At 62.2% G+C, this 114,384-nt stretch carries 106 protein-coding genes, 1 tRNA gene and 3 pseudogenes (2 of these 110 cut by a window edge); 70 read left to right on the forward strand and 40 right to left on the reverse strand.

Features of this window, described 5'->3' with window-relative positions:
* Positions 1–800 carry the 5' portion of a bifunctional class I SAM-dependent methyltransferase/glycosyltransferase family 2 protein gene (locus B5527_RS39780; RefSeq protein ID WP_079606361.1) on the reverse strand. Its footprint begins 670 nt before the window's first position, so only the first 800 of its 1,470 coding nucleotides appear in the window; it begins with the start codon at positions 798–800; the stop codon falls past the left edge of the window.
* 237 nt (positions 801–1,037) lie between these two features.
* On the opposite strand from B5527_RS39780, the gene B5527_RS39785 reads away from it, so the two are divergent.
* Positions 1,038–2,279, forward strand: a complete 1,242-nt coding sequence (locus B5527_RS39785; RefSeq protein ID WP_079606362.1) for an LLM class flavin-dependent oxidoreductase — start codon at positions 1,038–1,040, stop codon at positions 2,277–2,279.
* 106 nt (positions 2,280–2,385) lie between these two features.
* Here the strand turns inward: B5527_RS39785 and B5527_RS39790 are convergent, their stop codons facing one another.
* Positions 2,386–3,210, reverse strand: a complete 825-nt coding sequence (locus tag B5527_RS39790; protein ID WP_425305047.1) for a DUF4886 domain-containing protein — start codon at positions 3,208–3,210, stop codon at positions 2,386–2,388.
* A gap of 172 nt (positions 3,211–3,382) precedes the next feature.
* Between B5527_RS39790 and B5527_RS39795 the strand changes: the two genes are divergently transcribed.
* Complete coding sequence (locus tag B5527_RS39795) at positions 3,383–4,759, forward strand: cytochrome P450 (protein ID WP_079607867.1); 1,377 nt, start codon at positions 3,383–3,385, stop codon at positions 4,757–4,759.
* Positions 4,760–4,831: 72 nt separating this feature from the next.
* On the opposite strand, the gene B5527_RS39800 is transcribed toward B5527_RS39795, so the two are convergent.
* The gene (locus B5527_RS39800; protein ID WP_079606363.1) at positions 4,832–5,674 is read right to left on the reverse strand and encodes an SDR family NAD(P)-dependent oxidoreductase; all 843 of its coding nucleotides are present in this window, start codon (positions 5,672–5,674) and stop codon (positions 4,832–4,834) included.
* Between the two features lie 329 nt (positions 5,675–6,003).
* On the opposite strand from B5527_RS39800, the gene B5527_RS39805 reads away from it, so the two are divergent.
* Together B5527_RS39805 and B5527_RS39810 are read left to right on the forward strand one after the other, a co-directional pair.
* Positions 6,004–6,966 carry a sensor histidine kinase gene (locus B5527_RS39805; protein WP_079606364.1) on the forward strand — a complete coding sequence of 321 codons (963 nt, stop codon included), beginning with the start codon at positions 6,004–6,006 and terminating at the stop codon, positions 6,964–6,966.
* A gap of 278 nt (positions 6,967–7,244) precedes the next feature.
* Positions 7,245–8,990 (forward strand): EAL domain-containing protein, encoded by a 1,746-nt coding sequence (locus B5527_RS39810; RefSeq protein ID WP_079607868.1) that lies wholly within the window; start codon positions 7,245–7,247, stop codon positions 8,988–8,990.
* 44 nt (positions 8,991–9,034) lie between these two features.
* Here the strand turns inward: B5527_RS39810 and B5527_RS39815 are convergent, their stop codons facing one another.
* On the reverse strand, positions 9,035–9,673 hold the full coding sequence (locus tag B5527_RS39815) for a carboxymuconolactone decarboxylase family protein (RefSeq protein ID WP_154072780.1): 639 nt from the start codon (positions 9,671–9,673) through the stop codon (positions 9,035–9,037).
* 223 nt (positions 9,674–9,896) lie between these two features.
* Between B5527_RS39815 and B5527_RS39820 the strand changes: the two genes are divergently transcribed.
* The 6 genes from B5527_RS39820 (at position 9,897) to B5527_RS39845 (ending at position 15,665) form a co-directional block, all read left to right on the forward strand.
* Entirely contained in the window at positions 9,897–11,081 is a 1,185-nt protein-coding gene (locus B5527_RS39820; protein ID WP_079606365.1) for a substrate-binding domain-containing protein, read from the forward strand.
* A gap of 184 nt (positions 11,082–11,265) precedes the next feature.
* Positions 11,266–12,030, forward strand: a complete 765-nt coding sequence (locus B5527_RS39825; RefSeq protein WP_079606366.1) for an ABC transporter ATP-binding protein — start codon at positions 11,266–11,268, stop codon at positions 12,028–12,030.
* Entirely contained in the window at positions 12,027–12,749 is a 723-nt protein-coding gene (locus B5527_RS39830; RefSeq protein WP_079606367.1) for an ABC transporter ATP-binding protein, read from the forward strand. Before B5527_RS39825 ends, B5527_RS39830 begins: the two co-directional genes overlap by 4 nt.
* Positions 12,746–13,756 carry a branched-chain amino acid ABC transporter permease gene (locus B5527_RS39835; protein ID WP_079606368.1) on the forward strand — a complete coding sequence of 337 codons (1,011 nt, stop codon included), beginning with the start codon at positions 12,746–12,748 and terminating at the stop codon, positions 13,754–13,756. Before B5527_RS39830 ends, B5527_RS39835 begins: the two co-directional genes overlap by 4 nt.
* 10 nt (positions 13,757–13,766) lie before the next feature.
* Entirely contained in the window at positions 13,767–14,837 is a 1,071-nt protein-coding gene (locus B5527_RS39840) for a branched-chain amino acid ABC transporter permease (protein WP_079606369.1), read from the forward strand.
* A gap of 423 nt (positions 14,838–15,260) precedes the next feature.
* The gene (locus B5527_RS39845) at positions 15,261–15,665 is read left to right on the forward strand and encodes a YccF domain-containing protein (protein WP_079606370.1); all 405 of its coding nucleotides are present in this window, start codon (positions 15,261–15,263) and stop codon (positions 15,663–15,665) included.
* A 17-nt stretch (positions 15,666–15,682) separates the two neighbouring features.
* On the opposite strand, the gene B5527_RS39850 is transcribed toward B5527_RS39845, so the two are convergent.
* Both B5527_RS39850 and B5527_RS39855 read right to left on the reverse strand, forming a co-directional pair.
* Positions 15,683–16,711 carry a hypothetical protein gene (locus tag B5527_RS39850; RefSeq protein WP_079606371.1) on the reverse strand — a complete coding sequence of 343 codons (1,029 nt, stop codon included), beginning with the start codon at positions 16,709–16,711 and terminating at the stop codon, positions 15,683–15,685.
* A gap of 69 nt (positions 16,712–16,780) precedes the next feature.
* Positions 16,781–18,535, reverse strand: coding sequence for a SulP family inorganic anion transporter (locus B5527_RS39855; protein ID WP_079606372.1), 1,755 nt, complete (start codon positions 18,533–18,535; stop codon positions 16,781–16,783).
* A 200-nt stretch (positions 18,536–18,735) separates the two neighbouring features.
* Between B5527_RS39855 and B5527_RS39860 the strand changes: the two genes are divergently transcribed.
* On the forward strand, positions 18,736–21,855 hold the full coding sequence (locus B5527_RS39860) for a bifunctional diguanylate cyclase/phosphodiesterase (protein WP_245332430.1): 3,120 nt from the start codon (positions 18,736–18,738) through the stop codon (positions 21,853–21,855).
* 3 nt (positions 21,856–21,858) lie between these two features.
* Here the strand turns inward: B5527_RS39860 and B5527_RS47945 are convergent.
* The 5 genes and pseudogenes from B5527_RS47945 to B5527_RS39885 form a co-directional block, all read right to left on the reverse strand.
* A pseudogene (locus B5527_RS47945) lies at positions 21,859–22,928 on the reverse strand (LLM class flavin-dependent oxidoreductase).
* Between the two features lie 93 nt (positions 22,929–23,021).
* On the reverse strand, positions 23,022–23,246 hold the full coding sequence (locus B5527_RS39870) for a hypothetical protein (RefSeq protein WP_079606374.1): 225 nt from the start codon (positions 23,244–23,246) through the stop codon (positions 23,022–23,024).
* A 379-nt stretch (positions 23,247–23,625) separates the two neighbouring features.
* Positions 23,626–24,150 carry a GlcG/HbpS family heme-binding protein gene (locus B5527_RS39875; protein ID WP_079606375.1) on the reverse strand — a complete coding sequence of 175 codons (525 nt, stop codon included), beginning with the start codon at positions 24,148–24,150 and terminating at the stop codon, positions 23,626–23,628.
* A gap of 25 nt (positions 24,151–24,175) precedes the next feature.
* On the reverse strand, positions 24,176–25,141 hold the full coding sequence (locus B5527_RS39880) for a Bug family tripartite tricarboxylate transporter substrate binding protein (protein ID WP_079606376.1): 966 nt from the start codon (positions 25,139–25,141) through the stop codon (positions 24,176–24,178).
* A gap of 232 nt (positions 25,142–25,373) precedes the next feature.
* Positions 25,374–25,805 carry a cupin domain-containing protein gene (locus B5527_RS39885; RefSeq protein ID WP_079606377.1) on the reverse strand — a complete coding sequence of 144 codons (432 nt, stop codon included), beginning with the start codon at positions 25,803–25,805 and terminating at the stop codon, positions 25,374–25,376.
* 467 nt (positions 25,806–26,272) lie between these two features.
* Here B5527_RS39885 and B5527_RS39890 point away from each other — a divergent pair, with 467 nt between their 5' ends.
* Both B5527_RS39890 and groL read left to right on the forward strand, forming a co-directional pair.
* Positions 26,273–26,590: a co-chaperone GroES gene (locus tag B5527_RS39890; protein ID WP_079606378.1), complete on the forward strand. Its 318-nt coding sequence runs from the start codon at positions 26,273–26,275 to the stop codon at positions 26,588–26,590.
* A 31-nt stretch (positions 26,591–26,621) separates the two neighbouring features.
* Positions 26,622–28,274, forward strand: coding sequence for a chaperonin GroEL (gene groL / locus B5527_RS39895; RefSeq protein WP_079606379.1), 1,653 nt, complete (start codon positions 26,622–26,624; stop codon positions 28,272–28,274).
* Positions 28,275–28,649: 375 nt separating this feature from the next.
* Here groL and B5527_RS39900 read toward each other — a convergent pair whose 3' ends face one another.
* Positions 28,650–28,859, reverse strand: coding sequence for a hypothetical protein (locus B5527_RS39900; RefSeq protein ID WP_079606380.1), 210 nt, complete (start codon positions 28,857–28,859; stop codon positions 28,650–28,652).
* Between the two features lie 304 nt (positions 28,860–29,163).
* On the opposite strand from B5527_RS39900, the gene B5527_RS39905 reads away from it, so the two are divergent.
* Positions 29,164–29,240, forward strand: a tRNA-Arg gene (locus tag B5527_RS39905).
* A 53-nt stretch (positions 29,241–29,293) separates the two neighbouring features.
* Here B5527_RS39905 and B5527_RS39910 read toward each other — a convergent pair.
* From B5527_RS39910 to B5527_RS39930, 6 genes and pseudogenes are all read right to left on the reverse strand, one after another.
* Positions 29,294–29,581, reverse strand: a pseudogene (locus B5527_RS39910) (integrase core domain-containing protein); the annotation flags it as partial.
* A 14-nt stretch (positions 29,582–29,595) separates the two neighbouring features.
* Positions 29,596–31,326: a type II secretion system protein M gene (locus B5527_RS39915; protein ID WP_079606381.1), complete on the reverse strand. Its 1,731-nt coding sequence runs from the start codon at positions 31,324–31,326 to the stop codon at positions 29,596–29,598.
* Positions 31,327–31,909: 583 nt separating this feature from the next.
* Complete coding sequence (locus tag B5527_RS45035; protein WP_154072781.1) at positions 31,910–32,233, reverse strand: hypothetical protein; 324 nt, start codon at positions 32,231–32,233, stop codon at positions 31,910–31,912.
* Between the two features lie 211 nt (positions 32,234–32,444).
* Positions 32,445–33,005, reverse strand: coding sequence for a YdeI/OmpD-associated family protein (locus tag B5527_RS39920; RefSeq protein ID WP_079606382.1), 561 nt, complete (start codon positions 33,003–33,005; stop codon positions 32,445–32,447).
* A 98-nt stretch (positions 33,006–33,103) separates the two neighbouring features.
* Positions 33,104–33,862 (reverse strand): SDR family NAD(P)-dependent oxidoreductase, encoded by a 759-nt coding sequence (locus B5527_RS39925; protein WP_079606383.1) that lies wholly within the window; start codon positions 33,860–33,862, stop codon positions 33,104–33,106.
* A 31-nt stretch (positions 33,863–33,893) separates the two neighbouring features.
* Positions 33,894–34,376, reverse strand: coding sequence for a hypothetical protein (locus tag B5527_RS39930; RefSeq protein ID WP_245332432.1), 483 nt, complete (start codon positions 34,374–34,376; stop codon positions 33,894–33,896).
* Here B5527_RS39930 and B5527_RS39935 point away from each other — a divergent pair.
* From B5527_RS39935 to B5527_RS39960, 4 genes are all read left to right on the forward strand, one after another.
* On the forward strand, positions 34,375–34,995 hold the full coding sequence (locus tag B5527_RS39935) for a TetR/AcrR family transcriptional regulator (RefSeq protein ID WP_079606385.1): 621 nt from the start codon (positions 34,375–34,377) through the stop codon (positions 34,993–34,995). The genes B5527_RS39930 and B5527_RS39935 overlap by 2 nt on opposite strands.
* Before the next feature lie 392 nt (positions 34,996–35,387).
* Entirely contained in the window at positions 35,388–35,591 is a 204-nt protein-coding gene (locus B5527_RS39945; protein ID WP_079607870.1) for a hypothetical protein, read from the forward strand.
* 228 nt (positions 35,592–35,819) lie between these two features.
* A complete protein-coding gene (locus B5527_RS45040) occupies positions 35,820–36,317 on the forward strand; it encodes a hypothetical protein (protein WP_172842806.1) in 498 nt (165 codons plus the stop codon).
* A gap of 343 nt (positions 36,318–36,660) precedes the next feature.
* Positions 36,661–36,987 (forward strand): hypothetical protein, encoded by a 327-nt coding sequence (locus tag B5527_RS39960; RefSeq protein ID WP_079606389.1) that lies wholly within the window; start codon positions 36,661–36,663, stop codon positions 36,985–36,987.
* A gap of 151 nt (positions 36,988–37,138) precedes the next feature.
* Here B5527_RS39960 and B5527_RS39965 read toward each other — a convergent pair whose 3' ends face one another.
* The 3 genes from B5527_RS39965 to B5527_RS39975 all read right to left on the reverse strand — a co-directional run bounded on the left by B5527_RS39965 (position 37,139) and on the right by B5527_RS39975 (position 39,450).
* Positions 37,139–37,870, reverse strand: coding sequence for a DUF899 domain-containing protein (locus tag B5527_RS39965; RefSeq protein ID WP_079606390.1), 732 nt, complete (start codon positions 37,868–37,870; stop codon positions 37,139–37,141).
* Positions 37,871–38,102: 232 nt separating this feature from the next.
* Complete coding sequence (locus B5527_RS39970) at positions 38,103–38,357, reverse strand: DUF3551 domain-containing protein (protein ID WP_079606391.1); 255 nt, start codon at positions 38,355–38,357, stop codon at positions 38,103–38,105.
* Positions 38,358–38,472: 115 nt separating this feature from the next.
* A complete protein-coding gene (locus B5527_RS39975) occupies positions 38,473–39,450 on the reverse strand; it encodes a Bug family tripartite tricarboxylate transporter substrate binding protein (protein ID WP_079606392.1) in 978 nt (325 codons plus the stop codon).
* Between the two features lie 134 nt (positions 39,451–39,584).
* On the opposite strand from B5527_RS39975, the gene B5527_RS39980 reads away from it, so the two are divergent.
* The 3 genes from B5527_RS39980 (at position 39,585) to B5527_RS39995 (ending at position 43,726) form a co-directional block, all read left to right on the forward strand.
* Positions 39,585–40,004, forward strand: coding sequence for a VOC family protein (locus tag B5527_RS39980; RefSeq protein ID WP_079606393.1), 420 nt, complete (start codon positions 39,585–39,587; stop codon positions 40,002–40,004).
* 248 nt (positions 40,005–40,252) lie between these two features.
* Positions 40,253–41,839, forward strand: a complete 1,587-nt coding sequence (locus tag B5527_RS39990) for an AMP-binding protein (RefSeq protein WP_079606395.1) — start codon at positions 40,253–40,255, stop codon at positions 41,837–41,839.
* A 150-nt stretch (positions 41,840–41,989) separates the two neighbouring features.
* The gene (locus B5527_RS39995; RefSeq protein WP_079606396.1) at positions 41,990–43,726 is read left to right on the forward strand and encodes an amidohydrolase; all 1,737 of its coding nucleotides are present in this window, start codon (positions 41,990–41,992) and stop codon (positions 43,724–43,726) included.
* A 140-nt stretch (positions 43,727–43,866) separates the two neighbouring features.
* Here B5527_RS39995 and B5527_RS40000 read toward each other — a convergent pair whose 3' ends face one another.
* Complete coding sequence (locus B5527_RS40000) at positions 43,867–44,964, reverse strand: HD-GYP domain-containing protein (protein WP_079606397.1); 1,098 nt, start codon at positions 44,962–44,964, stop codon at positions 43,867–43,869.
* A 709-nt stretch (positions 44,965–45,673) separates the two neighbouring features.
* Between B5527_RS40000 and B5527_RS40005 the strand changes: the two genes are divergently transcribed.
* Entirely contained in the window at positions 45,674–46,924 is a 1,251-nt protein-coding gene (locus B5527_RS40005) for a tyrosine-type recombinase/integrase (protein WP_079606398.1), read from the forward strand.
* 2 nt (positions 46,925–46,926) lie between these two features.
* Positions 46,927–47,412 carry a hypothetical protein gene (locus B5527_RS40010; protein ID WP_154072783.1) on the forward strand — a complete coding sequence of 162 codons (486 nt, stop codon included), beginning with the start codon at positions 46,927–46,929 and terminating at the stop codon, positions 47,410–47,412.
* Here B5527_RS40010 and B5527_RS40015 read toward each other — a convergent pair.
* From B5527_RS40015 to B5527_RS40040, 6 genes are all read right to left on the reverse strand, one after another.
* Positions 47,405–47,779 carry a hypothetical protein gene (locus B5527_RS40015; RefSeq protein ID WP_154072784.1) on the reverse strand — a complete coding sequence of 125 codons (375 nt, stop codon included), beginning with the start codon at positions 47,777–47,779 and terminating at the stop codon, positions 47,405–47,407. The two genes, B5527_RS40010 and B5527_RS40015, sit on opposite strands and share 8 nt — an antisense overlap.
* Entirely contained in the window at positions 47,776–49,500 is a 1,725-nt protein-coding gene (locus B5527_RS40020) for a DNA polymerase (protein ID WP_197689249.1), read from the reverse strand. The genes B5527_RS40015 and B5527_RS40020 overlap by 4 nt, the downstream gene beginning before the upstream one ends.
* A 2-nt stretch (positions 49,501–49,502) precedes the next feature.
* Positions 49,503–50,123, reverse strand: a complete 621-nt coding sequence (locus B5527_RS40025) for a hypothetical protein (protein ID WP_079606402.1) — start codon at positions 50,121–50,123, stop codon at positions 49,503–49,505.
* Positions 50,124–50,209: 86 nt separating this feature from the next.
* A complete protein-coding gene (locus B5527_RS40030) occupies positions 50,210–50,611 on the reverse strand; it encodes a hypothetical protein (protein WP_079606403.1) in 402 nt (133 codons plus the stop codon).
* Between the two features lie 109 nt (positions 50,612–50,720).
* Positions 50,721–51,374 carry an MT-A70 family methyltransferase gene (locus B5527_RS40035; protein ID WP_079606404.1) on the reverse strand — a complete coding sequence of 218 codons (654 nt, stop codon included), beginning with the start codon at positions 51,372–51,374 and terminating at the stop codon, positions 50,721–50,723.
* A complete protein-coding gene (locus B5527_RS40040; RefSeq protein ID WP_079606405.1) occupies positions 51,361–51,624 on the reverse strand; it encodes a hypothetical protein in 264 nt (87 codons plus the stop codon). Before B5527_RS40040 ends, B5527_RS40035 begins: the two co-directional genes overlap by 14 nt.
* A gap of 1,067 nt (positions 51,625–52,691) precedes the next feature.
* Between B5527_RS40040 and B5527_RS40045 the strand changes: the two genes are divergently transcribed.
* From B5527_RS40045 to B5527_RS40065, 6 genes are all read left to right on the forward strand, one after another.
* The gene (locus B5527_RS40045) at positions 52,692–53,231 is read left to right on the forward strand and encodes a hypothetical protein (RefSeq protein ID WP_079606406.1); all 540 of its coding nucleotides are present in this window, start codon (positions 52,692–52,694) and stop codon (positions 53,229–53,231) included.
* Positions 53,228–53,395, forward strand: a complete 168-nt coding sequence (locus tag B5527_RS45045; protein WP_154072785.1) for a hypothetical protein — start codon at positions 53,228–53,230, stop codon at positions 53,393–53,395. Before B5527_RS40045 ends, B5527_RS45045 begins: the two co-directional genes overlap by 4 nt.
* Positions 53,395–53,772: a hypothetical protein gene (locus B5527_RS40050; RefSeq protein WP_079606407.1), complete on the forward strand. Its 378-nt coding sequence runs from the start codon at positions 53,395–53,397 to the stop codon at positions 53,770–53,772. The genes B5527_RS45045 and B5527_RS40050 overlap by 1 nt, the downstream gene beginning before the upstream one ends.
* Positions 53,773–53,925: 153 nt before the next feature.
* On the forward strand, positions 53,926–54,756 hold the full coding sequence (locus B5527_RS40055; RefSeq protein ID WP_154072786.1) for a hypothetical protein: 831 nt from the start codon (positions 53,926–53,928) through the stop codon (positions 54,754–54,756).
* Positions 54,753–54,959, forward strand: coding sequence for a hypothetical protein (locus B5527_RS40060; protein WP_079606409.1), 207 nt, complete (start codon positions 54,753–54,755; stop codon positions 54,957–54,959). The genes B5527_RS40055 and B5527_RS40060 overlap by 4 nt, the downstream gene beginning before the upstream one ends.
* On the forward strand, positions 54,952–55,743 hold the full coding sequence (locus tag B5527_RS40065; RefSeq protein ID WP_079606410.1) for a hypothetical protein: 792 nt from the start codon (positions 54,952–54,954) through the stop codon (positions 55,741–55,743). The genes B5527_RS40060 and B5527_RS40065 overlap by 8 nt, the downstream gene beginning before the upstream one ends.
* 107 nt (positions 55,744–55,850) lie before the next feature.
* On the opposite strand, the gene B5527_RS40070 is transcribed toward B5527_RS40065, so the two are convergent.
* Genes B5527_RS40070 through B5527_RS40080 form a run of 3 tightly spaced genes read right to left on the reverse strand, consistent with a single transcriptional unit; the run spans position 55,851 to position 58,608 of the window.
* Positions 55,851–56,339, reverse strand: coding sequence for a hypothetical protein (locus tag B5527_RS40070; protein WP_079606411.1), 489 nt, complete (start codon positions 56,337–56,339; stop codon positions 55,851–55,853).
* A 3-nt stretch (positions 56,340–56,342) separates the two neighbouring features.
* Positions 56,343–57,581, reverse strand: a complete 1,239-nt coding sequence (locus B5527_RS40075; protein WP_079606412.1) for a HEPN domain-containing protein — start codon at positions 57,579–57,581, stop codon at positions 56,343–56,345.
* 37 nt (positions 57,582–57,618) lie between these two features.
* Positions 57,619–58,608, reverse strand: coding sequence for a hypothetical protein (locus tag B5527_RS40080; protein WP_079606413.1), 990 nt, complete (start codon positions 58,606–58,608; stop codon positions 57,619–57,621).
* Positions 58,609–58,701: 93 nt separating this feature from the next.
* On the opposite strand from B5527_RS40080, the gene B5527_RS40085 reads away from it, so the two are divergent.
* Positions 58,702–58,917, forward strand: a complete 216-nt coding sequence (locus B5527_RS40085; RefSeq protein ID WP_079606414.1) for a hypothetical protein — start codon at positions 58,702–58,704, stop codon at positions 58,915–58,917.
* A gap of 24 nt (positions 58,918–58,941) precedes the next feature.
* On the forward strand, positions 58,942–59,787 hold the full coding sequence (locus B5527_RS40090; RefSeq protein ID WP_079606415.1) for a toll/interleukin-1 receptor domain-containing protein: 846 nt from the start codon (positions 58,942–58,944) through the stop codon (positions 59,785–59,787).
* Between the two features lie 640 nt (positions 59,788–60,427).
* Here the strand turns inward: B5527_RS40090 and B5527_RS46985 are convergent.
* Positions 60,428–60,691, reverse strand: a pseudogene (locus B5527_RS46985) (SOS response-associated peptidase); the annotation flags it as partial.
* Between the two features lie 56 nt (positions 60,692–60,747).
* Between B5527_RS46985 and B5527_RS40105 the strand changes: the two are divergent.
* The 4 genes from B5527_RS40105 to B5527_RS40120 all read left to right on the forward strand — a co-directional run bounded on the left by B5527_RS40105 (position 60,748) and on the right by B5527_RS40120 (position 65,795).
* On the forward strand, positions 60,748–61,968 hold the full coding sequence (locus B5527_RS40105; protein WP_079606417.1) for an HNH endonuclease: 1,221 nt from the start codon (positions 60,748–60,750) through the stop codon (positions 61,966–61,968).
* Between the two features lie 213 nt (positions 61,969–62,181).
* Positions 62,182–63,045, forward strand: a complete 864-nt coding sequence (locus B5527_RS40110; RefSeq protein ID WP_079606418.1) for an FRG domain-containing protein — start codon at positions 62,182–62,184, stop codon at positions 63,043–63,045.
* A gap of 1,173 nt (positions 63,046–64,218) precedes the next feature.
* The gene (locus B5527_RS40115) at positions 64,219–65,034 is read left to right on the forward strand and encodes an alpha/beta fold hydrolase (protein ID WP_079606419.1); all 816 of its coding nucleotides are present in this window, start codon (positions 64,219–64,221) and stop codon (positions 65,032–65,034) included.
* Between the two features lie 89 nt (positions 65,035–65,123).
* Positions 65,124–65,795, forward strand: coding sequence for a dienelactone hydrolase family protein (locus B5527_RS40120; protein WP_079606420.1), 672 nt, complete (start codon positions 65,124–65,126; stop codon positions 65,793–65,795).
* Positions 65,796–65,892: 97 nt separating this feature from the next.
* Here the strand turns inward: B5527_RS40120 and B5527_RS40125 are convergent, their stop codons facing one another.
* The 3 genes from B5527_RS40125 to B5527_RS40135 form a co-directional block, all read right to left on the reverse strand.
* Positions 65,893–66,660 (reverse strand): polysaccharide biosynthesis/export family protein, encoded by a 768-nt coding sequence (locus tag B5527_RS40125; protein ID WP_425305048.1) that lies wholly within the window; start codon positions 66,658–66,660, stop codon positions 65,893–65,895.
* A gap of 131 nt (positions 66,661–66,791) precedes the next feature.
* On the reverse strand, positions 66,792–67,448 hold the full coding sequence (gene msrA, locus B5527_RS40130; protein ID WP_079606422.1) for a peptide-methionine (S)-S-oxide reductase MsrA: 657 nt from the start codon (positions 67,446–67,448) through the stop codon (positions 66,792–66,794).
* A gap of 129 nt (positions 67,449–67,577) precedes the next feature.
* On the reverse strand, positions 67,578–67,895 hold the full coding sequence (locus B5527_RS40135) for a hypothetical protein (protein WP_079606423.1): 318 nt from the start codon (positions 67,893–67,895) through the stop codon (positions 67,578–67,580).
* Positions 67,896–68,249: 354 nt separating this feature from the next.
* Here B5527_RS40135 and rpsT point away from each other — a divergent pair, with 354 nt between their 5' ends.
* The 3 genes from rpsT (at position 68,250) to dnaN (ending at position 72,547) form a co-directional block, all read left to right on the forward strand.
* Entirely contained in the window at positions 68,250–68,516 is a 267-nt protein-coding gene (gene rpsT / locus B5527_RS40140; RefSeq protein WP_079606424.1) for a 30S ribosomal protein S20, read from the forward strand.
* A gap of 1,241 nt (positions 68,517–69,757) precedes the next feature.
* The gene (dnaA, locus tag B5527_RS40150; protein WP_079606426.1) at positions 69,758–71,188 is read left to right on the forward strand and encodes a chromosomal replication initiator protein DnaA; all 1,431 of its coding nucleotides are present in this window, start codon (positions 69,758–69,760) and stop codon (positions 71,186–71,188) included.
* Between the two features lie 240 nt (positions 71,189–71,428).
* Complete coding sequence (gene dnaN / locus B5527_RS40155) at positions 71,429–72,547, forward strand: DNA polymerase III subunit beta (RefSeq protein ID WP_079606427.1); 1,119 nt, start codon at positions 71,429–71,431, stop codon at positions 72,545–72,547.
* A 53-nt stretch (positions 72,548–72,600) separates the two neighbouring features.
* Here dnaN and B5527_RS40160 read toward each other — a convergent pair whose 3' ends face one another.
* Positions 72,601–73,749, reverse strand: coding sequence for an IS4 family transposase (locus B5527_RS40160; protein WP_079607136.1), 1,149 nt, complete (start codon positions 73,747–73,749; stop codon positions 72,601–72,603).
* Positions 73,750–73,883: 134 nt separating this feature from the next.
* Here B5527_RS40160 and B5527_RS40165 point away from each other — a divergent pair, with 134 nt between their 5' ends.
* The 6 genes from B5527_RS40165 (at position 73,884) to B5527_RS40190 (ending at position 80,819) form a co-directional block, all read left to right on the forward strand.
* Positions 73,884–74,171 carry a GIY-YIG nuclease family protein gene (locus B5527_RS40165; RefSeq protein ID WP_079606428.1) on the forward strand — a complete coding sequence of 96 codons (288 nt, stop codon included), beginning with the start codon at positions 73,884–73,886 and terminating at the stop codon, positions 74,169–74,171.
* 48 nt (positions 74,172–74,219) lie between these two features.
* Positions 74,220–75,359 (forward strand): DNA replication/repair protein RecF, encoded by a 1,140-nt coding sequence (gene recF, locus B5527_RS40170; RefSeq protein ID WP_079606429.1) that lies wholly within the window; start codon positions 74,220–74,222, stop codon positions 75,357–75,359.
* A 214-nt stretch (positions 75,360–75,573) separates the two neighbouring features.
* Positions 75,574–78,015: a DNA topoisomerase (ATP-hydrolyzing) subunit B gene (gene gyrB / locus B5527_RS40175; RefSeq protein ID WP_079606430.1), complete on the forward strand. Its 2,442-nt coding sequence runs from the start codon at positions 75,574–75,576 to the stop codon at positions 78,013–78,015.
* Between the two features lie 146 nt (positions 78,016–78,161).
* Complete coding sequence (locus B5527_RS40180) at positions 78,162–78,635, forward strand: DUF2867 domain-containing protein (protein ID WP_079606431.1); 474 nt, start codon at positions 78,162–78,164, stop codon at positions 78,633–78,635.
* Between the two features lie 87 nt (positions 78,636–78,722).
* Positions 78,723–79,376 (forward strand): 2-hydroxychromene-2-carboxylate isomerase, encoded by a 654-nt coding sequence (locus B5527_RS40185; protein ID WP_079606432.1) that lies wholly within the window; start codon positions 78,723–78,725, stop codon positions 79,374–79,376.
* A gap of 72 nt (positions 79,377–79,448) precedes the next feature.
* A complete protein-coding gene (locus B5527_RS40190) occupies positions 79,449–80,819 on the forward strand; it encodes an MmgE/PrpD family protein (RefSeq protein WP_079606433.1) in 1,371 nt (456 codons plus the stop codon).
* Positions 80,820–80,831: 12 nt separating this feature from the next.
* On the opposite strand, the gene B5527_RS40195 is transcribed toward B5527_RS40190, so the two are convergent.
* Positions 80,832–81,410 carry a GNAT family N-acetyltransferase gene (locus B5527_RS40195; protein WP_079606434.1) on the reverse strand — a complete coding sequence of 193 codons (579 nt, stop codon included), beginning with the start codon at positions 81,408–81,410 and terminating at the stop codon, positions 80,832–80,834.
* A 164-nt stretch (positions 81,411–81,574) separates the two neighbouring features.
* On the opposite strand from B5527_RS40195, the gene B5527_RS40200 reads away from it, so the two are divergent.
* The 8 genes from B5527_RS40200 to B5527_RS40235 all read left to right on the forward strand — a co-directional run bounded on the left by B5527_RS40200 (position 81,575) and on the right by B5527_RS40235 (position 92,188).
* Positions 81,575–83,125 (forward strand): class I adenylate-forming enzyme family protein, encoded by a 1,551-nt coding sequence (locus B5527_RS40200; protein WP_079606435.1) that lies wholly within the window; start codon positions 81,575–81,577, stop codon positions 83,123–83,125.
* A gap of 474 nt (positions 83,126–83,599) precedes the next feature.
* Positions 83,600–84,400 carry an alpha/beta fold hydrolase gene (locus tag B5527_RS40205; RefSeq protein WP_079606436.1) on the forward strand — a complete coding sequence of 267 codons (801 nt, stop codon included), beginning with the start codon at positions 83,600–83,602 and terminating at the stop codon, positions 84,398–84,400.
* Between the two features lie 260 nt (positions 84,401–84,660).
* Positions 84,661–85,578, forward strand: coding sequence for a pirin family protein (locus B5527_RS40210; protein ID WP_079606437.1), 918 nt, complete (start codon positions 84,661–84,663; stop codon positions 85,576–85,578).
* A gap of 67 nt (positions 85,579–85,645) precedes the next feature.
* Positions 85,646–86,560, forward strand: a complete 915-nt coding sequence (locus tag B5527_RS40215; RefSeq protein WP_079606438.1) for a phosphoribosylaminoimidazolesuccinocarboxamide synthase — start codon at positions 85,646–85,648, stop codon at positions 86,558–86,560.
* 79 nt (positions 86,561–86,639) lie between these two features.
* On the forward strand, positions 86,640–87,434 hold the full coding sequence (locus tag B5527_RS40220) for a crotonase/enoyl-CoA hydratase family protein (protein ID WP_079606439.1): 795 nt from the start codon (positions 86,640–86,642) through the stop codon (positions 87,432–87,434).
* 269 nt (positions 87,435–87,703) lie between these two features.
* Complete coding sequence (locus B5527_RS40225) at positions 87,704–89,902, forward strand: SLC26A/SulP transporter family protein (RefSeq protein ID WP_079606440.1); 2,199 nt, start codon at positions 87,704–87,706, stop codon at positions 89,900–89,902.
* Positions 89,903–89,990: 88 nt separating this feature from the next.
* Positions 89,991–91,577 (forward strand): tetratricopeptide repeat protein, encoded by a 1,587-nt coding sequence (locus B5527_RS40230; protein ID WP_079606441.1) that lies wholly within the window; start codon positions 89,991–89,993, stop codon positions 91,575–91,577.
* Between the two features lie 35 nt (positions 91,578–91,612).
* Positions 91,613–92,188 (forward strand): hypothetical protein, encoded by a 576-nt coding sequence (locus B5527_RS40235; protein ID WP_079606442.1) that lies wholly within the window; start codon positions 91,613–91,615, stop codon positions 92,186–92,188.
* Positions 92,189–92,462: 274 nt separating this feature from the next.
* On the opposite strand, the gene B5527_RS40240 is transcribed toward B5527_RS40235, so the two are convergent.
* Together B5527_RS40240 and B5527_RS40250 are read right to left on the reverse strand one after the other, a co-directional pair.
* Positions 92,463–93,959 carry an NAD-dependent succinate-semialdehyde dehydrogenase gene (locus B5527_RS40240; RefSeq protein WP_079606443.1) on the reverse strand — a complete coding sequence of 499 codons (1,497 nt, stop codon included), beginning with the start codon at positions 93,957–93,959 and terminating at the stop codon, positions 92,463–92,465.
* A gap of 221 nt (positions 93,960–94,180) precedes the next feature.
* Positions 94,181–94,501, reverse strand: a complete 321-nt coding sequence (locus B5527_RS40250) for a hypothetical protein (protein ID WP_079606445.1) — start codon at positions 94,499–94,501, stop codon at positions 94,181–94,183.
* On the opposite strand from B5527_RS40250, the gene B5527_RS40255 reads away from it, so the two are divergent.
* The 4 genes from B5527_RS40255 (at position 94,501) to B5527_RS40270 (ending at position 100,097) form a co-directional block, all read left to right on the forward strand.
* Complete coding sequence (locus B5527_RS40255; protein WP_079606446.1) at positions 94,501–94,812, forward strand: hypothetical protein; 312 nt, start codon at positions 94,501–94,503, stop codon at positions 94,810–94,812. The genes B5527_RS40250 and B5527_RS40255 overlap by 1 nt on opposite strands.
* Positions 94,813–94,826: 14 nt before the next feature.
* Positions 94,827–96,014 (forward strand): serine hydrolase domain-containing protein, encoded by a 1,188-nt coding sequence (locus B5527_RS40260; RefSeq protein WP_079606447.1) that lies wholly within the window; start codon positions 94,827–94,829, stop codon positions 96,012–96,014.
* A 138-nt stretch (positions 96,015–96,152) separates the two neighbouring features.
* Positions 96,153–97,847: an AMP-binding protein gene (locus B5527_RS40265; protein WP_079606448.1), complete on the forward strand. Its 1,695-nt coding sequence runs from the start codon at positions 96,153–96,155 to the stop codon at positions 97,845–97,847.
* A gap of 1,140 nt (positions 97,848–98,987) precedes the next feature.
* Entirely contained in the window at positions 98,988–100,097 is a 1,110-nt protein-coding gene (locus tag B5527_RS40270; protein WP_245332433.1) for a transglycosylase SLT domain-containing protein, read from the forward strand.
* 320 nt (positions 100,098–100,417) lie between these two features.
* Here the strand turns inward: B5527_RS40270 and B5527_RS40275 are convergent, their stop codons facing one another.
* Positions 100,418–101,419, reverse strand: a complete 1,002-nt coding sequence (locus tag B5527_RS40275; protein ID WP_079606449.1) for an adenosine kinase — start codon at positions 101,417–101,419, stop codon at positions 100,418–100,420.
* Between the two features lie 123 nt (positions 101,420–101,542).
* Here B5527_RS40275 and murJ point away from each other — a divergent pair, with 123 nt between their 5' ends.
* The 14 genes from murJ to B5527_RS40345 all read left to right on the forward strand — a co-directional run.
* Positions 101,543–103,105 (forward strand): murein biosynthesis integral membrane protein MurJ, encoded by a 1,563-nt coding sequence (gene murJ, locus B5527_RS40280; protein WP_079607872.1) that lies wholly within the window; start codon positions 101,543–101,545, stop codon positions 103,103–103,105.
* A 51-nt stretch (positions 103,106–103,156) separates the two neighbouring features.
* Positions 103,157–104,209, forward strand: a complete 1,053-nt coding sequence (trpS, locus tag B5527_RS40285) for a tryptophan--tRNA ligase (RefSeq protein WP_079606450.1) — start codon at positions 103,157–103,159, stop codon at positions 104,207–104,209.
* A 114-nt stretch (positions 104,210–104,323) separates the two neighbouring features.
* Positions 104,324–104,818: a universal stress protein gene (locus B5527_RS40290; RefSeq protein ID WP_079606451.1), complete on the forward strand. Its 495-nt coding sequence runs from the start codon at positions 104,324–104,326 to the stop codon at positions 104,816–104,818.
* 133 nt (positions 104,819–104,951) lie between these two features.
* The gene (locus tag B5527_RS40295; RefSeq protein ID WP_079606452.1) at positions 104,952–105,521 is read left to right on the forward strand and encodes a NifU family protein; all 570 of its coding nucleotides are present in this window, start codon (positions 104,952–104,954) and stop codon (positions 105,519–105,521) included.
* 92 nt (positions 105,522–105,613) lie between these two features.
* Positions 105,614–106,312 (forward strand): tRNA (adenosine(37)-N6)-threonylcarbamoyltransferase complex dimerization subunit type 1 TsaB, encoded by a 699-nt coding sequence (tsaB, locus tag B5527_RS40300; protein WP_079606453.1) that lies wholly within the window; start codon positions 105,614–105,616, stop codon positions 106,310–106,312.
* Positions 106,309–106,794: a ribosomal protein S18-alanine N-acetyltransferase gene (rimI, locus tag B5527_RS40305; RefSeq protein ID WP_079606454.1), complete on the forward strand. Its 486-nt coding sequence runs from the start codon at positions 106,309–106,311 to the stop codon at positions 106,792–106,794. The genes tsaB and rimI overlap by 4 nt, the downstream gene beginning before the upstream one ends.
* A 26-nt stretch (positions 106,795–106,820) precedes the next feature.
* Entirely contained in the window at positions 106,821–107,270 is a 450-nt protein-coding gene (locus tag B5527_RS40310; protein ID WP_079606455.1) for a Fur family transcriptional regulator, read from the forward strand.
* Positions 107,271–107,284: 14 nt separating this feature from the next.
* Positions 107,285–107,971: an HAD family hydrolase gene (locus B5527_RS40315; RefSeq protein ID WP_154072787.1), complete on the forward strand. Its 687-nt coding sequence runs from the start codon at positions 107,285–107,287 to the stop codon at positions 107,969–107,971.
* A 180-nt stretch (positions 107,972–108,151) separates the two neighbouring features.
* Positions 108,152–109,567: a tRNA (N6-isopentenyl adenosine(37)-C2)-methylthiotransferase MiaB gene (gene miaB, locus B5527_RS40320; RefSeq protein WP_079606457.1), complete on the forward strand. Its 1,416-nt coding sequence runs from the start codon at positions 108,152–108,154 to the stop codon at positions 109,565–109,567.
* Between the two features lie 4 nt (positions 109,568–109,571).
* On the forward strand, positions 109,572–110,627 hold the full coding sequence (locus B5527_RS40325; protein ID WP_079606458.1) for a PhoH family protein: 1,056 nt from the start codon (positions 109,572–109,574) through the stop codon (positions 110,625–110,627).
* Between the two features lie 65 nt (positions 110,628–110,692).
* Positions 110,693–111,202: an rRNA maturation RNase YbeY gene (ybeY, locus tag B5527_RS40330; protein ID WP_079607873.1), complete on the forward strand. Its 510-nt coding sequence runs from the start codon at positions 110,693–110,695 to the stop codon at positions 111,200–111,202.
* Positions 111,177–112,322, forward strand: coding sequence for a hemolysin family protein (locus B5527_RS40335; protein WP_079606459.1), 1,146 nt, complete (start codon positions 111,177–111,179; stop codon positions 112,320–112,322). The genes ybeY and B5527_RS40335 overlap by 26 nt, the downstream gene beginning before the upstream one ends.
* The gene (gene lnt / locus B5527_RS40340) at positions 112,319–113,932 is read left to right on the forward strand and encodes an apolipoprotein N-acyltransferase (protein ID WP_079606460.1); all 1,614 of its coding nucleotides are present in this window, start codon (positions 112,319–112,321) and stop codon (positions 113,930–113,932) included. Before B5527_RS40335 ends, lnt begins: the two co-directional genes overlap by 4 nt.
* Positions 113,933–114,160: 228 nt before the next feature.
* Positions 114,161–114,384, forward strand: the 5' portion of a protein-coding gene (locus B5527_RS40345; protein ID WP_079606461.1) for a helix-turn-helix domain-containing protein. It continues 193 nt past the right edge of the window; only the first 224 of its 417 coding nucleotides appear in the window; the start codon lies at positions 114,161–114,163; its stop codon lies beyond the right edge, outside the window.

The following is a 114,384-nucleotide window of genomic DNA, read 5'->3' on the forward strand; positions in this document are numbered from 1 at the left end:
TCGATGTTGCCCTTCTCGTTGCGGCACGGAATCAGAATGCTTGCGGAAAATTTCCGGTCCGGAAAATTTCGCACCGGCCGTCCGACGATATAGGTCCGCAGGCACAGGTGCCGGATGCCGGGCAGCGGCGCGATGAATCGATTGATGAACGGCCCGAGGCCGAGCCAGCGCCGCGGCAGCAGTTGTCGCTGCTCCTGACTGATCACTTCGAAATCCGCGAGATCCATCAGGTTCAAAAAATCGGCCGTGGCGATGTAATTGATTTTGGGTTGCTTGCTCCGCAGATGCAGCAGCTCGGCGAGCTTCAGGACCGGCTCCCACAGATGGGAATAATAGGCGATGATGATCCGCGTCGACGGCGCGCACAGATGATTCACCAGCCGCAACGTGCCGTCGATGTCCTCGAACAGGCCAATGGTGTCGGCGATCACGACGTAATCGAACGGTCCCTCGATGCCGGTCAGCGTCGCCGGATCTTCCACGTCGCCCAGACAAAAATACAGATTGGGGTGACGGGCGTTCGCCTTCGCGATGGTTTCGGCGCCGAAATCGATGCCGACGCCGTAAGATGGTTGCAGCGAAGCCAGCAAATCCCCGCGGCCGCAGCCGAGTTCAAGCACCCGCTTTCCCGGCGGAATCAGAAACTGCATGAACTTGCGGTCGTCTTCGTGGTAGGCGACATTGAACTCGCGCCAGCGATCCAGTTCGTCGCGGTTGGCCTCGAAATGATCGAGCAGATCCCGCTTGCGCTGACTGGAAAGCTGCAGAGAAGCAGGCTGGTCGGATTGCTTCAGATACATTGCAGCCTCGAAGCGGAAAACGGAGAGTTCTCTTAGCTGAAGGGCCCTGAGGTGTAAATTCGGCAGGGAAGCCTGCTCAGGCCGTTGGCGGCCTGCGAGAGTGCCGGGCGTCGGCATGTCAGACCGGCCCGCACGACAACCATGCGTCAGCAGGGGGTTTCCGCGATTGCCTTGGCCCTCACCACCCCCTAGTTTGGCGTCGAGCCAACCAAGAACAATAGGTCCGGAGAGAAATTAATGGCGCGCCTCAAGTTCGGAGCCTTCCTCGCCCCGCATCACCCGATCGGCGAGCATCCGATGCTGCAATTCCGCCGCGACCTTGATTTTGTCGAGCAGATCGATGCGCTCGGCTTCGATGAATTCTGGTGCGGCGAGCATCATTCATCAGGCTGGGAAATGATCGCGTCGCCGGAGATGTTTCTGGCCGCCGCCGGCGAACGCACCAAGCGGATCAAGCTCGGCACCGGCGTGGTCTCGCTGCCCTATCACCATCCCTTCAACGTCGCGCAGCGCATGGTGCAGCTCGACCACATGACCGGAGGCCGTGCCATCTTCGGTTCCGGCCCCGGCGCGCTGGCTTCCGACGCGCATACGCTCGGCATCGACCCGATGACGCAGCGCGACCGTCAGGACGAGGCGATCGCGATCATTCGCCGGCTGTTTCGGGGCGAACGGGTAACCGCCAGGAGCGACTGGTTCACCATGAACGACGCGGCGCTGCAGATCCTGCCGCTGCAGGAAGAGATGCCATTCGTGGTGGCGTCGCAGATTTCACCGTCGGGCATGACGCTGGCCGGCAAATACGGCATCGGCATCATCTCGCTCGGCTCGATGTCGACGCAGGGCCTGATGGCGCTGCCGACGCAATGGGGCTTTGCCGAGGATGCCGCCAGGAAGCACGGCACCACCGTGAGCCGGTCCGACTGGCGCGTGCTGCTGAGCTGGCACATCGCCGAGACCCGCGAACAGGCGCGGCGCGAGGCCGGCGCCGGGCTGATGCGCTGGCACAACGAATATAATGTCGGCACGCTGCAGCGGCCGGGCCTGCTGCCGTTCACTTCGCCCGACGACGCCGTGGAGAAAACCGCCGGCGGCGCGGGCGCGGCCTCCACCATCGGCACCCCCGACGATCTGGTCAAAACCATCAAGAGCCTGATGGAAGTGTCCGGCGGCGTCGGCACCATCGTCGGCTTCGTGCACGACTGGGCCAATCCGGAAAACACCCGGCGCAGCTGGGACATGGTGGCCCGTTATGTGGTGCCGGAAATCAACGGCTATGTCGCATCGCTGCGCAAATCGCAGAAATTCGTGATCGAGAATCGCGCGGTATTCGAGCGCGCGGGGCAGGCGGTGATGGCGAAGATCATGGAGAACGACAAGGCCGCGGCGGCCCTTCCGCTCACCGGCCCCGGCCGCGTCGCGATCCCGACCATCAACGCGCCGGATCTGCAGCAGGAAGCCGCCAAACGGAAGGCGTGAAAGCGAGCAACCGCTGTCCTCCCGGCTTGCGCTCGCGCTGCTTGCCGGGACGAATAGTGGTGATGCAATGCACCGCCGCGGTACTGCAATCACCCGCCGGGCTTATTCACTTCCCGTAATAATCCTGCACGGTCTGCCATGCCACGGTCTGCAGGAAATGCGCCGTAGGCTCGTCGATACCCGCAAGATAGCTGTTGCCGACCGGCGAGCGTCCGGTCAGCGCGGCGAACACCGTGCAGGCGGCGAGATAGGTTCCGGCCAGGCTCGGATGGCGCTTGTCCGCGGCATAGAGATTGAGCTCCGGCTGCCCGGAAAGCGCCCGCGCGAAGGCGAGGCCCGCCGGTATCACCAGCGCGTCGTTGGCGTTGCCTGCGATCGTATAGGCTTCGGCCAGTTGCGCGGTCATCTCCGGCTTGTCGGCATAGGCCCAGGACATGAAGAACACGGGCCTGGCGCCGTGCGCGCGCACGATGTCGCTGTCCTTTTTGGCAAATTCGGTGAATACCGTCTTGAGCCTGGGATGGATCGGGCACTGGCTGCAATCCATCATGACAGCGGCATCGAACAGCTTGTCGCGCTTGTTGAAGACGACATTGTTATGGTCGTCGAACGAATAGGAGCCGATGGCGTTGGGCCGGAAATAGCTCTCGACATCATGCCAGTCGAAGCCTGAGCCGCCGATCGTCACCATCGTGGCGCGATAGTCCTGCTTGTGATCGGGGTCCGCGGCCTTTTCCAGCAGGCTCACATGGCTCGGCAGGCCGTTGTTGTAATAGAAGAAGCTGTTGCCGATGAAGATTTCGCTCTTCGGGAAATCGGGGCCGAGGCTGGTGACGACGGGTTTGGTTTGCGCCAGCGCGGCGGTCGGCCCTGCCGCGATACAGCCCGCGACCGCCAGCATGACCAACATCGCTCTGAACATTCCCGGCATATCCATTCTCCCTGATCGATCTTGTTTTGCCGCACCCTATCATGAGCGACGGGTTTGTCGCGCCGGAGGGATCGGCTTGATTTCCAGTCGAGATCATGAGGCTTTGCACGGAAGGGACAAAGGGCTATTTTAGCAAGCCGGGGTTGTGCCGGGCACAACGGGAGCGGTGGCGATGTCGATGCAAAATGTGGCTTCCCCCGCGGTGACGCTGACGTCACCGAAACGCAATTCAATGACGCACATTCCCGGCGACGAGGGCTGGCCGATCATCGGCAAGACGCTCGAAGTGCTCGCCGATCCCAAGGGACAGGTAGAGCGGCAAGCCGCCAAATACGGCCTGGTCTATCGCAGCCACATCTTTGGCGAGACCAGCCTGGTGCTGCTGGGACCCGAGGCCAATGAACTGGTGCTGTTCGACCAGGCCAAGCTGTTCTCCTCGAGCCTCGGCTGGGGGCCGATTCTCGGCCGGTTGTTTCCGCGCGGGCTGATGCTGCTGGATTTCGAGGAGCACCGCCTGCACCGGCGCGCGCTATCGGTGGCATTCAAATCCGGACCGATGAAATCCTATCTTGGGAAGCTCGATACCGGCATCGCGGCGCGGGTCGCGCAATGGAAGGCGCAACCGGGGCCGATACTGTTCTATCCGGCGATGAAGCAGCTGACGCTCGATCTGGCCGCGACCTCGTTTCTCGGCGCCGATATCGGACCAGAGGTCGACGAGATCACGCGTGCCTTTGTCGACATGGTAGCCGCCGCGGTCGCCGTCATCCGCAAGCCCCTGCCGGGTACGCAGATGGCGCGCGGCGTCAGGGGCCGCAAATGCATCGTGGCCTACTTCTCGGAGCAGATCCCGATCCGCCGCGCCAAAGGCGGCGAAGACCTGTTCTCGCAGCTGTGCCGCGCCACCCATGAGGACGGCGCGCTGCTGTCGACCCAGGACATCGTCGACCACATGAGTTTCCTGATGATGGCCGCGCACGACACGCTGACCTCGTCGCTGACGTCTTTCGTGCAGGCGCTCGCCGCCAATCCGGATTGGCAGGACAAATTGCGCGACGAGGTCGCTGCGCTCGGTATCGCCGCGGACCAGGCCACTACATCAGACAATCTCGATGCCATGCCGCTCACCGAGATGGCATTCAAGGAAGCGCTGCGGCTGAAGCCTCCGGTGCCCTCGATGCCGCGCCGCGCGGTCCGCGATTTCACCTTCAAGGGCTACGCGATCCCGGCCGGCACCCAGCTCGGCATCAATCCGGTGTTCACCCACCACATGCCGGAGATCTGGCCCGATCCGGAACGCTTCGATCCGATGCGCTTTACCGACGATGCGCAGCGCGGCCGCCATCGGTTCGCCTGGGTGCCGTTCGGCGGCGGCGCGCATATGTGCATCGGGCTGCACTTCGCCTATATGCAGGCGAAATGCTTTGCGCGGCATTTCCTGCAGAATCTTACCGTCTCGATGGAGCCGGGCTACACGTCGAATTGGCAGATGTGGCCGATCCCGAAGCCGCGCGACGGATTGCGGGTGACGCTGTCCCCGATCAAGTGAGCGGACCAGGCCAGGGCTGAGCCTAACCGTCGAATCGTTCGAGCCCGGCGGGTGCCGGGCGACGCGCAGGCTTCACCCCGCGCCCTGATCGAACGCCTTGCGTATGGCGACCAGACCCTGCTGCTGCGCCGTCCAGTTGCGGCCGCCGGTAATGGCGCCATCGACCACCAGATCGTGGCCATTGATAAAGCTGGATTCGTCGCTGGCGAGAAACACCGCGGCATGCGCGATGTCTTCGGGCAGTCCGGCGCGCTGTATCGGCTGCGCGGTCTTGTAGATCTCGCGCATCACATCGGGCGTTTTCTCTGCCGCCTCGACCGAAAGGCCCAGCGCCTTGCCGAAAATTCCGGTGGCAATCGCGCCCGGCGAAATGCTGTTGACGCGGATGCCGGACTCGCCAAGCTCCATCGCCACGCATTTGGTGAGGTGAATGACGGCGGCCTTGGCCGCGCCATACACCACCGACGACGAGAACCCGGCCAGCCGTCCGGCGATGCTGCCATTGTTGATGATGCTGCCGGAGCCCTGGCGGCGCATATGGGGGGCGGCGTGCTTCATGCCGAGCATCACGCTGCGCACCAGCGTGGCCATCGCCGCGTCGAAACGCCCGACCTCGAGGCCCTCGATGCCGCCGGTCTGCGCCGGGCCGCCGGCGTTGTTGAACAGACAATCGATGCGGCCGAATTTTTCGACCGCCGCGCCGATCAGCGCCCGCATCTGTTCCTCGACCGTGACATCGGTCTGGCGGAAGATGCAGGCAGCGCCGAGTTTGCCAGCGAGCGCCTCGCCTTCCGGCGCGCGGCGTCCGGCGATGACGATCCTGGCGCCTTCCGCGACAAAAACTTCCGCGGTGCGCAGGCCGATGCCGCTTGTCGCGCCGGTGATAACCGCGACCTTGCCGTCCAGCCGTCCCATACTATCCTCCTCGTTCAGAGCGATGCCGATTTCAGTATATCCCCGCCCGGCCGGAGCAACGCAAGCCCTGCCGTGTCGCGTGCACCAGTGAGCCGTCGGAACCGGCACTTTATCGCCAGGCCCGTGATGCCCGGCCTTGTGCAATGCCTCGATGTCTTCCTACGCTGCCGCAAGAAAGACTGTCATGGCCAGGGCCCGGCCATGACGCGGCGGATTGCTTGCATGCTTATTCACGGGGTTGAACGGCGTGTTCCGGCCACACTCCCGGACCGCGTATTCTTCGTTATCCTCGCCTTATTTTGGATTAGCTGATCGGTTGATGTGACCTTATGGGGAAATTGATCGACGAGTTTCGGCGGGGCTGGCAAGGGACAGCCCTACCATCGCCGCTTTTCAGCATTGGATTTGCGGCCTGCTGCCTCGCGCTGGCGACCGTGGCGCGATGGTCGCTTTCGCTGATGCGGCCCGACGTCTTTTTCACCCCGTATTTTCCGGCGGTGTTCTTTGCCACCGCGTTCGGCGGCTTCCGTGTCGGGATTGCGACGGCCGTCGCCGGGGGGGTGCTCGGTGCGACCGTCAATTTCAGCGATGCGTCGGCCGATTTCGCAAGGCTGGCGCTTCTGGCGATTTTTCTGCTCGTATGCGGCCTCACGATCTGGGGCATCGAGCATTTCCGATCGGTCGCCGCGCATCAGCGACAGATATCAAAACGCCTGATCCAGGAGGAGGAGTACCGCAAGCTCGTGGTCGACGAGCTTCAGCACCGGCTGAAAAACAAATCGTCGACCATCCACGCCGTTCTCCACCAGGTGCTGTACGATCAGCCGCTGATCTGGGCCAGCATCGATCAGCGGATACGGGCGCTGTCGGCGACCGACGACCTGATCGCACGGGTCGATGGCAGCGGTTGCGACATCAAGGATCTCCTGCTCTCCGAGCTTGGGCCCTACGGTCATGTCCGATTTACCCTCAACGGCAATCCGCTGTTTCTACCCGCGAAGCTGGCGGTGAGCTTTGCGTTGATGTTTCACGAGCTTGCCACCAATGCCGGCAAATACGGCGCGTTTTCTTCCCCGCACGGGCTGCTGCAGGTGGCATGGTCGGTGTCGGACGATCGCCTCAATATTACCTGGGACGAGACCGAAGGTCCGCCGGTCGGCGCGATCGGGCGAGCCGGCTTCGGGACCAAGCTCCTGAAATCGGCGCTCGGGCCTTTCGATGGCAAGACCGAGATCGCTTTTTTGAAAACCGGGATTCATTGCACCATGCAGTGCCGCATCCCTCCGAGCTGAGCGTTTTCATGCCGCGATGCCGGTCGCGCGCGGCCGCCCCCTTCAAGGGTAATGTGGGCAGCAAGCGTTGCCGAACGCGCGCCGGTGTCGCGTACCGGACAGTTCTGAAGCGGCCGTTGACATTCTGTTAATGACAACTCGCGGCGCTTCGATCCGAATGGATGGCGCCACCGCGGCCCGGCATGTTTCTCGGATCCATTTAACCAAACCTACAACAGACCCCGGCAATGTCGGCGGTCATGCAAAGCCGCAACAATCATGAGCTACAGCCCGCCGCAATGGACAGCGATGGCGCTTTCGCGCTCGAGACCGAGCTGAACATTCTGCGGGACGTTTTCAGGATGCTCCCGAACGGCGTGACGCTCCAGGACGAGCAAGGCCGCTTCCTGCTGGTGAACGATGCCGCGGCGGCGCAGCTTGGGATGGCCTCCGCCGGGCCACCTGCGCCGGCTTCGAAAGAATTGAGCGATCGCCGCGATGCCGCCATGGCAGTGCTCCACGCCGGCCACGCGGCTGTAACGGAGGAATTGGTGACCAGCGGCCCGGTCAGACAGGTCTTCCTCACCGCCCATCGCCCGGTTCGTATCGCGGACCGCGATCTGCTGCTTTCGAGTTCTGTCGACATCAGCGGGCAAAAGGCCGTCGAGGATCAGTTGTTCCGCTCGGCCTATTATGACGAACTCACCGGCCTGCCGATGCGGCGGGTGATCGAACATCGCGCCAACAGCCTGCTGCAGCACGACGAAACGCATACGCGGTTCGCGCTGGCGTTTCTCGACATCGACAATTTTAAGCACATCAACGACTATTACGGCCACGCGATCGGGGATGCGCTGCTGGTCGAAGTCGCCAAGCGGCTCGGACGCGACCTGCGCGAATCCGACATGCTGTCGCGGATCAGCGGCGACGAATTCCTGCTGCTGCTCAACCCGATTCAGAGCGAGCATGAGGTGGCCGAATACGTCCAGTCCGTGCTGGCGCGGCTCAGCGCCCCGTATTTCATCGATGGATCGGAAGTATTCGCTTCCGTTTCGATCGGGGTGAGCCTGTATCCCGAGCACGGCCGCAGCTACGACGTATTGCGCCAGAACGCCGATATCGCGATGTACCGCGTCAAGAACGACGGCAAGGGCGCGGTGGCGTTCTTCGACGCCGGCATGGAGCGCGAGGCGCTGGCGCGTATGAAAATCGAGCAATCGCTGCGGCTCGCCATTCTGGAAAAGCGCTTTTGCTGTGCCTTCCAGCCCAAGGTCGACATCAGGACTCAGGATATCAAGGGCATCGAGGCGCTGGTCCGGCTGCGCGACGACGAGGGCGTCATTCAGGCCCCCGGCACCTTCATCAATCTCGCCGTGGAATTGGGCCTGATCGACGAACTCACGCATCTGGTGCTGGCCGAGATCGTCAAGTCGATCGATCTGATCAACGAGACCTTCGGGCCCGACACCTCCATCAGCATCAACGTCGCGGCCAGGCAGGCCGGCAATCCGGAGTTCATGCGCCCGTTCGCAGAGGCGATTGAAGCAACCGGATTTCCCAAACGTTTCATGATCGAGGTGACCGAGGACGCCTTCGTCGCCAAAACCCACTTCCAGGACGAAATTCTGCCGATCTTCCGCCAACTCGGCGTCGGGATCTCGATCGATGATTTCGGCATCGGCTATTCGTCGCTGTCGGCGCTGGCCGACATCACCGCCGACGAAATCAAGATCGACCGGTCCTTCATCACCGACATTCACAAGCGCCCGCGCAGCCAGGGGATTTTGCGCGCGATCGAATCGCTCAGCGAGGCGCTCGGCATGACGGTGGTTGCCGAAGGCATCGAAACCTTCGAGGAACTCGCCTATCTGCAGGCGGCCACCAAAATCCGCCATGCGCAGGGTTTCTACTTTTCCAGGCCGATCTTCCTGGAGGAACTCAAGCCGGCGGTCCGGATCTTCAGCGACGCGCGCGTCGGTCCGACTAGCCGGCCGCCCCAGGAAAACCGTCCGGCCTATTCCCGCGGCGAGCGCTATCGCCGCTGACCGGCGCACGCGCGGCGGTCAGCGCGTATTGATACCGATAGCGTCTATTTCGACAACGCCGGCAGCGGCGCCACGCTGTCGTTCGGCGCGCCGGCCTGCATGGTGATCAGCGTCATCGAGACCAGATCGTAGTAACCGATGATGCCGATGATATCCATGATGCCGCGTTCGCCGAATTTTTCGCGCGCGGCGCCATAGACCGCGTCCGGCACCTGCTTGTCGCGGTACAGCGCCATGGCAAGATCGTACAGCGCGGCCTCGTCGTCCTTCATGTTTTCAGGGCGCTTGCCGGCCGAGATGGCGCTCAGGACGGCGGGATCGAGACCGGCCTTGAGCGCGAGCGGATAATGCGCGAACCATTCATACTGCGCGGTCCATTGCCGCGCGGTGATCAATATCGCGAGTTCGCTGAGGCGCGGCGGCAGCGAGGTGTGCCAGCGCAGGTAATCCGACAGGGCCGACAGCCGCGGCGCCAGATCGGGATTGCGGACATAGGCGCGGTAGGGAGGGTTGGTGATTTTCGCGTTGCGCGGCGGCGGGGCGATCATCTCGGCCCATGCCTTTTGCGCCGGCGTCAGCTCGTCGGCTTTTAATGGCGCGAAGCGGGTGATGTCCTCGGCGCGGCCGGCCTGCGGCATCGCGACCAGAGCCGCCAGACCAAAGGCGGCCAACAGATGTTTCATGGTTTCTCTCCCTGATAGCGCGGACTTCCTCCGCACCGGCTCTTTCGGCCGCGTTCCAAGACTATTCTCAAGACTATTCTGATGAAGGATGGGATCAATGGGGGGGTCGCGGGCCGGCGCGCGAAGGCCGCGGCGACAATGCCGCCTTGACCCGGGGGGAGCCCGCACCCTATCAGTGGCCGGCAGATCGCCTAACCGGAAGAAACCCAGGGGGAGAGTAGCTGTGCGAAAATCATTGATCGTTCACGGGATTGCCGTGGCTTTGCTGGGGACCGCCGCAGCGCATGCGGACGATCTGAAGATCGCCTTGATCTACGGCAAAACCGGGCCGCTGGAGGCCTATGCCAAGCAAACTGAAACCGGTCTGCGGATGGGACTGGAATATGCCACCAAGGGCACCATGATGCTCGACGGGCGCAAGATCGTCATCATCACCAAGGACGACCAGAGCAAGCCGGATCTCTCCAAGGCCGCCCTCGCGGAGGCCTATCAGGACGACAAGGCCGATATCGCGATCGGCACCACATCGTCGGCCGCGGCGCTGGCCGACCTTCCGGTCGCCGAGGAAAACAAGAAGATCCTGATCGTCGAGCCCGCCGTCGCGGATCAGATTACCGGCGAAAAGTGGAATCGATACATCTTCCGCACCGCGCGCAATTCCTCCCAGGATGCGATCGCCAACGCGGTGGCGATCGGCAAGCCGGGCGTCACCATCGCGACGCTGGCGCAGGACTATGCGTTCGGCCGTGACGGCGTCGCCGCCTTCAAGGAGGCGCTGGCCAAGACCGGCGCGACGCTCGCCGACGAGGAATACGTGCCGACCACTACGACCGATTTCACCGCGGCCGGCCAGCGCCTGTTCGACGCGCTGAAGGACAAGCCGGGACGCAAGATCATCTGGGTGATCTGGGCGGGCGGCGGCGATCCCCTGACCAAGCTGCAGGATATGGACCCGAAGCGTTACGGCATCGAGCTTTCGACCGGCGGCAACATCCTGCCGGCGCTCGCCGCCTACAAGCGGCTGCCGGGCATGGAAGGCGCGACCTATTACTACTACGACATTCCTAAGAACCCGGTGAACGACTGGCTGGTGTCGGAGCATCAGAAGCGCTTCAACGCACCGCCGGATTTCTTCACCGCCGGCGGCTTCTCCGTGGCGATGGCCGCGGTTGCTGCCGTCACCAAGGCGAAATCGACCGACACCGAGAAGCTGATCGCCGCGATGGAAGGCATGGAGTTCGATACGCCGAAGGGCAAGATGATCTTCCGCAAGGAGGACCATCAGGCGCTGCAGAGCATGTATCACTTCAGGGTCAAGGTCGATCCGAACCTCGCCTGGGCGGTGAACGAACCGGTTCGCGAACTCAAGATCGAGGACATGAACATCCCGATCCGCAACAAGCGCTGACGTTACCGTTCCTCGCGCCTTCGGCGTTGCGATTTCGTCATTGCCGGGCTTGACCCGGCAATCCATCCTGCTTCCAGACAAGGCCTTTTTTGGAAGGGGATGGATGCGCGGATCAAGCCCGCGCATGACGACAGAGTACGTGGAAAGCGCTTGCGATTTGACCAGACATCCTGACGACGGCTCAATGACAACCCTCGAAACCCGCGATCTGACCATTCGCTTCGGCGGGCACTTCGCGGTCAACCGTGTCAGCTGCAGCTTCCGGCCGGGCGAGCTGACCGCCATTGTCGGCCCCAACGGCGCCGGCAAGACCACCTATTTCAACCTGATCTCGGGACAGCTGCGTCCGACCGAGGGCAGCATCCACTTCGACGGCGCCGATATCACCCGGCTGTCCGCGCCGCTGCGCACCCGCGCCGGGCTCGGCCGCGCCTTCCAGCTTACCAATCTGTTTCCGAACCTCAGCGTGGAAGAAAATGTCCGCCTCGCGGTGCAATCGGCCAGCGGCGTACACTACGACATGCTGCGGCCGTGGATGACGCGCAAGGACCTGATCGCGCGGGCCGACGCCATTCTCGACAAGGTCGCGCTCGGCGCCCGGCGGAACGTGGCGGCGACGGTGCTGTCCCATGGCGACCAGCGCAAGCTCGAAGTCGCCCTGATGATGGCGCTCGAGCCCAAGGTGTTCATGTTCGACGAGCCTACCGCCGGCATGAGCATCGACGAAGTCCCCGTCGTGCTCAACCTGATCGCGCAGCTCAAGCAGGATTCCAGCAAGATCATCCTCCTGGTCGAGCACAAGATGGACGTGGTGCGTTCGCTGGCCGACCGCATCATCGTGCTGCACAATGGCCAGCTGGTCGCCGACGGCAAGCCGGCCGAGGTGATCGCCTCGCCGATCGTGCAGGAAGCCTATCTCGGCATCGCGCCCGGAAAGAGCGCGGCATGAGCGACCTTCTCACTCTCGCCGGCGTACATACCCACATCGGGCGTTATCACATTCTGCAGGGCGTCGATTTCAGCGTGGCCGCCGGCCAGACCACGATGCTGCTGGGCCGCAACGGCGCCGGCAAAACCACGACGCTGCGAACCATCATGGGGCTGTGGCAGGCCTCCGCGGGGCAGATATCGCTGGCCGGGCACCGCATCGAGCAGCGCGCGACGCCTGACATCGCGCGGCTCGGCGTCGGTTATGTTCCCGAAAGCATGGCGGTGTTTTCGGACCTGACGGTGAAGGAAAACCTGGTGCTGGCGGCGCGCGACGGGCCGCTCGACGATGCGAGGCTGGAATGGATCTTCGGATTCTTCCCGGCACTGCGGCGTTTCTGGCTGTCGCGCGCCGGAGCGTTGTCGGGCGGACAGAAGCAGATGCTGTCGATCGCGCGAGCCATCGTCGAACCGCGCAAATTGCTTTTGATCGACGAGCCGACCAAGGGGCTGGCGCCGGCGATCGTGGTGGCGCTGATCGAATGTTTTGCCGAGGTCAAACGCCGCGGCGCCACCATTTTGCTGGTCGAGCAGAATTTCCGCGCCGCGCAGGAACTCGGCGACACCGTGCTGGTGATGGACAACGGCAAGATCGTCCATCGCGGCGACATGGCGGCGCTGGCGTCCGACGTCGCGCTGCAGGAACGGCTGCTCGGGCTCAGCTTGGAGGCGCATCAGTGACCGATCTTGCCGCATCAGCCGCGCTGCCCAAGCCGAAGCGGGATATCCTGCCGATGCTGCTGCCGGTGATCCTCGCGCTCGCGATGCTGCCGCTGATCGGATCGGGCAGTTCCTGGGTGACGCTGACGGTGGCGAGCTTCGCGATGGGCATGATGATCTTCATCATGGCGTCCGGCCTGACGCTGGTGTTCGGGCTGATGGACGTGCTCAATTTCGGCCACGGCGCCTTCATCTCGGTCGGCGCCTATGTCGCGACCCTGGTGCTGCTGCCGCTGGCACCTTACGTGCAGGCCGATTCACTGTGGCTTAATCTGGCGGTGCTGGCGCCGGCGGCACTGCTGTCGATGGCGGTCTCCGGCGCGCTCGGACTTGTGGTCGAGCGCGTGCTGATCCTTCCGGTCTACGGCCAGCACCTCAAGCAAATTCTGATGACAACCGGCGGATTGATCGTCGCCGAGCAGGCGCTGTATGCGCTGTGGGGGCCGCAGATCATTCCATTGCCGCTGCCGACCTCGTTGCGCGGCTCGTTCATCATCGGCGACATCGCGATCGCGAAATACCGCCTGCTGGCGATGCTGGTCGGGCTGATCGTATTCGCGGGCATTCAACTGGTGCTGAACCGGACCAAGATGGGGCTTCTGATCCGCGCCGGCGTGGAAAACCGCGAGATGGTGGAGGCGCTCGGCTACCGGATCCGGCGGCTGTTCCTCGGCGTGTTCATGGTCGGCTCCGGTCTCGCCGGTCTCGGCGGGGTGATGTGGGCGCTGTATCGCGAGCAGGTGCACGCCTCGATGGGCAACGATCTCACGGTACTGGTGTTCATCGTCGTGATCATCGGCGGCCTCGGCTCGATCGGCGGCTGCTTCATTGGCGCGCTGCTGGTCGCGATGGTCGCCAACTACGGCGGCTTCCTGGTGCCGAAACTGGCGCTGGTCTCCAACATCCTGCTGATGGTCGCGATCCTGATGTGGCGGCCGCGCGGGCTCTATGCGGTGACGAGTCGATGAAGGTTTGCCGATGATGATCCTGTCAGGCGACCCGCCGCGCAGCCGCGTGCTCAGCCTCATCCTCGTCGTCATCATCGCGGCGCTGGCGGTGGCGCCGTTTGTGTTTCCCGGCGCCAAGGCGATGAACGTCGCCACCAAGATCTGCATCTTTGCGGCGTTGGTGGCCTCTTATGACCTGCTGCTCGGCTACACCGGCTCGGTGTCGTTCGCGCATACCATGTTTTACGGCATCGGCAGCTATTCGGTCGCGATCGCGCTTTATTCCATGGGCCCGAGCTGGGCCGCGGTCGCCTCCGGCGTCGCCATCGGCCTGCCGCTCGCCATGCTGCTGGCGCTGGCGATCGGGCTGTTCTCGTTGCGGGTCGAGGCGATCTTCTTTGCGATGATTACGCTGGCGGTGGCCTCCGCCTTTCTGGTGCTGGCATCGCAACTGTCGTGGCTGACCGGCGGCGAGGACGGCCGCAGCTTCCAACTGCCGGAACTGTTGCGGCCGGGCACGGTGCTGATTTCGAAAGACTGGTTCGGTTTTGAAATCAACGGGCGGATACTGACCTACTATCTGATCTTCTTCGCGTCGGCCTTGATGATCCTGGCGCTGTTGCGCGTGGTGAATTCGCCGTTCGGCCGCGTGCTGCAGGCGATCCGGGAGAATCGTTTCCGCGCCGAGGCGCTCGGCTTTCGCACCGTGTTTCATCTGACCTATGCCAACTGCATCGCGGCCCTGGTCGCCGCCAGCGCCGGCATGCTGAACGCGCTGTGGCTGCGCTATGCCGGGCCGGACACCTCGCTGAGTTTTTCCATCATGCTGGACATTCTGCTGATGGTGGTGATCGGCGGCATGGGCACGATTTACGGCGCGATCATCGGTGCTGTGATCTTCATTCTGGCCCAGAACTATCTGCAGGCGCTGATGGGGGTGGCCTCCAACGCCGCGGCCGACGCCGGGCTGCCGCTGCTGCCGGGCCTGCTGCATCCGGACCGCTGGCTGCTGTGGCTCGGGCTGCTGTTTATCGCCAGCGTCTATTTCTTTCCGACCGGGGTCGTCGGACGGTTGCGGAGTGTGCCGGGCAAGTCGCCCTAAAGCGTAATGAGATGAGGTTAGATTGAGCTGCGACGCAGCGGGAATTTTACCTCTCCCTTGGGAGAGGTCGGCGCGTAGCGCCGGGTGAGGGTTTACGGTCTCTCGTTAGTGCAGCGCCCCCTCACCCGATTTGCTGCGCAAATCGACCTCTCCCCGCTGGGGAGAGGTGGTTCGCCGCCAGCCTTCGCGGCTCCGCCCGGCGTGGTGCTGCCTTTCGTCGCTGAACTGTTTGGACCCCGAAGTCGGCGCCCATGCCCGCGGCGCAGTGGGGATGGCCGAGCTACCGTCGGGATGCCGGTGGAGATCGAGGGCGAGGTCCTGATCTCGGACTAGGCGCAATTCGGTTTGATTGTCCGGTCCATCGGCATAGGATCGGGAATATCGCCCGGCGCGAACGCGTCACTCATTTTGCAGAGCCATCGCATGCCGCCCGTTTCGATAGTGCTGAACATCCTCTGGATTCTCTTTGGCGGAATATACATGGCCGCCGGCTGGGTGATCGCGGCCGTGATCATGGCCATTACCATTATCGGCCTGCCCTGGGCGAGAGCCGCCTTCAACATCGCCGCCTATACATTGCTGCCGTTCGGGCAGAAGGCCGTGCGCCGTGACAGCCTTACTGGCCAGCCCGACATCGGCACCGGACCGCTCGGCCTGGTCGGCAACGTGATCTGGTTCGTGCTTGCCGGCTGGTGGCTGGCGCTCGGGCATCTGATCACCGCGATTGTGCTGGCCGTGACCATCATCGGCATCCCCTTCGCCTGGGCCCACCTCAAACTCGCCGGGATCGCGCTGTGGCCGATCGGCAAGGTGATCGTGCCGGCGTAAGCCCTGGCGCCGGTCGATCAATGGCCGACCTCGCATCCCGGCAGGTCGAACAGAGCCTTGAGGCCGCAAGGCGAGGTCAACATCTTGTCGCCGTCGTGCCCGACACCCTGCACGTCCCATAGGCTGTGGTTCGGCGTGCCGGCGTCGCGCGACTGCATCGTGGCCGCATAGGCGTGACCGCGCGCATACCGGTAGGGACCCTCGGCCTCCGCCATGCAGCTCTTGTCGAGGGCGGGATGATCCGGGTTGGTGTCCAGTGTTCCCAATAAATAGATTACCCTTCGCGCCACATAGACCTTTTCCAGGGCGGCGATGGTCGGACCAGCCAGGTAATCGGGGCGTGCCTCCATGCCGTATTTCCAGTGGTTGTAGTCGGGGCAGCTCGCTGCAATCGATGGTTCCGGTCTTTCGGCGCTGAAATACGCATACGACGATGGATTGGCGACCACATAGCGCACGCCGACTCCCTGCCGCGTCAGCGACACCTCTCCTTTTCCGGCGATCGCGTAGCGTTGCACGACCTGCGCTCCGCCGGAATGACCCGCCACCACGACCTGTCTGAGGTTGGGGAACAGGCGCCGATCCGCCAATCTGGCCAGAATGGCATCGAGGGCCTCGAACGAACTCGCCGGCGTCGGTGCGACCGCAGGATCGCCGCCTTCCCAGCCCTCAAGGGTCCATCGCAGGGTATCAGCTGGAAGGTGGTAGGCATCCACATCGATCCCGGCCAGAAATTGCGGGACGATCATGATCGTGGTTTTGCCGGCTTCGCCGGCCGCGGCCTGCGCGGTTTTGGCGGATTTGAAATAAACATCGGCATTGCGAAGCCGTCCGTGCAGAACCAGAACCGCGCGGGTTATATCCGGCAACGGGCTGGTCCAGTCGGCGGAGACGTACACCGGCAAGCTGCCCTGGGTGCCAACCGGAATTCGCGAGTCGGCAACTTCTTTCACCGGCCGTTCATTGGGTGCAGCTTCGTCTGCCGCCCAGGCTTTCGGACTTATTAATGCAAAGAGCAGGAACGCGGCTCGCGCCAGCGGATGCATTACACTCATGGGATTTCCCTGGATGAAGTATGTTGTCGCGGCCTTAAGCAAGCCGCTGAGGGTAAACTTTCAACTGGATTGAGGGCCGACCGGACGCCTTTGGTTGCCGGCCTGAGCTTTTTTGCGGAGCGCCTGAATGGCTTCCTCGACGCTTTGGAACGAGCGCGCCGGTCCCAACAGATCGTCAATGCCGAACCGCGCCATCGCGTCCTGGGCGCGGATCGATTCGAGACGGGCGACGGCGAAATCGATGCCGTCGGCGTGACACTTGCGAATAAGATCGGCCAGGACCTGCGCCGCGGTGAAGTCGATCTCGACAATACCCGTCGCCTCCAGAACGATCAGCCGCACCCGCTGCGGCGAGGCCTGCAAGGCGGTCAGGATGTCGCGCCGGAAATGATAGGCGTTGAGAAACGACAACGGCGCCTGAAATCCAGCGACAATGACGTTCGGCTCGCGCTCGCCCGGGATATTGTGGCTCGACGGCCACCAGATCGAAGTTCCGGACACGCGTTCGTAGACCAGCACGCGGGCACGGGTCGTGCTCCAGATGCCGTACAGCAGCGACAGCGCGATGCCGATACCGACGCCTTGCTCGATCGGCAGTATGATGATCGCCGCTGCGGTCGCGGCGATCAGCAGGAATTCGCCGAACGATTGTCTGGCGATCGCGACGATCTGGCCGACGCGAACGATCCGCAAGGCGACGAACAGCAGCACGCCGCCGAGCGCCGCGTTTGGAATTCGGCTGAGCAGCGACGCGCCGAACGCCAGCAACACAAAGATGATTACCACGGCGGCGAGGCCGGCGATCTGGGATCGCCCGCCGGTTTCGGAAACCACCCCCGTGCGCGGCGGGCTGGCATCGACCGGAAATGCGCCGATCAGCCCGGACAGGATACTGCCGACCCCGACGCCGACGAAGTCGCGATCGACATCCGGCGGCTGGTCGGGATCCGACAGAAAGGACCGCGTGGTCGCCGCCGTCTGCACCATGATGACGACCGAGACGATGAGACTGAGCGACAGCAGGCTCGCCAGCCGACCGGCCGAGATAACCGGGATCGCAAACGATGGCGGCGCAACGGAGATCGCGCCGAGAACGCTGACGCCGCGGCTTTCAAGCCCGAGCCACAGCACGGCCACGCTCGCCGCAGCAAGCCCGATCAATGCCCCGGGAATCCGCGCGTCGATCCGCTCCGACAGGGCGATGGTTCCCAAAACCCCGAGGCCGATCGCAAGTGTGAACGGGTTTGTCTGGCCGAGATGGGTGGCGAGGACCGCCAGGCGTTGCAGCATCGGGCCATCCGGCGAGGGAAGCCCGAGGATGCCAGGCAATTGCGAAATGAAGATGTGCACGGAGATGCCGGCGAGAAAGCCTGTTGTCACGGGAATCGAGAGCAGATCCGCGATCCAGCCGAGGCGGAAAATTCCGGCCGCGAGCAGCAAAAGCCCGACCATCAGCGCCAGTGCCGCCGCCAGCAGCTGATATTCCGGGGAGCCGGACGCGGCCAGCATCGCAAGCCCGCCGGCAAAGATCGGCGTGATGGTCGAATCCGCGCCGCATGACAGGAAGCGATTGCTTCCGAACGCGGCGAACGCCACCGACCCCGCCAGAAAGGCAAAAAAGCCGATCGCCGGAGCAAAGCCGCCGAGCCGCGCGGTCGCCATCTGCTCGGGAATGGCGATGGCGGCAAGGGTGAGGCCGGCGAACAGATCGTGCGTGAAAAATTGAAGGCGATAGCCGGTCAGCGAACGGAACACCGGCCAGGCCTTGCGCGCGCCCGCCAGCCCGGCGTCCGAAGCACCGGAAGTGTCAGCCATAACTCGTCGCCTCCCCCGGAGATGCGCAGTTTTGAGCGCGTTTTCGGGGTCACGCTAGCATGCCGGCTGCGGCGGTGAAACAAAGGCCCGGAGGCGATCAACCCGGCGCTACGGTACTGGCCGTTAAGCCTTAAGTAACCGGATTTCCTAACCGGCAGGCCATTTGTGCATCGTATGCATGTCCCCCGGGGAGTCGGGGAATGCCAAGATTGATTTCCAGCATGTGGGATGCATTCGGATCGCGTAGAACGGCGGCGATCGGGTCGCGTCATCTTGTGGCCTCGTTTCGGCGAGGGCCGGTGCTCTGGCTCATCCTCAGCGGCGCCCTGCTGGTCGCGGCGATCATCATCGGCACGGTGGTCATGGTCAGCGAATTTCGCGAGCGCGCGCTGAGCAACAGCGAGCGCGAACTCGAAAACACCGTGCTGCTGCTCACCCGCCACTTCGACCAGCTGTTCGAAGACACCGATATCATGGCGAATGACTTCATCTCCCAGATGCAATTTTCGAAAATTGCTTCGCCGGAGATTTTCAAGAGCCGGATGTCGACTCTCGACGCGCATCTGATGTTGAAATCCAAGGTCAGCGGCCTGTCTTACATCGGCGACGTCATGATCTTCGACTCGGAAGGGAAGTTGATCAACTCATCCGGAGCGTGGCCGCTTCCGGCGCTTGGCGTTGCCGACCGGGAATATTTCAAAACCCTCAAATCGAACCCGCAATCGGCAACGGTGGTGACCGAATCGGTTCGCAGCGTTTTCACCGACGGCTGGACCACCATTTTCGCCCATGGACTGACCGCGCCGAATGGCGACTTTCTCGGCGTCATGGCGCGGCGGATCGACCCCGTCGTTTTTGAAAACTTCTTCGCTTCTGTCGCACTCGGGGAGGGCGCCGCGATTTCCATGTTCCATCGCGATGGAACGATGCTGGCGCGTTACCCTCATACCGAATCGATGATCGGGCAACAATTCAAATCGGCTCCGCTGCTGCATACTGTCCTGACCCGGGGAGGCCGTCAGACACTGCGCGTCCGAAGCCCCGTGGACGATCAGGACCGGCTCGGTTCGGCAGCGCCCCTGAGCCGTTTCCCGGTCGTGGTGGTCGCGACCATGACCGTCTCCGCCGCGCTGGCCGACTGGCGCGCGCAAACCAGATTCATGGTCGTTGCCGCCGTTCTGTCCGCGCTGGCGATCGCCTTCATCCTGTTCCTGATCATCCGGCAGATGACCCGGCAAAATCAGGAATCCCAGCGGCGGCTGGAAACGGAAAAGCACCGGCTCGACACTGCCCTGAACAATATGACGCAGGGCCTCGTGCTGTATGACGCATCGGCCCGCGTCGTCCTTTGCAACCAGCGCTACATCGATATGTATCGTCTGTCGACGGAGGTGGCAAAGCCGGGTTGCCATTTCCGCGACCTGATCCGGCATCGCAGGGAGACAGGGAGCTTCGGCGGCGACGTCGACGAATTTTGTTCAACCGTTCTGCGAAACGTTTCTCAGGGCAAGGTCACCCACAGTACCCTGAAAGCCGCGGACGGACGTACAGTCCAGATCGTCAACAAGCCGCTGGCGGATGGCGGCTGGGTTGCCACGATCGAAGATATCACAGAGCGCCGAAACCTCGAACAGGAACGCGATCGCAACTATGCCTTCCTGCGCCAGATCATCGATCACATCCCGACGCAGATCACCGTCAAGGACGTACGCGACCACCGCTACGTCCTGGTCAACCGGGTGGCGGAGACTCAATTCGGCGTGTCGCGCGATGCCATCGTCGGCAAGACAGCCTACGATTTGTTTCCGAAGTCGTCCGCCGACGCGATCGCAGCCGACGACGAAAAAGCCTTGCGATCCGCTCACGGCCTGTTTCTCGACGAGCGCCCGTGGCAAAGCCATCTGGGGCGTCGCTATATCACTTCAAGGCGGATCGGAATTCCGGATCAGGCCGGTGAAACCAGCTATATCATCAACGTCGTCGACGACGTCACCGATCGCCGGCGCGCCGACGAGAAGATCGCGCACCTTGCGCATTACGACGCGCTGACCGACCTGCCGAACCGGGTGCTGTTCCGCGAACAGATCGAACGCGAGCTGCAGCGAACCAGCCGCGGCGAGCAGTTCGCCCTGCTTTATATCGATATCGACGAGTTCAAGGGCATCAACGATTCGCTCGGGCATCATGTCGGCGATGAATTGCTGAAGGCCGTGGCGTCCCGCATCAGAAGCTGTATTTCGGACAACGATCTGATCGCGCGGCTGGGTGGCGACGAGTTTGCGGTCATTCAGACGGCCGTCGCGAACGCCGCCGACGTCGTGGAATTCGTGACCCGGATTCACGAGGCGATTCGGCAACCCTATCAATGCCTCGGTCACCAGCTCTCGACCGATGCCAGCATCGGCATCGCATTGGCGCCACAGGACGGCACCGATCTGGACCAGCTCATCAAGAACGCCGATCTGGCGATGTATGGCGCCAAGGCCGACGGACGCCGGACCCATCGCTTCTTCGAGCCGGCCATGGATGCCAGCGCCAAGGCCCGGCTTGCGCTGGAGCAGGATCTGCGCCAGGCGCTGGTCGACGGCGGCTTCGAAATCCACTACCAGCCGCTGGTCGATCTTCGGAGCGACCAGGTGACCGGCTGCGAAGCCCTGCTGCGCTGGCGCCATCCCGAACGCGGCATGATTTCCCCTGCCGAATTCATCCCGGTGGCGGAAGACACCGGCCTGATCAACGAACTCGGCGAATGGGTGCTGAGAACCGCCTGCGCCGAGGCCGCGACCTGGCCGAGCCATATCCGGCTCGCCGTCAACGTCTCCCCGGTTCAGCTCAAATGCCAGACGCTGGCGCTGAAGATTGCCGGCGCGCTGGCGGCCTCCGGTCTGGCCGCGAGCCGGCTGGAACTCGAAATCACCGAGGCAGTACTGATCCGCGACGACGAGGCCGCACTTGCCATCCTGCATCAACTCCGCGCCGTCGGGGTCCGTATCGCGCTGGACGATTTCGGCACCGGCTATTCCTCGCTGAGCTATCTGAAGCGCTTCCCGTTCGACAAGATCAAGATCGACCGTTGTTTCATCAGCGACGTCGCGGAAACCGGCGGATCATCGGCGATCGTGCAGGCGGTGGTCAACATCGCCGCCGCGCGCAACATGACGACAACAGCCGAAGGCGTCGAAACGCTTGAGCAAAAGGAAATGCTTGGCAGGCTGGGCTGCACCCAGATGCAGGGCTACCTGTTCAGCGCCGCCAGGCCCGGGGCGGAGGTGCGGCAGCTGTTCGGCGCGCGCGCCGATACCACGGCGGCGGTGGCCTGACTTTCACGCCGCCAGCCGGCCGCGATTGTTCTCGGCGAGGATGGGGCGGATCAGCCGTCCGAAGCGCTCGGCCTCCTCGTCGTGCAGATAGCCGGACAGGCAGAACGAATGGCAGCCGGCATCGATGAATTGCTGCAGGGTGTCGGCGCATTGCGAGGGATTGCCGACGACGGCGATTCCGGCGCCGGGTCGCACCCGGGTGATGCCGGTCCACAGATGCGGCAGCAGGAGATCGCCGTGCTCGCGGGCGAGCTGTTGCACCCGCTGGTTGGCCGCCGAGTTGTTGTAGAGCGTCTTGATCTCCTGCTTCTGCCGCTCGGTCGCGTTGCGCACCAGGATGTCGGCGGCTTCCCAGGCGTCCTTTTCATTCTCGCGGCAGATCACCTGCAGGCGCATGCCAAAGCCGATGTCGTTTTCGCGGCCATGCGCCTTCGCCATGCCCCTGATCTCGGCGATGTTCGCCGCGATCCGTTCCGGCAGGTCGCCCCAGAACAGGTGCACGTCGGAGTGCTTCGCCGATATTTCCCAGGCCTGACGCGAGCCGCCGCCGAGATAGAATTTCGGAAACGGCTGCTGCAGCGGCCGCGGCCGGATATGCGCGTGTGAAACTTGCCCTGGAAATTCAGCGGGCCGTGCGTGGTCCACAGCGCCTTGAGGATCGAAACCTCCTCCTCCATCAGCGCGTAGCGTTCTTCCTTGGCATAGCGCACGCCCTCGCCTTCGACCTCGCTTTCGTTCTGGCCCGCGATCAGGTTGATGCAGATGCGCCCGCCCGACATCTGGTCGAAGGTCGAGATCATCTTCGCCAGCAGCACCGGGTTGATGTAGCCGGACCGGGCCGCGATCAGCGGCTTGATCGTCGCCGAACGCGCCGCCATGAACGCGCCTGATATCCAGGCCTCCCAGCAGGTCGAGCCCACCGGGATCAGCAGATATTCGAAGCTCGCCTTCTCCGCGGCCTGCACGACGCGGTCGCATAGTTCGGGCGATCCCGCCACCTGGGCTTCCATTACACCATAGGCCGTGGTGTCGCCATGCGTGGGCAGATACCAGCCGAATTCGAGCGGACGCATCGACGATTCTCTCTGAGGCGCAATTTCCTTGAGAGGTAGTTTACAGCGTGCGCTCCGCGGGACAATCGGGGTGGCGGCAACGCTTATCTCACCTCACGTCGGTCCCCGCAGCCGCTCGCGATAAGCCTCCATTCCCAAGCGAATGTCTTTATCCGAGACCCACTGGCCGCCTTCATCCATTACGCCCGCCTCCAGCATCGCGGCGGCGCATGGCCAATGCAGATCGACCCAGCGCGGAATATCGGCCTCGGGCATGCCGCCACGGCGGCAAATCCGCTCGGCCATCTCGCGGGCCAATGGTTCGATGTTTGAGGTCATGAGGTCACCGTCGACGGCGGGGCCCAGGCCGCCGGAGCCGCAATCTCACGCGGAACATGGCCGAAAGCAGGGCAACCGGCCGCTGTCGGGAAAGCCCCCGCCCGGCCGAAACTCCAGTCGCGCCGGCGAGCGCACCGGAAACGAGAGCAAGATGGCTTTAAGTTGAATCGGTGCCCTTCACCTCTCCCCAGCGGGGAGAGGTCGATTTGCCAACGGGTCGGCGCGAAGCGCCGCCCGATGATGAACTCCGCAAATCGGGTGAGGGGGTGCTGCACCAACGATAGACCGCAACCCCTCACCCGGCGCTACGCGCCGACCTCTCCCTATGGGAGAGGTAAAGTTTCCGCTACAGCTCAATCTAACTTCAACTCATCACGCTTTAAAGCTCGCGATCCTTGATTCCAGCCTTCGCATACAACTCGTTGATGTGCTGCTTGACCTCGGGCGGCGTGGTGTCGTCCGCGGGCAGATGCGCCCATCCGGCCTTGCCGCGCGCATATTGACCGATCACTTCATCCTGATCCGAGGTCGCGCCGCTGATGCCGTAGCAGCCGACCATCTCGTTGCCCTTGAAGACAGGCGCCGCTCCGCCGGAGGCCGCGACGCGACCGTTCGACATCACTGCCATGGCGATCATCAGTTGCGGATTGCGTTCCTTGAACCATTGCTGGATGACGAGGCCGTCGGGAAAACGCGGCGACATCGAGCGAAAGGCGGCGACGGTGTAAGCCTTGGCCCACGCAGTTTCCGGCGTCACAAAACCTGCATCATCCATCCGCTCGAGCGCGATCAGGTGGCCCTCGGGGCCGACGATGGCGATCGATACCGGGACCCCCATCTGGTCCGCCTTCTCGATTGCCGCCTTGATGAACTCGCGGCATTCGACCGCGCGCAGTTTTGCCATGTCAGATTTCCCGTATGCTTCGTCGTTACTTGCGAAGGCCCGCGGCCACGACGACGTCATTCCATTTTTTGGTTTCCGACGCAACAAACGCGCCGAACGCCTCCGGTGTCCCGCCCTTGATGTCGAGCCCCGCGGTGTGCAGCGATTTTACGACGTCGTCGTTCTTCAGCGCCTCGTCGATCGCGCGCGCGAGTTTTTCGGTGATTTCGTGCGATGTGCCGGCGGGAGCCATCAGGCCGAACCAGACGCTGGTATCGAATCCGGGCAGACCCGATTCGGCGACGGTCGGAAGATCGGGAGCGGCGGAGGCGCGTTCGCGCTCCGAGGACGCCAGCGCCGTGAGCTGCCCCGATGCCACATACTGCAGCACCGTCGAAGCCGGAGAAAACATCACCTGGGTGCGACCGGCAATCAGATCGGTCACCGCCTGCGCGCTGCCGGAATAGGGGACATGCACCATCTTGGTCCCCGCCAGCATGTTGAACAGCTCGCCCGACAGATGCGGCGATGTGCCGACGCCGGATGAGCCATAAAACACCTTGCCGGGGTTTGCCTTGGCGAAAGCTATCAACTCCCTCACGTCGTGCACGCCGGTGGAAGGATGCACCACCAGGATGTTGGGCGACGACGTCGCGTAGACGATGGGGGCGAAATCCCTGGCGAAGTCGAACGCGAGATCCGGCTGCAGCACCGCGTTGATGACATTCGCCACCGTGCCCATGAACAGCGTGTAGCCGTCCTTCGGGCCGCGAACGACCTGTTCGGCCGCCACCGTGCTTCCGCCGCCGGGCTTGTTCTCGATGAAAAACTGCTGGCCCATCGTCTGGGACAGTCGCTGCGCCAAAATCCGGGCCGTGAGGTCGGCCGCCGAACCAGGACCGAAGCCGACGACGATCCGCACCGGGCGGGACGGGTAGTTGTCTTGCGCAAAGGCCGCGGCAGGCAGGACCAGGATCAAAACCAGACCAAAACACAGTCTCAAAGCGCGCATCAGCTTCCCTTCCCGGACTTTTTCTCCACAACGCAGAGTTCGCGGCCGACTTCAAGGGCTTGCCGCGCAAAAAGGGTTGCAAAGCGTTGCATGCGAGAAAGCGTTGCAGGGCGAGACCCGCACGTTGGACCCACCGCCGTTCGGCGCTGGTCAGGCCGGCAAGTCCGCGATCTCCGGCATATCCCGGCGCAGGGCTGTGCCCCGCGGGGATCCCTTCGGTCAGCCTGGACGGCTACCGAGGTTCGGCGTTGCGCGCCATGAAGGTTTCCGGGGATCCGTCGCGCGGATCGACAAATATGATATCGGTGGGTTCTCGTCGCGGCGTATCGATAGAGAGAAAGACGACGGGCTGCTCGAACAAATCCGGCATCGCATGAACGGTGCCGCGCTCGAAAAACAAGAGCTCCCCCGGTGCGAACTCTGCCTTTGTCGCGGGGTCTTTCATCCAGAACGTGCCACGGCCGCACACTACATAGAGATATTCGTCGCAGGTGGCGTGATAATGCGGCGGGGTGGGCCGGTACACCCGAAACACCCGCGCGCTCGCCTGCTCACGGTCGGTGAGGTATTTGTCGACCAGCAATGTCGTCGCCGTTTCCGGCAGCGATTTGGCGATGGCAGCGATGTCAAATCGGCCGGTTGAGTTGTGGATTTCATCAGGCATCGCGCTTTTCCTTGATCAAGGCGCGGCGCTGCGGTGCAGCAGCACCTTCACGCCGACCTCACGCAAATTCTCTGCACCGTTCCAGCCTTTTCGCATTATTCGCGTCAATCGGCATGCGGACGAGCGGTGATGCCGGGAAAGCCGCGGGTCGGGCAAGACTGGGAAAAAGAGATGTCGGGGGCGGTTACGAAATGCGCAAGCTGGTTTTAGGAATCATGGTCATTGTTGCCGCTGCTTTTTCTCAACTGAGCCTCGCGCAGCCGGAAGGCGCATTCGTCATCCCGGACCCATCCCTTGCCGCCTGTATCGCCCTGGGAATTCCAGCCTCAGGACCAATCGAGGGCCGAATATCGTTTCGGCATGGGCTTGCGCGGCCGCGAGGCAGGCTTATGATCAGGGCGGCTAGCACTCGCTGACCAAGACTGCCAAACCAAATCGGCAACACGTCAAATGCTCAGGAGGGTCCCATGAAATTCCGTCCGCTTCACGACCGCGTTGTGGTCAAGCGCATCGAGGCCGAAGAAAAGTCAGCTGGCGGCATCATCATTCCGGATAGTGCCAAGGAAAAACCCTCGCAGGGCGAAATCACCGCCGTTGGCCCAGGCGGCCGTGACGAAGCCGGCAAACTGATCCCGATCGATCTCAAGGTCGGCGACCGCGTGCTGTTCGGCAAATGGTCCGGCACCGAGGTCAAGATCGATGGTCAGGAACTGCTGATCATGAAGGAAAGCGACATCATGGGCGTTCTCACCGATCTGCCCACCGCGAAGAAGAAGGCCGCGTAAGCGCCTACCCTCCATTTCAAGGAACAACATCATGGCTAGTAAAGAAGTTAAATTCGGCGTTGATGCGCGGGACAAGATGCTGCGCGGAGTCGATATTCTCAACAACGCGGTCAAGGTCACGCTCGGCCCCAAGGGCCGCAACGTCGTGCTCGACAAGTCATTCGGCGCGCCCCGCATCACCAAGGACGGCGTGACCGTCGCCAAGGAAATCGAGCTTGAGGACAAGTTCGAGAACATGGGCGCCCAGATGGTGCGCGAAGTCGCCTCCAAGGCGGCGGACGCTGCCGGCGACGGCACCACTACCGCGACCGTGCTCGCCGCGGCGATCGTCCGTGAAGGCGCCAAATCGGTTGCCGCCGGGATGAACCCGATGGATCTGAAGCGCGGCATCGATTTGGCTGTCGAAGCCGTGGTCGCCGACCTCGTCAAGAACTCCAAGAAGGTCACCTCGAACGAGGAAATCGCCCAGGTCGGCACTATTTCGTCCAACGGCGACGCCGAGATCGGCAAGTTCCTCGCCGATGCGATGAAGAAAGTTGGCAACGAGGGCGTCATCACGGTTGAGGAAGCCAAGTCGCTGGAGACCGAACTCGAGGTCGTCGAAGGCATGCAGTTCGACCGCGGCTACATCTCGCCCTACTTCGTCACCAACGCCGACAAGATGCGCGTTGAAATGGAAGATGCCTACGTCCTCATCAACGAAAAGAAGCTTTCTCAGTTGAATGAATTGCTTCCGCTGCTGGAAGCCGTGGTGCAGAGCGGCAAGCCGCTTGTGATTATCGCGGAAGACGTCGAAGGCGAGGCGCTTGCCACACTCGTCGTCAACCGCCTGCGCGGTGGCCTCAAGGTCGCGGCCGTCAAGGCCCCGGGCTTCGGCGATCGCCGCAAGGCCATGCTGCAGGACATCGCGGTGCTGACCGGCGGTCAGGCGATCTCGGAAGATCTCGGCATCAAGATGGAGAACGTCACGCTCGCCATGCTCGGCCGCGCCAAGAAGGTGATGATCGACAAGGAGAACACCACCATCGTCAGCGGCGCCGGCAAGAAGGCCGACATCGAAGCGCGCGTGGCGCAGATCAAGGCGCAGATCGAGGAAACCACCTCGGACTACGACCGTGAGAAGCTGCAGGAGCGTCTGGCCAAGCTCGCGGGCGGCGTCGCGGTGATCCGCGTCGGCGGCGCGACTGAAACCGAAGTCAAGGAGCGCAAGGATCGGGTTGATGACGCGATGCATGCGACTCGTGCGGCCGTGGAAGAAGGCATCGTGCCGGGCGGCGGCGTCGCGCTGCTGCGTGCCTCCCAGCACCTTAAGGGGCTGCGCACCAAGAACGACGACCAGAAGACCGGCGTCGAGATCGTGCGCAAGGCGCTCTCCTGGCCGGCGCGCCAGATCGCGATCAATGCGGGCGAGGACGGATCCGTCGTCATCGGCAAGATCCTCGAGAAGGACCAATACTCCTACGGCTTCGACTCGCAGACTGGTGAATACGTCAACCTGATCACCAAGGGCATCATCGACCCGACCAAGGTGGTTCGCGTAGCGCTCCAGAACGCGGCTTCCGTGGCAGCGCTGCTGATCACCACCGAGGCCATGGTGGCTGAAGTGCCGAAGAAGAACTCCGGCGGCGGCGGCATGCCCCCGGGCGGCGGCGGCATGGGCGGCATGGGTGGTATGGATTTCTAGGTCCAACCGTTCAGAGCTCAACAACAAGAAAGGCCCGGCAACAATGCCGGGCCTTTTACGTTGGGTGCGTTCAACCAGTTAGCTGGAGCGACTCGAAGACGAAACGGATCAATTTGGGGCCAGTTCAAAACCGTTCTGGAAGACGACCCAGGAGCCCAGGGGCTACCGCAACTGAACGGTTTGAGTTGCCACCGCCCGGCACGTTCTGCACCACCGTTTCTTGGCGCGCCCGAGAGGTTCCGAACGTGTGACCTTTACCCCAGGTGGACCTGCCTGCCTGGCATGAGCATCGGAAGCCTCTCCCCAGCACACCTCCAGCGACCGACCACTTTAAACTGCCGCGGCTGCATAGGCCCCGTGCGGTAGACCACCGTGCTATCGCTTTTTCTTCTTTCCAAAAATGTCGTTCCAGTTGTCCTTGTAGGCCTTGGATACCGGCTTCTGCCCCTCGCCCATACCTTGCCTTTTTGCTGTAGCGTCCGGTTTGCTTTCCGTCCCGGTAGAGGATTCCGGCTTGGCTTCGACAATCTTGTTCTCGGCGACCGGTTTTTTAGGCGGAGTGTCTTTAGCCTTATCAACTGACATTGTTTTCCTTACAGGCATATTTGCTCTCAAACTGCAGGACGCGTCTGCTAACGAAACAGGCCGGCACCCGTCCGCCCATGTAAACAGATCGAAAATCCAGAACAACTCCTGAACGATGCGGGGGAAACTGGCCTCGGCCCGAAGATTTTGCGCGTCACAGTCCCGGCACGCTCGGCACCAGCTTTCCCGGCGCACCCAACACGATTCGAACGTCTGACCTTGCCTTCGGCGCCTTCCTCTTTACCCCCTCAGCCCCCGCAGGGCCGTTGCCGAGGCCCGGGCAATCGGCTACATGAACCCCCACGCACCCGTAGCTCAGCTGGATAGAGCGTTGCCCTCCGAAGGCAAAGGTCACACGTTCGAATCGTGTCGGGTGCGCCATTCCTGAACAGATTTACGAACCCGAGGCGTGGGTGATGGAGAGGGGCGTCCTTGTTCAGAGATCGATGAGTCCTCGACACATTATAATAGGCGGCGGCATATCCGCGTAGGATCCGGCGCAGGTGCGCTTCGCCAAACACGATCATGTGGTCGAGGCATTCGCGGCGGATCGAGCCGATGAATCGCTCAACGTAAGCATTTTGCCAGGGCGATCGGAGTGCGATCGCTTGCTGAGTGTACGCCGAATCGAATTTTCGGTACACACAGCCAGTCTGATCGGATTCTGCTCTAGCTCTTGATCGCGCAAAGCCGCTTCGGCGCCCGCTCTTCTGTTCGGGCATTGCAAGCGAACGCCTCAGTTGAACGGATAGTACCGGACCGAGAACCACAGCATATTGTTGTCTGGCGTAAGTCCCTGGTTCGGGGTACCGGTTCCGGTCGGAAGACCCGCGAACGCGGTCAGCCTGACATATTCATACTGAAGGCCGTAACGGAGCCGCCCCAGGTCGCCTTTGTAGGCATCCTGCCAGAATCCGATGGTGAACTCCTGGGCCTTCTGAACGTTGAACGAACAGGTAAAGCCAGCAATCGGAGTGTTGTAGGCCGGGCCTGAGCCCAGCGCGCCCGGGTTATTCGTCAGGTTCTGGTTGAAACATCCATTATTGGCGAAGTTGGGATTGCCCCAGCCGCCTTGCGTTCCGGCAACCGTCCACGCGTTAGCGTAGGTCTGGTCCTGGCCATAATAGGCGTAGATCTCGTTGTTTTCGAATGGATGGGCAACACCCCCGACCAGGAACGACAGCATCTTGATTGGGCTGAGCGTGCCATCCGGTCCGATGACGACGTCAGGCAACTGGCTCGCCGTGTAGCGGCCAATGCCCTGACCGTAAAGAATGCTGCCTTGCAGATCGAGGATCTTCGGAACCGCCGGCACCAGGAAGCTGCCGCCCACGCCCCAACCCATGGTCACCTTCTGCGACCAGCTGCTGTTCGGCAGCCCGTTGTTGGTCGAGTCGGAGAACCAGCGCTCCAACCCGACAAGTTCATAGTGGCCGAAGCCCGGATCGATCGCGAACTTTTCGATCACGTCCGGAGCGACATCGTTCGAGCAAGTGGTCGTGTTGTTGAGATGCGATGAACCCTGGCAGAAGTTGTTGATGTTCGTGTTGATCCCGGGCGGGACAATGTTCGTATTCCCGCTGCTGGGAGCTCCCGGAAACACTGCAGCCGGCTCCTCGAGCGAGACACCGAACCAGGCGATCTTGTCGACGTCGTAGACAAAACGAAGTTGCGGATTGCGCAGCCAGTCAAAGCCCACGACGTACTGTGCGTCGATGGTGAGCGGAATGTTTTCGAAGTTGGGCAACATGCCGACTCGGTTTTGGGTCAGGAAGCTCCATGCTTGACCTCCTACGAAATGGAAGTGCCAGAGGTCGTTGTCGTATTCGCCGAATGCCTGGCGCATGCGAGGGTTGAAGCTGTTGCTCTCGCGGTTGTTCGCGTCAGTCGCAGCACCGAGAAAGTCCATTTCGAAGTAGCCCTTCAGGTGCTGGTTTGGGTCGATGTCGCCCCAGGCCTTCAGAGCGATGCGACTCTGCTGTGCGCTGAACCTGAACTCTTTCTCGTTCCAAAGAGCCGAATTCTGCAACGGAATGCCGGGACTTCCGAAGGGCGGCATGCTCGCGCCATCGGCAACTTCATTATGTTGGCGTGCCACACCTTCGGCCGCGAGGTACGTTCCGGCCATCGAAAAGTGAATGCCCTCGACCCAGGACGGAAGCCCCTTGGTAAAGATCGTCGAGCCGTCATCCGGCCGTGGTGGCGCCGGCGCAGGAAGGACGATCTCGTTGCCGTTGCGCGCCGTGACCGCCTGCGCTGGTTCAGCTGGGGCTTGCGGTTGCGACTGCTTCTTCGATTGCTTCTTCGATTCCGCCAACTCCCGCTGCATTTTCTCCAGTTGCCGCTTCATGGCGTCGATCTGACGCTGCATCTGCTCTTCGTCGGCGTAAGCCGGCTGGATCGCAATCTGGGACGCTCCGAGCAATGCGCCCAGCAGCAATCCGCCAAACGGTTTGTTGACTTTCATGTCGAAGCCCCGCCCGTTGGTTGTAAGAAGCGCCCCGCCCGCTGGTTGTGGAAATCAGGGCAGGCTATTGGCCGCGTTTTACGCTTGGATGACAGACCAAATGCCGCTGATTTAAACTCCGCAGATGTGGCTTATGCACCACACGTGCTGAAGTGGAGCGTCAACGAAGAGTTGAAATGACGGGCATCATCACATCGCGTGCGCGCTTCGCGAGGCGATTGAAAGTTCCAACGCTCCGATGTCAGTCATCCGAAACTATTGGACGTCGCGGTACCGATTGGAACAGGCGCTTGTCGGCAAGTCGCAGGACTTGCCCAGTATCCCGACGGCCGGGACGAACGGGCATCCGGACTGCGTTTGACGCTCCGGTGACCGAGCGCGCTCAGCAGACTAAAGGATGATGGTCTTGATATACCGGCCCCAAATCGTCGAAGCGACGCTGCAGAGACGAAAACTGACGGTATCGCGTTACGCTTCGCTGACTGACAGTATGCCAAGACTGACAATATCATGTGGCCTTCGCCACGCGAGCTACTCAGCGCATTGGATCACACCGACGCCAAGGTATCGCTCTTCCGCAAACCTACTCGACGACGCGATACTGGTTGGAGCAGGCACTTGTCGGCAAGTCGCAGGACTCGCCAAGTATCCCTTTACCTGGAACGAAGATGTAGCCGGGCATTCTGATTGCGTCGCGTGGAACCCTAGTCAGGAAGCCGTAATTCGGTGAATAAGGTAGCGCGCTACGCTGCGACACGTACTGCGGTCGATAATGCGCGCGCGCGTCGTGAAGCCGATGTAGCTTTGCAGAGTTGTCCTGCTTTGCGGCCGCGGCCAGCGGCGAGGCGGACAGCATTGCAATTGCGGCGGCAGCGACACCGACGCGAAGCCTCGCGTTGAATGGCATGCGGGACCTTCCTTTTTCTCCTTTCGGACTGCCCCTGAAGTCGTTCACACGTCGTGAGTTCGCAAGTCCCTTAGCGTTTTTTTAGGCAGCGACTTGGCAAAGCGGACGTGAAGCGGTGGTCGATAAGGCGCCCAGCCGAAGACGGCATGCGTAAACCCAAACGGTGGCGGAGAGCAGTCTTAAAAGATTGATGGTGGCAAAAGCATTGCCTTCAATGAAACTTCTCGCCCCGCGCCAACTTCTCGATGATTGCCTGCGTCCGCCTCTGTCTGGTTTCGGGCGTTTTCGCGGTCTGGAGCCGATACGCTATTGAATACAAATTGGTCTTGTTGAGGGTTTCAAAGAAAACATTCGCCTTTTTGTTTCGAGCAAGCTCCTTAATGAAGTCATCTGGAACAGCGGCGTTGCCAAAGGAATCATACGCGGCCTTCCAGCGTCCGTCCGCCTTTGCGGCTTTCACCTCCTTCAGCCCGGAGGGAGTCATTTCTCCGGTTCTGATAAGGCGTTCAACGTGCCGGGTATTATTCTTAGACCACCCGCTTTTAGGTCGTCTTGGTGTGAATTTCTGAAGCCACGATTGTTTGTCATATGGCTCCTTTTGTCCGTCAATCCATCCAAAGCAAAGAGCCTGATCAAGTGCTTCTGCGTATGTCACCGTGGAGACGCCTGAATCCTTTTTGTAAATGCGCAGCAAGATTCCGTCTGATTGACCATGGTTTTCCGCAAGCCAGCTTCGAAAATCGCCCGACGCTGTGAAGGTCATTGTTTTCATGAAGATCCCATGGCCATTTTAAACAATACATTGACCGTTTAAGACGAGCATGGCTGCGGTTGCAAAGTGCTACAAGAATTCAACCATGCGTAGGGCGTCTAAAGCATAACCGCCCCACCCGCCACATCCAAAATAACGCCGGCGATCCACCCTGCATCGTCCGAAGCAAGATAGAGTGCTGCATATGCGACATCCTCGGGTGTGCCGAGGCGTCGTATCGGATGCGCGTCGCGCAAGGCTTCTTGCTGCGCTGCGGGAATCTGTTCCCTGTTGCGCTCGGTGAGGATCGTCTCAGGTGCAATACAATTCACCCGGATTCCGTAAGGTCCGACCTGGGCTGCGACATCCTGCGTCAGAATCTCGATGCCAGCTTTGGCAGCGGCGTAGGGGATGGGAGAGCCGGGATGCGGCCGGCGTGCGGCTGCCGATGAAACCGTGATAATGTTTCCGGCTCGACGCTCCTTCATCCCGGGCAGAATGCTCTTTATCGTCAGGAAGGTTGCGGTGAGATTGCCGTCAAGCGATTCGCGCCATTCCTCCTCGCTGGTTTGCTCGATCGGGCCTGGCTTGCTGTAATTGGCGCCTGCGTTGGCGACGAGAATGTCGATAGGTCCCAACTCGTTTTCAATACGGCAACGCATGTTGTCGATATCGCGGAATTTGGTTGTATCGGCGACAAAGTGCCTGACTGTTCCGCCGGCCCATTCGATTTCCTGCCGGACTGCGGAAAGTGCCGCCGTGTCCCTGCCGTGCAAAGCCACCTTCGCTCCTTCCTGGGCGAAGAGCTTGGCAATGGCAGCGCCGATCCCACGCGAACTACCCGTCACCAGCGCGGTTCTATCCTTCAGACGATCCATCGTCGTTGTCCTTTTGCAGGCTGGGCGGCGATTACACGTAGCGTGCAGCCGCCATGCAGCCGATCGTGACAACCAACAAGAGGGCAGCGATGCGCTGGCCGGTTGCGGTGCGATGGCGCAATTTCGCGACTTCCGGTTCGTTTGAGTCGCCGAGGTTGTGCGGGACGTACACGTAAGCTACGGCTTGGACGCCGGCCGCGAGAACAGCGCATATCGCGCCCGCCCCTAGAACGTGCTCTTGCGTCCCGAAGCTTCCGCGATGGAGCAAGAACCACAACAGGCCACCGGTTGCGATTGCGACCCCCGCCGCGCCCATTTGAGGTTTGTACAATGGGGTCGCCGTATCGCCACCGATCCGTGCCAACGCGAATGTGGTGCCTCCCCAAAAGACGCCGGACAAAACGTGCAGCACTTGCGCGATAATGAACATGATTTGCATGGCCCAGGACCAATTTGATGACGCCACAATTTGACTATACAATATGTATACCCAATAATGGCGTTTGCGTGACATGAATCCGCGCCCCTATATGAGCCCGCATCGAAATGCTGCTGCTACGCGGACGCGTGATCGCATCGTAAAAGCCGCGGCGGCGATACTCAGCGCGGCCGATGGGATCAATGGATTTTCGCTGGAGGTCGTAGCCCGCAAGGCGCGCGTAACGCGTCTAACCGTCTACAATCATTTCGGGTCGCGCAGGGTCCTGCTCGAAGCCGTGTTCGACGAACGAGCGGCTCGCGGCGGCCTGCACCGGATCGCCGAGGTTATGGCGGGCTCCGATCCGCAAGCGGACTTGTTGCGCATCATCGAGATCTTTTGCGACTTCTGGAACTTCGATCCCGGTACGCTTAGGCTCTTGCACGCTGCCGGGGCGAACGACCCGGAGTTTGAGGCGTGCTTGCGGGAACGCAATGAGCGGAGGCGGCACGTTTTGTCTGTACTCGTTCACCGGATTGCCGGAAGCCGTCGATTGACACCCCAAACGGAGGACGATCTGACCGATGTGCTGTTCGCCCTAACCAGCTTTCACTTTGTTACGCAATTGACGACCGCAGAGCGAACGAAGGTGCCTGCGTGCAAACTCATTCAGAACCTTGCCATGGATGCTGTGGGTCGGGCTATCCGAGGATGACCGATGCGTATGTGCTTGTGCGGGAGGTCTGCTCCGGGTCTTGGTTGTGCAAAAACGCGTCTGCGGCAGCAGCGATCAATGCTTCTAGCTTGGCCGCGTCAGTGATATGCTCCCCGATGGTCGCAAACTGGCCCAAATAGCACCCGGCGTTCTCAGATTGTCCGCGCTGCCCGAGCAAATTTCATCAACTTTTCCTCACCCCGTGCGTAAAATGTCAAAAAAATCAAATCATAAGCCTTGCATCGGGTTCTCCGAAGGCAAAGGTCACACGTTCGAATCGTATCGGGTGCGCCAGATGGACCTCGATGGCATTTATGGCGTTGGAGTTCAAACCGGTTGACCACCGTGTCGCCGGCATCTTTCCAGCGCGACCCACAGAAAGCGAAGCCGACATGAGCGAGCGACTTGAGACGCTGAAAAAGGCGCGCGAGCGCATGGCGGACGACCGCGACGCCTTCGCCAAGACGCTCGCCGCGCCGTTCGACCGCGACAAGGCCGAACGGGCGCGGATCAAATTCATCGAGACCCAGGTCCTGATCGATGCCATCGATCGCGCCATCGACGGCGAGCAGGCCGGCCCCGCTGCGGCGGCGTAAGGCCGCTTCACGCCTTTGCGAGGCTTCGGAGCCGCCATGGACTGTCCTCCCGGCGAGGATGGCAGCGACTTGTCTTCGTCACGTCGTTGTCGCGCCGTCTGTGGCGGCGCAGATCGAAACAGACGTCGCATCGAGATCGGAGGCGCGGCGCAGAAATCCGCTCCCGCGTTCATACAGAACCGCGGACCGGTCGGCGGCAAGCGCGCCGGGCTCAAGCACGAAGTCTTCGTGCTGCTTCAGAAACGGCGCGCGCCCGCATCCCGGCGTGAGGCACTCGACCTTGCCTTTTGGACATTGCGCGAAGGTGCAGAGCCGGCCGAGATAGTCATTCCATCCTTCGCCGAACAGGAAGACGTCGACCTGGTGGTGGGCGACGCCGATACCAGTCTGCTGCAAGAGATCGATAACGGCGCGATTGCGAGTGCGGTTGAGAGTGGCCAGATTGTCGAGGCGATCGATCGCAATCGCAAGGTCGATGTCTCCACACTCGTGAAGAATTTCGATTCCATGACGCCTGAAGGGCTGGAAGCGGGGAACTTCGCGCACCAGCGGCCGGGCCAGCGAGCCGAACAGCGCCACCGCGCGCACCTCTTTTATCTTTGCAAGATCCGCCGCTATCGCGTCGGCGGCGCGACGGAACGCGGCCTGCCGCGCGAGCATGAGGCCGTCTTGTTCCGCGATTTGTCGGCGCGTGGGCTTGCTGGGCACGGTTCGGCAGCCGTTTAGACGATAGAGCGTTTCCCCGATGCTACATCGATTGCCGCCACGGCAAAAGTATCCGCACGCCCAAGTCGGCCGTTTCGATCGCGCCATCGACGGCGAGCAGGCCCGCCCCGCTGCGGCGTAAGGCTGCTTCAAGCCTGCGCGAGACTCTCCAACCCGCATGATCACGGTTTGCGGCAGCGAGCGGGCGGCCGCTTGCCGACATGTCCGGCAGCGACTACGTCGCCGCAATAGCCCAACGCACGGCAAATGACGGGGTATTGATGGGCCGTCCGCGCCACGCGCGCCCGCGCCTCGGAACCAGGCGCAGCCGGATGTCGTTAGGCGATAAAACGGAGAATCTGCCATGAGAAGATTGGCAATCGGCTGCCTCCTGCTCTCGACATTGTTGCCAACGGCGGCGTTCAGCCGCGGCGGCGGCATGGGTGGGCATCATTCGGCGTCGACGATGGGCGGTTCAGTCCTGGGCGGACCCATGACGAACAGCATCGCAACAGGCGGCGCGGCCGGCACGAGCTTGGCCGCGCCCGGCACCAATGCCTCCGGCACGGCGCTTTCAGGCGGCGGCACTGCTTTCAGCGGCGGTCCCGCACTCGGCACGGGAAATCCTTCCGTCGACAGCGAAGATCGCAAGGCCGCCCATATGGTCTCGTCGATCTGCAAGGGCTGTTAGCGAACGCACGCTCCGAGAAGCGACCGCGTTGCGGCCGATCGATTCCGCCTCCTGCCGCGCCGGCTGATAGCGGCGGCGGCCCGCGCCCGACGAGGGCTGAGGCTTGAATGAGCTTTGACAATCGATCGCAGGCGCAGTGACGCTCAGGCTCTCATGAGATTGCCGCGCCGCCCGCCGAAGGCTGATACTGGTCGCGCAGCCGCAGCCAGTCCATCGGGTAGGGCAAGTCCTGCTCGTGGCGGCCGAGCGGCGTCAGGTCGAGATAGTGGTAGGCCGCATTCATCATGTCGAGTCCGCGCGCGAAGCATGAATAGGTGTGGAAGATGTCGCCCGCCGGGTCGCGGAAGAACACGCTGATCCCCGGAGCTTCCTCAACGCCGAAGCCTGACGTTCCGAAATTGTAGATCCTGGCGCCCTGCTCGATCTCACTCTTCGTGAACGAAACTGCGTAGTCGTAATTGAAATCGTTTTGCTCCGAAGACACCCAGTCGAAGCTCCAGCCCATCCGCGCCTTGAACGCCTCAAGCTTTGACAACGGCGCCCGCGAGATCGCGACCAGCGTGGTGTCGCGCGCGGCGAGATGCGGAATCATACGCTCGAAGCCGTCGGCCCAGAACGAACAGCTCTTGCAGCCTTCGCTCCAGTCGGGCGCGAACATGAAATGCTGCACCACCAGCTGGCTGCGGCCCTTGAACAGATCGGCCAGCGTCTGCTTGCCCTCGGATCCGTCGAACACGTAGGGCTTGTCGACCTTGACCCAAGGCAGCGCGCGGCGCTCTTCGCTGAGCCGGTCGCGCGCGCGGGTAAATTCCTTCTCATGGGCAAGATGGGCCTTGCGGGCTTCGATCCATTCTTCACGCGAGACGATGTGGTGCGATTGCATGACCGGTTCCTCCGTATGTGTCGGTTTCAGGCAATATGGTCCTCGGGCTTGTCGAACGCGCCGCTCATCTGCAAATTGTTCATGATGCAGGATGAGCGGCGTCCCGGCGCCGTCAGGCTCCAACATGATCGTCACCAGCGATTCGCGTTCCGGCGTTCGCCGGACCGCTCGCTGAGATTCGGACGTCACCCGGCGCGTCCCGGTGCAGAGCCGGGGACGCTTTCGCGCGGGCTTAGTAATCCCAATAGGGCCGGCCGCGCCGTTGCCGTGCGAATGCGAAGCGCGGATTGATGTTGCAGTAGACGTTTCGCCCCGAAGCGCTCGCCATGCATTCGTCATAGCTTCGGTACGAGCAGTCACCGGGAATTCCCCAGCCCCAGCCCTGGATGCAGTAGGGGTAGACGACCGCCGCCGCGGGGCCGGTCGTGGCCAAGGTGGCAGCGCCGGCAGACAATAAAGCCAACATGGCCAACATTGCATTGCGCATGATCGTGTCTCCTCTGCGTGGGTCGCCTTGCGTTGAAAACCATGCCGCATCGAGAAGGTTCCGGCCAGCCATGACCGGCCGCGCGCGTAACCGCGATGCAGCGCCTGCGGCGGTCCTAGTCCACCTTCAGGCCGGAGAACTTGACCACCTTCGCCCATTTTTCGGTCTCGGCCGCGATCATCGCGCCGAAGGCTTCCGGCGTGCTGATCAGCGGCTCGCCGCCCAGCTCGACCAGGCGCTTCTTCATCTCCGGCTCGGCCAGGATCGCGTTGATCTCCTTGTTCAGCTTTTCGATGATCTCCGGCGGCGTCTTCTTGGGTGCACCCATGCCGAACAGGGCGCTCGCCTCGTAGCCCGGCACGGTCTCGCCGACGGTCGGCACGTCAGGCAATTGCGGGGACCGTTCCGCCGTCGTCACCGCCAGCGCGCGCAAGGCGCCGGAGTTGATGTGCTGGATGATGGAAGGCATGTTGTCGAAGATCACCTGGACGCGGTTGCCGAGCAGATCGGTAATCGCGGGCGCCGCACCCTTGTAAGGGATGTGCAGCATCTCCGCGCCCGACATCGCCATGAACAATTCACCGGACATATGCACCGATGTCCCGTTGCCCGATGACGCCATGTTCACCTTGCCCGGATTGGCCTTCACATAGGCGATGAACTCGGCGACTGTCTTGGCCGGCACCGCCGGGGCGACCGTCATGACGTTCGGGACGCGGTTGAAGGTCGCGACCGGCGCGATATCGCGGATGAAGTTGAAATTCAGGTTGGTGTAAAGCGAGGCGTTGATGAAGTTGGCCGGATTGATCAGCAGCACGGTGTAGCCATCGGGCTCGGCGTTGACCACCGCCTCGGTGCCGATGTTGTTGCCGGCGCCGGGCTTGTTCTCGATCACGAATTGCTGGCCCAGCCGCTCGGAAAGCCGCTGGCCGATGATGCGGGCCAGAATATCGGTCGCGCCGCCGGCCGGATATCCGACAACGAAGCGAACCGGCCGGGTCGGATAGTCCAGCGCCGAGGCGCCGCCGGTCGACCAGAGCAGGGCCGCAAGGCCGGTTGCAAAAACACCTATCGCGGCGCGGCGTGATGCCATGAGTTTCTCCCCGGCGGCCGCGTCGTGTCGCGCGGTCCGTTGTTGTTGAATCTGCGATGCCTGGCGTTGTAACAAACAAAGCCGGATACGACTAGTAGCGGCGCACGCATCGAACCGCGACCAAAGGATAACCCATGGCTGTCAAGGTCAACGCCCTCGATCATATCGTGATCAACGTCTCCGACGTGGCGCGCTCCACGCAGTGGTACCAGAAAATCCTCGGCATGGAGGTCCGGGTGTTCGATCCCGGCCCGGGCAAGACGCCGCGCACCTCGCTTGTTTTCGGCAACCAGAAGATCAACGTGCGGCCGCGCGACGCCGACAAGGTCGAGTGGTTCACGGCCGACCATGAAACCGCCGGCAGTGACGATTTGTGCTTTCTCACCGCGAGCACCCCGGACCAGGTGGTCGCGCACCTCAAGGCGCACGGCGTCGCGATCGAGGAAGGCCCGGTGGCCAAACAAGGCGCCCGCGGCACGCTGCGGTCGGTCTATTGCCGCGATCCCGACGGCAGCCTGATCGAGATTTCGTCGTATGAGGGCGAGGCGGGTTAGCCGCGGGCGAGAGTCGGGGCAAGAGACGACATTTCTTTCGTCATGGCCGGGCAAAAGCGCGAAGCGCGTCTTCGCGCTAGACGTCCCGGCCATCCACGTCTTCACTTGCTGCGTCGCCGTTGAGACGTGGATGCTCGGCACAAGGTCGGGCATGACGACGCAGGATTTGCTCGCCGCGCCATCCGGTGGCAGACATGGTCCCGAATAAAAATACCAAAGCAGCCGGTAAAGGCTGCGCGGGAGGATCAATGGCGGATTCACAGGACGCGCCGGGCGTGGTGGGGCCGTTCGCGGGCCTCGACGTGCCGTGGCTGCTGCGGATGCGCGCCGAGAAGCGCCGCGATCATCCGTTCCTGATCTGGGCGCCGTTCGATGCGCCGGCGCGGATCTGGACGTACGGCGAATTTCACGAACGCGTTGGCGCGCTCGCCGCGGGCCTTGTCGCGCGCGGCATCAAGCCCGGCGAATTCGTACTGATCCATCTGGATAATTGCGTCGAGGCCGTGCTGGCCTGGTTCGCCTGCGTTGAACTCGGCGCCATCGCCGTCACCACCAACACCCGCTCGGCGCCGGCGGAGATGGAATATTTCGCCGGTCATTGCGGCGCGGTGGCCGCGATCACGCAACCTGCCTATGCCGAGATGATCTCGGCGCATTGCCGCAACCTGCGCTGGATCGCGGTGATCTCGCACGATGCCGGCGCCGCGCCCGCCTACGGCGCGCCGCAGCGCAGCGACAGTTTCGAGGCGCTGTTCGCCGACAGCGCCGACCGGCCGCGCCGCGCCGTCGATCCCCTGGCGCCATGCAGCGTGCAATATACTTCCGGCACCACATCGCGCCCGAAAGCGGTGCTGTGGACCCACGCCAATGCGCTGTGGGGCGCCAAGGTCAACGCCTCGCATCAGGACTTGCATCAGGGCGACGTGCACCAGACCTATCTGCCGCTGTTTCACACCAATGCGCTGGCCTATTCGATGCTGGCGAGCCTGTGGGTCGGCGCTTCCTGCGTGATTCAGCCGCGGTTTTCCGCAAGCCGGTTCTGGAGCGTGGCCTTGGAGCACGGCTGCACCTGGACCTCGACCATCCCGTTTTGCATGAAGGCGCTGCTGGAGCACGAGATCCCGAAGCAGCATAAATTCCGGCTATGGGGCACGGCGGTGTGCGACCCGCCGGCCTTTGCAGCCTTCGGCATCAAGATCATCGGCTGGTGGGGCATGACCGAGACCATCACCCACGGCATTATCGGCGAGGTCGACCAGCCCAACACGCCGATGTCGATCGGCCGCGCCGCGGCCGAATATTCCCTCCGCATCACCGATGATGACGGCGCACCGACATCGGTCGGCGGCACCGGCAATCTCCTGATCAAGGGCATTCCCGGGCTGTCGCTGTTTCGCGAATATCTACACAACGAGAAAGCCACCCGCGAAAGTTTCGACGAGCGGGGTTATTTCATGACCGGCGATCGCGTCACGCTACTGGACAACGGTTTCATCAAATTCGGCGACCGCGCCAAGGACATGCTGAAGGTCGGCGGCGAGAACGTCGCGGCCTCCGAGATCGAGCAGGTGATCGCGGTGGTGCCCGGCGTGCGCGAGGCCGCGGTGGTTGCGAAAAAGCATCCGATGCTCGACGAGGTGCCGGTGGTGTTCATCATCCCGCAGGCGGGCGTCGAACGCGCGCCGCCGGACCTGCGCGACAACGTCATGACCGCCTGCCGCAGCGCGCTGGCCGACTTCAAGGTGCCGCGCGAAATCCGCTTCGTCGACGAGATGCCTCGCTCGACGCTGGAGAAGGTGGCGAAAGCCGAATTGCGGAAGCTGCTGGGGCAATGAACAACACATCAGCGTCGTTTGACGCTTCCCCCGTCATTGCGAGCGCAAGCGAAGCAATCCAGAGAGCGACAAAGCAAGTCTGGATTGCTTCGTCGCTTTGCTCCTCGCAATGACGGCTGTCTAACAGGATTTCATAAGGAAACTGGCGGCATGTTGAGCCTCGAGTCACGATCCAACCAGGAAACGCCAACCAAACGATTGGCCTTTGGCAAAGCGCTGGCGGTTTTCGCAAGCCTGGGCCTCGCTTTGGCGGCGAACTCCGCCTCGGCGCAAACCGCCGACACCGTGCTGTTCAACGGCAAAATCCTCACCGTCGACAAGGATTTTTCGGTCCGGCAGGCATTGGCGATCGGGCACGGCCAGGTGTTGGCGTCGGGCACGTCGGTCGCAATGAAGAAACTCGCGGGCGACAAGGCGAAATTGATCGATCTCGGCGGCCGCATCGTGATTCCCGGGCTGACCGACGGACACATTCACGGCATCCGCGCCGCGCTGACCTTCGGCACCGAGGTCAATTGGATCGGCGTGCCGACGCTGAAGCAGGCGCTGGAAAAAATTCGCCAAGCCGGCAAGAGCCAAAAGCCCGGCTCCTGGATCGTCGTGGCCGGCGGCTGGACCGAGGAGCAGTTTTCGGAGAAGCGGCGGCCGACCGCGCGCGAGGTGACCGAAGCGGCGCCGGACAACCCGGTCTACATCCAGCATCTCTACGACTGGCTGTTGCTGACGCCGAAGGCGATGGAGGCGCTGAACATTCACCAGGATTCCGACGTCACCCCCGGCGGCAAGCTGGAGCGCGACGGCGACAACCATCCCACCGGGGTGGTCATCGGCAACGGCAACACGCTCGGCAAGATCTTCGACCGCCTGCCGAAACCGACTCTTGACCAGCAGGTCGACGGCTCCCGCAAATTCTTCCGCGAAATGAACAGTCTCGGGATTACCGGCATCGTCGATGGCGGCGGGGTCAGCATGTATCCCGCCAACTACCAGGCCGTGTTCAAGCTGTGGCACGACAAGCAGCTGACGCTGCGCATCGCCTATCATCTGTGCGCGCCGAAACCGGGCAGCGAACTGGCGGATCTGCAGAACCTGACGCAGCTGCTGCCGCAAGGGTTCGGCGATTCGATGCTGCACTTCAACGGTCCCGGCGAAATCCTCGTCTGGGCCGACTGGACCGACGGCGATATCACGCCCGACGGCAAGGCCAGGCTGGCGGAGCTGCTGCGCTGGGCCGCCTCCAAAGGCTACACCATCCAGCTGCACTGGAACCCGGACCGTACCGTGCACGACCTTCTCGACGTCATCGAAGACATCAACAAGGATTATCCGGTTCACGATCTCCGATGGACCGTGCTGCATCTGTACAACGCCTCGGAGGACAATCTGAAGCGGATGAAATCGCTGGGGCTGATCTGGGGCGTTCAGGACGGCCTGTATTTTGGCGGCGAACGTTTGCAACACGACGTCGGCGTCGAGCCGGCGCGGCGGTTGCCGCCGATCGCGACCGCCTTGCGGCTCGGGCTCACCGTGTCCGGCGGTACCGACGCGCACCGGGTGTCGTCCTACAATCCGTTCGTGGCGCTGCAGTGGTATCTCGACGGCACCACGATCAGCGGCGTCAAGACCCGCGGCGAGGCGGAAGCCCCGAGCCGCCGCCAGGCGCTCGAGATGTACACGCGCAATTCGGCGTTCATGGCCAATGACGACGACAAGCGCGGCACGCTGGAGCCCGGCAAGTTCGCCGACCTCGCGGTACTGTCAGCGGACTATCTGACGGCGCCGGTGGGCGAGATCGGGAAAATCAGATCGCTGCTGACGATGGTCGGCGGCAATGTGGTCTACGCGGCGCCGCCGTTCGCGGATTTGGCATCCGGCACTGGTCATTAACCCCGTCATTGCGAGCCACCGGGTCGGCGCGAAGCGCCGCCCGATGACAGGCTCCGCGAAGCAATCCATGAAGCCACGAAGAAAGAATGGATTGCTTCGTCGCTTTGCTCCTAGCAATGACGGCGGGACGGCGGCCCCGGTCAATACGATCCAAACGCCACCGGGCGAAAGGCCTGCAGCAAATGCTGGTCGAGCTTGCCGCCCATCTGTTCCATGGTCGCGAACGCCTTGGCGTGCGTGAACGGCAGCCGGTAGGCACGATTCTCCACCAGCGCCGCATAGATGTCGACGATCGTTGTCAGCCGTACGATGTCGCTGATCCGGTCGCCGTGCAGGCCATTGGGATATCCGGTGCCATCAAGCAGTTCGTGATGGTGCAGCACCACATCCAGCATCTCCGGCGGAAAGCCGCCTTCGGCTGCGAGGGCGTCATAGCCCAGACGCGGATGCTTGCGGATGACGCTCATTTCCTCGTCGCTGAGCTGTCCCGGCTTGTCGAGTATCGCCACCGGGACGAACGCCTTGCCGACATCGTGCAAAAGCGCGGCGCGCGCCACACGGCGCTGGTCGTCCTCGCGCATGCCGAGATGCTGCGCGTAGGCAACGGCGAAACCGGTGACAAACAGGCAGTGGCGATAGCTCCCGGAGTGATGGCGGCCGACGGTCGCCAGCCAACTACGCAGCGAGGATTGCTTGATGGCCCTGAGAATCCTGGTCTCGGCTTTCAAAATGTCGCTGAATGTCAGCGGGATTCCCGCCGGAAGCTTCTCGAAGATCCTGACCATCACCGCATGCGCGGCGGCAATGCCCGTGTTCAGGGCCTCGCCGCCTTCCGTCAAGTCGAATCCGCTGCTGTCCGGAAATGCCGAGCGGATGCGCTGCAGAATGCTTTCGACATCGAACGGCCGCGATATCGTATCCGTTGCGCCCAGCGCCCAGGCCTGCATCGACCCATGGTGGAGGGAGTCCGCGAGAACGAACAACCGCGGCATCGAGCGGTAAGCCTCCCCGCGCAGCTTGCTGCGAACCCGCTGGACGCTCTCGGCGGATCGCAGATTGATGTCGACCACCATCCCGGCGAAATGACGGGCCGGGGCGTCGGGAATATCCGACGTCGAGATGCGGTCGACCTCACCCACGGATTGCAGAATGCTGGCTAGTTCGCTGCTCTGATCGCTCCGGTCCGATGCCAGGAGCAGCCGGCGCTTGGACGAAGACTGGTGGGCGAGAGCTGTCATAAATCCTCATTGGCTGGCTGATGTGGCCGACAACAAGGATTACCCGATAACGGGTTCCCCGGGGCTTAAGGGGCGATGTCAATGCGAGCCTATTGCGGTCGCTAAAAATTTAGCGATCGCGATGGGCATGACGCTGGCATCACTACCTGATGCCGTCGTTGCGAGCGCAAGCGAAGCAATCCATTTGACGTTGTGGAAATCCTGATTCAATCTCCAACAGCAAATGCGCGTCCACATTGGTGGGCATGCAGATTGGCCTATCAACGTCATTGCGAGCGCAGCGAAGCAATCCATTTCGCACGGCGCCGGGACCAAAGCTGGATTGCTTCGTCGCAAGTGCTCCTCGCAATGACGTGGTGACATTTCGATTCAAATTTCAAACAGCAGATACACGTCCGCCATCCCGCGGCACGATTTTGCCCGGGGTTTGCGTGTCGTTGTCCCTCGAAAAGAGGGAGCAGGGAATGCCGGATGCGCGCTGCACCCGCGGTCCCGTGTGCAAAAGGCAGAAGAAAATGCACACGAGCATACAGGGCAGCGGAGGCGATCCGACATTCCCTGCGCAAGGGAAAATAATGATGCGTATGGAATTGCAGAGAGGTGCATGGAATCTCTAAGCCATTGATTTATCGATAATAGTGTCCATCCTATGCCATATAGCTTTCTTGGCATTCCCACACACCATCGGGACAAAACGGGGGACACGATTATGGCACGCAAGGTTCGTCACAGCGCTTTGGAGAGCCGGAGCGCTCGCCTGAAACTGGCGGTTCGCCGCAAACCATACAGCGGCCCTTCGCTCGCGCGCGGCGTCTCGCTGCTCTACCGACGTAACAAGACCAGCGGCTCGTGGGTGGTTAAGGCCAGCGACGGCCATGGCGCGTACTGGACCAAAGTAGTCGGGACCGCGGATGACTATAGCGATGCCGACGGCAAGAACGTGCTGGATTTTTTCCAAGCGCAGGGGGTTGCGAAGCACCTCGCGCGAGGCGACGATAGTGCTGGCGAGAGTGCAGCGATCACGGTCGACGGCGCGCTCAAGGACTACAAGCGCGATCTCGAAGCGCGCAATGCCAACCCCTACAACGCTGAATCGCCCCGCGTGCATTTGACCAATGTGCTGCTCGCCAAGCCGGTGCAACTGCTCAATGCACACGAGCTGAAAAAATGGCGTGACGGCCTGCTCGGCAAGCTCGCGCCTGCCACGGTGAACCGAGTCTGCAGATGCCTTTGCGCGGCCCTGGAATTGGCGCGAAAGCACGACGAGCGGATTCAGAACCGCCAAGCGTGGGAAGTCGGGCTGGCCGGGCTTCCGAATGCGCAGGAGGCGCGCAATGTCATCCTATCCGACGACAAGGTACGCGCGTTCGTGGCCGCCGCCTATGTTGATGATGACAAGCTCGGGCTGGTGGTCGATGTATTGGCCGTCACCGGCGCAAGACCATCGCAGGTCGTTCGGCTGCGGGTCGAAGACCTGCACGATCACCCGGTCCGACCGAAACTCATGATGCCGAAATCCGCCAAAGGCGGCGGCCGCAATCGCAGTCAGAAGAAGCATGAGCGCTATTCGGTACCGATCACACTGCAGCTCGCGACGAAACTGCGTGAAGCCGCCAAAGGTCGCGCTGGCACTGAGCAGTTGCTGACCCAAAGCGCCGGCAACCCGTGGGACGACAATCCCGGTCAGCGCTATCACCGCCGCATCGACAAGATCGTCACCGAGATCGGACTGGACCCTGCCGTGGTGACGATCTACGCCTTGCGGCACTCAAGCATCGTTCGAATGCTGCTGCAGAACATTCCGATCAGGCTGGCTGCATCACTGCACAACACGAGCGTCGCCATGATTGAAAAGACCTATTCGAAGTACATTACTGAACACAGCGACGACATCTCTCGCAGGGCGTTGCTGCAGCATGAGCCGCCAACCGGCGACAATGTCGTCGCGTTGGCGAGCTGATCATGGCCCGGAATCGAAAGCGTCAGCCGCAGCATCCTGCGCAAGAAGGAATGCGCAGGACGTTGGATCAGCTCGAAAAACTATCGAACTCACTAGTTTTCCGCGAGCTTCGCGAAAGGCCGCCGAAGTCGAATCCCGAGCTAGAGGAGCGGATACGCAGGATCTCGGAGTCGCCGTCCATTAAAAGGCTGCGCGAACAGCTGCTTGTATTGCTCGGGAAACCCGATGAACCGGCTCCGCCGTCCAAGAAAAGGAAGCGGGCCCCCGGTGCCGGACGGCCGCCCACGCTGACCGAGGAAGAAATTGAGCGGGGTATTAAACTGCTGTTCAGCGCAAAAGTAATGCTGAGCGAGGTGCCTATTAGTCCAAAGCGAGCCTGCGGACTGCTACGGGAAGCTGGTATTGGCGTCAGCGTGAGCGATCTCACGCTGCGGCGGCGGATTATCAACGCGGCTCGGGATCGGCTGCGTGGGAAGCTCGTCAGCTAGGTGCGACGACCGCCACCAGCGGCGATTTTCGCACGCGACGTTCCACGCGGATCAGCCCCAACTGCTCCAACTCAGATAACGCCATGGATTTCGCCCAGCGGTTAACGCCTTCGATGTTATTTGGTAGCGGAAACGGTCGCCCACGACATTGTCCATGCCTTTGCAGCACTCGGAGGGCCACGCGATAGGTCGCAATATGGCGGGCCCCACTCAATCTCTCGATCCACTGCTGCGGGAACATGACAAAACGCTGTCGCCGCTTCTTGTCAATCATAGAGTCGATTCGGCGTGCGGCATCAGGTTCGAACTCGGGTCCGAGCCGGCACTGCTTGAGCAGGTCCAACTCGGGATCGTATTCCTCGTTCACGCCTTCAGCTTCCATTGATCGACCGATGGGATCAGGCCGACAACCCGGTCCCACATGACTTGCCCACGCGGATCGACGTAACGATTGGGCCAACGCGTGATAGAGACATCGACCCCGACCTCAAATCCGGCGAGTACGATTCTAGACGCCTCGATCATGGCTTCCCGCGTGATCTCGACTTGTTCGTCCAGGGTATCGATCCGCGCGTAGATCATCAGTGCATCGTGGACAAGCGCAGTTACCTGAACACCTCGCTCGGCGGCCAAGCAGCAGGCGAGCCGCAACATTTCGCTACCATTGCCCTGCATCGGGAAGTTTCGAAGTGAGCGCGGATTGTAGTCCTGTCCGACCTGAATCTGCCAGCCGAAGACAGTCTGTAGCCGGCCAGCAAGGACGGCAGTATCGACGGCGGCGTCTGACCAGCGCCAGAAGGTCTTGTAAGTTTGCCGATGGGCTTCCAGAAGCCCACGTGCGACGATCTTCGGCTGGCCGATCTTCATCGCCAAACCCTGCTCTCCCATGGCGTACTGCACACCAAGAACGCACTGCTTATAAAGTTCTCGGACAGGGCCATGCGTCGCTTTCGTAGCATCGGCAGGCACAGCATTCGCTTGCTTGGCAAATGTTAGATAACAGTCCCCCGACCGGTAAGCCTGCTGCATCGCCGCGTCACCACTCAGAGCGGCGGCAATCCCGAACTCTTGTTGCCGATAATCGAGGTAGACGACGGCATGTTCCGGCTGGGGCTTGATCAAGCCACGTACCCAAACACTCGGCCCGAAGATGTATCTGGAGTTAGACGGCTGGTTGCGGCCGGTGCGAGCGCGGAAAGCGCTCAACAAACATCGATTGCGGCCGTCCCCACCGACCGAGAGATCATTGAGCCGCAAACCGGCGAGACTGTTGCGCAGCTCGCGCAGTGGGGAAACCTGCGGGTAACCTTTCGCCTGCTGGCGAAACGTTTCATCACTCAGATCGAGTTGTCCGCTTTCGAGCGTGGGCCAGGGAATCCCTTGAGCCACCAGCCAACGCGCGAAACGGGCCATCTTGAACGTGCGGCCATCATAGACGCCATAGTCGCGATCAATGGATTCGATCAACCGGTCCTGGATTCCGGTCCAATGGTCGCGCAACAGCGTCAGCATGTCAGTATCGATGGGCGTGCCGTTGAACTCGACGGCCGAGACCGCACACATATACCGCCCGCGTAGCAGCGCACGCGGCAAATCGATAAACGGCTCCATGACCGGAAGCAAACGCTTCAGCGCGATTACATCGGATTCGCAATAGTCGAGGATTTCTTGCCGAGTGAACCGCCCGGACCAACTGCCGGTCCCGATCGCCTCCTGCAGCTCTTTCTTTCCGACCGCATCCATGATGGGCAGGCCGAAATGGGTAAGCGCCCCGATCATGCTGTAGCCAGCGCGGACCGGGAGTCCGTTCGTGAGATTGCGAAACTCGACGAAGAGATCGAGCACGCGCTCGGGCATTGGCCACCCGAGCGCGCGATAGCAGCCCCATTCGGCGCTGCTGTAATATGCGACGGACAAAACACCCGCCCCCGTCGCAAACGGCGGATGTTTGCCGAATCCATCTTGCCAGATGCGGAGTGTCCGACCGCTGCGTACCTCGTGGGCGACGCAGCAGACCGGAATCGGCTGGCCGCCCACGGGAACCTGGAACTCGAAATCGATCAGTACGATTTCGCGAAAGGCGGACAACACTAGATCAGACCGCGCAAACGCTTGACCACAGGATGGTCGAGTTCCTGAATGATGTGATCGCGGAAGGCGATCTTGATCAGGTCCCAATAGTCCAGATCGGCAGGCCATTCCGGTTCGACCGTCTGGTTCGCCGCTTCATAGATGTCGTAAGCGCCCAGGCTCTTGTTCCACTTCTGGCGGACCCACGTTTCCTTCGCCAACTCGGCGGCCTCGCGAGCCGAGCGCCACGCATCGAAATCCTTTCCGTCGGCATCGGGCAGCCGTACCGGCCAGAAAAAGATGACACCCTGTTTGTTGGTGGCCAAATACAACGTTGCGCTGACGATCTCGCTCGCCAACTCAGGGGCCAACTTGGCGACCACAAGATACTGTTCGTTATCGTCCTTCAGCTGAATCAGCGGAAAGTTCTCGCAGAAGCCCGCGCCGGCGTGAACGCGAACGAAGTCCTGCGAATTCGGTTTGCGCACCGGCACCGTCGTGATCAATTTTTTGACCGCAGTCGTATCCGCAAAAGACTGGCTGAGCCGGAGGTTCTCGGGAGAGAACGGGTCCATCGGCTTCTCCGCCTCCGTGCCGGTGGGGTTGTCCATCGATTCGCTGGTGCGCTTCTTGGCAGTCATTATTTGATGTCCTTCTAGATTGTAATGGAATGTCCGTGCCGGCGGCCTGGTCCTCTGGGGGCCAAGACGCCGGCATGTGTGTCGCGTTAAGCGATCTTGCGCTTTTTGCCGGCGCGGCGATCGCGAGATTGGAACGGGCGATTAGCGCGACGTTTGTGGCGGGCGGCAGAGACAGCGGCCGCACGTGATTTGCGCGTGGGCGCAGTTGTGCCGACACTGGCGACCGGGTCATCGGGGCCCTTGCTGGTCACCATGAGCGGCGCGCCATCGCCAATGTTATGAACCGTCAGCAAGAGCATTCCGCCGCGAAAGCAGATGAGCTTGCTGACTGGATCAAAGCCGGCATCCACAAGGAGCCGGCACATTTCCGACACGGGACGGTTCGCGCAGGCGTAGAGGCCGGCCACCGCGCAGTGGCAGCCAGTCGCACCGACCAATTCGGCGCGAATCGTGCGGGCTTGTTTCGCCCGACGTTCAGGTTTATGCATTTAGACTTACTCCGATCTTTAGCTGGTTGGAGGTGGAATAACCGGCGCGGTAACGCCGGGAGTAGAGGGCCGCCCATGGGCGGCCCAATTCTTGTGAGCCTGCGTTTGCTTAAGGAGCCGCCGCCAGTGCGTTCTGGGTCTCGCAGTCCAAAATGGGGTCGTGATTGGCACGGCCGGTGACCGACGAGAATTTCTCGACCTCGTCGCCCCAAGAGTCCCAGCCCTCGCGCTTTTCGCGCGCGAACACATCCGCCCGACGCAGGCCCGGCGTCTTCTTTTCGATCATGTTGTAGAACTCATCCGGCTTGCGCGAATGCTCGCGCCGGACACCGTCGAAGCAAGACGGCAGACCGAAACAGGGCGGCTTGCCGACCGTCCCAAGCAGGATGGTCTCGTGACAGCTGCGCGCCCAATACCCGGTGCCCCACTGCATCTTGCCGTTGCACGAGACCTTCCGCCACGCAAAGTGGGCCGCGTAGGTAATGCCCCACGCCTTCAGGGTTGCGATCGCTTCATCAAGCAGCGGGCCGGTCGTCCAAAGATAGACGACGGCATCATCCTTCAGCAGCTCGCGCACCGGCAGCTCCATGATCTCGGTGAGAGTCATGACGCGATAGTGCATTGATGCCGACTTGCCCTGGCCCTTCGGGCTGCGTGTCTTGAACGGCCACGGCGGATCGATCACCACCACGTCGTAGCTGCGCGCCACGAGCGGATCGAAGAACGATACGGCTGTCGTATTGATTGCACTACGCAGCAGCATCGGAACCCGCCGTCGTCTTTTCGCGTGCTTCACAGGCCGAGCGCCAACGCTTAGCGGCTTCGCGCGAGATCAGCACGCGCGTGCCGACACGGAACGTCTTGGGCATGAGGCCGAGCGCCTTGAACTTATAGAAGCTCTGGATCGAGAGGCCGTGACGCGCGCAGAACTGCGCAATGGAATAGGCGTCGAGGTCAGCGTCATCCGGCGCGCCGGGACGCTTGCGGCTGGTGTTCTCGCCGCGTTTCAACATGGTTCTAGTCCTCCTTGCATGGAATCAGATGCGAAGAGGATCGGACTGAACCGCGCTGAACTAAATGCAGTTGTTTGTCGAAATTAGATTGTCTGCTTATTTTGAAAAAATGCGCACTTGCCAGCCGCAGAACAGGAAGTGAGTCCCGATGGCCGCCCCACTAGCGCGGTGCAAGCATGCCGCACGGTACTGTTTGTTGTACCGGCATGTCTGTTTGTCACACCACCATACGGGCCCTTCTAATATATCTATATATATGGGTGGGTATGAACCGAGTTCGCTTGGGCTGTGATCGTGTGAAGTCGAGCATCGAACTGCAGGCACAGTGCGGACGCCGGGCGGATGCATTCCTTCGCATCGCCGATTCGGTCGGAGTCGCGTGGACGATCTCGGTTCTTGCAGCATTAGAGAATCGCACTAATAATGATCACGCGATGTGCGTTATCAATCGATGCTGCGAAGCTAGCGCTGCGCGAGCGATGCAGGACAAGGTGGCCAGCGGCTGTGTGAAGCTATCAGCTCAACTCTGCTGCGAGAGCCGCGACGAAACCCGCCACCAGCAAGGCGGTGACGGTCACCGTGACCAAGTCGATGGACCAGGGATGGTTGCCGCCACCCACGACGTCCAGTGCCCCGATTGGTTCTGTCTTGATGTGCGTGCAGGCGCATGCAGCGGTCTGCGTCGTGCGGCGTATCTGGGAGATTCCAGATGCACGACGGCAAGGTCCCCTGCGCCTACGCAGGATATCACCTTCATGGCGCTGACCATAGCGATGCCAGTCGCGACGGCCGTGGCGCTGATAACCGCGACCGCGGTGATCACCCCAGCAAGCGGATTCGCCGAGCGGTGGCCATCACGCAGGCGGGTGCGGGGATGGTCACCATCTCAAGGGCGATCGCGAACAAAGTTCGGCGGCACCGGCGACGAAAATCGGCAGCTTAGGCTTCCGCGCAGATATCGCTCGGGTCCTTCCCGGCCGGGGGTCTAGGACGGGTAGCGCCCGCGCTCAACCCATCGCTAGGTTTGACAATCACCAAGGGCCAACATCTGTTTTTTCGAGGAGAAAATGTACGAATACAGTCTGAATAGACTCGCTGGCATGCTCGGTGTTGACCGGCAGACGTTGGTGCGCGCACTGGCTGGCACGTCGCCGGATGCCGGAACCGATAAGAAGCCGCTGTTCCGGGTCGCGACGGCATCGGACGCGCTTGCGCGTCACCGTGTGAAGCCTGATGGGCGTCTCGGTACGGACGGCAACTCCGCCACGGCCCAGCTTACAGCCGAGCGTGCCCGTCTTGCCCGCGAGCAGGCGGAGGCGGTCTCGCTCAAGAATGCGGTGACGCGGGGCGAGCTTGTCCGCCTCGCCACCGTGCAGCGGGGCGCGGAGACCATCTTCGCGGCGTTCCGCGAACGCTGCTTGTCGATCCCCGGCAAGATCGCGGCGGTCTGCGAGATGCGTTCACGCAGCGAGGTCGAGGAGACCGTGCGAGCTGAGATTCACGAATGTTTGGAGGAGCTGAGCGGGCCGATCCTCCCCGGTGATGGAGTCTCGTGGGTAGGCGAGATCGATGCAGTGGACGATGAAGACGAGGAGATCATCCAATGACAGACGACAGGAAGTCGCTCGCCGCCGACAATCAGATCGTCGGCTTTCGGGTTGGCCCCGACGGCCGCGTGGATACGCTTGACTTGGTTGAGGTGCGTGCCTTGATCGACAGCGCTATCCGCGCGGCGATGGATCAGGCGCTCCGAGAGCGGACGGTGCATTGATGTCCGGCGAGCGTAACGACATCCTGCGCGAGGTTCGTCGGCAGCTCGACCGTTTGGACAACCTCGCGCCCGGCGGCGATTGGGTTGATGCGTTCGTCGAGCATGACTGCATCGGCACAGATGAGGCTGCGTTTATTGCCGACGCGTCGCGGCAAACGATCCGCCGCCACGCCGCCGAAGCTGCAGCCGCTGGTCGGCCGATTGGCGTCTGCATCGCGCGGTCAGTCTGGTTGATCTCGCTGCGACGGCTGCTCGACTGGATTGAGCAAAACGATGGTCTGCCCGCGCTCGTCGCTGCAGAAGCCCGCGCGAAAAAACGCTCTTTTGAGCGAGGCGCATCAAAAATCGTTCCGAATGAGCGCGCGGCAACAGGCTGATGTCTACGCATCGTCATCGCGTCAGCGTACTATTGCTGCATGAAACTCCCCGTATTCCGTAAGAGCCAAATGGACAAAATTGAAAGCGTCATCGCGTCGCTTGCGAAGCGCGGTGACCAACTTGCCGAGAAGCGCATCGCTGCCCAGAAAGCCTTGGGCAAGGCGATCAAGGCACGGCAGGAGGCGCTCCTGTCGGGCGATCTCGACGATCAGCGCGCGCTCGACAAGTTGCAGGGCACTGTCGATAGCGCCAAGTCGGCGCTGTCGGGCATCGAGGATGCGCTCGGCCTTCTGGCCCAGCAGAAGGCGGAGGCCGAGGCTGGACTCGCGGCCGAACGCGACCGCGCCGAACGCGCGAAGGTCTCGGATGAGATCAACGCCGCCGTCAGCGACATCGAGAAGCGTGTCGAGCCGACGTTGTCGGCCATGCGCGAGATCGCGGAAAACCTGATGGCGCTGGATCACCTGAGTTTCGAAATTGGGCAGCTTGGCCGCCATCTCTCGGGCGTGGCTGGAGAAGCCGAGATCGCTTTCGCGTTCGTGGTCCCCGACGTTCGCCGGATGGTGGGTGCAGTGAAAGACGGCAGCGCGGCCATCCCGCTCCGCCCGAAAGCCCCGCCGGTCCCCGTGCCTGAGCCGGTCGCGCCGACCATGACCGTGTTCATGCTGCGGTCGGCAAACTACCGCGACCATGACGGCCGCAAGCGGTTCGCCGGGCAGTATGAAGATGCCATGATGCCGGTGCCGACTGCACAGCGGGCATTGCGCCATGGCGCGGCGGTGCCGGTGACCGACCCGCGCCGCGCCCAGCTCCGTGGTGCGCGGGGCAGCGACTACCGTCCGCTTGCGCCCGATGTTGTCGATCTTGACGCCATCGAGGAACCCAAGGGTGTGCCCTACGTCGTTTCCGATCCTGCCCTGCGCGAGGCCAACTTCACCGTGATTGATCGCGGTCCCGCCCGCGCGCTGAAGGTGACGCCGTGAAGGCCGGACCGCCGGGCTGGGAGCCGCACAAAACCTCGTTTCGCGTGGACGGCTGGATTATCGATCCCCACGACGAGGATCGCATCCCTACCGTCGTTGCGGAGATGATCGCCCGGGCAATGCCGCAGCTCGGCGACGACACCGTCGCCGATATTCGCGCGCGCATGTACGCCCGCCACAGGAAGGTGCTCGGCCATGACTGAAGGAATTCCGGCTGATGAGGTCCCCGAGCAGCTTGCCGCCTCTCCAGCCGGAACGGTGACCGCTGCTGGCGTCGGAGTTGGCAACACCGACGACGGCGGCGGTCACGAGGGGGTTGATGAGTACGACACGCTGCTCGCCGTGCTCGGCCGCTCCCATGACGACGATGAGCGCATCGCGGTCCACGAAGCTGGGCACATCGTTGTTGCCCGCCTGCTTGGGCATCCGTTGGGCGGCGCGACGGTAGACCCCGGTCCCGGCTATGAGGGCCGGGTGTGGGGCGAAGGCCACGTCGAGGCGTTCACGAATGGTCGTGGCGACGCCTCGCACGTTCGGGAGGCAATTGCTCCGTTGATGCCCAAGCCGGGTGAGGATCGCGGTTCGGTCGCTGATGTCTTCGGGAGTGTGTATGATCAGTGCGTTGAGCTGATGGCTGGTCGGGCCGCTGAACGGATGCTGTTGGAAGGGGAGCCCGGCACGCCCGTCGATGACCTCCGGCAGGCGCGCGAACTGGCGATGCTGATCTGCACCAGCGAGAAGTCCATTGAGACGTTCATCGCGCACTGCGATGTTGCCGCGTGGGATTTGTTGTTGCCTTACGGCGATGTCGTGACGGCGTTGTGCATTGTGTTGCGGATCAAGCGGACCTTGGACGGCGCAGAGATCGACAAGATCATTGCGGACTTGGAGGCCCGTAAGGCTGTGGCGGTCGAGCATCGCCACCGCGCCGATTGGCGTAAGCGGGTGTCGTCCGCCAATAGCTTTCAGGCGGGATGGGCGGAATAGGCCACAAGATTGCGGTGAGCATCGATCCCTTCGGGGCGGTCGGGGGGGGAGTCGGGAGAGCGCTACATAGCAAACCCCACCCATTTTGAACGTTTGTTTTCAAAGACTTACCGAGCGGCATAACCGTTAAGTCTGAAATCTGCACGATCAGCCGGTGACCGGCGAGAAAAGTAACGGTCAACCTGATTGGCAAGCGAAAATTCTCTCGTGTCGATCAGGTCGCTGTCTACAGGCCTGACTCTGGCAGACGGCTGCTCATCTACAAAAATCAGGAAGTCCGGGGCGCGTCCAACCTCATCCAGGGCTTCCAATAGTAGGACACCCTCAACAATAATCGGCCGATCTCCCCGCGCCGTCATGCATCGGCCCAGATCAGCGACGCGCCGGGCAACGGGGCCAGCGACCACGGTCTGCACCAAAAACAGGTCGAGGTGGATGGCAGGCATCCCAAGTTGCCACGCGAGCCAATTAGAAAGGCTCGTTTTGCCGACACCCGCTTTTCCGTCGATACCAAAAAGAAGAGGCTTGCGCTCAGGGCCGAGCGCACCCTGCACCTCAATCAGAAGGGTTTCATATTCTGCCGAAGCGATCTTCAATTCTCATTTTCCACTGTGAGGGCTCTCGACGGTGCTTTCACGCGATTGAAGTTCCAAAACGTTCCAGTCCGGCTTCGCGCCTATTTCGAAGAGACTGCGTAACAGCCGTCTATATATGTCCGAGCACTCTTCGACGAGCTGGGCGTTTTTGGCCTGCTCGTCGGGTTTCATGCTACCCCCATGCGTAGCTTTGCTTCGAAGGTTATAAAGCGCACTAACTTTTCGCCTGACGGCTTGTCGCCCTTCAATTGCTCCACCAATTGCTTGAGCGGTCCGAACAGCCACTTTCCAACTTATCGCTGTATAACTTTCGCTCTCGCCACTGACGGCGATCTCAAACGCAAGCGCAAGGTCAAGAATGCGATCAATTAAAAACGTTCGACACCTGCTAAGCACGAAACGATTCATCGACCGCTTTAAATCAGACTGGCACTTCGGAGGAAGCGCGAAGAATTGTCGAGTGTCTGCTAAAATCGTTTGGGGCTCGACTCCGACGGCGGTACTGATTCGCGGGGCGATTTCTGAGAAAGTCCACGACAACGTGTTTTCCCACGCAGATATTTCCAAATCCTCGTCCTCGTATTCAAACCAGTAGCCGAACGCCAACGGGCTACCAACCGATGCGGCTTCAAGCAGCGTCCAAAAGTTGATCGCTTCGCCCTGTAGCCGTTCAAATTCCAGAAAGGGCGAGTTATCTCTGCCTATGTGGGGAAAGTTCGGCGCATCGAGAACAAATGCCGCTCCTGGGATATCGAAGAGGTTGGTCGATAACCATACAGCCTGACCATAAAGCTGCCTTGAGCGATTTGTTATATACTTTTTCATGTAGGATTCGCTCAGCGCATCAAACGGCAACAGTCGAGCAGACTCGGACAGTCGGATTTCTTCGTCGATTGACACGCCCCAAACGGCGCACTTAAAGCATCCATCAGCCGAACGCACCGACAATAAACGCAGTAACCAGTCTGCTGCTCCGGCAACGTCATGCATGGCCCGATTGAATAATGGAGGTGCGAGGCCACCTGAGCTGATTATTCGTCCGCCGTTGGCGGTGAACAATACATGGCCCTCCACCTGCTTGTAGGCTTTACACTTACCGACTGCCTCGGCAACCGGGCGGAAGACTTTCCCATCAGGAGAAGGACGCCCCAACAGCGAATGGTGCGATGTCTCCGCTTCATATGCGGATACGACAGACTGGAGTGTTGACATCAGTGCTTCACGGTCGGAATCTATTTTCATCTCAGCTCCTGACATCCCGCACCGTCAACTAGAATTCCTATCGCTCAGCCTTTGAGCTGTTCGCCACCTCTCCGATGAAGAGATAGGTGTGGATCACTGCCAATCGCGCCTCTTGCTCCGACACGTCAACATGAACCCCTTTGCAGGTCTTCTCGTAGATCGCATCGAGTCGCGCCGCGAGGTGCTCAATACCCGAAGCGATGATTTCTTGAGAACTCGCGCCTTGCCGCTCAGCCATATAGGCCAATAGCCGATTTTTGTATTGCTCAACGCCAACCTTTCTAGCCTTACCGCGTCCGTCTATCCACTCCATGTCTCTCGCAGGAAAAATGGAATCGGCTACGGTCATCAAAAGTCTTCTGCACGTGGTCAGCGCGGCCGTTCGAGACTCTGCTGATTTGTCAGCCATCCGTTCGTTGATAGCAATTAATTGCTCGGCACCTTTCGGACAGTGCGCCCTGACAAACGAGTCAACATCGCCTCTAGCGCTTTCAAATATATCCTGCGCGACATCTCCGAGTTCGATGGCGAGAAACATATCCGTCGCGTAACTGTGAATCCCCGACCTGAGCGAGACTAGAAGGGACTTGGTTTGCCTGTATTGATCGGCCAATTTTTGCTGCATGTTAAGCTGGCTGACGACGAAAGCTTCAGTGGCATTTTTTACAAGAAAATTCTCGATCACTTGCGGCGTGCTTCCCGGCTTTTGGAATGAATTCACTCTCGCTTCGTTAGAACGACAGTTCGCTTCTATTTCTGGCAGGCTGGCGGACCAATATGAGTCGTCTGAATTCAATCTTCCACCGGCCGTAGCATATTGCCGACACGTTCCGAGCGTCCTAAAATTAAACTTCTCGGGATATCCTCGCGTTTCCAAGTCAAGCCACTTCTGCGCATCCGCGTCTCGCATTAGGCGTGCTAGACGCTTCGCCTTCATCAAGATTCCCTCAACCGGAGCAACGGCGCCTTCGAGATCGTCGAGAAGCGAAATAGCAACCCGCCTAGTTTCATTTATTTTTGCGGACATACCTCAGTCGCCTTTCCGGTCTCGCTGGCTGTCCTTGACTCGACAAGAACATAATGAGAACATGCGGGCCTCGACTACCACGGAACCGCTTCAATGTCCAAGGCAAGCGCACCCAATCCACAACCCGACGTGGAGTGGCTGGAATCGGCGGCCGATCAGGCAATCGCAGCGTGCGGTGGCGATGCACGCGAAGCTGTGAAGGCGTTGCTTGTTGCGAATCAATTTTTAGAAGCGGAGATTGAGGCGAATGTCTCGCGGGGTTACTTGCGCGGCGTTCGACACGGAAGATTCAAAACGTACTCCGGTTGAGCGCTGGAAACACGGTGTCTTGTAATGGCGTCCCTGCACGAGTATTTTTTGAAAGACGGATCGACATACCTCCGGCACAATCAACAGTGGACCATGAATCTACCTGATGGCACTTTGAGCCCTGAAGTCACGGCGACGCTGTGCATGGACTTTCAGGCAAACTCCAAGTTTGTTTGGTTCTATATACCCGACATTGCGGGTGTCGATTGTCCTGAAATATTGCTGCTAAATAAATTGGACGAAATCCTAGATTGGCCTCGCACAAATGTCGGTGTGACAGCAGGTTTTGCAGGCGAACAAACGCACGGGACTGACCTGGCCTTTACGGGTAGGATCACATTCTACTCGGAACGACCTGTCCGCGAGGAACACAAGGAGCAAATGACACGTGAGGCTCGAAGCTTCGGCCACCATCTCACGTTTCGAAGCATTGAACATAGGGACATGCGCAACAAGTTAGAACGACCGATGGCATTCATTTCCCATGACAGTCGTGACAAAGAGCTGATAGCCGGCCCGCTAGCGATACAGCTTCAGAAATTCATGTGTCCGGTTTGGTATGATGATTTTTCGTTGAAAGTGGGAGACAGCTTGCGTGAAAGTATTGAAGCTGGCCTCAAGGAATGCCCAAAGTGCATCCTGGTGCTAACACCCAATTTCTTGAGTAACGCAGGTTGGACCAAGCGTGAGTACGACTCGATCTTCACAAGAGAAGTCGTCGAAAAAGAAAAACTAATCTTGCCTGTTTGGCACAACGTTGGACGGGACGATGTTTTCAAATACTCGATGATCTTAGCCGACCGCGTCGCCGCCCAATGGTCTCTCGGTGTCGAAGAGGTTGGGCGGCGGTTAGTAAGAGCGCTTACGTAAACGATAATCGCCGCTGCGCTTTTGAGCGATCCGGGCGCTCGATCGCTTCAAAATGCGGTCCGGCTATCACTGCGCGCTCAATCTGCTCGGGCAATGATACCAGCCAAACACGCCTTCAAGACTCGATCATCGCCGCCGTCACGTCGCTAGGATAGCAAAGCGGCGCTGCACCGCCCGGGCGCGAATATGCGCTGCGGCCGCCGCACGTGCTGCCATTCCGCGCGGTGTCATCGGGACATGCGCAGGGCCTCCCCCCGGCGTGATACTGATCCCGGCTCGCTTGGACGATGATCGCCGCGATGGCGGCGGCGGTCAGGACGGTCTCGACCTTGCGCTCGGTATCAGGCGCGGCAGGCTTGTCGGGCAACGCGGCCTTGGAAGGCGTAGCCCCGCCAGAAGCGTTTGGGGCTGTCGTCGATAGCCCATTAAAGACTACTGGCTGCGCCAATGCGGACGGCGCAAAGCTCAGGGGCGCGCTCTGGCGGCCTACCGAGTAGGCCCCAAATGCCGTCAACCCCAAAAGAACGAATACCGCCCTAACCCTCATTGGCTCCGTTCAACCGCAACGCAGGACAGCGTGCAAGCTGTGCGAGGCCGCCGCCCTTACGGATTTTTGTAACTGAATGTTACAGCGCCAAGCGGGGCTGAGGACGGGTTTTGACTTCGTGCCCCGGTCGCCTTGAATTCGGTCGAGATGCCAGCAAACGCCGCGAGCGGTCGGTCATCGTTGAGCGCGAATCAGACCACGTCTATCTTTTGGTCTCCGGGTTGGCTCCGGCGCATATTCGGCGAAGCTGTTGGCCGGGACGAGACATCGGTTCTCCGGCTTTAGCCACGACGAGGTGTTGCGGATGTTCGTGACTGGCGCGCCGCCCATGCGCGGCGCTGGCGGCATGCGGGTTCGGCCCCTATGAATGGGCCGCAACCGATATTCGTCGGCTGTTTGATGGGGGCTCGAAGATGCAGACTTGGATTTTCCAGGGCAATCCTGACGAATACGACATCGATGCGTATCTCGCATCGCGGCCCGCCCAAGTGGTCTGGTTGGTGAGCAGGTACGCGAAAGAGATCGATGTCGGAGATCGCGTCTACTTTTGGCGTAACCAGGGCTCGCGCAAAGCAGTTCCCGGCATCATCGCGGAAGGAATTGTTACTGCCGCTCCAGAACTCCGAGGCGAAGATCCTCAGGGGATACAGTTCTGGCGAACAGAAGGTCCCCGCGCCAGCGCGCCTCAGGTGCGCGCGGTCATGCGTCTGGTGAAGGTCGCGACTAGCAGGGAAGTTTTACGGCGGGATTGGTGCCTGGAAGACCCTGTGCTCCGCGATCTTGCTAACCTCAAGATGCAGGCGGGTACAAACTATCGTCTTACGCCTGAACACGCGGCTCGATTAGATGCATTGTGGACCAGGACCGGACGGGATTGGACACGAAATGAGTCTCTCGCTGGCCTTTGGGCCTACGCTCAGACCTTTGGTCAGCCCGTATCTCGCCTTCCTGGCTCGCCAGTAGCAACCATGGCTTTGACAATCGGTCGGGCGGTCAGCGGCGTGTACGCGAAGGTGATGAACTTTCGGTCGCTCGATCCGAGGGTGCCAGGTGAAGGAATGTCCGGTGCCGGAGAAGCCGATAGGGCCGTTTGGGGCGAGTTTTATGACGCGACAGCGGCCTTAATCCAAACGGCCGCGCTAAGGAGTGAGTTCGACCGGGTATGGGGCGGTACTCTGACCGATAAGCCCCCGTACGCAGAGGCAAGCGCAACTGCCGCCATCACCACGGACGAGGCGGACAGGCTCGAAGAACTGATGCTGGATCAGCTTCTCGCGAAATACGAAGCTCAGACCGCAGTTCAACCGCAGCGGCCCGCAATCCGAATTCTCAGCGCGCGAGCGTATGATCGCAATCCGCTTGTCATTGCCATAGCGAGGTTGCGCGCGTCTCATTGCTGTGAAGTCCCGGGCTGCACGCATCCGGCCTTCGAGACGGCGGACCGAGTTCAGTACACAGAAGTCCACCACATCGTACCCCTAGCCGCGGGTGGGGAGGATACAATCGACAACGTTGCATGTTTATGCCCCTCGCATCACCGAGAGGTTCATCTAGGAGTTCGAGCGGCGGAACTGTCAGCTCGGTTGATGGCTATTCGAAGCGAGCAACCGCCAATATCTGAGCAGTTGCGCTAGAAAGAAAATGCCGCTTCCGCACGCTTGGGTGCCGGAGAGTTCGGGTTCTTAATCTTCAACCAACGTTTAGACCTGATGTGAAAAATTGACCACGGTCCGGTCTTTTTTGAACTGGGATTGACGGCCACCTCCCGCTGATATCTTGTCGGATCGCGAACGGCTGGAGGTGCTGCTGGTGGAATCCGCCGAGCTTCGCCGTAAGAGGTGCGCAGTATGGGAATCAAAATAATAAACGTAAAAACCGCAGAAGCCGCTTTTGACGTATTGACGAAGCTGGCCGTGCCAGACCGGAACATTGTTTTTCGAGGGCATCGGCAAGACAGTTGGCGGTTGGAATCGACGCTGGCGCGCCATGTGCGGAAAGGTGCTAGTACCGAACTTGCTATCATCGGAATGGACGAGGCGATCAGCCATTTCTTGGCATGTCTTGCGGAGGTTGGAAAACTTCCTTCACCGCCCATGAATAACCGGGCGAAATTAGAGTACGCGCGGCACCACGGGGTTCCGTCGCCCTTAATTGATTTCAGCCATTCCCCTTATGTTGCTCTATGGATGGCCTTCGATGGCGTTCGGCCATGGGACGACGGAGCGACGGCCATCTACGCTCTGGACGTGAACGCGTTGGGAATTCTCTGGCGCAAGCATGTTGGAAGCGGTGCCGCTTTCGATGACTTTCGCTGGAGCGAGCGCAGGGAACAGTTTACCGCTGGCTACGACTTAAACGTTCTCCGATACCTGGAGTTTCCATTAAGTTGGAACACACGGATGCTCCGCCAGATGGGCGTGTTCGTATACGACGCGCTTCAATATGGACATCGGGATGTGCCCTATCGGGATTTGGAGGACTTCATCGATAAGGGAATCGACTCCACACTAGACGACAAACCCGTTACGACGCTTCACAAGATAATCGTCCCAAATTCTGCCGCATCAGAGGTTTTTGAACGCCTTGAGTTGATGGGAATCACCGGCACTCGCCTTTACGACAATCATGAAGGCGCTGCTGCAGACGTAAAGAACTCGTACGTTTTCAACCGGAGGACCGGCTATGCGCACGATGTCATCGTGCCAAAATAGCCTCCAAGCGCGATATCTAAGACCTGAAGCTGGATTTCTTTGCGCCCGTCTTTGGAGACAGCGGATTGGGACACAAACGAGGACACAAACGCCACTAAGCACTGATTTTATTGTGCTTTTTGTGCCTACGAATTCCCTGCGCAATGGCTTTACGGCTTATACCGCGCTCTCCCCGGAGAATCGGGCTTTGTTGTCTCCGTCGCCCCACGGAATCTGGCACTCGGCCCGGTCGGGCTTTCGCACCTCCGCAAGACTTGACGCCAACCACTGAGGCGTCAGGACCACACGACTTCGCCGTACGCTTCAGCATCGTACGTCCTGCGCGCCGTCGTCCGCTCACGGAAACCCGCCCTGCGAACAAATTTCACGCCCGACACCGCCGCGTCCACCACATCCCATCCCAACGTTCGGTGACGATGGCCAACGCCCCTTCCTCGGGGACAGGATGGCGTGAGTCGTAAAGGTGATTTGCCCGACGGCGGAAGCGAAATTTGCCCGTCGTGTTGTTTTGTCGCAGCCACGGCGCAGCCGGATGGGTAAGGGTGGACGGCGCCTGCAGGATAAGTTGAGCCCATCGGGACCGATTATCTTCACGAACCGCAATCGATGGGTATTGCTTCGCTGCACATCCTACTGACTATATCGTCTAGAAGACCCTGCAGTAGTGAACGTATGTTCAAAGGCCCTTGTTACTATTTAAGGTGAAGTACGCCTAGAATTGGACGTCGCGTCGAATTGAGGATTTTGGAGTTTACATGGCGAGGGAAGCAGTAATGAAGCTATGCAGCGGGCTATTGAGCGCGACCGTTTTGATTGATTTCACTGGGGAAATATCATCTTCTATCGACGCCGATGAAGCGGGTCACGGTGACAGTTTCTGCTAATATCTGAAATTTCTTTGCGCCGAGATATGCCCGCGCAACGTTTGAACGCGTTGCGTGCCACCCCAGGCGCGAAGAATGATCGTGTTCAAATCCGCTGGCAATCCAATTTGGAATTGCGCCAGGACAATAAAATTGCGAAATGTTTGTTGTGCGTCGCGGTAAAAACTTCGTCGGAATTTGTTCCCACACGGGCGCAGCAGGCGGGTCCTTACCTGGGAAGTTGGGCAGCTCCCTCGGGCGAACGGATCGCGCTAGGATAAGGCCGCGACGGAATGCCGGGGAAAGACCGATGCCAAAACTCGATCGGGACGGGGTCGAAATCTATTATGAGGTCCACGGCAGCGGCCCCGCGCTGTTGCTGACCCACGGCTATTCATCGACATCGGCGATGTGGCGGGGCCAGATCGAGGCGCTGTCGAAGCATCACAAACTTGTGTTGTGGGATATGCGCGGCCACGGCCAGTCCGATTATCCTGACGATCCGGCTGCGTATAGTGAAGCTCTGACCGTCGCGGATATGGCCGCCTTGTTGCACCAGGTCGGCGCTCATAGCGCCATTGTCGGCGGACTTTCGCTTGGGGGGTACATGTCGCTTGCTTTCTATCGCGCGCATCCGCAGCGGGTCGAGGCACTCCTGATCATCGATACCGGGCCGGGTTTCAAGAAGGACGATGCCCGCCAAGCCTGGAATAAGCGCGCCCACGACACCGCCGACCGTTTCGAGCGCGAAGGCCTGGCGGTCCTGGAATCCCAAAGCCGCGAGCGCTCGAGCGTGAGCCACCGCGATGCGTCGGGTCTGGCGCGGGCCGCGCGCGGCATGCTGACCCAGCGCGATGCCGGCGTGATCGAAATGCTGCCCGATATCAAGGTACCGTCGCTGGTGGTGGTCGGCGCCGACGACACGCCGTTTCTCGCGGCCTCCGATTACATGGCGGCGAAAATTCCGGATGCGAAAAAAGTGGTGATCCCGTCCGCCGGCCATGCCGTCAACATCGATCAGCCGCAGGCCTTCATCGCCGCGGTGTTGCCGTTCCTCGATGGCCTGCCGCGCAGCGTACCTCGGGAACGGCAGAATGGCCGGCTGGAAGGGCGACCGGGGCCATAACTGGATGTGGCAATAGCAGGCGGCCAACCGCATACTCCCTGCTCGCAAGCAATTCTGCAAACCATCAACTCTCAACCAATGGATGACCCGTGGGACAAGATATCAAGCTGACGGCCTCGGACAATTTTCAACTGGGCGGCTATCGTGCCGACCCCGCGACCGCGCCCAAAGGGGCGGTGGTGGTGATCCAGGAAATCTTCGGGGTCAATCACCACATTCGCGCGGTCTGCGACCGTCTCGCCGGCGAAGGCTATGTCGCCATCGCGCCCGCGATCTTCGATCGCGTCGAACCCAATTTCACCTCCGGCTATTCGCCGGATGAAGTCGCGATCGCACGCAAGTTCGTCGCCAATCCGGACTGGGCGGCGATGCTGCGCGACACCCAGGCCGCCATCGACGCCGTCAAGAATGTCGGGCCTGTGGGCATCATCGGCTTTTGCCTCGGCGGCAGCATCGCTTACGCCGCCGCGACCAAGCTGTCCGGGCTGTCGGCCGCGATCGGCTATTACGGCGGCGCCGTCGTGCGCTTCGCCGACGACAAGCCCAAGGTGCCGACCCAACTTCATTTCGGTGAAAAGGACGCCGGCATTCCGCTCAGCGACGTCGAGACCATCCGCGCCAAGCGGCCGGATGTCGAGGTCCATGTTTATCCGGGCGCACAGCACGGCTTCAACTGCGACGAGCGGGCAAGCTATGACAAAGCGAGTTCCGAAATCGCCTGGCCGCGCAGCCTCGCCTTCTTTGCCAGGCATTTGCAGTAGTCTCGTCATGCGCGGACTTGATCCGCGCATCCACCAAAAAAGAGTCCTTTGAAAAGATGGATTGCCGGGTCAAGCCCGGCAATGACAAGGTACTTCGTCAAAACCAGCGTTCGCCGACCTGCACGGTATCGCCGGGGCTGAGCGCGGTGCCGAGCGGCACCACGACGCGCATCGAACCGGCACCATCGGTGTGGGTCAGGGTGACGCTGTCGCGGCGGGCACGCGGCGAAAATCCGCCGGCGATCGCCACCGCGCTTTCGACGCTCATATTGGGCACGTAAGGATATTGGCCGGGGGCGGCGACTTCACCGAGGATGAAGAACGGCCGGTAGGATTCGATTTCCACCGCCACCGAGGGTTCGCGGATATATCCGTTGCGTAGTTTGCCGGTGATCTCCGAAGCCAGACCCGCCGGCGTTCGTCCGCGCGCCGGCACCGCGCCGATCAGCGGCATGGTGATGGCACCGCCGGCGTCGATCGCGTAGGTATTGGTGAGACCTTCCTGGCCGTAGACCACCACCCGCAACTTGTCGCCGGCATCGAGTTTGTAGGCCGCGTCATGGACCGCCGGCCTGGGCGCCGTCGCATAGGCCACCGGGGTGGCGGCGTAAGAGCGCTCGGAGACCGCGGCAAAGCTATCGCGAAGCGCGCTGATGGCGCCGCCTCCGCCGGAATCAGCGACACCGTAGGGCGATGACACCGCGGCCTGCGGGGCTTGAGCGTATGGGCGGCCGTAAGCAAAGGAGTCGAGATCGCTTTGCGGCTGCGCCATCGCGACAGGATCGGTCGTGCGCATGCAGCCCGACAACGCGAGCGCGGTCATGATGGCAGTGATCGGTAGTTGAAACGCGCGCGCAACCCGCACCGGAGCCATCCCTCATAGCGAGACCGCTCCAGTTTTGCACCGGTTATGGTTAACAAATGGTTTTTGCCTGCCAATGCGGAAAGCCGAATCCGGCTTTCCACATGATGCCGGGCAATCCGGATGCGGCGCGCTCAGGCGCTAAGGCCTGCGCCGATCGGGCACGACACGCCGGTGCCGCCAAGTCCGCAATAGCCAGCCGGATTCTTGGCCAGATACTGCTGATGATAGTCTTCGGCGAAATAGAATTCGCCTGACGGCGCGACCTCGGTGGTAATCGCGCCGAGCCCCTTCGCGGCCAGCGCCTTTTGATAGGTTGCCCTGGACGCATCGGCGGCTTTGCGTTGCGCATCGCTGAAGGTGTAGATCGCGGAGCGATACTGGGTGCCGACATCATTGCCTTGGCGCATGCCCTGGGTCGGGTTGTGACTTTCCCAGAACACCTTCAGCAGCCGATCGTAAGAGATCTTCTTCGGATCAAACACCACCAGCACCGCTTCGGTATGACCGGTGCGGCCGGAACAAACCTCCTCGTAAGTGGGGTTTTTGGTATGACCCCCGGCGTAGCCCACCGCGGTCGTGTGGATGCCATCGCCGAGCTCCCAAAATTTACGCTCCGCGCCCCAGAAACAGCCGAGCCCGAACACCGCCTGTTCCAGGCCCGCGGGATAAGGCGGCTGCAATTGGCGGCCGTTCACGAAATGCCGGACAGCAGTAGGGATCGGATTCGCACGCCCCGGCAGCGCCTCGGCTTCGCTCGGCAGCGCGGTGGTTTTGCGCATGAACAACATGGGCACCTCCCGGCGGTACACAGACGAAAAATGATGACCTTAATATATAATATATGTCTTTACGTCGGCAGCCGCAGCCCGTTATGCCGCAGGCCGGCAAGACCGGGGCATCGGTCGGATCCGTCAGGCTCAGTTCCGCGAATAGCCGATCAACGGCTTGCGGGGCCGGAACAGCAGCATCAGCAGAATGCCGAGCACGCCCAACACGGCAAAAACCGGCTGGTCCAGGATCACCTTGACGATGGTGCTCCAGAGCCAGGGCGCGTGGGCTTCCACCCAGGCCCGGAAGGCCTGCTGGCTGGATTGATGGATGTCATTCCAGAACTGGCCGAACCGGGTAAAACGGAGGGTCTGATCGGCGACCCAGCGCGCGCCGTCATAGACCATGAAGATAAATCCGCCGGCCAGCAGCAGCAGGCCCACAAGTCGGAAAAAACCGCGGATCATGCGTCACCCTCTATTTGTGCGCCCGAAAACGCAGTCAGCCATTAGCGGGGTAGCGCGGGAAATTCAACCTGATCAGCACCTTATCGGCGCTTTACCACCGGGCTCCCCGGTTCCGGCCTGCCCGGAAAGCGTTGACGCTGCAAAACCCGCCCTTTATAAGACCCGCAATGGCGGCCGGCGCAATCCTGCCGCCGCTGTTCTTTGAGCCACGCCTTCATGCGAGCATGTTCCTCGCGACCTGGCATTCTCAGGAACACCCGAAAACACGATAGCGTCGATCACGCGGTTGAACGGCCGGCGCATTCAAGCCCGACCAATTAGCGACCTGTCACCGCCGAAGGATATTTGAAAGCCATGGCCAATACGACTTCCGCTAAGAAGGCGACGCGCAAGATTGCCCGCCGCACCATCATCAACAAGTCGCGCCGGACGCAGATGCGCGGCGCGGTTCGCATCGTCGAAGAGGCGATCAAGAGCGGCGACCGCGACGCCGCGATCAAGGCAATGACGCGCGCAGAGCCCGAGCTGATGCAGGCAGCGCAGCGCAACATCATTCACAAGAATAATGCGAGCCGAAAGGTCTCGCGGCTCGCGCATCAGATCGCCAAGCTCGCGAAATGAACTGATCGAAACTGATATTCGTCAAAAAGCCCGGCATTGCCGGGCTTTTTTGTTTTTGGTGCCGTCTTGCTCCGCGAAAGTGCGGTGTGCGCGAATGATGCGCGCCCATGCTTCCACTGCCCTATGCAACGAGAGGGGCTTTGGAACGCGATGGCGTGCGCGACGGTATTGATGCCGCTTATTGGCCTCATTTGCTTTTAAAATAGCAATGGCGAATGGGTGAGCACCTTCGACAAGGAAGTGGGGTTACCCTATTCCGACGAGCAAAAAAAATCGCGGTTGCGTAGTCACTTATCGGCATAGTGGCGAAGGCTTGTTCGAAAATTCCGTTTCGCCCGGCTCAAACGTAAACGATTTATGAATTTATTTTGGGCGATTGTGAGAAATATGACGGCGCTTCGGCGTTTCGATTCTGTGCGCAGATTCAAAACCTTGCCGCTCCGCGCGAAAGCCGCTGCCGGATTTGGCAGGCGCGAAGTCGATTTTGCCGGCACCAGCGTTGAATCATTTCCGTTGCGGGAAATGAGGCATGATGTATCTCTTACAGCGTTCGCGGCGCCCACGGCTCTTGAGACCAGCGCGGTTTAAGGAACGGGGCGGACGTGCAAATCGGCGGCGGTGTGCGCGTTGGCGACGCTTTCCAAGCGATTGTCGGATCAAAACTCATAGCAATATGAGAACGGTAGTTCTGTGTCGAAATTTCTCAAAGCGCGGCATTCGTGTCTCGCTCGCTTCGAACAAGAGAGATACGCATGGAACTGTCCGCCAGCAGCCGGAAGCGAAGCACCAGGGCGGGTTAGAACGAACGGGCTGAATAAAGCGGCGTGATGGCTGAACGATTTTGAAGTTCGGTCATCGCCGGCTGAATTTGAAACACACGTAGTAATGACAACTTGCCGCGCGCAATCGCGGCGAGAGGGGGAGGTTGCATGCCTTACGGAATCAGCACGGTAGTCGATCGTCAAATGCCATTTTCGGGAAATGCATTTTCAGAAAATGCCTTTTCAGCCACCCACCAGGAGGCCACCGATGCGCGGCCTCGCGCGCGCGGTCCCGACAGACCGTTGAGTACGCGCTGACCTCGCGGACGCTTCCCTTTCAGCCCTTTTGATTGCCCGCGGCATTTCGCCGAACGGCTGGTCTATGGCTGAAGACGAAGCCTCGCTTGAGGTCGCGCCGCGCGGAAAACCCGCCCGGCGGTTTCGCAGAAAACATCCCTCGTTCAGAAAAGTCGTCAGGCAATGTCAAATATGGAACAGGATCGCTGGTCACGCGTGAAGGGTCGGCTGCGCTCGAGCGTTGGAGAAGACGTCTACACGAGCTGGTTCGCGCGGATGGACCTGGAAAGCGTGCAGCAGGAAAGCGTTCACCTTTCGGTGCCGACGCGATTTCTCAAGAGCTGGATCCAGGCGCATTACGCCGAGCGCGTTCTCACCTGCTGGCAAGCCGAGATGCCGGAGGTACACCGGATCGATCTCACCGTGCGCACGGCGATGCGATGCGCGGCGCCCGCGAAAGAAGTCGCCGCACCGCCCGATCAACGGCGTGCCGAACGCTCCGATGGCCGTCCCGCGCCCGAGCTGCGCGCGACCGCGATCGCGCCGGTATCCGCCAGCCATGACGCGCTCGGCGGCTCGCCGCTCGATCCGCGTCTGACATTTGGAAGTTTCGTCATCGGCCGCTCCAACACGCTGGCACACGCGGCGGCGCGCCAGGTGGCTGAGGGACGGCGCGGTGACAGCGTGATGTTCAATCCGCTTTACATCCACGCCGGCGTCGGTCTCGGCAAAACCCATCTGCTGCAGGCGGTGACATGGGCCGGCAACTCGGGCAGCGAACGCAAGGTACTTTATCTTACCGCCGAAAAATTCATGTACGGCTTTGTCGCGGCGCTGAAGACCCAGACTGCGCTGGCGTTCAAGGAAGCGTTGCGCGGCATTGACGTGCTTGTCATCGACGACCTGCAGTTCCTGCAGGGCAAGTCGACCCAGGCCGAATTCTGTCACACGCTGAATGCGCTAATCGACGCCGGGCGCCAGGTGGTGATCGCAGCCGATCGTCCGCCTTCCGACCTGGAAAGCCTCGACGACCGCGTGCGTTCGCGTCTCGCCGGTGGCCTGGTGGTCGAAATGGGATCGCTCGGCGAGGAATTGCGGCTCGGAATCCTCAAATCGCGCGTCGCCGCGGCCCGCGCCCATCATGCGAGCTTCGATGTGCCGGCGCCGGTGCTGGACTATCTCGCCCGCACCATCACCCACAACGGCCGCGACCTCGAGGGCGCCATCAATCGCCTGCTGGCGCACAGCAAGCTCAACGCCCAGCCGGTGACGCTGGAAATGGCCGAACGCGAAGTTCGCGACCTGGTCCGCCCGCAGGAACCCAAGCGCATCAAGATCGAGGACATCCAGCGCGTGGTGGCCCGGCAATACAATGTCAGCCGCTCCGACCTGTTGTCTTCGCGCCGTACCGCCAATGTCGTTCGTCCGCGCCAGGTCGCGATGTACCTGGCCAAGACCCTGACGCTGCGCTCGCTGCCGGAAATCGGCCGCCGCTTCGGGGGGCGCGACCACACCACCGTCCTCCATGCCGTGCGCAAGATCGAGGCCCTGGTGACCAAGGATACGGCGCTCTCCGAAGAGGTCGAATCGCTGAAGCGCCAGTTGCAGGAGTGAGCGCCGGCTTTGTTCCCAGGCGGAGACCGGCGTTCGCCGACCCGCGAGGGCGGGATTTCCCAGCAAAACGTCGGGGACGACCCCCGCGTTTCACTTGCGCTGGCGGCCCATACGCGCCACCTTGCGGTCCCCCGCGGGTTTTGATCAAATCCAGCTTTGATCTGGCTTTTCGGGTCTCGAATGCCGCGGCGCGCCTTTGGCCGCCCGGCTTTTCCATCTTAGGATCAGGCGGGTATTGCAATGAAGGTCACCGTCGAACGCGCGCAACTCCTGAAGTCGCTGGGCCACGTCCATCGCGTGGTCGAACGCCGCAACACCATTCCGATCCTCGGCAACGTGCTGGTCCGGGCCGAAAACGCGCGGCTGTCGCTGAAAGCCACCGATCTCGATCTCGAGGTCACGGAAACGCTGCCGGCGGAAACCGCGACCGGCGGCTCGACCACCGTGCCGGCGCACATGTTTTACGACATCGTGCGCAAATTGCCCGACGGCGCGCAGATCGTGCTGGAAGGCGACGGCGACCGCTCGGTGCTGGCGATCCGCGCCGGCCGCTCGCGCTTCACGCTGCAGACGCTGCCCGAAAACGATTTTCCCGATCTCGCCGCCGGCGACATGACGCATTCGTTCACGCTGGCCGCCTCCGACATGAAACGGTTGATCGACCGCACCCAGTTCGCGATCTCGACCGAGGAGACCCGCTACTATCTCAACGGCATCTATCTGCACACCGCCGGCAGCGCCAAGGCTGCGACCTTGCGCGCGGTTGCCACCGACGGGCATCGTCTCGCCCAGATCGACCTGGCTTTGCCCAAGGGCGCATCCGGCATGCCCGGCGTGATCGTACCGCGCAAAACCGTCGGCGAAGTGCAACGCCTGATCGAGGACAACGAGGCCGAGGTGCTGATCGAACTGTCGCAAGGCAAGATCCGCTTCACCATCGGCGATGTGGTGCTGACTTCGAAACTGATCGACGGCACGTTTCCGGATTACGGCCGCGTCATCCCGCAAAACAACGACAAGGAGCTGATTGTCGACAAGAAGGATTTCGAGGCCGCGGTCGATCGCGTCTCCACCATCTCGAGCGAGCGCGGCCGCGCCGTGAAGCTGGCGCTGTCGCCGGGCAAGCTGGTGTTGTCGGTGACCAACCCGGATTCCGGCAGCGCCACCGAGGAGCTCGAAGTCGAATACGCGTCCGACCCGCTCGATATCGGATTCAATTCGCGTTACCTGCTGGATATCGCGGCCCAGATCGAGGGCGAGGTCGCGGTGCTGCGGCTGGCCGATCCCGGCTCGCCGACCCTGGTGCAGGACAAGGATTCCAAGGGCGCGCTCTACGTGCTGATGCCGATGCGGGTGTAGGAAAAAACTAACTCGTCATTGCCGGGCTTGACCCACGGCTGTCCGGTTTAGATTTAGCATAGCTGGAGGCTCATCTGACGTTGATCTTGGCTGGTCGAGGGCGATGGATGGAGCAGGTTGTCGATGGGTCGGCGGTGCATGAGGTTGGCGCGGATCAGTCTGGTGAAGACGATCGGACTGGGAATATTCTTGTGGGCGGCTTGGGCCAGGCGCAGCAGCAAGAAGGCGATGAGCGCAACGGCGATCTGGATGCGTACGGCATTCTCGGAGGTGCCTACGAAGCGAGTGATCTTGAGGGTCTGCTTGATCCAGCGGAAGAACAGTTCGATGGCCCAGCGCCTGCGGTAGAGATCGGCGATCTCCTGGGCGCTGGCATCGAGGTCGTTCGACAAGATGCGGAGCTCGGTTCCGCTCTCGGTCACGACCCTCACCTCGCGCACCGCATCCTTGATGGGATTGCGACGGCTTCTGGCTTGGCGGGCGGGGAGATAACCGATGCGGTCGGAGAGGATGTTGCTGCCAGCCGTGACCGCCAGCTCTTCGACCAGATCGAGCGGAGTATTGGACTTGAAACGGGTGACGATCCGGCAGCCGACGGCGTCGAGTTCAGCCCACCAGGCATAATCGTAATAGCCAAGGTCGAAGACATAGGTGGCTCCCGGCTCGATCGGCATTTGCTTGGCCGCGGTGATATCGTTGACCTTGGCCGTGGTGACTGCGGCATAGATCGGGCGATCGGCGTCGGCATCGTAAATCACGTGTACTTTGGCCCCGCAGACCCCGGCCGAGAACCGAGCCCAGCCGGCGCTGCGCTCGTTCAAGCGTGCGCTCGTGGCATCGATCAAATAGGTGGTCTCGGCGAGCTTGCGCCGCAGGCTGCGATGGGCCTGCTTCATCATGATCGCCAACAGCTCGGTGAACACGGCGGCAGGCCGCTGTGCATTCGCATCCGAGAAGGTCGACCGCCGAACCGGGCCGGCGCCCACATGGTAGAGCCGCACGGCGTGGCTCGAAAGCCCCGTCACGATCTCCCGCAAGCTCGCTGCACCCGAAAACTGGCCGTAGAGCAACGCCACCAACTGGCTCTTGGTCGAAAGTCGCCGCACCCGCGCATCGGCATCATGGTCTTCCACAAGCCTGTCGAACTGATGCCACGGAACGTGCTTCAGAAGTCCATGAAATACGCTATTCTCATGCCGCATGGTGTTGATCTCCATTCGTGTTCCGGATCGCTTGCAGACGTCCAGGACCGAATAGAATCAATGCCATGCGCTTCGTCCACAAAAATTGAACCGGACAGCCGTGGGCTTGACCCGGCAATCCATCAAGCTTCGAAATGACCTATTGGGTATACATTCTTGCCAGTAAACCCGGTGGAACGCTGTATATCGGCGTGACAAACAATCTGGTGCGGCGCGTCTACGAGCACCGTGAGGGCTTGGCCGAGAGTTTCACCAAGCGATATGGCGTCAAAACGCTGGTTTATTTTGAGCCGCACGAAACAATAGCAGCAGCGCTTCAGCGCGAGAAAAACATCAAACACTGGTCGCGCGGGTGGAAGATTGATCTGATCATCGCGGGCAATCCGGGTTGGCGGGATCTATATGATGAAATTGTCCGCTGACGCGGACGATGGATTGCCGGGTCAAGCCCGGCAATGACAAGAGACCCCATGACCGCCTCCCGCATCCACCGCCTTACCCTCACGCACTTCCGCAATTACCGCGCGGCGAGCCTGCAGACGCGCGGGGACGTGGTGGTGCTGGTTGGACCGAACGGCGCCGGCAAGACCAATTGTCTGGAGGCGATCTCGTTTCTGTCGCCCGGACGCGGCTTGCGCCGCGCGACGCTCGAGGATGTCGCCGACAACCAGGGCGACGGCTCCTGGGCGGTGTCCGCCGAGGTCGAAGGCGCGCTGGGGCTGGCAACGCTCGGCACCGGCATCGACCCATCCGGCAGCGATGCGCCCGCCAGCGGCCGGCGCAGCCGGATCGACCGCGAACCGGTTCCTTCCGCAACCGCATTCGGCGATCATTTGCGCATGGTCTGGCTGACGCCGGCGATGGACGGACTGTTTCTCGGCGCGGCATCGGAGCGGCGGCGGTTTTTCGACCGGCTGGTGCTGGCGATCGACAGCGAGCATTCCAGCCGGGTGTCGGCGCTCGACCGCAGCCTGCGCTCGCGCAACCGGCTGCTGGAGGTGCGCAATTACGACGATCACTGGTGCGACGCGATCGAACGCGAAACCGCGGAACTCGCCGTCGCGGTGGCGGCGATGCGCGGCCAGACCGCGATAAAACTCGCGGCGATGCTGCGCGCGCGCGGCGAAGCGTCGGCCTTTCCATCCGCCGACATCATGCTCGACGGCTGGATGGAAAACGCGCTGATCAGCGAACCCGCCACTTCCGTGGAGGATCGCTACCGGCAGATATTGCGCGACAGCCGCGCCCGCGACGCCGCCGCGGGCCGCACCCTCGACGGCCCGCATCTTACCGACCTGCAGGTGATCTACGCGCCGAAGAACATGCCGGCGCGCGATGCCTCCACCGGCGAGCAAAAGGCGCTTCTGATCGGACTGGTGCTGGCACACGCCAATCTGGTCGCGGAGATGACGGGCATCACGCCGCTGTTGCTGCTCGACGAGGTGGTGGCGCATCTCGATCCCAACAGGCGCAACGCCTTGTTCATGGAGTTGGCAGCACTCGGCGCGCAGGTCTGGATGACCGGCGCCGACCCCGCGGCTTTCATCGATATCGGCTCAACCGGCGAAGTTTTCGACGTCGATTCCGGCCAGATCGCGCGGCGCAGCTGAGCGGCGGCGAGACAAAATTCGAGCCTGGAACGGGGCTTTTTCCAGGCCTTCGAATCGGCTCCCCGACGCCTTGAAAAACGCACGAAAAATCCTATTTATTCAATAACTTGCGGAAAGAGACTTTGCGCTAGGCGCAGTGCGTCTTTCATGGCACAAATAAGCTGATCAGCACCTGTTTCGCGCGCTGATTCGGAGCTACCCTCGAAGGCCCCACATGACAGAATCTGCCCGGCAATCGATCGCCGACACTGAGCATTCCATTCCCATCGAATACGGCGCGGAATCGATCCGGGTTTTGAAAGGCCTCGACGCCGTACGCAAGCGGCCGGGCATGTATATCGGCGACACCGATGACGGCTCCGGCCTGCATCACATGGTCTACGAGGTCGTCGACAACGCCATCGACGAAGCGCTGGCCGGCCACGCCACCGCGGTGGAGGTCGTGCTCAATGCCGACGGTTCCGTCACCGTGCGCGACGATGGCCGCGGCATTCCCGTCGACATCCACAAGGGCGAGGGCATTTCCGCGGCCGAGGTCATCATGACCCAGCTGCACGCGGGCGGAAAATTCGACCAGAATTCCTACAAGGTTTCCGGCGGCCTGCACGGCGTCGGCGTCTCCGTCGTCAACGCGCTGTCGAGCAAGCTGCAATTGCGGGTCTGGCGCGACGGCAAGGAGCATTTCATCGAGTTCGCCCATGGCGACGCGGTGGCGCCGCTCAAAGCGGTCGGCGATTCCAACGGCAAGCGCGGCACCGAAGTGACGTTCCTCGCCTCCACCGAAACCTTCACCAACGTCGAATACGACTTTGCAACGCTGGAGCATCGCCTGCGCGAGCTCGCGTTCCTGAATTCCGGCGTCAATATCGTGCTGTCCGACGTGCGCCACGCGGTCGAGAAGCGCGAGGAGATGCACTACGACGGCGGCGTCGAGGAGTTCGTCAAATATCTCGACCGCAACAAGAAGCCGATGGTGCCTTCGCCGATCATGATCAATGCCGAGATGAACGGCATCGGCGTCGAGGCGGCGCTGTGGTGGAACGACAGCTATCATGAGAATGTGCTGTGCTTCACCAACAACATTCCACAGCGCGACGGCGGCACCCATCTGGCCGGCTTCCGCGGCGCGCTGACGCGCCAGGTCAACGGCTACGCCGAGGCAAACGCCAAGCGCGAAAAGATCGCGCTGACCGGCGACGACTGCCGCGAGGGCCTCACCGCGGTGCTTTCGGTGAAAGTCCCCGATCCGAAATTCTCGTCGCAGACCAAGGACAAGCTGGTGTCCTCGGAAGTCCGTCCGGTGGTCGAGAACGTCCTCAATGAAGGCCTGGCGGCGTGGTTCGAGGAACATCCCCCGGAAGCCAAGGCCATTGTCGGCAAGGTGGTGGAGGCCGCGGCCGCCCGCGAGGCCGCGCGCAAAGCCCGCGAGCTGACGCGGCGCAAGGGGGCGCTGGATTACGCTTCATTGCCCGGCAAGCTCGCCGACTGCCAGGAAAAAGACCCCGGCAAATCCGAACTGTTCATCGTCGAGGGCGATTCCGCCGGCGGCAGTGCCAAGATGGGCCGCAACCGGGAATTCCAGGCGGTCTTGCCGCTGCGCGGCAAGATCCTCAATGTCGAGCGCGCGCGCTTCGACAAGATGCTGGGCTCCGAGCAGATCGGCACACTGATCACCGCGCTCGGCACCGGCATCGGCCGCGACGATTTCGATCTATCCAAACTGCGCTATCACAAGATCATCCTGATGACCGACGCCGACGTCGACGGCGCGCACATCCGCACCCTGCTGCTGACGTTCTTCTTCCGTCAGATGCCGGCGCTGATCGAGAGCGGGTTCCTCTACATTGCGCAGCCGCCGCTCTACAAGGTGACGCGGGGGAAGTCCGAGCAATACCTGAAGGACGAGCGCGCGCTGGAGGATTACCTGATCGAGACCGGCCTCGACGACTGCGTCTTCAAGCTCGCGTCCGGCGAGGACCGCAGCGGCCGCGACCTGCAGGCGCTGGTGGAGGATGCCCGCCTGATCCGCGGCACGCTGCACAATCTGCATAGCCGCTATAACCGCAAGGTAATCGAGCAGGCCGCGATCGCCGGGGTGCTGAGCCCCAGGATCACCGGCGACGTCGCCACCGCCAATGCCGCCGCGGACTATATCGCCCGCAGGCTCGACGCGCTGGCCGACGAAGTCGAGCGCGGCTGGACCGGACGCTTTACCGAGGGCGAGGGTTTCTTCTTCGAGCGCACCGTGCGCGGCGTCAAGGACGTCGCCATCATCGACGACGCGCTGCTCGGCTCCGCCGACGCGCGCAAGCTCGACGATTACGCCGCCAAGCTGCAGGAGGCCTATCCGAAGCCCGGCCTGTTGCGCCGCAGGGACACGGAAACTCCGATCCACGGCCCGGTCGGCCTGTTCGAGGCGGTGACCGACGCCGGCCGCAAGGGCGTGACGCTGCAGCGCTACAAAGGCCTCGGCGAAATGAACCCGGGCCAGCTCTGGGAAACCACGCTCGACACCAACGAGCGCTCGCTGTTGCAGGTGAAGATCAAGGAGGTCGACGAGGCCGACGACATCTTCACCAAGCTGATGGGCGACGTGGTCGAACCGCGCCGCGAATTCATCCAGGACAATTCGCTCAGCGCCAATGTGGATGTGTGAGCTGCTGCTGCCAACCCGTCCCGGCGGAAAATGATGATCGTCATGCCCGGCCTTGTGCCGGGCATCCACGTCTTTGCAGACCGGTAAGGCCAAGACGTGGATGGTCCGGACAACAAGATCGGCCATGACGGCCCAGGCTGAGTTCCATGAAAGTCCAGGCGATCGTTCCTGACGCTGATACCCGCCCGCTGCTGGCCGGCGCGCAGTTCGGCGACGCCTTCAGCATTGCGGTCGACAACTCCGCGCTCGATGCGCGGCAGGCGGCGGAGAAAATGCTGACGCGCGGGCCGCGATGGATCGATGCGCTGATGCGCTTGCGCAACAGGCTGGTGGCGCCGTTTGGCCTGAAGACGCCTTCACCCGGCGAGACCACAGCCACCGACGCCGTCGGGATATTTCCCGTGATCAGCGAAACCCCGGATCGGCTGGTCGCGGGTTTCAACGATCGCCACCTCGATTTCCGGGTCGTCGTCGACGTCGCACCCTTCGGGCACGACAAGCGCGTCACCCTGACCACTCTCGTGCTGACGCATAACCTGCTGGGCCGGGCGTATCTGACCATCATCCTGCCGTTTCACCGGCTGATTGCCCGCGCCATGCTGCGGCAAGTCGCGAGCTGAGCCGGACCCATCCGCGAACCGCGGGCGTGGACGCCTTGCTCCGCGCGTGCTTTGTTCCAGTCAGCCAATATGCCGACCGGAGGATGCATGACATTATCCGTCGATCTGTTTTTTTCCTTCCGCAGCCCCTACAGCTATCTCGCGCTGCCGAAGACGCTGAAATTGATCGCGAACTACGACGCCACGGTGAACCTGCGCCCGGTCTACCCGCTCGCGGTGCGCGTGCCCGGCTTCTTCAAGCGCGCCAATCCGCAATTCGCGCGTTACGTGGTGCTCGACAGCAGCCGCGTCGCCAAACACGACAACATCCCGTTCCGCTTTCCCCGCCCCGATCCGATTGTGCAGAACATGGTGACGCTGGAGGTCGCCGAGCACCAGCCCTACATCCACCGCCTGACGCGCCTGGGCGCCGCCGCGCAGCTCGAGGGCCGTTCGCTGGTCTTTGTCGATACCATCAGCCGGGTGCTGTGGGACGGCACGGTCAAAGACTGGAACGAAGGCGATCATCTCGCCCGCGCCGCCGAGGCAGCCGGCTTCGATCTGGCCGCGATGGACGCGGCAATATCGGCCGATCCGGATCGCTATGAGCGGATCATCGCGGACAACGAAAAGGCCCACGCGGCTTCCGGCCATTGGGGCGTGCCGACGTTCGTGTTCGAGAACGAGCCGTTCTTCGGACAGGACCGGATCGAGCTGTTGATCTGGCGGATGGAAAGCAGGGGGCTGACCCGCCGCGGCTGATGTTGACGGCGCGCCGCGCCAGCCGTACCTAAACCGCACGCAGGAACGAGCAGAAACCAACGAGGCAACGCCATGGCCCATGAAACCGCAACGCTGGCCGGCTATGTCGCGAGTCTCAAATTCGAGAATATCCCGCACGAAGTGCGCGAGCGCGCCAAGGCGCTGACCTTGGATTTTCTCGGCAGCGCGATCCGGGCAAGGCGCGACGCGGAATCGACGCCCTCGCTGCTCAAGATGCTGCAAGCGCTCGCGCTCGACGGCAAGGGCGAATCCACCGTGTTCGGCGATGCCAAGACCTGGACCCCGGCGGTGGCGGCGCTGCTCAACGGCGCGCTCGGCCATTCCCTTGATTTCGACGATACGCACGCGGATTCCTCGCTGCATGCGAGCGCGCCGGTGGTGCCGGCCGCGTTCGCGGTCGGCGAAATGGTCGGCGCGTCGGGCCGCGACGTGCTCACCGCGATCGTCGCGGGTTACGAAGTGTGCTGCCGGCTCGGCAACGCGCTCGATCCGACCTCGCATTACGCGCGCGGCTTTCATCCGACCGCGACCGCGGGAACCTATGGCGCCGCCGCCGCGGCAGCGAAGTTGTTCAGACTGTCGAAGGCGCAGATCATCGCAGCGTTCGGCGTCTCCGGCAGCCAGGCGGCGGGCTCGCTCCAGTTCCTGGTCAACGGCGCCTGGAACAAGCGCTATCAGGTCGGCGCCGCCGCGATGAACGGCGTGATCGCGGCCACCTTGGCGCGCAATGACTTCGTCGGCTCAAGCGAATCGGTCGAAGGCAAGCACGGCCTGTTGGTCGGCTACAGCGACAACGGCCATCCCGACAAGGCGGTCGCCGGCCTCGGCGATGTCTACGAGACCATGAAGATCGGCATAAAGCCCTATCCGAGCTGCCGCTATACCCATGCCGCGCTCGATGCGCTGATCGCGATGCGCCGGGAGCACAATCTGACGCCGGACCAGATCAAACGTGTCGAGATCGGTCTGCACCGCAACGGCATCACGCTGACCGGCGACGCCGCCACCAAGCGGCATCCGACCTCGATCGTCGGCGGCCAGTTCTCGATGTTCTTCACCGGCGCGGTGGCGCTCGATCAGGGCCGCTTCGGCTGGGACGATTACCAACGCCTCGGAGATGCCGCCGTCGACGCGCTCGCCGACAAATTCGACGTGGTGCAGGACGATCGCCTCGAGGTCGGCCGCAGTCATCCGTTCGGCGCGCGCGTCAGCATCGTCACCAATGACGGCGTGCATGAGCGGCTCTATGCCGATCCTTCCGGCGAGCCGAATTCGTTCCCGGACGCGCAGGCGATGGCGCAGAAATTCCTGACGCTGGCCCGCCCGGTCCTGAATGGCCGCGCCGACCAGCTCGCAGACGCGATCCTGTCGCTCGAGCGATTTGACCGCGTCGCGGCTGCGACGCAACTGGGACGGCAGTAGGACGCGCCGACTTTAAGCCCTGCGTTGGGCCGTCCAGGCATCGCGGCGCGTCACCCACAAATCCGCGACATGGCCGAACAGGTCGATCTCGCGGCCCTTTTTGGCCCCAAGCCGGCGCGCCACGGCCTGCGACGCGGTGTTTTCGCGGTCGATGCAGTGGACGATCTGATCGATCTCGAAGGTCGCGAACGACCAGTCGATCGACGCCCGCGCCGCCTCGACCGCGTAGCCCTTGCCCCGAAACTCGCTTGAAATGCCCCAGCCGACTTCGAAGCCCGGCCAGCCCGGCGGCCGCCACGGACCCACTCGCCCGGCGAAGCGGCCGGTCTGTTTTTCCTCGACCACAAACATGCCGACACCGTGCAGCGCCCAATGTCCGGCCATGATCGCCGCGTTGCGCCACCCGACAAGCTCGTCGGTGACGGGTTTTCCATCCGAGGTGATGAATCGCGCGGTGCCGGGATCGGCCAGCATCGCCGTGTTCGGCGCGATGTCGGCGTCGCACCATCGCCGTAGTTTTAGCCGCGCGGTCTCGATCACGGGGCCGTCCGGCTGCGCAAGCGTGACGCCCGGCTTGAGGGGAGCGATCATCGGTCCTGTCCTCTCTTTATTACTGGGATTCTTACCGCCGCCATTGCGAGGGGTGCAAGCGACGAAGCAATCCAGGCTTGCTGTGCCAGTCTCTGGATTGCTTCGCTTCGCTCGCAATGACGTGATAGGTTCAGACTTACACTGCCTCTCCCAAGTCTCGCCCCATGCTTCGCACCCCTTTCATCGAGACCCTGAGCGACCTGTTCATCCGCTCGGCAGGGTGGCGCGGGCGCGACGAGATGTTCGTCGACGAAGAGAATCGCATCACCGGCGCTGAGGCGCTCGATCAGGCGCTCAGAATGGCCCAGGGCTTTGCGGACCGTGGCGCCACCCCGGGCGCGGTCATCGCCTATCTCTGCCGCAGCTCGGCGCGGCACGCGGTGGCGTGGTTCGCAGCACCCTTGAGCGGAAGAGTTGCCTGCAGCCTGCATGTCCGCGAAACGCCGGAACGTTTGGGCCAGGCGCTCGACTGGCTCGAGGCCAAAATACTGGTGCATGACCGGGATCTCGAGGCTGAGGCCATCGCTGCGGTCACGGCCTCCGGTCGGGCGATCCGGCGCATCAGCCTGGACGCGCGCGGCCGCGCCGAGGCCGACTATAGCGATATCGTCGCCGCCGCCGCGCCGTTCAACATTGCGGCGAGCAGCCCGACACCCGCCGACCTCGCCGCGATCGTGTTGTCGTCGGGCACCACCGGCAAGCCCAAGGGCATCATGCACTCCCAGAAGACGCTGCTGGAAGCCGCCAAGGGCGGTCAGGTGGTGATGGGACCGATCACGCCGGACAGCGTCACGCTTTTGTACATGCAGCCGTCGTTCGCGGCGTGGCCGATCATCGTGCTGCCCTTCGTCGCCGCCAAGGCGAAAGTCTGTTTCGGCAAGACGTTCAAGCCGGCGGCGTTTCTGGAATCATGTCAGCGCGAGCGCATCACCAAGGCGCCGCTGGTGCCGACGATGTGGCGGATGGTGTTCGAGGCCGGCCCCGAGAATTACGATCTGTCGGCGCTGACGCTGGTGTCGATCTCGGGCGAAGCGCCGGCGCCGAGCGACGTGCGGCAGCTCTACGACCGGATCTGCAGGAACATCTGCTGCGTCTATCTCTCCGGCGAAGCCTTCACCGCATCCGGGGTGATGGCCAACACAAGCGACCTGATGGAACGCGGCAAGATCGGCTCCAGCGGACGGCCGGTGGTCGGCGGCGACGTGAAAATTCTGTTGCCCGGCGGCGGTTTCGACGATGAGGCGCCCAACGGCGAGACCGGCGAGATCGCGGTCTCGGGGCCGTCGCTTGCGATCGGATACTGGAAAGACGGGGAATTGACCCGCGAAAAATTCCGCGACGGCTGGTGGCGCAGCGGCGATCTCGGGCGGCTGGATGCCGACAACTATCTGTGGGTCTCCGGCCGCATCGACAACGTCATCAATTCCGGCGGTATCAAGGTCAGCGGCGAGGAGATCGAGCACGCGCTGCTCTTGCATCCCGCCGTCGCGCAATGCGCGGTGGTCGGCCAACCCGATTCCAGGCTCGGGCAACGTATCGAGGCCTACCTCGTCGCCCGCGGCGTCCCGCCGGACAGCGAGGAAATCAGCCTGTTCCTGCGCCAGCAATGCCATCTCGCCGGCTTCAAGTTCCCGAAGGCGTTTCACTGGATCGACGCCATGCCGACCGGGCCTACGGGAAAATTATTCAGGCGGGCGCTGCGGTCGGAGTGCTAGGCCGGGTTCATCTCGGGCGTGGTGCGGTAGCCCCTCCTCACCGTCATTCCGGGATGCGCGAAGCGCAGACCCGGAATCTCGAGATTCCGGGTTCGATGCTTCGCATCGCCCCGGAATGACGGCGGTACTTGCAAACGGTCTGTGCCAGACATCCCGAGGCGATCCACGCCAGCGAGGCGGAATAACCCGTCGGCAATGATTTCATTGGCCGGGACAAGCCCCGGGCATGATGAGTTTTGAATGGCTACGCCCCTTGAGCCACCTCCACGAGTCGTCCCGGCCAGCGAGCCAACGGGTCGGCGCAAAGCGCCGCCCGATGACAAGCTCCGAGAGCGCGAGCCGGGGCGACGCTGAATGTGTTGCGATCACGGCTTGTCATTTCCGGCAATTTTTGAAAACCTGATGCATTGATGCAAACCCGGCCGATCGCAAAGTGCCGGATCAGCTAACCAGCTATCACAGGGAGCAATCGTCATGGAACGACGGGATGTCCTGAAAACAATGGCTATCGCAGGATTAACGGCGGGCGCGGGCGGCGCGCCGGCGACGGCGCAGACCAATGCACAGACATTCGTGCTGGTTCACGGCGCCTGGCACGGCGGCTGGTGCTGGAGCCGGGTCGCGGACAGGCTGCGCAGCGGCGGCCACCAGGTGTTCACGCCGACCCAGACCGGGCTCGGCGAGCGCAAGCATCTTTTGTCGAAAGACATCACGCTGGATACCTTCACCAGGGATATCGCCAACGTCATCGAGGCGGAGGAATTGTCGAATATCATTCTGGTCGGGCATTCGTTCGGGGGTCTTGCGATCAGCGGCGTCGCCGATGCGATGCCCGACAAGATCCGCCATCTGGTCTACCTGGATTCGCTGATGGTAGAGGGCGGCAAGCGGCCGTTCGACAGTCTGCCGCCGGATGTCGTCGCGGCGCGGCTCAAAGCCGCCGACGAAACCAGCGGCGGATTAAGCCTGCCGGCGCCGCCGCCGTCCGCCTTCGGCGTTTCCGATGCTGGGGATACCGACTGGGTCAAGCGCCGGCTCACACCGCATCCGCTCGGGACCTACACCAGCACGCTCAACATCAAGGGGCCGGTCGGCAACAACCTGCCGCGCACCTACATCCACTGCACAAACCCGTCCTACGCGGCGCTGCAAGCCTCGCGCGACTGGGTCAAGGCGCAGCAGGGATGGCGCTGGGCCGACATCTCCACCGGCCACGACGCCATGGTGATGGCGCCCGACGAGTTGACACGGATGCTGATCGGCGTTTCAAGCTGAGCGCGGCATCGGGCTGCGCCGCCGGGCGCTTCGCGTGAACGGGTAGCGTCGCCTCTCCACGAGTCGTCGCGGCCAACGGGTCGGCGCAAAGCGCCGCCCGATGACAAGGCTCCGCGAGCGCAAGCGCGCCGTCTCATTTTGACCCGCGTGGCAGATACCTTTTGCAACAATCACCGCTGGCGGTTACGGGTCCCGGCGTTCGCCGGGACGACGCGGAGCTAATGTGCTAAGATCGCCGGCAAAAGTCATGGAGACACCTCATGAGCTGGCATCCCTCCAACGATCCCGTGTTGGGCGATCCGCACTCCTGCGACGCGCTGGAGCTTGTCATCGTGCCGCGCACCCGTGACCTCGGCGATGGATTCGAGGTGCGCCGCGCGCTGCCCCACGGCAAGCGCCAAATGGTCGGCCCCTTCATCTTCTTCGATCATTTCGGGCCGGTGCAGTTCGTGTCCGGCAAGGGCATGGACGTGCGCCCGCATCCGCATATCGGGCTCGCCACCGTCACCTATCTGTTCGACGGCAGCATCATGCACCGCGACAGCGAGGGCAACATCCAGGAGATCCAGCCCGGCGCGATGAACCTGATGACGGCGGGTCGCGGCATCGCCCATTCCGAGCGCACGCCGGACCTGCAGCGAAGCAGTGGCCAGAAGATGCTGGGGTTGCAGAGCTGGATCGCATTGCCGGCCGGATCGGAAGAGATCGCGCCGTCGTTCCAGCATTACGGGTCAGCCGATTTGCCGACGGTCCGCGATCGCGGTTTCACCGCGCGAATCATCGCTGGCAGCGGCTTCGGGGTGTCGTCGCCGGTGGGGATGGTGTCGCCATGGTTTTATACCGAGGTGAGCGCGGAGGGCGGCGTCAGCGTGCCGCTCGACCCCGACCATGAAGAACGCGCCGTCTATGTGATCGATGGCGAGGTCGAAATTGCGGGCGATCGCTACCAGGGGCCGCGGCTGTTGATCTTCCGGCCCGGCGATCGCATCACGGTGAAGACGACGACGCCGGTGCGGATGATGTTTCTCGGCGGCGATGCGCTGGAAGGTCCGCGCCATATCTGGTGGAATTTCGTCTCCTCCAGCCAGGAGCGGATCGAACAGGCCAAGGCCGACTGGAAGAGCGGCCGCTTCGCAGCCGTTCCCAACGAACACGAGTTCATTCCGCTGCCGGAGTGAGCTATCCCCCATTTCCTTTGTTGTCGCGCGCGGCCGCGCGAGACGGCTATCTTTGAAAGTTTGACCGATGAACACCATGCTCGCCAGCGACCTGCCTCTTCCCCGGATCGGCCGCGGCAAGGTCCGCGATATCTACGCCGTCGGCGACGACCGCGTGTTGCTGCTGACCACCGACCGCATCAGCGCCTTCGACGTCGTCATGGCCGAGACCATCCCGATGAAGGGCGCGGTGCTGACCCAGATCAGCGCCTGGTGGTTCAACGAACTCGAAGGCGTGGTGCCGCACCACATGATCAGCACCGACGCCGATGCCATCATCAGGGAAGTGCCGGCATTGCAGGGCCATCGCGCCGACATCCTGGGACGCGCGATGCTGTGCCGGCGCACAACGGTGTTTCCGATCGAATGCGTGATCCGCGGCTATCTCTCCGGCTCGGCCTGGAAGGAATATGCCGCCCGAGGAACGCTCGCCGGCGAGAAGCTTGCCTCGGGCCTCCTGGAAAGCGCAAAACTCGAGCCCGCGATCTTCAGTCCGGCGACCAAGGCCGAGACCGGGCACGACGAGAACATCACGATCGCCCGTATGCGCGAAATTCTCGGCGACGAGGTCGCATACCAACTGGAAAGCATGACCCGCGCGATTTACACGCTCGGCGAGAAAATCAGCCGCGACCAGGGCATCATTATCGCCGATACCAAATTCGAATTCGGCCGGGATGGCGACGGACGGATCATCCTGATCGACGAGGTGATGACGCCCGACAGTTCGCGGTTCTGGGCCGCCGATGCCTACACACCCGGCCAGCCGCAGCCGAGTTTCGACAAGCAGCCGCTGCGCGATTATCTCGACGCCGAGCGCCGCGCCGGCCGCTGGAACGGCGATGCGCCCGCGCCTGCTTTGCCCGCAGAGGTCGTCGACGCCACCAGCAAGCGTTATCTCGAAGCCTATCGCCGTGTCACGGGTAGCGAACTCACGATCTAACCGCGTCATTCGGGAAGGCAACGCAACATCGAACCCGGAGTGACGACCAGGAAGAATAACCGCAAAGGGAGAGTCAGACATGATCGAACCCGAAAGCGTGCTCATCGAACGCGATGGGCCGGTGACCATCGTCTCCATCAACCGCCCGCATTGCCGCAACGCCGTTGACGGCGCCACCGCGCGAAAGCTGTTCGATGCGTTCCGTGACTTCGACGCCGATGCCGAGGCATCGGTCGCGGTGTTCACCGGAACGGCCGGTACTTTCTGCGCCGGCGCCGACCTCAAGGCGGTGGCGTCAGGCGATCCCGACAAGAAGCGCGAGATCGGCGGCCAAAACACCCTTGCGCCGATGGGACCGAGCCGCCTGCGGCTGTCGAAACCCGTGATCGCGGCGGTTGAAGGTTTTGCGGTGGCCGGCGGCATGGAGCTGGCGTTGTGGGCCGACATGCGCGTCGTTGCCGAGGACGCCACCTTCGGGGTGTTCTGCCGCCGTTTCGGCGTGCCGCTGATCGACCTCGGCACCATCAGGTTGCCGCGCCTGATCGGTCATTCCCAGGCGATCGACCTCATTCTGACCGGACGCCCGGTGGGCGGCGCGGAAGCCTTGCGCATGGGCCTTGCAAATCGCCTCGTTCCCAAGGGGGAAGCGCTCGAGCACGCCATTGCGCTGGCGAAGCAAATCGCCCGCTTCCCGCAAACCTGCCTGCGCGCCGACCGGCTTTCCGCGTTGCAGCAGTGGGACCTCGCAGAAGAGCAGGCAATCGCCAGCGAACTGCGCGGCGGACTCGAGGTCATCGCATCAGGCGAAACCATGTCAGGCGCCGCGCGCTTTGCGTCCGGCGCGGGGCGCCATGGCGCGTTCGGCGAGGTCTAGAGCAAGATAGTTTTAGTTTGTATCGGTGTGCCCTTCACCTCTCCCTATGGGAGAGGTGAAGTTTCCGCTGCGTCGCAGCTCAATCTAACCTCATCTCATCACGCTTTAGCGTAGCGCACGTCGCTCGGCGCTGGCCGGGACGAAGCTGCTTTCAATTCTTGCTGGCCGAACGGGTTCCAGCGCACTTCCGTTCCGTCATAAAAATATAGTTGTCCTGATGCGCTGCGGTCGTCTACCAGTGTCGCCAAGTGGTGGGGACGAAATTAAGCGTGAACAACCAGTCTGTCAGTCTCGGTCCGAAACTGCGCCGGGCGCTTAACGACGTTGTCGGCGGCGGCGCCGCCAGCGTCCTGACCGTGACGTTTGGACTGTCCTACGCGCTATTGATCTTCACCGGCCCGCTGGCGCCCTATTTGTCCTACGGCGTCGGCATCACCTTCATTTCATCGGCCGTTCTCGCCGCCACCATCGCGCTCGGAAGCTCGTTGCCGTTCGCGGTCGCCGGTCCGGAAAGTTCCACCGCGGCGATGACGGGGATACTGGCGTCATCGCTGGCCGAACGAATGGCCGCGACCGATCCAACCGCGGCGCTGCTCGCGCCGGTTCTGATCACGTTCGGCATTGCCAGCATCACCACCGGCATCGTGCTCTGCGGTTTCGGCGTGACGCGGATGGGCCGCGCCATCCGCTACGTGCCCTACCCGGTGGTCGGCGGGTTTCTCGGCGCCACCGGCTGCCTGATCCTTTTAGGCGCGATCCGCGTCATCACCGGCCAGCGGCTTCAGTTTGCGACGCTCGGCGGGTTCGCGAATCTCCTGACGCTGTCCGAACTGGCGGCTGCCTGCGCCATGGCCGCGATTCTCTATCTGACCTGGCACCGCTCCCGCAGTTCGTTCGGACTGCCGGTTATTCTGATCGGCGGCGTGATTGCCGCCCACATCGTGTTCTGGCTGGCCGGGATCTCACCGGCGGAGGCGCAAGCCTCGGGCTGGACCTTTCAGCCGCCGCCGCATGTGTCCTACGTGTTGCCGTGGAGCACCAACGACATCCTGCGCTATCCCTGGTACACCTTGCCGGACCTCAGCGGCAATCTGATCGCCGTCATCTTCGTGACCGCGACCAGCACCTTGTTCAACACCGCGGGCATTGAAGTCGCCGCCCAACACGAAGCCGATCTCGAGCGCGAATTGAACGTCACGGGCCTCGCCAATATGTTGTCGGGCGCATTCGGAGGCTATACCGGCTGCATTTCGGTCAGCCGCTCCGTGCTCAATTTCAACAGCGGCGGGACCAGCCGCCTCTCCGGCCTGACGGTCGCGGCGATCTCCGCGCTGATGCTGGCGGTGGCGCCGATGCTGCTCGGCTACATGCCGAAATTCGTGCTCGGCGGCCTCCTGATCTATCTGGGAGCCGATCAGCTGCACCGATGGATCATCGAGTCGCGGCGGCGGCTCTCGGTCACCGAATACCTATCGCTGCTGGCGATCATCGTCATCATCGTGCAGTGGGGCTTTGTCGCGGGCGTCCTGATCGGCGTCGTGATCGGCTGCGCGACATTCGCGCTGAGCGCGTCGCGGATCGATTCGATCAAATACAGCTTCGACGGTTCGGAATACCGCAGTTCGCTGGACCGCTCGCGCGACGATCAGGCGGTGCTGTCAGCGCATGGCGGCAAGATCCAGGGCCTGAATCTGCAAAGCTATCTGTTCTTCGGTTCGGCCAACCGGCTTTACCAGCACGTCAAGGCGCTGCTCGCGCGGCATCCGGAATGCCGCTTCCTGGTCTTCGACTTCAAGCTGGTCACCGGCATCGATTCCTCGGCGGCCTACAGTTTTGCCCAGATCAAGCGCAGCGCGCATGACCGGGGCATCAAGCTGGTGCTGGTGCATCTTCCGCCGCCAGCCGAAAAGGCCCTGCGATCGAGCGAGTTCATCTCGAACGAGGTCAGCATCGTCGCCGAACTGGACCATGCGCTGGAGTGGTGCGAGAACGAGATCATCGCCGCGCATCAGGGCCTTGAGCGGGAAGAAGCCTCCTTGCGCGACTGGTTCACCGAGATTCTCGGCGCCGAGCATGACGTCGCGGAGTTGATGCACCGCTGCCAGCGCATCGAGGTCGACGCCGGCGAGACCATCGTCCGTGCCGGCGACGCCGCGGATTCCATGCATTTCATTCTGGAGGGGCGCGTCGGGATCATGATCCCCGCGGATCAGGGGCGCACCACACGGGTGCGAAGTCTCGGCCGCTACACCACGATCGGCGAGATGGGTCTGGTCGCCGGTGCGCCACGCAGCGCCACCATCCAGGCCGAAGTCGCGAGCACGCTCTATGTTTTAACGACGCATCAGTTCGAGGCCATCAAAACCGAAAACCCGCCGCTCGGTCAGAAATTGCTGACCTATTTCGTCTCGGTGATGGCCGAGCGCCTGACCTTCGCCAATCGCATGATCACGGTGCTGCGGAGGTAGACCCCCGGATCGGTTGAGTCGCTCCGCAGAAAGGTCTACGCTCGCCGTCCAGTAAGAACGCACGTCATCCACTCCCCGGGAGAACGTCATGCGTGAACTTCTGTTTGCGGCGACCATCGCGGCCACGACGACGTTTGGATTTTGCGCGCCGGGCCTGGCTCAGGAAGATACCGATCAGAAACTGGGCACGGTTCACTTCGCGACCTCGTGCAACGAAACGGCGCAACGGCGGTTCGACCGGGCGATGCGATACCAGCATTCGTTCTGGTACAGCGAATCCAGGGACATCTACCAGGAGGCGCTCAAAGCCGATCCGGAATGCGCCATTGCCTATTGGGGCATCGCGCTGTCGCTTCTGAACAATCCGCACGGCGCGGTGCCGGCACCAAATCTTCCGCTTGGCCTCGCGGCGATCGAGAAGGCGAAAGCGATTGGCGCCAGGACGCAGTGCGAACGCGACTATATCGACGCGCTGGCGATCATGTATGTCGATTACGACAAGACCCCGCATCAGGTCCGGGTGCAATCCTACCTGAAGGCGATGGAGGCGCTGGCGGCAAAATATCCCGACGACGACGAAGCGCAGATCTTCTACGCGATCACGCTGAATGTCGCAGCCTCGCCGGCCGACAAAACCTACGCCAACCAACTCAAGGGCGCGGCCATCCTGGAGCCGATCTGGCAACGCCAGCCGCAGCACCCGGGCGTCGCGCACTACCTGATCCATCTCTATGACTATCCGTCCATCGCCGCCAAGGGGCTTCCGGCGGCGCTGCGCTATTCAAAGATCGCACCGAACGCGCCGCATGCGCAGCACATGCCGTCTCACATTTTCACGCGCGTCGGCTACTGGAAGGAATCGATCGCGGCGAACCTGGCTTCCGCGCAGGCGGCAAAGGCCGAGCACGAACTCGGCGATCAACTGCACGGCCAGGACTATCTGGTCTACGCCTATCTGCAACTGGGGCAGGACAAGCAGGCTCGCGCCGTGGTCGATGAAATCGAGGCGGCCCAGCCCGGTCCCGATTCCTTCGCCGCCGCTTTCGCAAAGGCCGCTTCGCCCGCACGCTACATGGTCGAACGCGGCGATTGGGCGGGCGCGGTCAATCTCGAGATCACGCCAAGCAAGTTTCCGCACGTCATGGCCGTCACATATTTCGCGCGTTCGCTCGGCGCCGCACGTTCCGGCAATTCCGCCGCAGCCAAGGCCGATGCCGCCAAGCTTGCCGAACTTCGCGACCAGCTGCGCGAGGCGAAGAACACTTACTGGGCCGGCCAGGTCGATGTCCAGCTGCAGACGGCAAACGCCTTTATCCTCTACGCCGACGGCCAATATGATGACGCGCTCAAGGCGATGAGCGCCGCGGCTGAGGCCGAGGACAGCACCGAAAAGGCGCCGGTCACGCCGGGGTCACTGGCACCGGCGCGCGAACTATACGGCTTCATGCTGCTCGATCGCGGCATGGCCAAAGAGGCGCTTGCGGCGTTCGAGGCCACGATGGCGAAGGAGCCGAACCGTTTCAACGGCTATGTCGGAGCCGCAAAGGCCGCGCAGGCACTCGGCGATAGCGCCAAGGCGAAGGCGACTTATGAAAAGCTCGTCGCGCTTGCGGCGGGCTCGGACTCAGGGCGGCCGACGCTTGCCGCCGCCAGGTCATTCGTCGCAAGCAACTAGCAAAGGCACCAACGCCGTTAGCGGCCGGGAATGCGATGAAGAGCGTCACCGTCATTGCTGCTGTCGCCGGCTTGGGGCTGGGCGGGCTGGTCGGGGCGTCCACGTTCTTCGCATGGCCGTTACTGGACCGCACCACGGTGGCCGCGCCGCCGAGCCATCCTGTGTTTTCGGAGGTGGAATGGCCGTATCCGAGCGACGAGTGGGGCAAAGGCAAAGCGTTCCGCTGCGTGGCGGCTGACTGCGGCGCCGAGGTCAACCTTTATGTCCGGGCCAAGATCGGCTTCTGCAACTGCAAAACCGGCGTTGCCGATGACGCCGAACTCGATCGTCTGAGCGACTTCAGGCTGATGGGCGAAAAGCTTTCCGTTTTGGGGCCCGGCCATCCGATCAATGTCGCGTGGATGAAGGGCCGCAGCCGCGCCTACGCGATCGCCGATCCCTATCGCGCGCGAAATTCGGCCCTGGCGATCGCATTCAACGACCGCTGCGATGCGATCGTCGCCACCGCGGTGGTAGCGCACGATCGTCCGGCGGCGATCGAGCCCGGTGTCATCGAGTTTCTCAACAGCAAGACCGTCGTGCACTGGGCCGAGATAACGCTGGGCCTGTAGCGTCGCGCGGTCTGCCCGCGGAGATTTGTTGTCCGGCCGAGCGCCGGGACAACGCCGACGGTTGAAGCTAAAGCGTGATGAGATGAAGTTAGATTGAGCTGCGACGCAGCGGAAACTTTACCTCTCCCATAGGGAGAGGTCGGCGCGTAGCGCCGGGTGAGGGGTTACGGTCTATCATTGGTGCAGCACCCCCTCACCCGATTTGCTGCGCAAATCGACCTCTCCCCGCTGGGGAGAGGTGAAGCACACCGATTCAAAGTAAAACCATCTTGCTCTAAATCCCCGCCATCATCACGTATTTGATCTCGACATATTCTTCCATGCCGTGATGCGAGCCTTCGCGCCCGAGGCCGCTTTCCTTGACGCCGCCGAACGGCGCCACCTCGGTGGTGATCAGGCCGGTGTTGACGCCGACCATGCCGGATTCCAGCGCTTCGGCGACCCGCCAGACCCGGCCGAGATCGCGCGAATAGAAATACGACGCCAGCCCGAACGGCGAGTTGTTGCACATCGCGATCACGTCGGCTTCGTCCTTGAAGCGGAACACCGGCGCCAGCGGCCCGAAGGTTTCTTCCTGCGACACCAGCGCGTCGGGCGCGACGTTGGCCAACACCGTCGGCTCGAAGAAGGTGCCGCCGAGCGAATGCCGTTTGCCGCCGGTAACGATTTTGGCGCCGTGCTTGACCGCATCGGCGATGTGCTTTTCGACCTTGTCGACCGCATCCATGTTGATCAGCGGCCCCTGCGTCACGCCGGCTTCCGTGCCGTCACCGATCTTCATCGCCGCGACCTTCTTGGAGAGCTTTTCGACGAACTGATCGTAGATCTTATCCTGCGCGTAGATGCGATTGGCGCAGACGCAGGTCTGGCCCATGTTGCGATATTTCGAGACCATGGCGCCTTCGACCGCGGCGTCGATATCGGCGTCGTCGAACACCACGAACGGCGCATTGCCGCCGAGTTCGAGCCCGAGCTTCTTCACCCCGACCGCGGCCTGCTGATACAGAATCTTTCCGACCTCGGTCGATCCGGTGAAGCCGACAAAGCGCACCGCGGGATGTTCGCACAACACCTTGCCGATAGCAGACGATTTGCCGGTGAGGATATTGAACACGCCCTTGGGCACGCCGGCCTTCTCGGCCAAAGCCACCAGCGCCAGCGCGGTGAGCGGCGTCTCGTTGGCGGGTTTGAGCACCACGGTACAGCCGGCGGCCAGCGCCGGCGAAACCTTGCGGGTGATCATCGAACACGGGAAATTCCACGGCGTGATCGCGCCGCAGACGCCGATCGGCTGGCGGATCACGAGCAGCCGCGCGTCCGGCCGCTGCGTCGGAATGGTCTCGCCATAGACCCGCCGGGCTTCCTCGGCGAAGAACTCGACATAGGCGCCGCCGATGTCGACTTCGCCGAGCGCCTCGGCCAGCGGCTTGCCCTGCTCGGAAGTGAGGATCAGCGCCAGATCTTCGCGGTTGGCGATGATCAGGTCGAACCATTTGCGCAAAATATTGGAGCGCTGTTTGGCGGTGAGTTTGGCCCATGCCGGGAACGCGCGCTCGGCGGCTTCCACGGCCTGCGTCGCTTCCGCCGTGCTCATGACAGGCACCTTGGCAAGTTCGGCACCGTTGACCGGATTGGTCACGGGATGCGCCGGCGTGCCGACCCAGGCGCCGTCGATGTAGCAGCGGTCGCGCAGCAGCGACGGATCCTTCAGACGATCACGCAGCGATGGCGCGGAGGATTGCGAAGTGCGTGCAGCAGCGGTTGGGGACATGGCGTTGCTCCTTGGGATGTTTTTCGGCCTTGAGGCCGTCAATATAGGTGCAATCAGGCCGCGATGCATCGGCTCACTAGCCGACCGCAATTGCTGTTCGTCATTCCGGGATGGTCCGAAGGACCAGACCCGGAATCTCGAGATTCCGGGTTCGATGCGGAGCCTGTCATCGGGCCGCGCTTCGCGCGGACCCGTTGGCATCGCCCCGGAATGACAGGGGTTCAGGCCGCGCCGCTCATATAGGCTTCGCGGCGACCGATCATGCGCTCCACCGCGGCCTTGGCATCGGCCTTGGAGGAGGTTGCGCAGGTGCGATATTCGAGGTCGGGCATCTGAGCGGGCTCGCGCCGCCCGAACCATGATTTGGAACCGATCGGCAGCAGCGCCAGCGCCTGGGCCACATTATCGACCGCACCGAACGAATGCAGCGCGCCGGTGCCGGCATAACGGACTTCATAGATCCCGGGGCTGATCGGCGCTTCGATATTTTCCCCGCGTCCGACCCGCGGATATCGCTTCCATTCGCTCCAGGTCGAAATCATTGTCGCCCCCCGGCAACCTCAAAAATCACAATCAATTTCATCAAATCATCCCGTCCGAGGCGCCGTTGCGCTGCGATATGAATGTCTTACTACGAAATCAGTTCCATCGTCTCTACACGATCAAGATACCGTGGATGCGCCATGAGGTCACCGGCAACGCCGCACAATTCACCGCAAATTACGGCGAGTGTTGCAGTTCTGTCTGCGCCGGACCATCATCACGAGATCGCGACCGCCATGGCCTGACCGGCCGCTCCTGCTTGCGTGAGGCGGCGGCCGGGGGGAAGATCAACGACTTCAAGAAAAATTAAACGGGAGAAGGCCCATGCAAAGCAAAGCTCAGATCGATCAAGTCCTGCGTCAGAAAAGTGACGCCAAAGAGATTCCTGGCGTGGTCGCGATGGCCGCTGACAGCAAGGAAGTGATCTACCAGGGCGCGTACGGCAAACGCGACCTGTCGAGGGACGACGCGATGACCTTGGACAGCGTGTTCTGGATCGCCTCCATGACCAAGGCGATTACTGCGGCGGCCGCGATGCAACTGGTCGAGCAGGGCAAGCTTTCCCTTGAAGGCCCGATCGGCAAGGTGCTGCCCGATCTCGCCGCGCCGCAAGTGCTCGAAGGCTTCGATGGCAAGGGCGAGCCGAAGCTGCGGCCGGCGAAGAACCCGATCACGCTGCGACATCTCATGACCCACACCGCCGGCTTCGCCTACGACATGTGGAACGGCGACATGGTGCAGTATCTGGCGAAAACGGGGCTGCCCGCCATCACCACCTGCAAGAACGACGCGCTGAAGACCCCGATCATGTCAGACCCCGGCACGCGCTGGGAGTACGGCACCAATATCGATTTCGTCGGCAAGGCGGTCGAGGCCGTCAGCGGCAAGCGGCTCGGTGCCTATCTCCACGACCACATGTTCGCGCCGCTCGGCATGACCGATACCGGATTCAAGATCGGGGAAGCCCAGCGCAAGCGCCTCGTCGGCATGCACTCCCGCGGCGAAGACGGATCGCTGGCGCCGATCCCGTTCGAACTCGAGCAGGATCCGGAATTCCACATGGGCGGCGGCGGGCTTTACGGCACCGCGGGCGACTACCTCAAGTTCACCCAGATGATCCTCAACAAGGGCCGCGGCAACGGCAACCAGGTGCTTAAACCCGAGACTGTCGCGATGATGGGAAAGAACCACATCGGCGAACTCAACATAACCAGGATGACCTCGGCGGTCGCGTTTGCGACCAACGATGTCGATCTCTATCCCGGCATGGAGAAGAAATGGGGGCTCAGCTTCCTGATCAACACCGCCAAGACGCCGGAAGGCCGCAGCCCCGGCAGCCTCGCCTGGGCCGGCCTCGCCAACACCTATTACTGGATCGACCCGTCGCGCGACGTCACCGGGGTGATCCTGATGCAGACGCTGCCGTTCGCGGACAACAAGTGCCTGGAAGCCTTCGCGGGCTTCGAGAGCGGCGTCTATGCCGGGCTCGACACGACGCAAAAGGCGGCGTGAACGAGAAGTGGCGAACCTTACCCTCCCCTGAAGGGGGAGGGTGAAGCGATGTTGCGGCACGACCAAACCTTGGACATACGTACGTAAATCGTGCCTAACTTCCGCGGCGTGCGTGCTTCGGCGCAGGGAGAAGCAGACATGACGGAAAAAGCCGATAGTTATGTTTGCGGCATCGCCGATGCGCCGCTGCTCGGCGACACCATCGGGCGCAGCCTCGATTCCGCGGCCCGGCGCTGGGCCGATCGCGAGGCGCTGGTTTCGCCGAGCCACGGCGTCAGATGGACATGGCGGGAATTGGCGGAGCGGGTCGACGCACTGGCCGCGGGCTTTCTCGCGCTCGGGCTGGAACGCGGCGCGCGGATCGGCGTCTGGTCGCTCAACCGGCCGGAATGGACGCTGACCCAGTTTGCCGCCGCCAAGGCGGGGCTCATTCTCGTCACCATCAATCCCGCCTACCGCCTCAGCGAACTGGAATTCGCGCTTGCCAAGGTCGGCTGCCGCGCGATCGTCACGGCGACCGCGTTCAAGACCAGCAACTACATGGAGATGCTGAACACGCTGCTGCCCGAGCTTGCGAAGGCGCTGCCGGGCGATCTGCAGGCGGCGCGATTGCCGCAGCTGCGCGCGGTGATCCAGGTCGGCGGCCCGGCCTGTCCGGGCACGATTCCCTTCGACGAGGTGCCGGCCATGGGCGGCGCGCGCCACCGCGACGCGCTCGCGACGCTCGGCAAGACGTTGCAGTTCGACGATCCCGTCAACATTCAGTTTACCAGCGGCACCACCGGATCGCCCAAGGGCGTCACGCTGACCCATCACAACATCCTCAACAACGGCTATTTCGTCGGGCGCGCGATGGGCCTGACCGAAAGCGACCGCATCTGCATTCCGGTCCCGCTCTATCACTGCTTCGGCATGGTGATGGGCAATCTGGCTTCGGTCACGTCAGGCGCGACCATGGTCTATCCCGGCGAGGGCTTCGATCCGCTGGTGACGCTGCAGACCATCGAGCGGGAAAAATGCACGACGCTCTATGGCGTCCCCACGATGTTCATCGCCGAACTCGACCATCCCGAATTTTCGAAATTCGACCTGTCGTCGCTGCGAACCGGCATCATGGCCGGCGCGCCCTGCCCGATCGAGGTGATGCGGCGCGTCAACGAACAGATGAACATGCGCGACGTGACCATCGCCTACGGCATGACCGAAACCAGCCCGGTCAGCTTTCAGAGCGCGATGGACGATCCGCTGGAGCGGCGGGTGTCGACCGTCGGGCGCATTCATCCGCACGTCGAGGTCAAGGTCGTCGATCTCGAGGGCCGCGTCGTGCCCCGCGGCGAACGCGGCGAACTCTGCACCCGCGGCTACAGCGTCATGCTGGGCTATTGGGACGAGCCCGAAAAGACCGCCGATGTGCTCGACGCCGGCGGCTGGATGCACACCGGCGATATCGCCGTCATCGATCAGGAGGGCTATTGCAACATCGTCGGCCGCATCAAGGACATGGTGATCCGCGGCGGCGAGAACCTTTATCCGCGCGAGATCGAGGAATTCCTCTATCGCCATCCCAAGATCCAGGACGTGCAGATTTTTGGCGTCGCCGACGACCGTTATGGCGAGGAGCTGTGCGCGTGGATCAGGACGCGCTCCGGCGAAACCCTGACGGCCGACGAAATCCGCGCCTTCTGTCAGGGCCAGATCGCGCACAACAAGATTCCGCGCTACGTCGAATTCGTCGACGAATTTCCGATGACGGTCACCGGCAAGATCCAGAAATTCCTGATGCGCGAAACGGTCGAGTCGCGATTGGGATTGAAGACGCAGAAGACGGCGTGAGGTCTTGCGCGCGCTCTCTCCCCATCCCCTTGCGGCCGAGAGTGTTGATGTTGCTGAGTCGGCGGCGCGCACGCAGTGATGTGCTCCAATGACAAACGCAGTTTCGCGTTCTCGCGGCGCGATGCGCCCGAGGTTTGCCCAAACGTTCCTCGCCCTAAATTGGAGGGCGCAGGGAATGCCGGGTGCGCGCTGCACCCGCGGTCTCGTGTGCAAGATGCACAAGGAAAACGCACACGAGCATACAGGTCAGCGGAGGCAATCCGACATTCCCTGCGCAATGGTTTGACGGCTTATGCCGCGCTCTCCCCGGCGACGAGTTCGTTTTGTCACCGTCATCGGCGGATTAAAGGCGCATCGAAGCCCGGTTGGGCTCGATAAACCTCCGCCGACTTGACATCAGCAACGGATGCCAGGACCACACTGTTTTGCCGTACGAGGCTGCGTCGTTCGTCTTGCGTGCTTGGTGATCGCTCACGGAGAGCAATCCGCCCTGCGATCCCGTCGCACGCCCGACGCTGCCCGCGTCCACCGCATCTCATCCCGCGTCCGTGACGATCGCGATACGCCCCTCCAGTGGGATAAGACGGCATCAGATATAGCGGCGATTTGGGGCTTCGGAAAACCAGAATATTTTTTCCTATGGGACTGGACAGGGCAAATCACACCAAATCTAGCCCGTCGGGCGCGCGTTTTTCTTCGGGGCCGGCGCTGCGGAAGGAGAATTTGACACGTCGGGCAAATCACCGGCATCCGTCGATCATCGGAGGAAAATGAGAGTCGAGTGCAAGCCGTGCCGGCGGCATCGGTCCATTTCGGTGCAGCGGCCCCATCCAAAAAGACTGGACATGATCGGATTTGCTGCTGGCTTCGACCCGTCGCGATTGGCCCTGAGCAGACCCAGCCGTCGTCGATGCAGGGGTTTCGCGTCGTCTCGATGACCCGTACGCGCTGCGGCTACGCTTGCGGCGCTCGCTGATGGAGCGGACGGACGGTGAGATTGATGTCGGAATTGGTCAATATGGCTGTCCACTATGTAACTCGTTAGCCACAACCATCGAGAAAATACGAGCAGTTCGGTCGTCTGCCACACTTATCTTCCCTTCGCCCCCTTAATCTGCGTGCCAAGTCGGGGATCTGTAGTTGGGATTGAATGGGGAAACCGCGGCAACCCGGCTGGCGACATTGAAAATCTGGCAAGCAAGCTGTATTGTCGGCGCGCTGAGCGCGACTTCGCTTGCCGCGATCCATCAGATCGCGGCATCGCCGCCGAGCGTTGCAACGCCGAATGCGAGAGTTGCTGATGCATTCAGCGCCATCCCGCTGAACGTGACGACGGTGCTAACAAACCTCCGCGCAGAGTTGCCGGCCCCTGTCATCGAGGCGAAATTCGACACAAGATCATCGGCCAATGCGATTGTTGCGGTGGAATTCAGCGACGCGACGCCGAACGCGGTGATGCCGTCCGATGTGACCGGGTCGCCGCGGCAAGGGCGAATGTTGGAGGCCCGTGCCAGCCTTGACGCCGCGCCGCCCGAGAACGAGGCGATGTCACAGCAGGACCGTCCGCCCCCTGCTTCGCCCAAGCCGGACGAAGGCGAACTGCCGTATCTGAAGTACTACGTCTACTCGGAAACTCCCCCGCCGGAGAAACCCGCGAAGATCGCCTTGGCGGCATTGAGCGACGTTCCGCTCGGAACGCCGATCCAGGAGATCGAACGCGCGGCCAAAGCATTCGGTGTCGATGCCAATTTCATGAAGGCGGTTGCCAAAATCGAATCCGATTTTAATCCCAAGGAACGGACCGGCTCCTATATCGGTCTGTTCCAGCTGAGCAAGTCTGAGTTTGGTGAATACGGGTCGGGCGACATCCTCAATTCTCGCGACAATGCTATGGCTGCCGCCTACAAGTTCGTCACCGAGGCCGCGCTATTCGAAGCAGTGACGCACGAGAAGCTGACGTTCGCCAATCGCTATCTGATCCACCAGCAGGGCTGGGAAGGAGCCGGCGAACACGTCAGCCATCCGCAGCAGATTGCCTGGAAATCGATGTGCGCGACCCACGAGGGCATGGCGAAGGGCGAGCGATGGTGCAAGCGCGCCATCTGGGGCAACACGCTGCCGGCGGTCAAACGCGAATGGAAGTCGGTCGATCGCCTCACGTCGGGCGCGTTCGTGGCGATGTGGCGGGACCGCGTCGAGACGCTCTATGCCCGCTATACGGCGCCAACGCTGCGGCGGCCGGAAGCTTGAGATGGAATAGTTTGCGACTGTCCACGCGCCACAAATCGTTCGGTCGGGAGGGTGTGTCGGCAATCTTGAGAGTCCAATTTCCGACGCCGGAGCAGGTTTGCGTTCCGCTTAGAGACCGGGCGGTTAATTGGCCCCGGCGGCCCGATTGACCCAAAACCTCGACCGCTGCCGCTCCGAGACCCGGCCTCCTAAATTCACAAGCAATCCAGGTCAGCTTATGGCACATCGCGTCATTCAGCTGCCCGCGGAATTTGGTCCGCTATCAGCGCATAAGGGACCATAGCGGCGCCGTTCGCCCGGCAGATTTATGGGTTGACCGCCTACACCGGCAGCCCGTTCTGCTTCGCCAATTCCTTCAGCGACGTCTGCGGCCGGGCGCCGATGTGCTGGATCACTTCGGCCGCGGCGAGTGCGCCGAGCCGGCCGGCATTTTCATGACCGGCGCCGCGCACTAGGCCGAACAGGAATCCGGCGGCGAACAGATCGCCGGCGCCTGTCGTATCCACCATCTTTTCAATTGGAAACGCCGGCACCGCGATAACGCCGTCCTTTGAGGCCACCACGCAGCCTTTCTCGCTGCGGGTGACGACGCCGAGTTTTGCATCGACACGCAATTGCGCAAGCGCGGCGTCGAAATCGGGCGTCTGGTACAGCGAGCGCAATTCGGCCTCGTTGGCGAATACCAGGTCGACCGTGCCGTTCTTCATCAGGTCGAGAAATTCACCGCGATAGCGATCGACGCAGAACGAATCCGACAGCGTCAGCGCGACCTGCCGGCCGGCCTGATGCGCAATCGTCGATGCCTTGACGAAGGCTTCCTTGGCGCTTTTGGGATCCCAGAGATAGCCCTCGAGATAGATGACGCTCGATGCCGCGATCTGGACTTCGTCGATATCGCCGGGCATCAATTCCTGCGCCGCGCCGAGATAGGTGTTCATGGTGCGCTCGCCGTCCGGCGTCACCAGGATGTAGGAGCAGCCGGTGGCCGGGCCGTCAGCCGCCGCTTTGGTCTCGAACGCGACCCCGGCGGCGCGGATGTCATGGATATAAAGACGTCCGATCTGGTCATCCCTGACCTTGCCGACATAGGCCGCGCGCGCGCCCAGATTGGCGATCCCGACAATGGTGTTGGCCGCCGAGCCGCCGGACATCTCCGTCGCCGGCCCCATGTCCCGGTAGATCGAGGCGGCACGCGCCTCGTCGATCAGCGCCATGCCGCCTTTGGTCATGCCGTGGAGGCTAAGAAACTGCTCGTCGGTCTGCACCAGCACGTCGAAAATCGCATTGCCGATCCCGAGAACGTCATATTTCGCTGTAGTCATCCGTCAGTCCTGTGTGCGGCGATTGCGATGGCGCGAAAAATCCGCTCCAGTCGGCTTGAATGCGTGCAGCGGCCTATCACGATCGACCCTGCGCCAGCAAGCGACGGTGTTATACAGCCTCCGATGATCCGTTCCTTTCTCACCGTTTCCACGGGAACACTTGCCTCGCGGCTGCTCGGATTCGCGCGCGACGCCATGATTGCGGCGCTGCTCGGCACCGGCCCGGTCGCCGATGCGTTCCTGATGGCGTTCCAACTGGTCAATGTGGTCAGGCGATTGTTGACCGAGGGCGCGCTGAATGCGGCGCTGGTGCCGGCATGGCTGCGCCTGCGCCAGACCGAGGGCGCCGTGGCGGCCGCGGCCTTTGCCGGCCGCGTGCTCGGCACCGTCAGCGCGGCGCTGATCGTGGTAGCGGGATTGATCGGCCTAGTGATGCCGCTGGTCGTGACGTTGCTGGCGCCGGGCTTTGCCGGACATCCGACGCTGCAACTGGCGGTCGACGATGCCCGCCTGATGCTGCCCTACCTCGCCTTCGCGGGGCCCGCGACGGTGATGATGGCGCTGATGAGCGCGCAATCCAGGTTCGCATTGACGGCGTTCTCGCCATTACTGTTCAACATCGTATTGATCGCCGTGATGATCGCGCTGCTCGGCTGGCGACCGGACGCCCACGATGCCGGGCTGATCATGGCCGCCACCGTCGGCATTGCCGGGCTGCTGCAATTGCTGATTCTGCTGTTGGGCCGTGGCGGCGGCAGTACGGCGACGCCGCTGCGCGTCGCGTTCGACGCCGATATGCGCGGTTTTGCTGGCAAGGCGATCCCCGGCATGATCGCGAGCGCGGGGCCGCAAATCCTTGTCGTCGCCGGTGCGATCATCGCCTCGTCCTCGCCGTCGGCGGTGTCGTGGCTGTATTTCGCCAACCGCCTGATCGAACTGCCGCTCGGGATCGTCGGCGTCGCCATGGGCACGGTGTTGGTGCCCAAACTGACGCGCGCGCTGCGCGGCGATGACCGGACCGTCGTCGCCCACGCCGAGTCGCGCGGCCTCGAACTCGCTGTCGGGCTGGTGCTGCCGGCGACGCTGGGATTGATCGTGCTGAGCGAGCCCGTGGTGCGGATGCTGTTCCAGCACGGCGCCTTCACCGCGTCGGATACCGCCGCCACCGCGCAGGCGCTGACGGTGCTTGCGCTCGGCCTGCCCGCGCAAGTGCTGGTCAAGGCGCTGGCGCCGGCCTTCTTCGCACGCGGCGACACGCTGACGCCGCTGTTTGCAACGCTCAAGGGCGTTGCGGTCGCGATCGTTCTGGCGCTGGTGCTCGGCCGATTGTTTGGCGCCAGCGGCATTGCCGCCAGCATCGCGCTGGGCGCGTGGAGCAGCGCGCTTTCGTTGATCCGGCGCGGCGCCGCGACCTTCGGGTTTTCAATCGATGCCGCGGCGCGCCGTCGGCTGCCACGGATTGCCGTCGCCGCACTTGTCATGGGCGGCCTATTGTGGCTGACGGCGAGGCTCATGCCGGCGCCGGGCGCTGAACCGCATGGCGTCGCGCAGGCGCTCATGCTGGCGGTGCTGATCGCAGGCGGGACCGCAGTTTACGGCGCGCTTCTGGCCCTGTTCGGCGTCGCCAGTTGGGGCGAAGCGGCAGCCGCATTCAGGCAAACCGCCGCCTCCGACTTGCGCGACTGAGGCGCGCATGGCATCTGACGGCGCGTAGCAGGACTGCGGAAAGCGAAAAACATGGCGATCGTTGAACGGGTTTTTTCTGGCGTCCAGCCGACCGGTAATCTGCATCTCGGCAATTACCTCGGCGCGATCGTCAATTTCGTGAAGCTGCAGGAGACCCACAACTGTCTGTATTGCGTGGTCGACATGCACGCGCTGACGCAGCCGGTCTCGGTGTGGGGCGGCCCGGCGGAACTTGCGCGCAATACGAGGGAGGTGACCGCGGCCTTCATCGCCTCCGGCATCGATCCCAAAAAACATATCGTCTTCAACCAGAGCCAGGTGTCCGGACATGCGGAACTGGCGTGGATCTTCAATTGCGTGGCACGGATCGGCTGGCTCAACCGCATGACGCAGTTCAAGGAAAAAGCCGGCAAGGACCGCGAGAACGCGTCGGTGGGACTCTACGACTATCCGGTGCTGATGGCGGCCGACATTCTGCTGTACCGCGCCACCCATGTGCCGGTCGGCGAGGACCAGAAACAGCACCTCGAACTGTCCCGCGACATCGCCCAGAAATTCAACAATGATTTCGGCGACTCGATCCGCGGCCACGGTTTTGCGGACGGATTGTTTTTTCCGCAGCCGGAGCCCTTGATCACAGGCCCCGCGACGCGGGTGATGTCGCTGCGCGACGGCACCAAGAAGATGTCGAAGTCGGATTCGTCCGATAATTCGCGGATCAACCTCACTGACGACGCCGACACCATCGCGCAGAAGATTCGCAAGGCCAAGACCGATCCGGAGCCGTTGCCTTCGGAGGAGAAGGGCCTGGAGACGCGCCCCGAAGCCGACAATCTGGTCGGGATCTACGCCGCGCTGTCGGGCCGCAGCAAAGCCGACGTGCTCGGCGAATTCGGCGGCGGGCAGTTTTCCAATTTCAAGAACGCGCTGGTCGAACTCTGCGTCGCCAAACTGGCGCCGATCGCCTCCGAAATGAAACGGCTGGTCGCCGACCCCGGCCACGTCGATCAGGTCCTGGTTGATGGCGCCGACCGCGCCCGCGCCATCGCCGCCGAGACCATGAAGGCGACCAAGGACATCGTCGGCTTCGTCCGCAAGCCGTAGCTTTCCTTGTCTTTGACATAATTGACGCAGCGCACAGTTCTCGCTGTCGTCGCTTGTCGAAGACGGCTGCGCCGTGGCAGCATGCGGCCTGTCTGGCGCAGCATCGGGACATGCATGAGCACCCAGCGACGAAGCTACGAGACGGGCCACAAGCCAAAATGTCTTGTCATCGTTGACGACACCACGGAATGGGACCGCGCGGTCTACTATGCCAGCCGGTGGGCGATCCGGGTCGGCGGCGGCGTGGTGATGCTGCGCATCATCGAGACCGAGGACCAGAACCAGGAATGGCTGGGGGTCGCCGACATCATGCGCGCCGAGGCGCACGAGGAAGCCAACGCCGCGCTCGATCGCGCGGCCGGCCGCGCCAACGGCATCGCCGCGATTACGCCCGAACGGGTGATCCGCGAGGGCGACCCGACCGAACAGATCCTCGACGTCATCGACCAGGACGTCGATATCGCGATACTGGTGCTGGCCGCCAATCCGGGGCCGGAAGGTCCCGGCCCGATCATCACCATGATGGCGAGCGCGGTCGGCTCATTCCCGATCCCCGTCACCATCGTATCGGGTGATCTCAGCGACGCGGCCATCGACGCGCTGTCCTAGGCCCCTGTCACCGTAGGTCCCTGATGCGGCTTGAGAACTGCTGCCCTGCGCCCCTTGATCGTGCGTTTGCCGTCGCCATCTGCTAAGGGACACCCACGCGCCGGCCTTGAACCGGCGACGCCGGAGAAAACCGATGTTCATTCAGACCGAAGCCACCCCCAATCCCGCCACCCTGAAATTCATTCCCGGCCGCGCCGTGCTCGACAGCGGCACCCTGGAATTCGCCAGCCGCGAGGCCGCGGCGCGCTCGCCGCTGGCTGAGCGACTGTTTGACGTGCCCGGCGTCACCGGCGTGTTCTACGGGTCGGATTTCGTGACCGTGACCAAGGACGACAGCGACTGGCAACATCTCAAGCCGGCGATCCTCGGCGCCATCATGGAGCACTACATGTCCGGCGCGCCGCTCCTGGCCGACGGCAGCGTTGGCAGCGACGAGGCCGCCGACGAGCAGGACGAGTTCTTCAACGAGGCCGACGCCGAGACGGTCGCGACCATCAAGGACCTGATCGAAACCCGGGTGCGCCCGGCGGTCGCCAACGACGGCGGCGACATCACCTTCCGCGGCTTCAAGGACGGCATCGTCTATCTCAACATGAAGGGCTCCTGCGCGGGATGCCCGTCATCGACCGCGACGCTGCAGCACGGCATCCAGAACCTGCTCAGGCACTTCGTACCGGACGTGGTAGAAGTCCGGCCGGTGTGATTTGGGGAGTGGCGAATAGTGAATAGCGAATGGCGAATGGCGGTTAGCGGCCTTCGATTCGCTATTCGCCACTCCCTATTCGCTTTTTCTCCATGCTGATCCTCGCCATCGACACCGCGCTGGATGCCTGTGCCGCGGGCGTGCTGGACACCGACGCCGGCAAGCTGATCGCGCAGGAATCGCAAGCCATGAAGCGCGGCCATGCCGAAGCGCTGATGCCGCTGATCGCGCGGGTCATGAAGGAATCCGGCATCGCGTTCGCGTCCCTCGACCGCATCGCGGTGACCACCGGTCCCGGCAGCTTTACCGGGCTGCGCGTCGGCCTCTCCGCCGCGCGCGGCATTGCCCTGGCCGCCGATAAGCCGGTAGTCGGAGTGACGACGCTGACCGCCTATGCCGCACCTGTCGTCAGCGAGAACGGCGAGCATCCGGTGATCTCCGCCATCGATGCGCGGCACGACCATGTGTACTTTCAGGTGGTCAGCGGCAATGGCGGCCCGTTGATCCGCCCGCAGGTCGCGCCGATCGAGGAGGCGCTGGGTGCGTCGCGGTTCGGCGCGCCGTATCTGGTCGGCAACGCCGCCGAAATTCTTGCCGAGCGCTGGCCGGCGCAGGCGCTGCCGCCGTTCAAGGTCGGCGCGCAGCCGGCGCCGGATATTGCCTGGGTAGGCTGGCTCGGCGCCGCGGTCAGCCCGGACACCGCGCCGGCCCGTCCGTTTTATCTGCGTGCGCCCGACGCCAAGCCCGCCAAGGACCCGCAACAAAAAGCCGCGCAGCCGACCGCGTCATGATGGCATGGCTCTCCGAACTGTGGAGCGGCGGCACGGCGGCGATCGAACCCGCGAGCCTGCGTGACGCGGCCCGTTTGGCGCAGTTGCACGGCGAATCGTTTCACCGCGGCTGGGGCGAAGGCGAATTCGAGGCCATGCTGGCCGAGCGCAACACCCTGGTGCACCGCCTCAGGATCGGACGGAAAATCATCGGCTTCGCGGTGTCGCGGATGGCGGCGGACGAGGCCGAAATCCTTTCGATCGCCATTGCCGCGAGCCATCGCGGACGTGGCCTGTCGCGCGATCTGCTGCTGACCCATCTTGGCCATCTGGCGGGCCGCGGCGTGCGTACCGTGTTCCTCGAGGTCGAGGAAAACAATCAGCCGGCGCGGCGGCTCTACCAGCGGGCCGGATTTGGTATCGCCGGGCGCCGCGAACGGTATTACCGGCAGGCGAGCGGGGAACAATTGAACGCGCTCTTGATGCGCCGCGACTTGTCCTGACGCGCCCGCGGTGGCAGAAAGCGTCCATGACCGCCCTGAAATCGACCCCCGCGCTCAAGGCCACCGGTATCGAGGCGCGCTGTGCTGCCACCGGCATGCGCATGACCGAGCAGCGCCGTGTGATCGCACGCGTGCTGGCGGAGGCGGCGGATCATCCTGACGTCGAGGAACTGTATCGCCGCTGCGTCGCGGTCGACGACAAGATTTCGATCTCGACGGTGTATCGGACCGTCAAGCTGTTCGAGGACGCCGGCATCATCGAGCGGCACGACTTCCGCGAGGGCCGCGCCCGCTACGAACAGATGCGCGACAGCCATCACGACCACCTGATCAATCTGCGCGACGGCAAGGTGATCGAATTCACCTCCGAGGAGATCGAAAAGCTGCAGGCTGAAATCGCCCGCAAGCTCGGCTTCAAGCTGGTCGATCACCGGCTCGAGCTGTATTGCATTCCCCTGGACGACGACAAGTCCTGAAGCGCGTGCAAATATTGAACGCGAGTGTCGATCTCATCATTTTCGACTGCGACGGCGTGCTGGTCGACAGCGAGGTGATTTCGTGCCGCGCGCATGCCGAGGTCCTGACCCGCCACGGCTACCCGATATCGTCCGAACAGGTGTTCGATCGTTTCCTCGGCCGGTCGACACGTCAGGCGAATCTGGAAATCGAAGCCGAATTGGGCCACAGCCTGCCTGACGACTTCCACGTGCAATTGCGGGACGAGTTGTTTCAGTCGTTCGCGGCTAAGCTGGAAGCGGTGCCTCACATCGATGCAGCCCTCGATGCGATCGGCCAGCCGGTCTGCGTGGCATCGAGCGGTTCGCAGGAACGAATGCGCGTCAGTCTCGGCCGTGTCGGGCTCTATGACACATTTGCACCGAACATTTTCTCCGCGACGCAGGTCCGCAACGGCAAGCCAGCGCCGGACCTTTTTCTGTTCGCGGCCGCGCAGATGCAGACGGCCCCCTCGCGATGCCTGGTGATCGAGGATAGCGTGCCCGGCATCACCGGCGCGGTGGCGGCCGGGATGACCGTGCTCGGTTTTCACGGCGGCAGCCATTGCCGGCCCGGTTATGCCGAGACGCTGCGCGCCGCCGGAGCGGTCATGACGTTCAACGACATGCGGGAGTTGCCTGGTCTGATCGGTCGGATTGAAGCGTCCGTCGTGCCGGGTTGACCGCCGGGACCCGCCATTCCGGGGCACGCACCTTCGCGTGAACCCGGAATCTCGAGATTCCGGGTTCGATGCTGGCGCATCGCCCCGGAATGACGGCTATCACGCTGGATTTTCCGCACTTTAGCCTATATTTGAGCTCTGCGCCGCATTGGCGCCGTTTCCGCATACCATTCAGGTTCCATGAGCCCGCCGCGCAAGCTGCATATCAAGTCCTATGGTTGTCAGATGAACGTCTACGATGCGCAACGCATGGTGGACACGCTGGCGGCTGAGGGCTTTGTCGAGACCGCCAGCGTCGATGACGCGGATCTGGTGATCCTCAATACCTGCCATATCCGCGAAAAGGCCTCCGAGAAAGTCTACTCGGAACTGGGGCGGCTGCGCGTCGTCAAGGACGAAGCCGCGCGCCTTGGCCGCCATGTGAGCATCGCGGTGGCCGGTTGCGTCGCGCAGGCCGAAGGCAGCGAGATCATTCGCCGCGCCCCGGTGGTCGATGTCGTCGTCGGTCCGCAAAGCTATCACCATCTGCCGCAACTGCTGGCGCGCGCCAGGAGCCACGGCCGTGCGCTGGAGACCGAATTTCCCGTAGAGGACAAATTCGGATTCCTGGCCCCGCCGCAGCCCGATGCGATACGGGCGCGCGGCATTTCATCGTTCGTCACGGTGCAGGAAGGCTGCGACAAGTTCTGTACATTTTGCGTGGTGCCGTACACCCGCGGTACCGAGGTATCGCGCCCCGTCGCCAGAATCGTCGACGACGTGCTCAGGCTCGCCGACAATGGCGTGCGCGAAATCACCTTGATCGGGCAGAACGTCAATGCCTATCACGGCGAGGGCCCGGACGGGCGAACGTGGTCGCTCGGCACCCTGCTGCATCGCCTTGCGGAAATTCCCGGCATCGTTCGCCTGCGCTATTCGACCAGCCATCCCCGCGACGTCGACGAGACCCTGATCGCGGCGCATCGCGACCTCCCGGCACTGATGCCGTTCGTGCACCTTCCCGTGCAATCCGGTTCCAACCGGGTTCTCGCTGCCATGAACCGCAAACATACCGTCGACGATTACCGGCGCGTCATCGACCGGTTTCGCGCCGCCCGGCAAGATATTGCATTTTCATCGGATTTTATCGTGGGTTTCCCCGGTGAGACCGAGGAAGATTTCTCTGCCACCCTCGCACTGGTCACACAAATCGGTTACGCTGGTGCCTATTCGTTCAAATATTCGCCGCGGCCCGGGACGCCGGCGGCGGACATGCGGGAGATGGTGACAGCGGCTGATATGGACGAGCGATTGGTGCGGCTCCAGGAATTGATCGACAGCCAGCAATCGGCCTTCAATGTGGCGACGATTGGCAACACCGTCGATGTGCTGTTCGAACGCGCCGCCCGCAACCCCGGCCAGATCGTCGGCCGCACCGCCTACCTGCAGCCGGCCCATGTGATGGCGTCGACTGACATCATCGGACGGGTGTTGCCGGTGAGGATCGATAGCCTCGAGCGCTACAGCCTGCTCGGCGAACTTGCTGCCCCGCAGCCCACTTTGTCACAAATGACCCCTTCCCAAATGACATTTCCTCCAATGACCACGGGAGCCTGAACCCTTGCCCAAAAGCGCATCGGATTCGTCTTCGCTTGCTCCCAGCCGCAAACTTGACCGCGACATGCAGATCCCGCCCGAAACCCAGGTCGTCATCGACTTCGACGATAACCGCGCGGCCTCGGCGCTGGTCGGACCCTACGGACAAAACCTGGCACTGATCGAGCGCCGGCTTGGCGTGGTGGTCGATTCGCGCGGCAATCACATCACCATCGCCGGATCGCGCGACGGCTGCGACGCCGCGCGGCGCGTGCTGGAAACGCTGTATGCGCAGGCGACGCAGGGTCACGAACTGGCGCAGGGCGATGTCGAAGGCGCGATCCGCGCCGTGATCGCGCAAGGCTCGCTGTTCGAATTCGACGCCAAGACCGTCAAATCGTCGTTCGAGACCATCAATCTGCGCAAGCGCCCGGTACGGGCGCGCACCGCCGCGCAGGACTCCTATATTCGCGCGCTCAAGCGTCACGAACTGGTGTTCGGCATCGGTCCCGCCGGCACCGGCAAGACCTGGCTCGCGGTCGCGCATGCCGCGCAATTATTCGAACGCAAGGAAGTCGATCGCATCATCCTGTCGCGGCCCGCGGTCGAGGCCGGCGAGCGGCTCGGCTTCCTGCCCGGCGATTTGCGCGAGAAGGTCGATCCCTATCTGCGGCCGATCTATGACGCGCTGTACGACCTGATGGATTCGCGGATCGTCGAGCGCGCGCTGCAGGCCGGCGAGATCGAGATCGCGCCGCTGGCCTTCATGCGCGGCCGCACGCTGACCAACGCCGCCATCATCCTGGACGAGGCGCAAAACACCACCTCGATGCAGATGAAGATGTTTTTGACGCGGCTTGGCGAGAACAGCCGCATGATCATTACCGGCGATCCCTCCCAGGTCGACCTGCCGAACGGCCAGACTTCGGGACTTGCGGAAGCCGCAAAGCTGCTCCATGGCGTCGAGGGCATTTCCCAGGTGAAATTCACGGCTGAAGACGTGATCCGCCATGAACTGGTGGCACGGATCGTCGCCGCGTATGAAGGATTGCCACAGCGGCCGGCAACCCCCAAGTCTTGATGCGAAAATTGACCGCCGGGAGCGCGCCGGAGGCGATTTCGGAGCGCAAAAGAAATTCTGGACCGATGGCGCCCTTTGCCTTTCCCCTCACCGAGGTTCTCGTTGTCGCCGGTTGCTGGCAGACCGAGCCCGACGCCGAAGCCGTGATCGATCGCGCCATTGCGACCGCAGCCGAGATCGTCAACGCGAACCTCGGCGAAGCCGAACTCGCGGTCATGCTGACCGACGACGCCGGAATTCGCACGCTCAACAGCAACTGGCGCGGCATCGACAAGCCGACCAACGTGCTGTCGTTTCCGGCCTTGCCGCCGACCGGCGCGGGCGGCCCCGACGATGCGCCGCGGATGCTCGGCGACATTGCCATCGCCTATGAAACCACGCGCCGGGAGGCCGATGACGAGCAAAAGCCGTTCGATCATCATCTCAGCCATCTCGCGGTCCATGGTTTCCTGCATCTGATCGGTTACGATCACGAAACAGACAACGACGCCGAAGCCATGGAAACCCTCGAAGCGGAGATTCTGGCGCAACTCGGCATTCCCGATCCGTATGCGGACCGGGAGCGGATGGACTGAAATGGCGGACTCCGAACCGACCCACGACAATCCGCGCAACACGCGCAACCTGCCGGCCGTGGTGCCGCCGAGCGAAGTCATGCGTCCCGCCGCCGAGAGCTGGCTGACGCGCGCGATCCGCACGCTGTTCGGATGGAAGCCTGGATCGGTCCGCGACGACCTGCAGGTTGTGCTCGACGCAAGCACGCCGGACGAGGTTGGGTTTTCGGCGATCGAGCGCACCATGCTGCGCAATATCCTCGGCCTGCATGAACGGCGCATCGCCGACGTCATGATCCATCGCGCCGATATCGTCGCGGTCAAGCGTGACATTCCGCTCGGCGAACTGATGAGCCTGTTCGAAAGTGCGGCGCATTCGCGTCTGGTGGTCTACAACGAAACCCTCGACGATCCCGAAGGCATCGTGCACATCCGCGATCTCCTGGCCTTCATGACCGCAAGAGCGCGCGTGCCCGACACCGGCAAGACCAAGCGCAAGAAGCCGCTCCCCGCCGGCCTCGACCTGCGCGCGGTCGATCTCGCGATGCCGCTGGCCGACGCCAACATCATCCGGAAGCTGCTGTTTGTGCCGCCGTCGATGCGGGCGATCGACCTCTTGGCGCAGATGCAGGCCTCGCGCATCCATTTGGCGCTGGTGGTGGACGAATATGGCGGCACCGACGGGCTGGTGTCGATCGAGGACATCGTCGAGCAGATCGTCGGCGAGATCGACGACGAACACGACAGCGATGAGCCGCCGGCGATCGTGCGGCAGGCCGATAATTCCTTCATCGCCGACGCGCGCGCCAGTCTCGACGACGTGCGTTCCGTGATCGGCGAGGATTTCGTCACCGGCGAGGCCGGAGAAGAAGTCGAGACACTTGGCGGCTATCTGGTGACCCATGTCGGCCGCTTGCCGGTACGCGGCGAAGTCATTTCCGGCCCCGGCAATTTCGAAATCGAAGTGCTCGATGCCGATCCGAGACGGGTCAAGCGCCTGCGCATCGCCACGCGCAAGGAACGTCCCGCGCCCCGGGCGCCGCGCGAGAGCCGCCGCCGCGAGGCAACTCCGGAGTCTGGTCCGGCGCAGGCCAACGACAATGCGAGCCCGCCGCCCGGCGATGGAGCCGGTTCGCGGTGAAAGCTTCCGACAAACTCCGTAGCGCCGGTCTTTCGATCATTCTCGCCTGGGGATGGAAGCGCGCCCTCATTGCACTCGTCGCGGGGGCGCTGTCGGCGCTCGCGATGGCGCCGTTCAATGCATGGCCGGTGCTGTTGCTGACGTTTCCGGTGATGGTCTGGCTGATCGACGGCGCCGGCGCCGGACGGCTGCACGGCGTGCCGGCGGCGGCGATGGCCGGCTGGTGGTTCGGGCTCGGTTACTTTGTGCCGGGATTGTACTGGATCGGCTACGCCTTCCTGGTCGATGCCTCCACCTTCGCCTGGCTGATGCCGTTCGCCGTGTTGGGCTTGCCGGCCTATCTGGCGCTGTTCACCGCCTTCGGCTTCGCGCTGGCGCGCCTGATCTGGACCAGGGACGCTTCGCGGGTGATCGCGTTGGCCGCAAGCCTCACCTTGAGCGAATGGCTGCGCGGTCATGTGCTCACAGGCTTTCCATGGAATGCGTTCGGCTATGCGCTGACCGAACCGCTGGCGCTGGCACAGACCGCATCGCTGATCGGCCTCTGGGGCCTGACCTTTCTCAGCGTTGCAATCTTCGCCAGCCCGGCCGTGCTGATCGATGGAAGTTCACGTGGGCGCAAACCATGGATCGCGCCGGCGATGGCGCTCATGCTGCTGGTCGCCATGGGCGTGTTCGGCGGCGTTCGCTTGAGCCGGCATCCGACCACGACGGTTGCCGGCGTCAAGCTGCGGATCATGCAGCCCAATCTGCAGCAGGACGTCAGATTCAATTACTCCGCCAAAGCGGAGGTGATGCAGAAATATCTGACGCTGTCCGACCGCGCCTCCGGGCCGCAATCCACCGGCGTGCGCGACGCCAGCATTTTGATCTGGCCGGAATCGGCGTTCCCGTTTTTCCTGACGCGCGAAGCCGACGCCATGGCGCAGATCGCCGATCTGTTGCCCAAGGGAACCGTCCTGATCACCGGCTCGGTGCGCGCGCCCGATGTGCCGCCCGGCACAAGAATCACGCGCGCCTATAATTCGATCTACGTCATCGACCACGACGGCAGCGTGCTGTCGGTCTACGACAAGTTGCATCTGGTTCCATTCGGCGAGTATCTGCCGTTCCAGGATTGGATGGAGAAGCTCGGCTTCGTGCAACTCACGAAGGTTCAGGGCGGATTTATCCCGGGCGTGCGGCGGCGCACGATGGCGGTACCAAATGCGCCGCGCGCGCTACCGCTGATTTGTTATGAAGCAATCTTTCCCGGGATCGTTGCGGCAAACGACGATCGCCCGGGCTGGATCGTCAACCTGACCAATGACGGCTGGTTTGGAATCTCGACCGGCCCCTACCAGCACTTGCAACAGGCGCGTCTGCGCGCGATCGAGGAAGGACTGCCGCTGGTCCGCGCAGCAAACACAGGCGTTTCCGCCGTGATCGATCCGCTGGGCCGGGTGGTCGCGCAGCTCGGTCTCGGCGTCGAAGGCGTGCTGGATTCAAGCCTGCCGTCTGCGATTCCGCCGACCGTTTACGCACGCAACGGCGACATTCCCACCGCGATCATCGTCGCCGCCGCCGTTCTCTTCGTCCTTCGGCGGCGCGTCGCGAAGCGGCGCTCCTGACGCCTGCATATTCATGTTTGTTTTCGGTTATAGGCAAAATTCTTTACGCACGAAAATCCACCAGTTGACAGACCGACTGCGCAATTCGCATTCTGTTAACCAAGAATAGATCCAGTCAGTTCATTGCTCCAAATTGTCTGCATTTCTCTCCGACCCTCCGAGCAAGATTTGACGGTAGCATACTCCCGTTTGTCTCATCGCATGGTGCGATCCCAAGGAGTGTTGGAAATGTCCACCAAAGCGCCCAACCCTGTTGACAAATATGTCGGCAGCCGTGTGCGCATGCGCCGCATCATGCTGGGCATGAGCCAGGAAAAGCTGGGCGAAGCATTGGGCCTCACATTCCAGCAGGTCCAGAAATACGAGAAGGGCACCAACCGGGTCGGCGCCAGCCGCATTCAGCAGATCTCCGAAATTCTCCAGGTCCCAGTATCGTTTTTGTTCGAGGGAGG

It is taken from the genome of Bradyrhizobium erythrophlei (genome assembly GCF_900129425.1).
Classification (GTDB): domain Bacteria; phylum Pseudomonadota; class Alphaproteobacteria; order Rhizobiales; family Xanthobacteraceae; genus Bradyrhizobium; species Bradyrhizobium erythrophlei_C.

What these genes read in the sequence shown, in the direction of transcription:
- B5527_RS40220 (WP_079606439.1), top strand. Translation starts at nt 86,640, where the DNA reads ATGATCGAACCCGAAAGCGTGCTCATCGAACGCGATGGGCCGGTGACC.
- B5527_RS39980 (WP_079606393.1), top strand. Translation starts at nt 39,585, where the DNA reads ATGGCTGTCAAGGTCAACGCCCTCGATCATATCGTGATCAACGTCTCC.
- B5527_RS39810 (WP_079607868.1), top strand. Translation starts at nt 7,245, where the DNA reads ATGGACAGCGATGGCGCTTTCGCGCTCGAGACCGAGCTGAACATTCTG.
- B5527_RS39840 (WP_079606369.1), top strand. Translation starts at nt 13,767, where the DNA reads ATGATGATCCTGTCAGGCGACCCGCCGCGCAGCCGCGTGCTCAGCCTC.
- B5527_RS40250 (WP_079606445.1), bottom strand. Translation starts at nt 94,501, where the DNA reads ATGATTTCGACCTGGAGCGAATGGAAGCGATATCCGCGGGTCGGACGC.
- B5527_RS40000 (WP_079606397.1), bottom strand. Translation starts at nt 44,964, where the DNA reads ATGACAGCTCTCGCCCACCAGTCTTCGTCCAAGCGCCGGCTGCTCCTG.
- B5527_RS40260 (WP_079606447.1), top strand. Translation starts at nt 94,827, where the DNA reads ATGCAAAGCAAAGCTCAGATCGATCAAGTCCTGCGTCAGAAAAGTGAC.
- B5527_RS40045 (WP_079606406.1), top strand. Translation starts at nt 52,692, where the DNA reads ATGTACGAATACAGTCTGAATAGACTCGCTGGCATGCTCGGTGTTGAC.
- B5527_RS39900 (WP_079606380.1), bottom strand. Translation starts at nt 28,859, where the DNA reads ATGTCAGTTGATAAGGCTAAAGACACTCCGCCTAAAAAACCGGTCGCC.
- B5527_RS40200 (WP_079606435.1), top strand. Translation starts at nt 81,575, where the DNA reads ATGCTTCGCACCCCTTTCATCGAGACCCTGAGCGACCTGTTCATCCGC.
- B5527_RS39880 (WP_079606376.1), bottom strand. Translation starts at nt 25,141, where the DNA reads ATGCGCGCTTTGAGACTGTGTTTTGGTCTGGTTTTGATCCTGGTCCTG.
- B5527_RS39845 (WP_079606370.1), top strand. Translation starts at nt 15,261, where the DNA reads ATGCCGCCCGTTTCGATAGTGCTGAACATCCTCTGGATTCTCTTTGGC.
- B5527_RS39875 (WP_079606375.1), bottom strand. Translation starts at nt 24,150, where the DNA reads ATGGCAAAACTGCGCGCGGTCGAATGCCGCGAGTTCATCAAGGCGGCA.
- B5527_RS40185 (WP_079606432.1), top strand. Translation starts at nt 78,723, where the DNA reads ATGACATTATCCGTCGATCTGTTTTTTTCCTTCCGCAGCCCCTACAGC.
- B5527_RS40010 (WP_154072783.1), top strand. Translation starts at nt 46,927, where the DNA reads ATGGCCCGGAATCGAAAGCGTCAGCCGCAGCATCCTGCGCAAGAAGGA.
- dnaA (WP_079606426.1), top strand. Translation starts at nt 69,758, where the DNA reads ATGTCAAATATGGAACAGGATCGCTGGTCACGCGTGAAGGGTCGGCTG.
- B5527_RS39975 (WP_079606392.1), bottom strand. Translation starts at nt 39,450, where the DNA reads ATGGCATCACGCCGCGCCGCGATAGGTGTTTTTGCAACCGGCCTTGCG.
- B5527_RS39935 (WP_079606385.1), top strand. Translation starts at nt 34,375, where the DNA reads ATGAATCCGCGCCCCTATATGAGCCCGCATCGAAATGCTGCTGCTACG.
- B5527_RS40030 (WP_079606403.1), bottom strand. Translation starts at nt 50,611, where the DNA reads ATGCATAAACCTGAACGTCGGGCGAAACAAGCCCGCACGATTCGCGCC.
- B5527_RS40075 (WP_079606412.1), bottom strand. Translation starts at nt 57,581, where the DNA reads ATGAAAATAGATTCCGACCGTGAAGCACTGATGTCAACACTCCAGTCT.
- B5527_RS39800 (WP_079606363.1), bottom strand. Translation starts at nt 5,674, where the DNA reads ATGGGACGGCTGGACGGCAAGGTCGCGGTTATCACCGGCGCGACAAGC.
- B5527_RS40105 (WP_079606417.1), top strand. Translation starts at nt 60,748, where the DNA reads ATGCAGACTTGGATTTTCCAGGGCAATCCTGACGAATACGACATCGAT.
- B5527_RS40230 (WP_079606441.1), top strand. Translation starts at nt 89,991, where the DNA reads ATGCGTGAACTTCTGTTTGCGGCGACCATCGCGGCCACGACGACGTTT.
- gyrB (WP_079606430.1), top strand. Translation starts at nt 75,574, where the DNA reads ATGACAGAATCTGCCCGGCAATCGATCGCCGACACTGAGCATTCCATT.
- B5527_RS39925 (WP_079606383.1), bottom strand. Translation starts at nt 33,862, where the DNA reads ATGGATCGTCTGAAGGATAGAACCGCGCTGGTGACGGGTAGTTCGCGT.
- B5527_RS40235 (WP_079606442.1), top strand. Translation starts at nt 91,613, where the DNA reads ATGAAGAGCGTCACCGTCATTGCTGCTGTCGCCGGCTTGGGGCTGGGC.
- B5527_RS40180 (WP_079606431.1), top strand. Translation starts at nt 78,162, where the DNA reads ATGAAAGTCCAGGCGATCGTTCCTGACGCTGATACCCGCCCGCTGCTG.
- B5527_RS40115 (WP_079606419.1), top strand. Translation starts at nt 64,219, where the DNA reads ATGCCAAAACTCGATCGGGACGGGGTCGAAATCTATTATGAGGTCCAC.
- rpsT (WP_079606424.1), top strand. Translation starts at nt 68,250, where the DNA reads ATGGCCAATACGACTTCCGCTAAGAAGGCGACGCGCAAGATTGCCCGC.
- rimI (WP_079606454.1), top strand. Translation starts at nt 106,309, where the DNA reads ATGATGGCATGGCTCTCCGAACTGTGGAGCGGCGGCACGGCGGCGATC.
- B5527_RS39815 (WP_154072780.1), bottom strand. Translation starts at nt 9,673, where the DNA reads ATGAAACATCTGTTGGCCGCCTTTGGTCTGGCGGCTCTGGTCGCGATG.
- B5527_RS40240 (WP_079606443.1), bottom strand. Translation starts at nt 93,959, where the DNA reads ATGTCCCCAACCGCTGCTGCACGCACTTCGCAATCCTCCGCGCCATCG.
- B5527_RS40035 (WP_079606404.1), bottom strand. Translation starts at nt 51,374, where the DNA reads ATGCTGCTGCGTAGTGCAATCAATACGACAGCCGTATCGTTCTTCGAT.
- B5527_RS39850 (WP_079606371.1), bottom strand. Translation starts at nt 16,711, where the DNA reads ATGCATCCGCTGGCGCGAGCCGCGTTCCTGCTCTTTGCATTAATAAGT.
- B5527_RS39860 (WP_245332430.1), top strand. Translation starts at nt 18,736, where the DNA reads ATGCCAAGATTGATTTCCAGCATGTGGGATGCATTCGGATCGCGTAGA.
- ybeY (WP_079607873.1), top strand. Translation starts at nt 110,693, where the DNA reads ATGGCGCCCTTTGCCTTTCCCCTCACCGAGGTTCTCGTTGTCGCCGGT.
- B5527_RS39805 (WP_079606364.1), top strand. Translation starts at nt 6,004, where the DNA reads ATGGGGAAATTGATCGACGAGTTTCGGCGGGGCTGGCAAGGGACAGCC.
- B5527_RS40295 (WP_079606452.1), top strand. Translation starts at nt 104,952, where the DNA reads ATGTTCATTCAGACCGAAGCCACCCCCAATCCCGCCACCCTGAAATTC.
- B5527_RS39885 (WP_079606377.1), bottom strand. Translation starts at nt 25,805, where the DNA reads ATGCCTGATGAAATCCACAACTCAACCGGCCGATTTGACATCGCTGCC.
- B5527_RS39785 (WP_079606362.1), top strand. Translation starts at nt 1,038, where the DNA reads ATGGCGCGCCTCAAGTTCGGAGCCTTCCTCGCCCCGCATCACCCGATC.
- B5527_RS40080 (WP_079606413.1), bottom strand. Translation starts at nt 58,608, where the DNA reads ATGTCCGCAAAAATAAATGAAACTAGGCGGGTTGCTATTTCGCTTCTC.
- trpS (WP_079606450.1), top strand. Translation starts at nt 103,157, where the DNA reads ATGGCGATCGTTGAACGGGTTTTTTCTGGCGTCCAGCCGACCGGTAAT.
- B5527_RS39825 (WP_079606366.1), top strand. Translation starts at nt 11,266, where the DNA reads ATGACAACCCTCGAAACCCGCGATCTGACCATTCGCTTCGGCGGGCAC.
- B5527_RS45035 (WP_154072781.1), bottom strand. Translation starts at nt 32,233, where the DNA reads ATGCCATTCAACGCGAGGCTTCGCGTCGGTGTCGCTGCCGCCGCAATT.
- B5527_RS39995 (WP_079606396.1), top strand. Translation starts at nt 41,990, where the DNA reads ATGTTGAGCCTCGAGTCACGATCCAACCAGGAAACGCCAACCAAACGA.
- miaB (WP_079606457.1), top strand. Translation starts at nt 108,152, where the DNA reads ATGAGCCCGCCGCGCAAGCTGCATATCAAGTCCTATGGTTGTCAGATG.
- B5527_RS40205 (WP_079606436.1), top strand. Translation starts at nt 83,600, where the DNA reads ATGGAACGACGGGATGTCCTGAAAACAATGGCTATCGCAGGATTAACG.
- B5527_RS40210 (WP_079606437.1), top strand. Translation starts at nt 84,661, where the DNA reads ATGAGCTGGCATCCCTCCAACGATCCCGTGTTGGGCGATCCGCACTCC.
- B5527_RS40110 (WP_079606418.1), top strand. Translation starts at nt 62,182, where the DNA reads ATGGGAATCAAAATAATAAACGTAAAAACCGCAGAAGCCGCTTTTGAC.
- B5527_RS39990 (WP_079606395.1), top strand. Translation starts at nt 40,253, where the DNA reads ATGGCGGATTCACAGGACGCGCCGGGCGTGGTGGGGCCGTTCGCGGGC.
- B5527_RS40005 (WP_079606398.1), top strand. Translation starts at nt 45,674, where the DNA reads ATGGCACGCAAGGTTCGTCACAGCGCTTTGGAGAGCCGGAGCGCTCGC.
- B5527_RS39930 (WP_245332432.1), bottom strand. Translation starts at nt 34,376, where the DNA reads ATGTCACGCAAACGCCATTATTGGGTATACATATTGTATAGTCAAATT.
- B5527_RS39890 (WP_079606378.1), top strand. Translation starts at nt 26,273, where the DNA reads ATGAAATTCCGTCCGCTTCACGACCGCGTTGTGGTCAAGCGCATCGAG.
- B5527_RS40215 (WP_079606438.1), top strand. Translation starts at nt 85,646, where the DNA reads ATGAACACCATGCTCGCCAGCGACCTGCCTCTTCCCCGGATCGGCCGC.
- B5527_RS39920 (WP_079606382.1), bottom strand. Translation starts at nt 33,005, where the DNA reads ATGAAAACAATGACCTTCACAGCGTCGGGCGATTTTCGAAGCTGGCTT.
- B5527_RS40085 (WP_079606414.1), top strand. Translation starts at nt 58,702, where the DNA reads ATGTCCAAGGCAAGCGCACCCAATCCACAACCCGACGTGGAGTGGCTG.
- B5527_RS39830 (WP_079606367.1), top strand. Translation starts at nt 12,027, where the DNA reads ATGAGCGACCTTCTCACTCTCGCCGGCGTACATACCCACATCGGGCGT.
- B5527_RS40165 (WP_079606428.1), top strand. Translation starts at nt 73,884, where the DNA reads ATGACCTATTGGGTATACATTCTTGCCAGTAAACCCGGTGGAACGCTG.
- B5527_RS40290 (WP_079606451.1), top strand. Translation starts at nt 104,324, where the DNA reads ATGAGCACCCAGCGACGAAGCTACGAGACGGGCCACAAGCCAAAATGT.
- B5527_RS39790 (WP_425305047.1), bottom strand. Translation starts at nt 3,210, where the DNA reads ATGCCGGGAATGTTCAGAGCGATGTTGGTCATGCTGGCGGTCGCGGGC.
- groL (WP_079606379.1), top strand. Translation starts at nt 26,622, where the DNA reads ATGGCTAGTAAAGAAGTTAAATTCGGCGTTGATGCGCGGGACAAGATG.
- B5527_RS40065 (WP_079606410.1), top strand. Translation starts at nt 54,952, where the DNA reads ATGACTGAAGGAATTCCGGCTGATGAGGTCCCCGAGCAGCTTGCCGCC.
- dnaN (WP_079606427.1), top strand. Translation starts at nt 71,429, where the DNA reads ATGAAGGTCACCGTCGAACGCGCGCAACTCCTGAAGTCGCTGGGCCAC.
- B5527_RS40090 (WP_079606415.1), top strand. Translation starts at nt 58,942, where the DNA reads ATGGCGTCCCTGCACGAGTATTTTTTGAAAGACGGATCGACATACCTC.
- B5527_RS40275 (WP_079606449.1), bottom strand. Translation starts at nt 101,419, where the DNA reads ATGACTACAGCGAAATATGACGTTCTCGGGATCGGCAATGCGATTTTC.
- B5527_RS40190 (WP_079606433.1), top strand. Translation starts at nt 79,449, where the DNA reads ATGGCCCATGAAACCGCAACGCTGGCCGGCTATGTCGCGAGTCTCAAA.
- B5527_RS39915 (WP_079606381.1), bottom strand. Translation starts at nt 31,326, where the DNA reads ATGAAAGTCAACAAACCGTTTGGCGGATTGCTGCTGGGCGCATTGCTC.
- recF (WP_079606429.1), top strand. Translation starts at nt 74,220, where the DNA reads ATGACCGCCTCCCGCATCCACCGCCTTACCCTCACGCACTTCCGCAAT.
- B5527_RS40265 (WP_079606448.1), top strand. Translation starts at nt 96,153, where the DNA reads ATGACGGAAAAAGCCGATAGTTATGTTTGCGGCATCGCCGATGCGCCG.
- B5527_RS40050 (WP_079606407.1), top strand. Translation starts at nt 53,395, where the DNA reads ATGTCCGGCGAGCGTAACGACATCCTGCGCGAGGTTCGTCGGCAGCTC.
- B5527_RS40195 (WP_079606434.1), bottom strand. Translation starts at nt 81,410, where the DNA reads ATGATCGCTCCCCTCAAGCCGGGCGTCACGCTTGCGCAGCCGGACGGC.
- murJ (WP_079607872.1), top strand. Translation starts at nt 101,543, where the DNA reads ATGATCCGTTCCTTTCTCACCGTTTCCACGGGAACACTTGCCTCGCGG.
- B5527_RS39965 (WP_079606390.1), bottom strand. Translation starts at nt 37,870, where the DNA reads ATGCAATCGCACCACATCGTCTCGCGTGAAGAATGGATCGAAGCCCGC.
- B5527_RS39970 (WP_079606391.1), bottom strand. Translation starts at nt 38,357, where the DNA reads ATGCGCAATGCAATGTTGGCCATGTTGGCTTTATTGTCTGCCGGCGCT.
- tsaB (WP_079606453.1), top strand. Translation starts at nt 105,614, where the DNA reads ATGCTGATCCTCGCCATCGACACCGCGCTGGATGCCTGTGCCGCGGGC.
- B5527_RS39870 (WP_079606374.1), bottom strand. Translation starts at nt 23,246, where the DNA reads ATGACCTCAAACATCGAACCATTGGCCCGCGAGATGGCCGAGCGGATT.
- B5527_RS45045 (WP_154072785.1), top strand. Translation starts at nt 53,228, where the DNA reads ATGACAGACGACAGGAAGTCGCTCGCCGCCGACAATCAGATCGTCGGC.
- B5527_RS40310 (WP_079606455.1), top strand. Translation starts at nt 106,821, where the DNA reads ATGACCGCCCTGAAATCGACCCCCGCGCTCAAGGCCACCGGTATCGAG.
- B5527_RS40040 (WP_079606405.1), bottom strand. Translation starts at nt 51,624, where the DNA reads ATGTTGAAACGCGGCGAGAACACCAGCCGCAAGCGTCCCGGCGCGCCG.
- B5527_RS40160 (WP_079607136.1), bottom strand. Translation starts at nt 73,749, where the DNA reads ATGCGGCATGAGAATAGCGTATTTCATGGACTTCTGAAGCACGTTCCG.
- msrA (WP_079606422.1), bottom strand. Translation starts at nt 67,448, where the DNA reads ATGTTGTTCATGCGCAAAACCACCGCGCTGCCGAGCGAAGCCGAGGCG.
- B5527_RS39960 (WP_079606389.1), top strand. Translation starts at nt 36,661, where the DNA reads ATGAGAAGATTGGCAATCGGCTGCCTCCTGCTCTCGACATTGTTGCCA.
- B5527_RS39795 (WP_079607867.1), top strand. Translation starts at nt 3,383, where the DNA reads ATGTCGATGCAAAATGTGGCTTCCCCCGCGGTGACGCTGACGTCACCG.
- B5527_RS39855 (WP_079606372.1), bottom strand. Translation starts at nt 18,535, where the DNA reads ATGGCTGACACTTCCGGTGCTTCGGACGCCGGGCTGGCGGGCGCGCGC.
- B5527_RS40335 (WP_079606459.1), top strand. Translation starts at nt 111,177, where the DNA reads ATGCGGACCGGGAGCGGATGGACTGAAATGGCGGACTCCGAACCGACC.
- B5527_RS40025 (WP_079606402.1), bottom strand. Translation starts at nt 50,123, where the DNA reads ATGACTGCCAAGAAGCGCACCAGCGAATCGATGGACAACCCCACCGGC.
- B5527_RS39945 (WP_079607870.1), top strand. Translation starts at nt 35,388, where the DNA reads ATGAGCGAGCGACTTGAGACGCTGAAAAAGGCGCGCGAGCGCATGGCG.
- B5527_RS40135 (WP_079606423.1), bottom strand. Translation starts at nt 67,895, where the DNA reads ATGATCCGCGGTTTTTTCCGACTTGTGGGCCTGCTGCTGCTGGCCGGC.